Origin of the sequence: Compostibacter hankyongensis, from assembly GCF_039541075.1 — a bacterium.
Taxonomy (GTDB): Bacteria; Bacteroidota; Bacteroidia; order Chitinophagales; family Chitinophagaceae; genus Compostibacter; species Compostibacter hankyongensis.
The window spans coordinates 1-115,343 of the sequence record NZ_BAABFN010000021.1 but is presented as its reverse complement, the minus strand read 5'-3'; the positions used below and the strand labels follow the sequence as shown (position 1 = coordinate 115,343).

Below are 115,343 nucleotides of genomic sequence, written 5' to 3'. Positions count from 1 at the left end.
TGAATTTATTGCCCGAATTGCTTTTCATGCCTTTGATAAGGTTGGTCTTTCCTTTGGTCACAAGGCTTTCTATATCGGCAACGCTCAACGGCACTCCGCACACGGTACGGAATTGAAGCCAGTTGCAAGCCTCATCGGGGCATTTTACAACCTTGTTCCAAACCAATAGCTGACGGGTCTTGCATTTGGGGCAGGTCAGTTCGGGTTGCTTTTCATGGGCAATGCCCGTGTCCAAAAGTTCCCGTGTAATGGAAGTGGCATAGATTTCCATTTCACGCTGAAAAGCACCTGCATCCGCTTCGTTGTTTTCGATTTTCTGCAATGCCATTTCCCATTCGGCGGTCATGGCTACATCGGCAATCTTTTTGTCCTTTACTGCCCCGTAAACCTGCAATCCCTTATGGGTAGGAATTAGGGATTTCTTTTCACGCCTAATGTAATCCCTTTTAAAAAGTGTTTCGATTATGGAGGCTCTTGTAGCAGGTGTACCGATACCGATGTCTTTTAGAGCTTTCCGTTCGTCCTCGTTGTCAATCTCTTTTCCGGCATTTTCCATTACGGACAACAGACCTGCCTCGGTGTAAAGCACAGGCGGTTTGGTTTTCTTTTCCATTACGGATGCCTCTTTGATTTTCAGCTCATCGCCGACCTTTAATTCCGGCAGTTCCTGCACAGGCTCGCTGTCCTCATCGGTAAATTTTTCTTTGATGCCACGCCAGCCGGCTTCGAGGATTTTACACCCTTTCAATGTGAAGTCATAATGCAGAGCCTGCAATCCGATGTCGGTCATTTCTTTGGTACAGGCAGGCGAAAGGGCTTCCAATAGGCGGTGCGCAATCATATCATAGATAACATTTTCGTGTGCTGTTAATTCGGACGGGATTTTTTCGGTAATCAGCAGACCGTGGTGGTCTGTAACCTTTACGTCATTCACGATGCGTTTGTTGAAACGCCCCCATTTCACTTTTCCGACCGCTTTTTTGCAGGAAGCACGGGCTTCCAAATTCCTTACCAGTGCAGGGATTTCCGACCACATATCTTCGGGGATGTACTTGCTTCCTGTACGGGGATAGGTGATAAACTTCTTTTCATACAGGCTTTGGGCAATGTTCAATGTTTCCTCGGCAGTATAGGATGCTCTTTTATTGGCTTCTTTCTGCAACCCCGTAAGGTCGAACAGTAAAGGCGGTTGCTCCGTAACTGTTTTGGTGTCCACTGCCGTAACGGTCGCTGTTCCGTTACGCTGAATGGATTTCAGCGTATCGTCAGCAAGTTTCCTGTCATCCCATTTGGTCTTAGAAAGGCTCTTAAAGTCCACAAATTCTTTACGGTGTTCCAACTGGATTTGAAAGTATTTCTTGACGGCAAAGTCTTTGTTTTCCAAATACCGCTTACAGATAAGGGCAAGCGTTGGTGTTTGTATCCTGCCAAGCGAGTAAACGCCACGCCCTGCCGAAATGCTCAACGCCTGCGAGGCATTGATGCCCACAAGCCAATCGGCTTTGCTCCGTCCTTGTCCGGCTCTGTATAGCCCATCAAAATCGCTTCCGGCTTTTAGGTTGTCAAAACCCTGCTTAATCGCCTTTTCCGTGAGTGAACTTATCCATAGGCGTTCAAAGGGTTTCCGGCACTTTAGGTATTCATAGATGTACCTAAAGATGAGTTCGCCCTCACGTCCGGCATCGGTGGCCACGATAATACTATCGCATCTACCGATGACCTGTTCGATAATCTTCAACTGTTTTAACGCTCCGTTATCGGGAACATAACTTTTGTCCTTTTTTACCTTGCGTACCGTAAGTATAAAAGGGTCGGGCAATATGGGCAGGGCTTCCCTTTGGAAGCCCGATACCCCGTAATCTTCGGGCATTGCCAGTCCGACCAAATGACCCAATGCCCACGTAACTTCGTAGCCGTTCCCTGTGAGGTAGCCATCCCGTTTTTCGGTCGCTCCCAATAGGGTAGCTATTTCCCTCGCCACACTTGGCTTTTCTGCAATGATTGCTTTCATAATGCTATCTTTTTTAATGGATGTGGTGAACATTTCTCTTTGAGAAACCCCTTCGTATTCTGTGAAAGGGGATTTCCAAAGAAAAATGTTTTTTGATGGTGTTATCTTCTTACCCCTCTGGATTTAGCCGGACGGTTGGGGTCATTCTGCCGTTGCTGTTGCCTTATGTTTTTCGGCGTTTGTTGCTCCGGTTTCAGAGGCTCGTTGATGTGCTTGGTAGCCTCGTTGGTTTTCCCGTTGGAGTTTACGGCAACCTGTGTTTTGTGCGCCTCGGTAGGCTGTGCCTTATTTTTCAGCGCATTGGGGTTTTTAAAGCTGAAATCATAATTTCCCGTCTCTTTGTTAAGCGTGACATATCCTTTATACGGGTTTCCTTTTCCATCCTTGAAATCCGAAACGTAAATCGTCTTGCCCTCGGTGAGTTGCTTGTATTGTTCATCGGAGAACACTTTGTTGCGGAACATTTTCGGGTCGTTTTCCTGTGTCTGTTTGGGGGCTTTATCACCAAAAAGAAACTCTGTATATTTTTTGTCGGCGTTGAACTGCACATGGGCATTTTTGTTCGTACTGTTCTTAAAATCCAATCCCTCTAAATAAATGGCTTTCCCATCTTTCAAATCCCGTTTTTGGTCTTCGGTCAGCTTTACGCCCTTAATCTCATCGGGTACTTTTATCCTGTCCTGCCGGAATGCGATAACCTCGTTCGTTAGGTGGTCGATACTGATAATGGACGGTATCTTTTCACCCGTTTTCCGGTTGGTCAGTTCCACCACACGCCCCATGTTTCCGGTTTTGAGCAGGTTTTCCCTGTCCTCTTTGGTAAACTCGTGACCAAAGAAAGGGGCTTTAAAGTTGGGTTCGTGGCGTACACCGTACATCATAAGTACAGGTTTTCCGTCTTCACCGTCTTGGAAACCGAGCCTTGCATCCGAGCGCATAATAACCGCACCGAAATTGACACTTGTGGGATATACCTTATTGGTCTTATAGCCCTTTAACAGCAAATCCAATTGCCCGTCTTTTTCAAGCCTCTCTTTGTTTATCCCAAATTGCGCTAAATAATTCCAGTCCACATCTTCCGCCTTATAGCGGTATTCGTTTTTTTCCTGTGATTGCTGTGCTTCCGGTGTCGCCTGTGGTGCTTCCACATCCTTTTTGGTTTCCTGTTGTTGCTCCTTTGGCTCTTTGACCTCATGCTTTGCCATGACAGCCTCGCCCTCTGTGGTGGGGGCATCGACCTGTTTCTGCATTTCTTTGGCGGTTTCGACCGCTTCCTTTGCAGGTACTTTGAAGAACGAGAAATGGGTCGGGTCTTTAAGCTGCCGCCAAAAGTTGGAGAAGAAATTTGTAAACACATCTCCGGCTCTGTCCACCCGCATAAATTGGTTTTGGTTTTTCTTGGTGGCATCAACGGTTTTCAGATTGCCGTTTTCGTCAACCCCCGTAACAGCTTGGATTTTCTTTTTTTCCTTGTCCATCACCAACAGCACATCCGAAAGCTGTTCGGGATATTGCTGTGGATTTTCATTTGTCTGTTCGCTCATGATATTGATTTTTTAAAGTTTACATTGTCCGAAAGTAGGCGAAGCAGGTACGGCATAGCCGTACCCGTCTTTTCGTGGTAGGGTTTGTCATCGGTTTTCTTTTGTACGCCGTATAGGGGCTTTGAAACTTTCCCTGATGAACTGGTGTACATCCGATAGTTTGTAGTACAGCTTTCCGCTGATGGTGTAATACGGTAGCTTGCCCGTGGAGCGGTATCGTTGCAGGGAGCGGTGGCTGATTTTCAGCATGAGGAGCAGGTCTTGGTTGTCCAGTAATTCCTCGCCGTCTATGCTGTGCCGTTCTTTCTTGATGTTTAGGACGTACTCTTTCAAAATATCGAAACGCTCCATTATACGTTCCATCCATGCGATAAATTCCATTCTGTCGATGTTCATAACAATACTTTTAATGATTTCTAACACCACAAAATTGGAGCGATTGGCGCAGGCTGTCTTCCGATACGTGTCTATCAAAAAGGCACTTTTTTCTTTTTTTTTACAATTCATGTAAAGTGCTGTTTTTGTGGGATTTTCGCACTTTTGGTCAATCGGTCGGCATCCAAATCAATGGATTTGCCGATAGACACATATAGGCAAACGGGCAAAAAAAGGACAGCACCGATTGATGCTGTCCTTTTTGATGGAAAGAGAAGACAAAAATTATAGGTTGTCTTCCCTGTCCATATATTCCTCTAAGCTGTATTTGAGTTGGTCTAAAAACAACGTCCGTGAGCCTGCACGGGTCTTCATTCGGTGGAAGCTGTTATGTATATCGTTGAGCGAAATACGGAACAGGATTTGGAATACCATGCTGATTTTGCGGATGCCTATTTTTCCGTGCGAAATGGCATCGCACGCATAGAGTGCATAAATCAATTCGATAAGGGCATTTTTTGTCTGTGTCCAAAAGAAATCTTTTGTTTCCTCGTGTTGTAGCAGTACATCGGGATTTTGTTCGGGGCTTAGCTTTGTCGTCAGATAATTATAGATTAATTCGTTGGCGATGATTTTCGCCATCTTGTAATCAAAGTAGGTCGAAAACTTGGGGTCGATTTCAAATACAAAGCTGTTCAGCCCGTCATAGCAGTTGATTTTGCCAAGTGTAAAATACTGTTCGTCCCGGTCAGTTCTGCCGGAACGGTAATAACGGTAGAAGTCTGAATTACATACATGCTCCATATATTCTTTTTTGAGTTCTCGCAGGTGCATGGCGAAATAATTTTCATAGATATTCCCGTTGCTTGCAGGGCAGGCAGTTTCTATTCTGAATACTTTGTTGTAATAGATGAGTTTGCCAAGAACGGTCGGCTTTATCTGCTTAAAGAAAAGGATTTCGTCTTCTAATGTTTTGAAGCCCTCACTTATTATATCTTCTTTGATGTCTCCAAGAAGTGATTTCAGATAGATTGTCATCCCGTAAGCTTCGTCCATAAAACTCGAAGCCTCTGCCGACAATTTATGTTCCTGTTTCTGTATATCGGAGACTATTTTGTGTAATAGGTGTCTCATAATACCAATGGTTTAAAATGAAGCCAATATGCCTTGGCAAATTTTACGATTAGTACCGAGCCTTTTTCATGAGACAGGACGAAGTCAGGGAAGATTTATTGTCAAGAACACAAAAGATACCTACTACAACTCACTGTGTTACTTTGTAAATATTTATCACGCTTAAAATTCGTAAATTGTCACAAAGTATTTAACATACCTATTATGGATTGAAAATAGCGTAAGATATGAATTGGAAAGTTTTTAATTTAAAATATGATAACAGGGAAACATGGGCATTTGAGCAATTGTCCTACTTACTTTTCTGCGTTGAATTTGGCAATAGAATTGGATTGTTTCGCTATAAAAACCAAACAGGAATTGAAACAGAGCCAGTTGAAAAAGAGGGAGCATTTTATGGTTTTCAAGCTAAATATTATACAACTTCAATCTCCGAGAACAAAGAAGATATTATTGATTCAATAAAAAAAGCGAAATCAAAGAATAGTCAACTAAACGAACTACTACTTTATGTTAACCAAGAGCTGTCAGAAAGCTCAAAGAAAGATAAGAAAAAACCTCAATATCAGGAAGAAATCGAAAAATCCGCTAAATCGGTTGGTGTTAATATCCAATGGAGAGTTCAGAGTCACTTTGAGTTACAATTAGCTTTGCCTGAAAATAAATACTTGCACGACATCTTTTTCAGTCTTGAACCAAGTGGTGTAGACTTACTTGATGAAGTTAGCAAACACAACCTGAATATTTTAAAGGCAATACAGACCGAAATACCTTTTGGTGACAAGCAGATTAAAATTGACCGAAATTTGCTAATAGCAAGTATTACAGATGCTTGTCAAAATAAGAAGAACATAATCATTTCGGGAGAGGGAGGCTGTGGTAAGACTGCAATATTAAAGGAGTTTTATGCTTTGAATAGCAACAAAATTCCAATTTGCATTTTTAAAGCAAACGAATTGAATGTTGCACATATTAACGATATATTTCGATTTGACAATCAGTTCAAATTGAATGAGTTTCTTGAAGTTTACAAAGATGAACCCATCAAAATATTTGTAATCGATTCAGCAGAAAAGCTGGCAGAGATAACGAATAATGATATTCTTAGAAATTTAATTGAACAATTAAAAGCTAATGATTGGAGCATCATATTTACAACACGCTATGCATATCTCAATGATTTGACTTTCCATATCAGAGAGAATTACCAGTTGTCGTTTGAGGTCAATGATATTTCTCTGATTAGTAATGAAGAACTAACGGCTCTATCCGAAAAATTTGAATTTTCATTGCCCGAGAATCAGAAGTTTTCAGAAAGGCTAACAAATCTGTTCTACCTAAATGAATATATTCAGCAATATACCAATATTGATAAACAAGGTAGTTTTAATGGCTTTATTGATTTGCTGTGGAAAAAACGAATACAGAATAATATTGTTCAAAAAGATAATTTGCATCTCGAAAGAGAACGGTGTATTATTAGTATTGCGAAGCAAAGATGCGATACAGGCAGATTCTATATAAATTCTGAAAATTTACCACAGTCAGCGTTATTTCAGTTAAAGCAAGATGAGATATTGGGATATGAGGAAGTCCATAGTGGATACTTTATTACACATGACATATACGAAGAATGGGCTTTAGCTAAAATAGTATCCCGTTGTTTTTCTAATTACTCAAACACAAAGCAATTTTTTGAGGAATTAGGTGATTCGCTTCCTATACGGAGAGCTTTTAGGTTATGGGTATCAGAACACTTGGCTAACGGTAGTGGTGATATAGAGTCTTTTATTCAAGGAGCATTTAAAAATGATGAAATTTCTCAGTTTTGGAAAGATGAGATTTTAATATCGGTTTTACTGTCTGATTATTCAGGGACGTTTTTCAACCTCTTTGAGAATGAAATCATCGAAAATGATTTTGCAATATTGAAACGAATTCTATTCCTGTTGCGAATTGCTTGCACGGATATTTCTTCGTTTGAGAGTATCGATGTAATTGACCCCAAAGGAAAAGGATGGGAAGAAGTAATTTCTCTGGTCTATAAATACAAATCTGTTTTTTTTGACAGCAATCTAAACTTAGTTTTACCTGTTCTAACTGACTGGTGCAAATCTATTAAAACAGGTAAAACTACAAGATACTCTGGTTTATTAGCTTTGAGTATAATACAAAAAACCGAAACAGAAGATAGCTTCTACATGCACAAGGATGCAGAAGAAAAAATTCTGAAAGTGGTTTTCAATTCCGCCAGTGAAATACAAACCGAATTAAAAAACATCTTCAACAAGGTAATAGAAAACAAGTGGACTAATCACAGAAAGCCTTACCATGGTTTATGTACAAAAATATTAGAGAAACCTTATATAGCGATAGATTTAATAAAATCACTCCCATTGGAAGTCATTCAATTATGTGATTTATTTTGGCAGAAACCTGCAAGAAAAAGTAATGATTGGAGCTATGATAGGGATAGTATGGAGAGTAAATATGGTTTGGTTGATGAATTTAAATTTAATTATTTTCCTGCAAGTGCAAATCAAACACCCATAAAATGGCTTTTGCAAGTCGCTTTTTATCCAACACTCGATTTTATTATAAATTTTACGAATAGAGCTGTTCAGGCATATAGTCAGAGTGATTATGGCAAGGAGGACGTTGAAGAAATCACATTATATATAGATGAAATAGAAGTAACACAATATTTGAGTTGGTCTCTTTGGGGGATGTATCGTGGCAATGGTAGTCCAGTCGTTCCATATCTACTGCAATCAATCCATATGGCATTAGAAAAAACTCTTTTAGAGTACGCTCCTGCAACCAAACCTGAAATATTTGAACATGTGCTTTTAAAAATCCTAAGAGATTCGAAATCAGCTTCTCTTACTTCAATTGTTTGTAGTGTCATACTTGCAAATCGTGATAAGCTTTATAATGTAGCATTGGTATTATTTAAAACGATTGAATTGTTCCATATAGACACAGTTAGGAGTACGAGTGAGTTCCACGCCCAATCTACATATGGGATAGGATATGGAATGGACAAGTTAAAAGATGCCTTGTATACAGACGAAAGACTAAAAACATGTAAGGATGAGCATAGAGCTTCTAATTTAGAATCTTTGTTTTTGAATTACCAATTTTTTGGTGTCAATGGATTTACTGAAGAACAAAACACAGAATTTATTGAGAAATTACATGATATAATTGACCGCCATAAATCAAATGATTTGTCTAAGAAGTCATCTGAAATCCTGTTGTTAAGAATGGATAGAAGAAATCTAACTCCTAAAATATCTGAAGCGGAAGGTAACAAATTTCTTGTAGAGTTTAGTCCTAAAGTATTTCCCGATGAACTCAAAAACGTAAGTGAACAAGCTCGCTCGGAATTTGATGATTTTTTCAAATATTCCGCATTAAAAACATGGTCGGATTTTTTAATAGGTAGGGAATCGCAAGGCAAGATTGCGAAACATGATGAATACGATAGCAATCCTATAATTGCTTTATCTGAAACAAGGCAGTTGGTCGAAGAAATTAAGTCTGGGGATACTGCGAGAGGAAGAGACCATAGTATTCCTCCTTTCACTTGTTCAAAAATGCTTATCGAGTATAAAGACAAGTTACAAAAAGAAGATATAGATTTTTGCAAAGAAATAATTACATCAACTTTGTCACGCCTATTTAGTGACGAATATGAGTATCAAATAAGTGATGGAGTTGAAGCCTCTTTTCATGCAATTCCGATATTGATAAATGAATATCCTGAAGATGTTGAAAATATTGTTTCAATGATGGTCTTGTCTCTTTTCGATGAAACAGCTATTGGTGCGTATAAAAGAATATGTGATTATGTAATTGAGTCTATTCACAAATCAAAGCTGTGGGAGCAAAATCAAAAAGTTGCTCAATCTATATTATTTGGCTATATAAAACTCAAACCGATTTATAAAAAGATTATAGACGAAAAAAGGAAAGAGCGAAGATATTGGAGACGGATTCCAAAAACTTCAATATTAGAAGAACTCGATAAAATAACTCCTGAATTCACTTTTGGAGAAAACTCATTCGATTTAAAAGATATTGAGTCACTTGATATCCATGGGTTAGAAATAGTCTACCAGTTAATTCCTTCTGATACAAAAGATGATATTCATTTAGATATTTTCATGCAAACTTTACCAATAATGGCTTCACGGTTGTTGATAGACAGGAGAGTGTATGAAGAAGAATTTGGAGACGACCATGATATTTTTAAAGTGCGTTTAGAGATTTTCAAAAGATTTTCGAATTTTATTTTGCAAAGAGAAGTAAGCGAGATTGATAAATATCTTACTCCATTTTTGGACTATTTATCTCCGACAGAAGAAACTTCCTTATTTATTGGAGAAATAATAACTGCCGAAGATAGCCTAATGAATCGTGAGCAATTTTGGCATATTTGGAATAAACTATTCCCAAAGATAAAGGAACTGAGTGATTATCCAAGAAGTCCCTATTTAAAACAAATCATAATAAACTATTTATTAGCATGGCAGTTTTGGAAAGATAGAATTGAAGAATGGCATAGCTTAAGCAGAGAGAATTTATCTCTTTATGTCAATGCTTCCAAAGAAATGGGACATATTCCTGCGGTATTGTATTCTATTACAAGAGTATTGAACTCAGTTGGGTCTAACTTTAAAAACGAGGGGATTGATTGGGTGTATACAATCGTGTCAAATAACAAGTTATTACAACTTGGTGATCTTGAATCAAACACGTTGTACTATTTGGAGATGTATCTAAGGAAATTCGTCTTTAATAATAGGCAAGAAATCAAAAAAGAGATAAGATTGAAAAACAAAGTCATTCCAATTCTTGATTTCATGATAGAACGGGGTTCAGTACACGCATATTTATTACGTGAAAGTATTTTATAGCAACTTCACATTTAGAATTTCAATCTTTTGGCTTTGGGTTTTTCGGGAATGAAATCATTTTGATATGGACTGTCTTTTAATTGATTCAATCGCCTCAAATCTTCCAAAAAAGAGTTCGAGTTCTGTACCAGTGGGTTCACGAAATGGCGTTCTAACGAACGCCATTTTTATTTGAAATTCACGCCCAGCAAGACTTCCTGAAATTAAGCATTCTATTTTAGTCTGATTTTATTCAATAAAATCGGCGACCTATTCGGCGACCTATCGGTATCTGTAATTTTAGGTCGCCGATTTTGTCGTAATTATTTGATTATGATGATTTAAGAGCAATTTGTACACCTTATAAATTGCTGATGATGAACACGAATCAGAAATTAAGCCTGCTCATTTTCCTTAACCGGAAAAAATCCTCTGCTGACGGTAAAGCGCCTGTCTATTGCAGAATCACCATTGCCGGATTAAAAGAAGAACTTTCATTGGGTTACAAGATTGTGCCGGACCATTGGAATGTGAAGCATAAAAGGGTAAGCCCACAGCATAAAAATGCCGCAGCGATCAATCTAAAAATCAAGCAAACCAAAACCAGCCTTGAACACGAATTTTTAAAACTCCAGGCCCTTCATGACCGGGTTACACCCGCTATGCTGAAAGCAAAAATAACCCCTGAAAAGGTCAAAAGTCAACAGGCTACGGATGCCAACCTACCCTCTCCGGTACAGCAAAATATGGATATTTCCACAAAAGTTGACAACCTGATCCGAGAATGCCTGGAGCTGGATAAAGAGGAAAGAAAAATAAAAAAGCTTATTCATCCGGCAGTTATTGAAGAACGAAATTTCCTTTTGGCGGAACAGAAAAAGAAGCTTTTAGAGCGGGCTGAAAAAGCACATTTGGAAATAAATACAATCCTCGACAATAAGGAAAGAACCAAATCCCTACTTAATGCTCTGGATGAACAGCTCATTCTTTTTGTCAAAAATGTGCTTAAAGCTAACCGTGCAGCTACCACGCTGAGAAAATGGATATTTACCAAAAAGAAGATCTGCAGCTTTGTCTGGTTTCGTTACCAGAAGGCGGATCTATGGCTACCCGACATCCAGTTATCCCTGGCAACCCATTTTTACGATTATCTTACCACACATGATGATTGTGGCCATAATAACGCCGTAAAACATATCAAAAATACAAAACAGGCCCTGGAGCTCTCCGTCACTAATGGCTGGATCATAAAAAACCCAATAGAAAAATTCCGTTGTACGTATATAGATCCGGAAATAGAACCGGCCAGCGAATGGGAAATAATTACGCTGATCAATGCTGAATTATCCGGTGCTGAAGATATTGTGCGAGACGGCTTTCTAATGGAATGCTTTACCGGCTATGCTTATGAAGAATTGAATTCATTACGCCGATCTGATATTGTGATAGGTATAGACGGGGAAAAATGGCTGAGAACAGGACGTAAAAAGACCAATGGTACGATTGAAACGGTTCCCCTATTGCCTATTGCTCTACAGATATTAGACAAGTATAAGGATCATCCGGCATGCCTTTACCGTGATAAACTATTACCGGTATATTCCAATCAATACTATAACAAGCATATTAAAGCGGTGGGCAGGAAATTATCCCTGAATATCGAACTTCATCCTCATCGTGCCCGGCATATTTTTGCAACGACGATTGCTTTGGATAACGGGATGCCGCTACCAGTGGTCGGGAAAATATTAGGTCATAAATCTATCCGAACGACAGAACGCTATGCCAAGGTATCGAGATTGAATATCAGCAGAAATATGCGGCGAATCAAAAGGCTCCTCTTTGATGAGGAAGGAAAATTTGTTGGAACCGTCTGGAAAGATGATCTACAGGAAGCATTTAGAGGAGGCCTTTAAAAAGGTCTCCTTGTATCACATGAATTTTAGAGGCGCCCTTCTGGTTTGCTTCATCCTCGTTTTTATGGGTGGCCGGATGTATCCAGATTTCACTTTTTTCTTTTTCCTGGAATCGTATAAAATAGGGATAATGATATCCTCCTTTTAATAATGTCGTTATTTTATAGCCCTCATAAAATTCGTTAGATATGCTATTCATGTGGGCGATTTCTCCGCTGAGGGAGTTTAGCAGCAGGTTCAGGAGCGCCATTTTACAGCATACTTTGTCCAGGTCAGCCCCGTAGAATCTTAAATGCCGGTTGTAGCGCCCCATAGCCAGGAGCATCCTACCTGAACCGCAGGCCGGGTCTAATACCCGCTCGCCGTCATTAAGCGGCCGAGTTCCAACAGACAGCGCCATGAGGGAAGCTACATACTCAGGAGTATAGAACTGGCCAAGGTGTCCATGACTGATCTCCTGCATGTAAAATTCTCCTAATGGATCGCCGAACCCTTCCGGGTTCAGTTCCGCCAGTTCTGTCAGGAAGGTACTTAGTTGTTGCCGGTGCTTATAGGATTGCAGTTTTTCATGTGCTGCTCTGAGTTCTTCTGCAGTTTCAAAATACTCAAAAGGGAGCAATGCATAATCGAGCAGTTCAGAGAAAGCAGTCTGTTTAGAAGTGGAGACGGCTATTTGATTAATAATGGCCGAAAGCTTTTTTAGCTGATACATCGGATTTGATTTAAGAGGTTAATAATCAATTATGTAACCTCATTCCGGTATCGCGGCTAAATAAAGCAAGGTGGAGATGAAAATGTTTCTGTAAATAGTGCAACGGTTTAAGAAGAAAGATTTTCGTACGACCTTGCTGCAGGTCGGCTGGAGGCGGTGGCGGTTTTAGCCCCGATGCCGAACTTTGTGCAGGAATTGATGTATTCCCATACCCAGACTGTTTTATTTAATCGGTATGCAACAGGTAATCGTAAAAAAAACAGGGAGCAGAAGCTCCCTGTTTTTTTTACTTAAAAAGTAGTTGGTCAGCGTTGAATAACAAATTTGTCTCTTATCGCTGCATTACCATTTGATAATTCAATGATATAAACTCCAGGTGCCAAAGAGGAGACATTGAGCTGGATTTGTGAAGAATGGTTATCAGTTATCCGCTTTTGCAGAAGCATCTTACCTGACAGATCATAAATGTTTATCGTTTTTAAATCAAAGCTATCTGCAAAAACATTACCGGAAGGTAGCTTTAAATTTTTTGAATTAATTCCCTGCTCTCCCAATCCCGGTAGACTAATTGTGATATTATCATCTGCAGGATTAGGATAAATTATTAAGGGATGACACGGGCTATACACGGTGACGCTCGTAGATTGTGCATTTCCACATTCATCTGTATAATCAAGCCTCACTGTTCCTCCACCACTTACGTCAACATAGGTAGATGGACTATTTGAGCTGTTTATGAAGATTTGGCTGTTTGGCCCCAGATATTCAACGGACCAATGCCAGCCTGTGCCGGAGGTCGGGATGCTATTTTCCAAATAGTAACTTTGAAAAGTACCACTACACTGTCCGTTGGGAATGGTTGAAATGTATATTGGAGTGGCACCTGAGTATATAGTTCTTGTAAGGGGGATAGTGCATCCATTTACAGATACCGTAGCAGTCAAAGTAACTGTTGCGTCGAATATGCGATTAACAGTTACGTTATAGCCGTTGGGAGTAATGGAGACGTTACCTGTTGGTGTAGCACTCCAGGAAACGGGCATGCCTGAAAGCAAACCAGTGATAGAATAAGATCCCGAAGTGCAAAATGATTCAGGACCAGAAATAAACGGATGCAGCAGACATTTCTGCAAATAAGCATTTCCACTAATTATGCCATCCATCCTTATAAATTGGTCATCTGTCAGTTCAGTTCTACAATCGAAAGGGGCATAGGACATGATATTGTGTACATCAGGATTGTAACCGGTAGGCCCGGTATAAACGCAATTTGCATTTACATTTCCTCCATCCAAACCTGGATCAGGGGGTGTGTCACAAATGTAATCTCCACAACTTGTGCAATTGGTAGATGTCTCAGGACATCCCCCAGGTTCAATACCGTGATGGGTATGATAAAGACCAAGTACATGCCCCATTTCATGAGGAAAGGTGGCATCTGTAAATACAAAATTGGAATAACCCATAATCATAGCTGTACCCGGTATATTATCTGCTATGCCTCCAAACGCACCGTCAGCCACGTCATTCGGTAAAAGATAAACATTGACTACACTATCTTTTTTATTTACATTGAAAAGAGCGTTAGTCTGACTTGAAGTAAAGTTTGCATAGGTATCCAATAATATCTCATCATACCCTGTTTTCAAAAAATAGATATTATGACTGTTATAATAGGAATTTAGCGAGCACATCATCTGGTCTGTAAAGGATACACTGACATTTCCGGAACCGTTTGAATACCGAACGATATGGAAAAATACTTTAAAGTAATGCAGATCGTCACCCTGTAAGAGGCCGTTTATTTTGTTGTGCTGGATTATTTGATTTTGTTGTGCGAGCTGGGACGGACTCAATGAGCCGTTTTCGGTGCCACACCGGATAATCTGTCCGTATGTATTTTGAAAGAGAAAAATTTGAAGTATAAAGAGGATTAAAGTAGAAGTTTTTTTCATCTGTTATTATTTTCGTTAAGAAAGGTAAATTTTAATGCCTTGCCGCCTTCATCTCCGGCCATGTAATAAAAGTATACATAGCCATCAGAGAACTTAGCCATATTAATTTTGGTATCGGATATTACATCCATTGTATCCTCAGGATGTAATATTACCTTAAAGGAACTATCTGTATAATGATAGGTTCCTTTTGTGGGAGGATCTGTATCATAGGATATCACGATACTATCATTGGTAAAGACAACGCGATAAGCCTCGCTTGCGTTTACATTTGTCCAGATCCATTTTCCATCGGTCTGGTAAACATCTGTATGCCCTTTTTGTGACAAAATCCATGACCCTTCTGGTGTAGTCTTAACAGGATCCTGCGATGAAGCTTTCTTACAGGAAATTAAGGTGAAGTAGGTTAAGACTATTCCAGAAACATAAATTGCTTTAAGCGTGTTGCCTGATAATGCTTGCATGATTAAGTCGTTTTTGTTAGATAAATGACAAACTAATCTGCAATAACGCTGCATATACTTTTAAGAAAAGACAATGCGCTAATGTGGTGGAGAGGAGTCTTCAGCGCAATAAGAACAAATAAAACGTATCAGTCTTTTCATAAGGATTATAAAAGTATTGCAAGCCAATTTAGAATTTTTTCATTCTTAGTTAATAGAAATAACTAAAAAGACAACGAAATCAGCTGATATGCTGCATGACAAGCTAAAAGGGATTTATTACCGTATTATAACGGAGGAGAGACATCTTCAGCAAAAAAGAAGGAAATAAAATGTAATGGTCTTTTCATAAGGTTTACTATATGGTTGACAATACAATTTAGAATTTTAAATTGTCAATTCAAAATTTTTCTATAAATGATTAAATGATAATATTTTATTATCCTTCCAGTAGGCATTTGATGAAGGAAGCTATAGAAGGTTTATTGCTTTTTGAGCAGTTTTTTTGATTTCGTCATTTTAATAAAGTTGGCCCCAAATTCCCAGCTACCGGCGAAGATGCAGATGGCAAATCAATTGAATAATTAATAAGATCAGCCGGCGCAAAACGTGTTGTGAAAAAGACGTTTTCAGCAGCTTTCAATGCTTTTTCAAGTGCGGAGCATCGGATATATCGCATAAAAGCCTGCACGGTTTTATGTCCCGTAATAGCCATAATTTGCTCAATCGGCATTCTGTGCAGGAATGCATTCGTTGCAAATGTCCGCCTTGCCGTATGGCTGCTCACCAGCTCGTATTTTCTAAAGATTGTATCCTTTCGCCTTCCGCCCGTTGTACGGGTAAATGTTATTGTCCCATCAATTTTTGCCCTTTTGCAAACTTCTTTAATGGAGAGGTTAAAATAGGATAAGCTGAAATTATCATTAAAGCTCCAGTGTGCATGATTTAGGATCGCCATTGCTAAATTGCTCAATGGAATGTAAGACACCTCCCCGGTTTTCTGCGTCTTAATTTCAAAGAACAGCTTGCCATGTTCCCTGTGGAGGTACAGCTTTGGATCTTTTAAGACGATTTTTAAATCTGAAAAGCGTAAGCCCAGTTCACAGGCAAGGACGAAGATGTTTCTAATGCTCCGCAATCCTTCCGGAAGGTCAATTTGTAAGAGCGATAAAAGTTCTTCATCCGTGATGTAAACAGCCGTAGTAATTTCCAGTGGAGTTGAAATGCCACTACCATTGAATGTGCAGTGACCGAGTTTATAATGATAATTGCAAACTGCCTTTACTTTTGACAATATTTCGGAAATAGTATTTTTGGACAACCTTTTTTCGACAAGAAACAATTCAAATTTTTCTGCCCATCTTACCGATATTTCATTCAGATAAATTGTTCTGTTCACCTCCTTTTCATAAGCTATGACCCAACGTGCACAAAACTTAAAGCCATAGAGTGAGCCAGGTGAATACTTTAATTTTTTTGAAGTGAGCATCTGACCTGACTTAGCTGCCTGCTTCATTCTGTAAATGGCTTTCTTAAAAGGAATCCTGTTGCTGAAGAGATAAAGGAAATTCAGAAGTGACCTCATGATGAGATTCAATAATATTTTCATAGGTATAAAAAATTAGGTTTTTAATGTCAGGATTAGTGAATCCCCTACGGTCGGACAAAAAAATACTCGTAACCGCTTGTGAGTAGCGGGAATGGATGAAAGGAATGGACGCTATTTCACAAGGGGTTACACCATTGATCGCGCCAGACGGGATTTCCCCTAAAGGGAAAGGGCGTCTGGCGCCGCCGGGATGCAGGAGGTTAACCTTAGATCAGGCTGCTTTGACCGGAACTGGAACCGCACGAAATGCGGATAGATTTACAATTGACTACTAAATCACGCTGATATGGACTGTCTTTTAATTGATTTAATCGTCTTAAATCTTCCAAAAAAGAGTTCGAGTTTTGTACCTGTGGGATCACAGAAAGGACGGTCAGTAATGATCGCCCTTTTTAGTTTTCGGATACTGTATTTTTGGGAGCGCGGCTAAATCTTTGCCGGTTTTTATGAATTATCCGACATTTGTGGACATGAATCTTTAGCTCAGTTGGTTAGAGCGCTACCTTGACATGGTAGAGGTCACTGGTTCGAATCCGGTAAGGTTCACTTCCTGGGACAAGTCTAAAGATGATAGGCTTGTCCCATTTTTTGTCCAGTAATTTATCGGTATTTCATTGGATATTTAGGGGCTATTTGTCCTTTCACTATCTTTTTGAGTTTTCCCTCGATCAGCTTTTTAGTTAGGGGTTTAAGATAGTCAAGGTGTAATATTCCTTCTGTGTGGTCGTGTTCGTGCTGTATCATTCTTGCGGTCGTTCCACTGAATGAGCGAGTTTGTTTCTCAAAGTTTTGGTTATAATATTCAATCGTTATCGCCCAATTCCTTTGTACTTTGCATAATAAGTTTGGAATACTTAAACATCCTTCTTCGTCTTCCCAAAGTTCTTCAGACCGTTCAATGATTTTTGCATTGATAAACGTTTCCATTATCCCCTTGTCGTCTTGGGGATAATAGAACGTTCTGTCTTCTTCGTCAAGATTTTCAAAAGTGGATTGGCTGTCTACGATAAATAGCCTAATCGGCAGTCCGATTTGTGGCGATGCCAATCCGCAACCATTGGCATTCCTCATTGTTTCCCAAATGTCGGCAATCAATTTGTCCAATTCGGGGTAGCTCTTTTCGATGTCGTTGCATTTCTGTTTTAAAATGCTGTGTCCGTATGCTAAGATGGGTCGTTTCATTCTTTGGATTTTTCAACAAATTTCCAAAGAATAAACAGGGTAGGCAATGAACCTATGTTAAGTAATCTGTCTGCGTATTCTGCTCAACCCCTGGGGGGTTATTCCAATATAGGAAGCAACGTATTTTAGCGGAATGAATTTTAAAATATCGGGTTGTTCATTGAACAGGTTTAAATACCGTTCTTTGGCAGTATGCTTTAAAAGTGATAGTTCCCTTTTGCTTTTCTGTAAAAACAGCTTTTCAGATACAAAACGTCCTAAATAATTTCCTGCTTTGGTCTGTGCATACACCTTTTGCAAATCATCATAGGCTATTTGCCAAACAACAGTTTCTGTCAATGCTTGCAATTCGTATTCAGACGGGGTTTGTGTTAGGAATGAATTGTAAGCACAGGTAAATTCTTTATCAAAACAGAAGTTAAAAGTTAGTTCGTTTTCATCATCGGGGATATAAAATCGAATGATGCCAGTCTCTACAAAAGAAAGGTAGTTTTCCGTTTCGCCTTGCCGTGTAATGATTTCGTTCTTAGCAAAAACTCTCTTGTCAAAATGGGATGCTATAAATTTCCACTCTGTTTCTTGTAATTTTAATATTCGTTCGTAGTATTCTCTTATATGACCCATGCGACTAAATTCTATTTAAGTTGAAAACCATCGACATGCAAATTTAATCTTTTTAAAACAGCTGATCATCAAGCATTCAGTTATTTCTCGCACATATTATTTGTTTCTGATCACCCCTCTTGTATCAAGTACTGTAAATCGGGGTCATTTTCGATAAGTAATCGAAGACCTGTCAATCTGCGTAAATTTAAGTCACCGATTTTATTATAATGAATTGATTATGATTTAAGAGCAATTTGTACACTTTACAGATTGCTGTGGCTATAAAAAAATATTAGAACTGGGTCGGTGAAGTGTAGCTTTATAAGCTTAAATTATTTAACCACGCCATATGTCTTTATTATTTTTATTTGTGTTTCACCTATAATGGGATACATAAAGATATCAGCACGACATATAGGGTAATGTTTTTTATTATCTGGAATTAATGTGTAAGTCAATTTAAACTTAAATTTATTCCGGAGGTTTTCTGGGAAAAGATAAGCAGATCTTGAAAACAGATCAGGAGTGAAATGAAATAAGTCCGGTAGATTATAAGTAGTGACCGTATCAATAATGCGGTTGGGTGCATTTAGTTCCTCTAATTCTATCAGGTAGCCTGTTGCACCTCCATTATTAACAACTGTACAGGGATCAAATCCGATTACGGTTCCATAAACCTTGTTACTTATGAGGGATTTGTCTTTTTTGCAGGAAAGGAGCATTAACGAGATCCCCAGAGCAATAACAGGAAAAAGAAAACCGGCCGGTCTGATTATTGACGGCTTCAAAGCAGTTTTCATGTCAGTGAGTTTTTAGTTAGGAGGAATGATTGAAAGACAATCGAACACTTCGAAATGCTGCATGGCAAGTTAAAAGGAATGCACGTAGGGAAGAGTTTTCATCAAAAAATGAGCAAAGGGCTATTGGCAGCATAATGGCGTCGTTTTCATTTCTTAACCAAAGTCAACGGAAATAGCAGGTCGTATAGGGTAATTTTGTACCCGGTAGTGGGAACGATCCCATCTGTTTTGGACAAGGCAAAATGAATATGACGATATCTGTTGAAATTATGTCCCGGCGGAAGTCCGCCGTCATTGCCGGCTCGGCTATACTGGCTATGAGCGTGCTTGCAGGTTATGCCTATGGGTTTGTTTTCGACAGGCTGGTCATACCGGGTGAGGCCTCAGCTACCGTCCGTCATATAAAGGCCTCCGGGCTGCTTTTTCGCAGCGGTATACTCGCCTGGACGATGATCCTTGTGTGCGACGTGCTGGCGGCCTGGGCACTTTATTATTTCCTGAAACAGGTCAGCGAGGGTCTTTCCCTGCTGATGGCCTGGTTCAGACTGGTGTATGCCGTTATGCTGGGCGGTGCTATACTGAATCTGGATGCTATCCCGGTACTTCTTAACAATACCATGACCGTCACACAAGACACCGAAGCTCAGGTGATGCTATTTATTCAGCTGTTTCAGCGCTCATGGTCCGCTGCGCTGATCCTTTTCGGGCTGCACCTTTTAATCCTCGGCTTCCTGGCTTTCAGATCAGGTTATATTCCTGTCATATGGAGCGTTTTACTGACCATTGCCGGGCTGAGCTACCTGGGGGTACATACTGCCAAGTTGCTCTTCTCCCAATATGAAGTCCCGATAGAAAGCATTGAGACTGTGTTGAGTGTCCCGATGGCTGCCGGCGAAATGGGATTAGGGATCTGGTTGCTGATCAGGGGGCGTATCGCTTTGTAGCTATTCTTTTCCTGATCCGGCTCAGCGATTCGGGTGTAATTCCCAGATAGCTTGCAAGCTGATGCTGGGGTACGCGCTGAACCAGTTCCGGCTTGGTTTTCAGCAGGTGTATGTACCGTTCTTCCGGTGAGGAAGTAATAAACACGGCAAAGTTTTCCCGGGTCTTGCCATAATCCTGTTCTATGATTTTACGCGTGATGGCTTCGAGTGCCGGGAACTGCCGGTACATGAGCTGCTCCCGGCTGAATTCCCCAACCATGACGGTTGAATCTTCAACACAGGATAAAAAACGATCGGAGGGAACCTGATCGCTATAATTCGCGGCTTTAAATTTATTTCAGCTTTCCCTGCAGCAGCTGCTGTATCCCTTCTCCCAACAGGGCATACCCCTTGGCATTGGGGTGCAGGCCATCCGGGAGGAATAAAGCATCATTCAGCGCGTTGCCCTTCAGAAACCGCTTGGAAAGATCAAAATATTTACATCCGTTAGCAGTGGCTACTTTGCTGATCCGGGGATTCAGCGCCAGTACCCGGCCCAGCATAGCGCGGCGTGGCAGGATACCGCCCAGATAGAGGGTAGCGTCCGGCCGCCGCAACCGGATCTGCTTTACCAGGAAATCCAGTCCCTCCAGGATCTCATCATCCGTGTTCAAGCCCAGGTTGTTGGTGCCGATGTTCACAATGATGGCACTGCCGGTAAAATCGTCCAGCTCGCCATGGTATATCCGCCACAGCACATTCTCGATGCGGTCGTAGCCGAAACCAGCATTCTGCACGCTTGCAGGACCCATATACTTTTCCCATGAGTCCTGTCCGCGTGGAGCGGCCTTCTCCGGCTTCGGTTCTCCACCCCAATAGTTGATAATGGAGTTGCCGAATATGATGGCGGAAGGGTGTCTGTCCCTGACAGCCGCCATCACCTCTTCATGCCGCCGGCGCCAGTCGTAGCCGTCGCGATACTGCTCAACCGGCATCTGCGTAGAGATATCCCCTGCAGGTTCATTCAATATCTTCCTGATCTTTTTCTCATAGGCCAGCGCATATTTCATCATGCCTATGTCATTCGGGTGGGTACCCTCTACCGTGCTGTTGATATCCAGGCCGATCTCTTTCTCTGTCAGCAGATAGATATGCTTTACACCTTCTGCTTTCAGCTTATCATAGATACGGGATACGGTGACGCTGGCGCGGTGATATTTATTCACCAGCGTAGTATCCATTTCAAAATCCGGGTTACCGTCCGCATGCTCCGCCAGCAGGATAGGGATGTCGGGATGCGCCTCCTGCAATTTGGCAATGCCATAGCGCAGGCGTTTCTCTACTGTATCGGGGGAAAAGCCGGTGAGGTTAGGCATGCAGTCGAGGATATACAGCCTGGCGTTCACCCCGGACATCAGGTCGAAGATCGGACCTTCATAGCGACCGTTGCCGGAGAGCCCGATGTTCTTTACTTCACGACCCAGCCTGCGCGACAGCATATTGGTCCAGGCCATACCCGGGCGGGATGCCACCGCTCCCTGCATGATGGAGGTGCCATACGCCACAATGGGCTGATCTGCATCTTCTCCGAGGTATTCAAAGCGCTCTCCTTCGAAAGTGCCGACCGATATCCATTCCAGGATGCTGTATAGGGGCAGGTACAGGTAATAGTCGGCCATACCGTCCGTGCCGGTGTTCCCTCTTGCGATCACTTTTACAGGCCGGTAGTTATACACACAGGTATCCCCGAAGCGATACTCGAAAGGAGGCGACCAGTTCCAGGCGCCGTTGGCGTCTTTGGCATAGAGGTCTACCCCTGCCACCCCGGTTGCCGGCATATGCGGCATGGCGTAGCTCTTGCCCTGAATGACGAATTTGATCCTGAAATGGCGGGCCGTGGTCCTGAAGTGCAGGTATTCGCCGGCCGACCTCACCGACTGGTTCCAGGCGCCTTTGGTGATCAGTGGCTGCAGGTAAGCGGGTAGCCGGTGATATACATTTGCGGTGTCTGTCTCGCAGATGCCCAGGGCGCCTTTGGCGTCGTGCCATTCCAGGCTTCGTTGTTGCTGCGCGTTGGCAACGTTGTGCAGCATCGCTGCTGCCAGCAGCGGAAGGAGTACTTTTTTCATAGCTGTTCTGCCACTTTGTATTTTCAATACGGTAAGCGCTTTTCCGTACAAATGTACGGCCAATTCATACTAACTTTAGCTTCCCGGGAAAAGAAGGCAGGCCGATATTATCCAGGGTATTGCTGGCAGATATGTGCGAGGTTAAAAAGGCATTAACTGTTGGTATTTCCGGAAAGAGTTTTTATATTTTTATAAGGATTTTACTATTTTTATATGTTGATAAAAAGACACGGATGTCTGCTAAAAGACTGAAGCATACTTTTGAGGGTTATCTTAATGATATTTATTATAACCCAAACCTGGTGGATGAGTCCGAAGTCATGGAAAAGATGCAATATTTCAGGCAATTTGCCGGCATATATCATCACGGGTTCTTTCCGCTTTTCTTTATCATTGACTATACCAAGCAACAATATTTACTGCACGCCGGGGTGGACTGTTTGATACCGGGTTATTATCCGCAGGATTTTTTGGAGGGCGGTATGGATATGCTGAGGCATGTGGTGAACAAAGATGATTTCAGAATTTACAGCCTGGATATCTTTGTCCGCAATTGCCAGTTGCTGGAGTCCGCTCCCCGGGAGGAACATAGCACGTACGTCTTTTCGAGCACATTCCGGGTCGAAACGCCCAGCCACAAGCAAGAATTTATCCTGCAACGCGGCGCCTATATTACCTCACCGGTTACGGCCCTTCCCTTGTACTCGCTGGGTATCTGCCTCAATATCACCAATCTGAAAAGCGATACGCGTATACTGCATTCTATTGAGAAGAAATCCATCAGTCATCCGGGAGGGTTTCAAAATATTGTTACCAATTACTTTTATCCCCATGAGGAGGACACCCTTTTTACCAACAAGGAAAAAGAGGTGTTGCTGTATATGACAGATGGTCTTTCGGCAAAGCAAATTGCCGGTAAAATGCATATTGCGGAAGCTACCGTTATCATCCACAGGAAAAACATGATGCGAAAATCAAATGCAAAAAATGCTGTAGAGCTCGTGGCCTACGCTATCAAGAATGCAATTATCTAAAAAATGGAACAACTACTTTTTTATCACGGCGGTCCGGGCTTAAACAGCAATCCGGAGCGTAATATGCTTGCGCCGTTGTATAAGCGGCATGGTCTGGATCTCCGGGTTTGGAACGCCCCCTCGGCGTTGAGAAACACGCTTCCGGCAGGATTTAAAGGCGATCGCTTTGAACAATTGCTTCAGGATGCAGAAAGCTTTTTGTTGGAACATTATCAGGGGAAGCCGCTGTTCGTATTGGGCCATAGCATGGGCGGACAGGTTGTAGCCTGGTTGCTGCAAAAGCATGCGGAAAAGATAAAGATAGCTTTTATGTCTGCCCCTTGTTTTCGGGTTTTCAGCGCCGACAGGAATATTTTTTCCCTTATGGAAAGGGATTGTGTTCTTAATAATGACGATGTCGGAGCAGAAAAGATGAGATCCGTAATCCGGAACCTGTCCGGATCTTTTGATGACAATAACATCTCGGGTTGGCAGTTCTTGTTAAGTAATCCCGGTATATTCAATCACTACTGGCATCATCGGGATCGGCAGGTTTCCTATTTTTCCCATTTTGTATCGCCGGAATATATAATGGACGTTGACGGATTTTTTGAGACCCGAAAAGACTTTATAGATGTTGAAGTGGCTCCCAGCAGCGTTAAAACGATTGTTTTTTTCGGGTTGCAGGACGCTGTCGTCAACCTGGACGAAGCACGGGCCACCATCCATGATAATTTTTCCGATCTTAAGGTTTATAAGATGCCTTATTCCGCTCATTATCCTCATATTGAAGAGATGAATGAGGTGCTGAACATCATCAGGGAAACAATCGATGCATGGGGCGGCAATAACAGCTAAAATGACTATTTTCCCTTACCGGGCCTGTTGCATTATCCATTTTTTTGCTTTTAGTAGCAGAAAAAGGACCATCGGGAATGTTATGCCTGATGGTCCGTGAATGCGATATAGTCCTCGTTTCCTGAATCAAGCATCCGGTATTTCAGGATCTGTCAGCTTGGTCAGCTTGTCCAGCGAATCCTGCCAGCCTAAATAGCACATTTCAACCGGTATGAGGGCAGGAATTCCTTCCTGCGTAATTTTTATTTCTGTACCCGCAATGGTTTTCCGGAGCCAGACAGTGGTGATCATCTCTCCCGGCAGGTTAGGGTCGTCAAATTTATCCGTGTATTTCAAAAATTCGTTCGGTTTGAGCTCCAGGTAGGTCCCGCCGAATGAATGGCTGTTGCCGGTTGAAAAATTCTGGAACGACATTTTATAAGAACCGCCCGTTTCTGCATTCATTTGATGGACGGTACAAACAAATCCATAAGGAGGTAACCATGAAGCAATGGCCGAGGCTTCGGTGAATGCGCGGTATACCTTTTCCGGGGACGCTTTAAGAATTCTGTGCAGCGAAACAGTATTGTTTGACATAGCCTGTGTTTTTGTTCCTACTCGTCTGGCTTTTCGGTTCCGCCCGTTTTTTGAGTGGTCGCTGCTCCACTTATCTTTTGTACTGATGGTCTGTTGTTAAGCTTAACACTACAAAGATGCGGGGAAAATTGAAATCGGACAGCGGTCGGATACGACAAAATGAAGGTTGTTTGCGACCTGTCCGGCCCTGCGCCCTGCCTGACCGCAAACCGTCATCTGCTTTCGGCTTCTTTTTTCCTGATCTCGCTCAGATATTCCGGGGTAAAGCCGAGAAAGGAGGCCAGCATATACTGAGGAATGCGCTGCAGAAATTCCGGGAATTGCATGCTGAAATGGCGGTAGAGCTCCTCTCGGGAGAAGTCGTACAGATACCGGATGCGCATCTGTGCGGCTGCATACGCCTGCTGCATTACCACCCGGAAATAGTGTTCCATCCCGGGGAATGCTTTTAACAGGGCCTTTTCCGACGATTGGTCCAGCGCCATGAGCCGGCAGTTCTCAACTGCCTGTATGTAGAAGGAAGAAGGCGTCTGCCGGGACAGGCTCATGTAATCAGACAGCCACCAACCCTCTATGGCAAGCTGTGTGATCTGCTCGGCTCCTTTCCGGTTCACGAAGAACATGCGCAGACATCCCGATGCTATAAAATAGTTGGTCTTGCAGATTTTTCCTTCTTCCAGGATATTGGTTTTTCTTTTGATGATAAGCGGCTTAAAGTAGGAGAGGAGCGGGGCGATCTCCTCTTCCCGCAGATCGATATACCGCCTTATATGATCGGTCAGGGCTATCTGGTGTGGCATGGCAGTTTCTGGTATCTTTCAAAAGTAACAAAATTGTTTTGCAGTCATACCGGTAGTGGCTTGAGGTATTTCTTAAACTGGTTTAAGCAGCGGGGCAGGCGGCTTCGGTACCTTTGCAGTATAAAATCATTGTCATGAAACGTCTTCTTATCCTGAAAGCGGCGCCTGCCGCCTATGAGGCCATGATGGGCCTGGAAAGCTATCTGCAAAATGCCGGTATCAAGCCGGAACATTATGACCTGATCAAGATCAGGGCATCCCAGATCAACCATTGCGCCTATTGTATTGATAAGCACACCCGCGATGCCCGGGAGCGCGGTGAACGGGAACAGCGGATTTATCTGTTAGATGCCTGGCGCGAAACCGATCTTTTCACCGACGAGGAACAGGCCATACTGGCGCTTACAGAGGAGATTACGCTTATCCATAAAGGAGGCGTATCCGAAGCGACCTATACTAAGGCCGAGCAGCTTTTCGGAGAAAGCTATCTTGCCCAGCTATTGATGGCTGTTGTAACGATCAATGCGTGGAACCGTATCGGGGTGACTGCCGACATGGGCCGGCTTATAGAAAAGAAATAGGTCCTTGCCAGATATGAAATGGCCGAACGGATCAGAAATAACCGGGGTTTTGGGTCATTTTTGTGTTGATATCCACTTCCGGTTGCGGTATGGGAAACAGGAGATTGTGCTGGTCGATGACATACGCGTCTGAGGAGAGGAAGGGTTGCTCCTGCTTGATCACTTTACCAAAGTCGTTGATTACTTGGAGGGCTCTGCCGGTTCTGAGCAGGTCGGTCCACCGGTGGTTTTCAAAAGCAAGTTCCACCCTGCGTTCATGGAAAATAATGTCGCGCAGCTTATCGGAGTTGGTTTCGGTGATATCAGGCAGGCCGGCGCGGGTTCTTACCTTATTGAGGGGAACGAGGGCTTCGCCCGATTTTCCCTGCTCGTTCAGGGATTCGGCCAGGAGCAACAGGGCGTCGGAGAAACGGTAGACCGGGAAGTCGTCGCTTGATCCTGTTGTAGCCGGTAAGGGGGCGTGGAGATACTTCTTGATATAAGGAACGCCGGTTTTACCAGGCGAAGGGGTATAGCCCGTCACAGGCTGGATCGAAGAATAAGTGAAATAATTGCTGGCGTTGTAAGTGCCTTCGATGATCCCTATGGAAGCGTCCAGCCGCTTGTCCCCCGGTTCAAAAGCCCTGATCAGATCGGATGAAGGAGTATTCCATCCCCCGGTTCCGGTATTATTGATGGATATTCCTGTGAGCAGCCTGGTATCGGTGCTTCTGGGCAGGAAATGAAACGACAGGACGTTGGGCGTGGAGCCGGTTGCATCTCCTCCCAGATACTGTATTTCAAAGATAGATTCCCGGCTGTTCTTGTTGGCGGGGCTGAAGGCATCGGCATAGTCGCTGTTCAGATCGTATCCCATAGCCGGCAGGGTATTCAGCAAGGTTGCCGCCTCGCTCCATTTTTTCTGTACCATATATACTTCTGCAAGAAGGAGGGTCGCCGCTCCTTTGGTCGCCTCTCCCGTTTGCGGAAATTTGGCAGGGGGCTTCAGCTCCCGGATGGCATCTTTTGCATCGGAGATGATCTGCTGGTATACTTCCTCTTCCGTGGCCCGTTCCCTGAAAGCATCTTCTGCCTTGGCGATTTCATGGAGGAACAACGGTACGCCGCCGTATAAGCGGACCAGCTTGAAATAGTTCAGCGCCCTGAGGAACTTCACCTGCCCGTCCAGTCCGGCTTTTACCGAATCGGCAAAATTGGCGGCCGCCAGGCGGTCAATGACAATATTACAACGCGAAATGCCGGTATAGCTGTGTTGCCAGGTGGCATTTGCATAAGCATTGGTAGACGTATTGGTGAAGTCGGAAATGTTTTCCCGCTGCACGATAGCCGTGCCCCGGTTACCGGGTATGGGCTGGTAAAGGCTGTTGTCTGAATGCATTTCAGACGTAAAATAGTCGTTTACCAGCACGTCCCGGAGGGGAGCGTAAGCGGCGACAACGGCGGAGCGAAACTGGGCTTCGGTTTTATAGAAATTCTCTGCCGTATAGGAGTCCTCGGGAGTCAGCCGGATAAAATCTTTTGAGCAGGATACGGTCAGTAGCGCTATCAGTGCTATAACAGGAAGTGACTTTTTCATACCGGATAATCGGTTTATTTAAAAGTTGTGGTAAAACCTAATGAAAAGGTTCTGGGTATGGGGTAGGCATTTTCATCAATGCCGACTCCTGCGGTCTGGTCTGCTCCGCCTACATTTACTTCGGGGTTCATGCCCGAGTAGCCGGTAAGCACAAATGCCTGCTGGACGGAGAAATAAACCCGCAGCGTGGAAAGCAGGCTGTTCCTCACCGGAACGGTATAGCCCAGCGATATATTTTTGGCGGCAAGATAAGAGCCGTCTTCTATCCACTGGGTGTTGACCGATCTTCCGATTGCCGTGGTCCCGGTTTTGGTACGGGGATAGATGCCCGATCCGGGGTCTTCTGTCGAGCGCCAGTGATCGAGGGCGGCGGCCAGGGGTACCCTGGAGCCGTCCATGTTGGTCTGGTACGCCCATTTGGCCGCATTCAGGATCTTACCGCCTACAGAATAGGTCATGTCGATATTCAGGTCAAAACCCTTATAGGAAAAGGTGTTGACCAGTCCGCCGGTGAACGTGGGAGTGGGGTCCCCGATAAATGTCCGGTCGTTTACGTCGTCGATCACCCCGTCGTTATTGATATCTTTTACCTTGATCGTGCCTACATCCGAGCTTCCGTTGGGGTTGGCCGGCGTGCTCTGGTATTTGGCGGATTGGGCCAGGTCTTCCGCATCCTTATACAGCCCGAGGAATACGAAGCCATAGAATTCCCCCAGATGATGACCTACCTGCTGCCGGTAGTAATCCGAGGTGACCGTGTTGTTTCTCCTGATAAAGCCCGGATCCACCAGGTTGGTGATCAGGTTCCGGTCGAACGACAGGGACAGGCTGGTATTCCAGGTCAGCTTTCCTTCCAGGTTTTTGGTGTTGATGCCGATCTCATGTCCCCACATCTTGAGTTCGCCGACATTGTAGATGATCTGCGAGAAGCCGGAAGAAACGGGAATAGCACGCTGTTGTATCAGACCGTCTGTGAGCTTATGATAATAATCATAGGTGATGTTAATCCGGTTATGCAGCACGGACAGCTCCAGACCGATATCCAGCTGTTTGTTCCTTTCCCATCTCAGGTCGTTGTTGGCCAGGCGGTTAATGGTCTGTCCCTGGGTAATGACCTCATTAAAGTTATAGTAATAGGTGCCGATCGTGGCCTGGGGATCGTAGTTCCCGAAGAAGTTATTGCCCGTTATCCCGTAGCTGGCGCGTATCTTCAGGAAATCCAGACCGCGGATGTGCTGCATAAACTTTTCATCGCTGATCACCCATCCGGCAGAGATCGATGGGAAATTCCCCCACTGTCTGTCGATACCAAAGCGGGAAGAGCCATCCCGTCGGAGGGCGGCGGAGAGCAGGTATCTTTTACGGAAGTTGTAGTTGATGCGGCCGATATAGGAAAGCAGCGAGTAGGCGCTTGCCCCGCTGCCGCCGGTGATGTTTGTGGCGTTGTTCAGATAGGGAAGATCGTCGCTGGAAAATCCGAGACCGGTCAGGTTATTGCTGTAGGTGCTGAACTTCTGGGCCGAATAGCCGGCCAGCACTTCGATCTCGTGATCGTCAAAAAAGGTTTTATGATAGACGAGGTTGGCCTCTGCAGTCCAGGAGCCGTTGTCGACTGCCGAGCTGACTCCTTTTGTCTGTCCCTTTGTACCGGCCACCTCTCCGGACTGGAAATATTTTCTGGTTTCGGCTCCCTTGTCTATACCCAGGTTTGTTTTAAGGATTAACCCGGGCAGGAATTCATAGTTGAGATAACCATTGCCCAGTATACGGGTCGTATGGTAGTCGTCGTTAGTCAGCTCATAAGTGGCCAGGGGATTGATATACGATACCATGCCGGGGGAATAGACATCCCTTCTGAAGGAGCCGTCCTCATTATAAGGAGAGAGGAGCGGGCTGGCCTCGAAAAAACGCTCAAAGAGGCCGCCGACGCCGTCGGTGGACATCCTGTTGTTATGATCGATCCGGTAGCTGGGCGCAAGGTTAAAACCCAGCTTGAGCTTATTATCGCTTAAGCTGATATCCTGGTTGAACCGGGCCGAAAACAGCTTTGTACCGTTGTTGATGATCACGCCCTGTTGTTCCTGGTACCCGAGGATGACCGTTGAGGAAGAATGTTCCCTTGCGGATTGGACGGTAAGGTCGTAGCGCTGAATGGGCGCCGTACGGGTCATCAGCTTATACCAGTTGGTGCCTTTGCCGTACTGATCGGGGTTATCATAGGCTGCATGATAATCATCGGAAACCTTATATCCGGGTTCGTATTTGAGGCCGTCTTCACCCCTTTCTTTCATAAAAGTGGCAAACTGCCGGGCGTTCATAACCTTGGGTAGCTTCCCGGATGGGATCTTCTGGAGTCCGTAATACGCCGAGAATTCCACTTTGGGTGCGCCGGACCTGGCGTGTTTTGTGGTGATCAGGACGACTCCATTTGCCGCCCTTGATCCATACAGAGAGGTTGCCGAAGCATCTTTAAGAAAGCTGAAGCTCTCTATTTCTGCAGGGTTGATGTTATTGATACTGCCGGTTATCGGCGTGCCGTCAATGACAAAGAGCGGCTGGTTGCTGGAATAAAAAGAGGCCGCTCCGCGTACGATGAATCCGATGCCCCGGCCCGGTTGGCCGCTGTACTGAGACACCTGCACTCCGGCCACCTTTCCCTGCAGCTGCTGGCCAAACTGCATCACGGGCATGTCCTGTAATTGCCCTGCATCCACCGTGGCCACCGCTCCCGTAACTTCCCGGGCCTGCTGCTTGCCGTAGCTGACCGTGATCTCTTTCAGCTGGGCGCTTGCGACGTTGAGGCGAATGTCCAGCACGGTAGGAGCCTCCTGTTTTACTACAATATGCGGCAGGTCGGTCCTGGTATATCCCACAAATGTTGCCGCTACCGTATAGGTGCCCTCAGGTGCTGCGATATGATAGCTGCCGTCGGCGCCCGACTGGGTACCGTATCCGGTACCCGGAATGAAGACCGTTGCGCCGGCCAGGGCTCCGTTTTCACCCGTTACTTTTCCGGTAATTACGCCGGTTTGCTGACCCATCGCTATTTGGCATAGGCACAACATACATAACAATGGCCATAATCTCCTTGCAAGCTGCATAGGTAGGTAGTGCTTGTTCATCATCTAAAAATGGATTGGATATAAAAGCAGGATCGTAGGTTAGTATGCTCGACCTTGATCCGAGGTTGTTTTTTTATGGTAGGAGGAAAGCTCATTCCGGCCGCAAAGGTGGTGCGGCAGTGTTACGGGAACTTTATCCCATTATTAACATTTTATGAGCTTTTTCCGGCGTCGCGCTTACAGAGGCAACCCTGCCGGCAGGGGGTAATCCCGGTTTGGCGGAATTGGTTAACTTAGCGCTTTAACTGATCTGTATTATGTCTATCACAAACGAAAGGGATCTGGCAGGAATGAGGAAGGTAAGTGAAGCGGTAGCGGTTACCTTAAAAGAGATGTGTGAATTTGTCCGGCCGGGCATGAGTACAAAAATGCTGGATGATTTCGGCGGCCAGGTGCTCGGCAGGTTCGGGGCAAGGTCTGCTCCCCGCCTTACGTATAATTTTCCCGGTCATACCTGTATCAGCCTGAACGGTGAAATTGCTCACGGGATACCGTCCGCAAACAGGATTATCCGGGAAGGCGATTTATTGAATATCGACGTCTCTGCGGAGCTGGACGGCTATTGGTCGGACAACGGCGGATCGATGGTCGTTGGCGAGGATGCCCGGCAGCTCTGCCCTTTGGTGGATATTTCGAAAAGTATCCTTAAAAAGGCGATCGGGAAGATCAGCGCCGGTGTGAGGATGAACGAGATCGGCGGTCTTATGGAAAAAGAGGCGAAGAAGAATGGATACAGGGTGATCAGGAATTTAGGTGGGCACGGGGTAGGTAAAAGCCTGCACGAGGAGCCTCACGATATTCTCAATTACCGGGACAGGTATGACCGGAGGCGGTTTAGAAAAAATACCGTCATTGCCGTTGAAACGTTCATTACCACAGCCTCCACCCTGGCCGTTGAGCTGCCGGACGGCTTTACGCTGATCGGGAACAGGGGAGGATATGGGGTGCAGCACGAGCATACGATCATCGTAACGGATGGTCAGCCGGTTATCCTGACGGCGCGCAACGGTATCTGATCTTCCCGTTGTTTGGATAAGCCGATTTTGCGTGGCGGCATTATTTTAACAGTGCCTCAGTAACAGCCACAATAGCTTCCCGGCCGGCGCCATAGGCTTCCCAGACTGCGGCACACCAGGCATGTATCATTTCGTCCCGTTGCGGTCCTGCGGGTACAGCTACGACTTCCGTAACAGTGATGCCGCCTCTTTTTGCCGGCAGCGAAATAAAAGGCCAGTGTTTTTTGTGCGCGGCCATCCGTTGATGGGCCTGCTGTATCTGTCTTCCGGTATAATTTTTCTCGATAAGCAAGTACAGTCCCGCCAGGGCAAACACAATGCTGATGGGCTTGGTGCCGGTTCCGGCCGTCTGGGCAATATAGGCGTCAACCGCATGCTGATGGATAAACGCCGGATCGGGATGGGAGAGGGTATAAAAGCACAGCTGGTTGTATGGTTCGTCCTGAGGCGGTAACATGAAGCAAAGATACAAATCTGATATATGACCGCCCGGCAGATCGGGCGGCCGTTATCTATAAGTCCTGCCCCGTTCCGTACTTTATCCCGGCCGTAGCCTTGTCCGTCGTGTCGCCCGGTTTATTTCTGCTGCGACAGGAAGGTGATCAGCGAGGCAAACTCCTCATAGGACAGGGAATTGGCCATTCCTGTCGGCATCATGGACGTTCTCAGCTCTTCCCGTTTCTGAATGCTCTTGGCCGGTATCGTATGGGCGGTGCCGGTAATATCGCGCAGCACGATATGATCCGCAGATTCATCCGTTACAAAGCCCATCAGGGTTTTCCCGTCCTTGGTGGTCACCTTCACCGTAGCAAAGCCCTGGGAAATGGAGGCATTGGGCTGCAGGATATTCTCGGCGATCTGCTTCCGGTTCATGATCGATCCGATCTGGCCCATAAACGGCCCTTTCATGACCTCGCTTTTCTTCAGGCTGTGACATACGATACAGCCCTGCTGCACAAAGATCTTTTTTCCCAGTGCAGGATCGCCTTTTATCTTGTCCATGGCCAGCATGATGTCTTCGATCGAGGATTTCCCGATCTGGCCCTTCCGCTTCCTGATCTTGTTCAGGTCCACCTTGGCAGCTTCCTCCTTGGGTGCGGCTTCCTCTTCTTCTCCGCCAAACTCGGTAATACCCAGCCTTAGCTTGCCGTTTAGATCAGCGAAGAACTGTTTCCCGGCAGCATTTGTCTTTTTCCATTCTTCCATCAGCAGCGCCTTGATCTTATCCGAAGATGCCCAGGTGGTGGACTTATAATACGGTCCGTGCGAATCGGGGCGGGTACTCCACCACCAGGTGCCGTCGTAAGGGGCCTCTTCCTTATACAGGCGGGCCAGCGTCGACAATATCTGGTTTTTCAGGGAACTGTTTCCGGCAGCAGGATAGGAGGCCAGCCGGTCATCCGGGGCTTCTTTCTGCCCGTTCTTATAAGCGGCTATCAGTCCGTCCACAGCTTTGGGATCATGCATATAGCGCAGGGCCCAGAGGGCCAGCGTGGAGTTTTTAGTGCCGATGGCCGCTACGCAGGCATCTGTTGCATGCAGCGCCACCAGAGCCCGCACGGCGAGGTGGGGCGGAATGATGTCCGGGTTCGGCGTGGCGTGGGGGCCTTCCTGACCTTTGGGAACCGGCGCAAAAGAGGCCGGCACGGGTACCTGCAGCAACGCCTGGGCGGCTTCCGGACGGCCCAGCCGTCCCAGGCCGATGATGGAAGCGATCTGTACGCGGCGGGAAGTATCTTTTAAACCGCTGAGAAAAGGCTCAATGGGGACTTCTTTTATAAAAGGCTTCCGGTCGGTCAGCGCACGAAGGGCATATTCCCGCATCTTTTCTTCCGAGCTCAGCTGCACCAGGTTTTGAACGGCGCTTTTTCCTGCTGCCTGCATGTAGGTATACATGCCGGCAATACGCGCATACACCGGCTGACTTTTGTCGGCGGCCAGCTTCCAGGCCGCTTCGGTAACATCTTTTTCCGGCCGGGTGAGCAGCTCCTGCTCGGTGTGCAGCCGTGTCACGGCGCTGGGGGATTTCAGCAGCTCTATAAGGTCATCTACAGAAGCTTTTTTAAGATCGGGGAAGGGTTTGTACTTCCAGTTCCTGGGGATGGCGCGAACCACAAATCCTTTGCTGGAATCTCCGGAAAAGCCGGCGCCGTCCCAGGCCGAAAGATAGAGCCGGCCGGAGCCATCCACGTCGAGATCGGTGATCTGCGGCAGCTTGATAAAGTCTTCCTGCTGCTGGGTGAAGCTTCCCTTATCCGGTGTCAGCCGGTGAATGTAAAGCTCGCTTCTTCCCCAGTCGGCCATCATCGGGACATGATTATATTTATCCGGCCAGTTGGGGTCGTCCATAAAGAGCGCGCCGGTGCCAGAGCCGCCGCCCAGGTCCACCAGGGCGGGTATGATCTCTTCGGTAAAGTGTTTGAACAGGACGGGATAGCCATATTCGCCCGACTGGATCTGATGGCTGAAGCGGATATTCCAGCCGCCGCCGTCGTTGGTATTATCCCGCGTATAGATGTTCATATACGGATCGATCGCCACATCATAGATATTGCGGGTGCCGTGTGTGTATTCCTCCATTTCCGTGCCGTCCGGCCGTACCCGCACGATGCCGCCGCCCAGCATGGTCAGCTTTTTTCCGTCGGTGCCTACCGCATCGTGAAATCCGAAATCGCCCACCGCAATATAGATCCAGCCGTCAATGCCCATACGGATGCCGTTGGTGGCATGGTCGGTGCCCCGGCTCTTTAGATAGGTCGGATTGCTCATATGCTGTACGAGTGGTTTGGGAGCGCCATCGGCCACGCCGTCATGGTCTTTGTCTTCGAATACGACCAGGTCCATACCGGTAGCCGTATCTCCTTCAAACTTTGTATGCAGCACAAAGAGCTTGTCGCCCATGGAAATGATTCCGCGGGGGTTATCTACCTGCGCATATTCGGTATGGCTGTCCAGGATGCCGTCGTTGTTGCAATCCACGAGCCGGATGATCATCCCTTTGCCGGGCGTTTTACCCAGCGAGCCGATCATGTCGACACCCACAAAAACTTCTCCCGTAGCCGCCATGGCAAGACAGGCCGGGCTGGGAGTGAGGTCCGGCCCCGTAAAGCCGGTGATCTCAAGGTCTTCCGGCCAGTGCAGCTTGGTCGCCAGCGAATCGATGGATGCCAGCGCTTTATTTCTTTCCTGAGGTTCGCATTTTTGTTGCTGGCTGTTGCAGCCCATAAGTAGCAGGATGGCGCAGGCGAGGCGTAGGGTGTTTTTGGTCATGTTGGTTCGTTGAACAGAAGCCTTAAAAATAATGATTTCCCGGGGATATCAAAAACTATTCCCCGGCCTCAATCGGACATTCAGAACGCAGGAAAGCGTTTTTCCTTCTTACCTTTGACGGGCAGGACGGCGTCCTGTGTATATTCAACACGCACATCAAGATCGTTGCACCATGCTGGGCATGCTTTCATTTTCGGGGATCCGGCTGAACAGAGTTGCAGCCGGCACGTTGTTTTTCCTGTCCGGTCTGTGCTCCTCCAGCTGGGCTTCGCGTATTCCCACGATACAGCAGTCGATGAAGCTGCAGGATATTGAAATGGGGAGCGTGCTGATGTGTATGCCTGTCGGTTTGCTGGCGTCGCTGCCGGTATCGGGCTGGCTGATCACCCGTATCGGCAGCAAAACGGTAGCCATCGTTTCCGCCGTGGTGTATGGCGCTGTCCTGGTGCTGTTGTCCCTGGCCCGCTCGCCGGTGCAGCTGGGCCTCGTCCTTGTTTTATTCGGTTTTTGCAGCAATATGCTGAACATTGCCATGAATACGCAGGCGGTAGAGGTGGAGCTGTTGTACAAGCGCTCCATCATGGCTTCCTTTCATGGCATGTGGAGCCTGGCCAGCTTTGCCGGCGCAGCCGTGGGTGCTTCCATGATAAAAGACGCTGTGCCGCCATGGATCCATTTCCTGTTTGTCGGTATTGCCATTGCCGCCGTCACCTGCCTGATCTATCGTTTCCTGCTGCCCTCGGATGTCAAACGCGACCTGCGTCAGCCGGTATTTGTAAAGCCGGATGCGGCGCTGCTGCAGCTGGGCATCATTGCTTTCTGCTCCATGATCTGCGAGGGGGCCATGGCGGACTGGAGCGGCATTTATGCCCGGAAGGTAGCGCAGGTGCGGGCGGAGGATGTGGGACTGGGTTATGCCGCCTTTACCGCTACCATGGCACTGGGTCGCTTCCTGGCCGACGGCCTGGTGCATCGTATGGGTACGGCCAGGGTGCTGAAGCTGAGCGGACTGCTGATTTTTGCGGGCCTGCTGATACCGGTGGCTTACCCGGCGCTGAATACAGTCATACTTGGTTTTCTGCTGGTGGGCGCGGGCACCTCTTCGGTAGTGCCGCTGGTTTACGGCATCGCCGGCAGGTCGGGAACGCTTTCCTCGGGTATGGCCCTGGCAGCCGTGTCCACCGTAGGTTATCTGGGATTTCTGTTCGGACCGCCGCTGATCGGGTTTGTCGCGGGATATACCAGCCTGCGTATATCCTTCCTCGTTGTAGCGGCCATGGGGGCCACGATCACCGTGATGACCACCCGCGTGCTTGCGGCCCAGCGTCCGTCCTGATGGCTGCTCAGGCCGTCATGGCCCGGCGGATCTTTACCAGCTCTTCGAGCAGTGGGGCCAGCAGGTCCAGCTGCAGCATATTGGCTCCGTCCGAAAGCGCTTTTGACGGATCGGGATGGGTTTCGATAAAGATGCCTTCGGCCCCCGTGGCAATAGCGGCTTTGGCGAGCGTGCCGATCAGCTGCGGGTTGCCGCCGGTAACGCCTCCGGGCTGGTTGGGCTGCTGCAGCGAGTGTGTGCAGTCCATCACCACAGGAGCCCCGTGGGCCTGCATCCAGGGAATATTGCGGTAGTCCACCACCAGGTCCTGATAGCCGAAAGTGGTGCCCCTTTCGGTAAGGATCACTTTGGAGTTGCCCTGTTGCTTTATTTTGTCCACCGCGAATTTCATCGCGGGCCCGCTTACGAACTGTCCTTTTTTTACATTGACCACGCGGCCGGTATCGGCGGCGGCAGTGAGCAGGTCGGTCTGGCGGCAGAGGAAGGCGGGAATCTGCAGGATGTCTGCATATTCTGCGGCGGTAGCGGCTTCGGCCGCGGTATGGATATCGGTGGTTACCGGCAGGCCATAGGTTTCTTTTATCTTTCCCAGCAGGCGCAGGCCGTTTTCATCCCCGATACCGGTAAAGGAGTCGAGACGGGTGCGGTTGGCTTTCCGGTAAGAAGCTTTGAAAACATAAGGAATATCCAGCCGGCGGCAGGTATCCTGTACGCTTCGGGCCACGGTATGCAGCAGCGCTTCGTTCTCCACTACGCAGGGGCCGGCGATCAGAAAAAAGCTACGGGAGCTGTAGCCTGCTCCCAGGAGGTCCTGTAAAAATTCCATGTCGCAAAATTAGGGTTTAGCCGTGGTAATGCGGGTAAAATTTACAGCCCCTGTGTTCCCCTGCCGTTTTTTGTGCGGTCTTGCTTTTCCCGTATGTTTGCCACAAAACTTTCAGACTATGGGTTATCTCAACAAGGAACGCATACTGGTCATCGGCGCCTGCGGACAGATAGGCGTAGAGCTGACGCTGGCCCTGCGCAAGATCTATGGGGAGGGGAACGTGGTTGCTTCCGATCTGCGGGACGAGCATGAGCTGCTGAAGGGAACGGGGCCCTATGTGTCTCTGGATGTGATGAACAAGGAGATGCTGCATGTGCTGGTGATCCGGCATAACATCACGCAGGTTTACCACCTGGCGGCCATCCTGTCCGCAACCGGCGAGAAAAACCCCGGGCTGGCCTGGCATATCAATATGCAAAGCCTGCTGCATGTGCTGGATGTGGCCAAGGAGGAATCCCTGCATAAGGTATACTGGCCCAGCTCTATTGCGGTATTTGGCCCGGGCTCTCCCAAGCAACACGCCCCGCAGCATACCATCATCGAGCCTACCACGGTATACGGCATCAGCAAGATGGCCGGGGAGCGGTGGCTGGAGTATTATCACAAACGTTATGGCGTGGACGTGAGAAGCGTGCGTTATCCCGGGCTGATCAGCTATAAGTCGGCCCCCGGGGGCGGCACTACCGATTATGCCGTGGAGATTTTCCACGAGGCGCTGGAAGAAAAACGGTACACCTGTTTCCTTTCTGAAGATACCCACCTGCCGATGATGTATATGCCGGACGCCATCCGTGCCACCATCGAGCTGATGGAAGCGCCGGCGGAGAAAATTACCGTGCGCTCCGCCTATAATATCTCCGCCATGAGCTTTTCGCCGGGAGAGATCAGCGAAGCCATCCGCAAGCATATCCCGGATCTTGAAGTGGATTATATACCTGATTACCGGCAGGAAATATCGGATACCTGGCCCCAGACGGTGGACGACAGCCAGGCCCGTGCAGACTGGGGCTGGAAGCCGCAATACGATCTTCAGCGGATGACGGCGGATATGCTGGTCAACCTCCGCCCGGGATTTCAGCTATCCGGCAGCGGTGCCGCCTAAAAGATCAAAAAGTATAAATATTGTGTCATTTTCTGCATGTCGGAAACGAAGGTTGAAATTAGATTTGCCGTAATTGATATTTTTAACTCCTAAATCCTCCATCATGTCTACGCGTCTACACTTCCCCCGGTCACATCTTCGGATGATCGTCAGCACGTCGGGATGACCGCTGCTTTTTTCCACTTAATGCACAACAGGCAACCATCCTTCCCGTAAGGGAATGTTCCAGGGTAAGGCCGGCTATTGCCCTTATGGGGTTATGGCTTACGCGCTGTCCTCTGGGGAGGACTCATGGGCTCCGGTATGCGTATCCGGCGGCGTTGAACGTCTGCCCCTGTAAAGTCTTGTCCTGTCGTGCAAAGGACCGCCTTATCGCTTAAACCCAAATCATGAAAAAATATGCTATCAACATTTACATGTGTGCTCGGCAGAGGGTTACTTCGTCTTTGTTCCCCCCGGAACCTGTTGTTCATCATATTACTTCCCGCATTGCCGGCCGCGGCTATCCTGCCGGCCGCCGGCGGCGCGCCATTGCCTGAGCCCGCCGGAAGATTCGCCGTGCCGGAAACCGGTTTCCCCCGCCTCATATCTGCTCCGCCCGAGGATACGGTGCATGGCACCGTGGCCGATGATCAGGGTGCGCCGCTGATCGGCGTAACGGTAAAGGTGAAAGACGGCAGCGCGGGAACCGTTACCGATCAGAACGGCCGCTACACGCTTGCCGTGCCCGAAAATGCGACTCTCGTCTTCACCATGATCGGTTTTGATACCCGCGAAGTGCCGGTGCAGGGCCGGCAGGTCATCGATATAAAGCTGGCGGCCGGCTCTAACCAGCTGGGCGAAACAGTAGTGGTGGCCTTCGGAACGCAGAAGAAGAGCGATATGGTCGGGTCCGTTACCACCATCAAACCGGGAGATCTCAAGATACCCTCCAGTAATCTTACCACGGCCCTTGCCGGCCGCGCAGCAGGGGTTATTGCCTATCAGCGCAGCGGCGAGCCGGGGAAAGACAATGCGGAATTCTTTATCCGGGGGGTAACCACCTTCGGGTATAAAAAGGATCCTCTGATCCTGATCGACGGCATAGAGCTGACCACTACCGACCTGGCCCGTCTGCAGGTTGATGATATTGCCAGCTTTTCGATCCTCAAGGATGCCACCGCTACCGCCCTGTACGGCTCGCGTGCCGCCAACGGCGTTATCCTGGTCACCACAAAAGAAGGCGCTGTAGGGAAAGCCCATCTTGCCTTCCGGGTGGAGAACTCGGTTTCCATGCCCACCCAGAACGTGGAGCTGGCCGACCCGGTGACCTATATGAAGCTGTCCAACGAAGCCACCCTTACCCGCGATCCGCTGGGTGTGCTGCTTTATTCCGACCGTAAGATCGAAAATACAGAAGCCGGCACCAACCCTTACGCCTATCCGGCCAACGACTGGCGAAAGATCATGTTCAGGGACTACACCATGAACCAGCGGTTCAACCTGAGCGTCAGCGGCGGCGGCGGCGTGGCGCGATACTATGTGGCCGGGTCCTATAACCGGGACAACGGTCTGATGAAGGTGGACAAGCGCAATGATTTTAATAACAACATCCGGCTGAACACCTATACGCTGCGCTCCAACGTAAACATCAACCTCACCAAGACCACCGAGATGGTAGTAAGGCTTAGCGGCACCTTTGACGACTATACCGGTCCGGTCGACGGGGGCGAGTTTATGTATAAAAAAGTAATGCGATCCAACCCCGCGCTGTTTCCGCCTTATTACCCCGTGGATGAGCTGCATAAGTATGTCAACCATATCATGTTCGGCAACTATAACGAGGGCACTTATCTCAACCCCTATGCCGATATGGTAAAGGGGTACAAGGATTATTCCCGTTCGCTGATGCTGGCCCAGCTCGAGCTGAAGCAGGACCTGAAGGCCATTACGCCGGGGCTCTCCATAAGCGGCATGGTGAACACCAACCGCAGCTCCTATTTTGATGTGAACCGGTTTTATAACCCTTTCTGGTACGAGCTGGCGGGTTATAATGAGCGGGAGGATGCTTATTTTACGATCAACATCAATCCTGACGACGGTACCAACTATCTGGGCTATAACGAAGGCCCGAAAACGATCAGCACCGCTTTTTACCTGGAATCCAGGGTAAATTACGACCAGGTCTTTGATAAGCACGGCGTCAGCGGCATGCTTGTTTTTATGGCGCAGACCCGGTTGGACGCCAATGCAGGCGATCTTCAGAAATCGCTTCCTTACCGAAATCTTGGCTTGTCCGGACGGTTCAGCTATGATTACGACAAGCGTTATTTTGCGGAATTTAACTTTGGCTATAACGGCTCCGAACGTTTTGATGAAAATCACCGGTTTGGCTTCTTTCCCTCGGTGGGGCTGGCCTGGACGATTTCCAATGAGGCGTTTATGGAAAGCCTGAAGCCGGTTGTCACCAACCTGCGGTTGAGAGCCACCTATGGTCTTATCGGGAACGACGCCATCGGAGATGCCGCCGATCGCTTTTTTTACCTGTCCAATGTAAACATGAACAACCCGGCAAAATCTGCGACCTTCGGCCGCGATCCGGGAAGCCTTTTTACACAGAACGGTATCTCCACCAGCCGGTATGCCAACAACGACATCACCTGGGAAACCTCCACACAAAAGAACATTGCCCTGGAGCTGGGATTGTTTGACAAGTTCACGTTGAATGCGGAATATTTTTCCCAGTACCGGGATCATATCCTGATGACCCGCGCCTCCATTCCGCTGGCCGCAGGATTTGCCGCGCCCATCAGGGCCAATGTGGGTGCCGCGACAGGCCAGGGTGTGGATATCTCCGCGGACTACAAGCAGTTTTTTCAGAACAGCCTTTGGATTTCGGGCATGGGCAACTTTACCTATGCATCCAGCAAGTACAAGGTATATGAAGATCCCGAATATATAGAACCTTACCGGTATCATGTCGGTAATGCTATTTATCAGACCTACGGATATATTGCCGAAAAGCTCTTTATAGACGATGAAGAAGCGGCAAACTCGCCCCGGCAGAATTTTGGTATGTACGGCGGCGGAGATATCAAGTTTCTGGATGTGAACCGCGACAACCAGATCACCGAAGCGGATATGGTACCCATCGGTAATCCCACCCTGCCGGAGATCGTCTATGGCTTCGGGTTTTCGATGGGCTACAAGAATTTTGACATATCCGCGTTCTTCCAGGGTCTGGCCAATGAATCTTTCTGGATAGATGCGAAAGCAACGTCTCCGTTTGCATCCTACCGCTACCAGAGCGAAATAGACAATAACCAGCTGGTCGGCGTGACGCTGCAGAACCAGCTGCTAAAAGCCTATGCGGACAGCCATTGGTCGGAGGATAACCGGAACGTGTACGCCCTTTGGCCCAGGCTAAGCCCGACCATCAATGAGAACGATGCCCAGACCAGCACCTGGTTTATGCGGGACGGCTCTTTTCTGCGGTTGAAGCAGGTTGAGATCGGGTATACCCTTCCGCGGAGCCTGCAGAAGAAGATACGCACCTCCACCTGCCGCATCTATGTGAATGCCAGCAACCCCCTTATCTTCAGCAAATTTAACCTCTGGGATGTGGAAATGGGGGGTAACGGTCTCGGCTATCCCATACAAAAGGTGTTCAACATCGGCCTGAACCTGACCTTTAATTAACCGGGATGCTGTGCAGTATCCATTCTGATAAACCTTCTGCCGGTTATTCAAAACACAAGATCATGAAGAAACCTCTCATTACCGGAATTTTTATACTCATTATAATATCAGCGCTCAGCTCCTGTAAACAATTTCTGGATGTGGTGCCGGATAATGTCGCCACGCTGGATAATGCTTTCGCCACGCGCAATGAAGCCCAGAAATTTTTGTTTACCTGCTATTCCTATATGCCCAATGACGGCGATCTGGCGGATGATCCCGCCCTGGTCGGCGGCGACGAGCTGTGGCGGTTTGCCACGGAGGGCGCCTATTTCAATATCGCCCAGGGGTACCAGAACGTGGTAAGTCCGTACGGGGACCGCTGGGGTACTTATTTTCAGGGCATCCGGGACTGCAATATCTTTTTGGATAATGTGGACAGGGTGCCGGACCTGATGGAAACGGAAAAGCGGCGCTGGGTGTCCGAGGTGAAATTTCTGAAAGCGTATTACAACTTTTACCTCGTAAAGATGTACGGGCCCATTCCCATCATGAAAGAAAATCTGCCGGTAAATGTGAAGGCAGACGAAGTGAGGGTCTCCCGCGCACCGGTAGACTCCTGCTTTGAATATATTATAACGCTGGTGAACGAAGCGATGGGGGACTTGCCGCAGACCATCGACGATCCTACCAACGAGCTGGGTCGCATCACCCGGACGATCGCCCTCGCCTTTAAGGCGGAGGTGCTGGTGTATGCCGCCAGCCCGCTGTTCAACGGCAACACCGACGAAGCCCGTCTCAAGAATCCGGACGGAACGCAGCTTTTTAACCAAACCTTTTCCAAGGAGAAATGGGACTCGGCCGCCGTTGCCTGCAGGGAAGCGATCGAAGCCTGCGAGCAGCTGGGCCTGAAGCTGTATAAATACCAGCCGGCCTTTCAGCAGTTTGATCTTTCCGATACCATTATGACCCAGCTGAGCATCCGGAACGCTATCTGCGAACGGTGGAACAGCGAGATCGTCTGGGCCAATACCCAGACCAGCACCGTTTCCCTGCAGGCGCTGATCACGCCCCGCATGAATCCGAAGAACCTGGATATGACGGCCGTGCACGGACAGCTGTCCCCACCCCTGAAGATCGCGGAGCAGTTTTATTCGGATCATGGCGTGCCGATCGCGGAAGACCGTACCTGGGGCTATGCAGAACGGTACGATCTGCAGACGGCCGGGGACAGCGACAAGCTGTATGTGCGGAAAGACTATACCACCGCCCATATGAACTTCAACAGGGAGCCCCGGTTCTATGCCGATATGGGTTTCGACGGCGGCATCTGGTACGGACAGGGCATGTATGACGACAAGAAAAACCTGGACCTGTATTATCTCGAAGCCAAGTACCGGCAACGGAACGGCTACGGAAAGCCCGGCTTCAGCACCATTACGGGCTATTTTCTCAAAAAGCAGGTGCATTACCAGAACGTGCTGGCCAATACCGGCAATACCTATTCGGTAACCGATTATCCCTGGCCCATTATGCGTCTTGCCGACCTGTACCTCCTGTATGCCGAAGCGCTGAATGAAGCGGAAGGTCCGGGTCCCGAGGTGCTCAAGTATGTGGACCTGGTGCGTGAACGGGCCGGTCTGCAGACGGTACAGGATTCCTGGACCCAATATTCCAATAACCCTACCAAGTTCGCTACACAAAATGGGATGCGGGAGATCATCCAGCAGGAACGCCTGATCGAGCTGGCCTTTGAAGGAAAGCGATTCTGGGATCTGCGGCGCTGGAAGAAGGCGGTGGACGAAATGAACAGGCCCATACAGGGCTGGGATCTCCTCCAGGAGCTCCCGTCTGCTTACTACCGGCCGACAATGATCTTTCAGCAAACCTTCAGCCTGAAGGATTATTTCTTCCCGATAAAGGAAAGCACGATAACCAATAACAGAAACCTGGTGCAGAACCTGGGCTGGTAATTCCGTCATTCATATGCGATACGTCTAAAAAGAATAACCATGAAAAGATTGTTATATATAGCTGCCGGTCTCCTGCTTTTCTGCTGCTGGACGGGCTGTAAAAAAGAGGGAAGGACCGATTATCTCGATAAAAATGCCGCGGCTCCCGCCCAGGTGCAGGATATAAAGATAAAATCCACTCCCGGGGGAGCGCAGCTTACCTACCGGCTTCCGAAGGATCCCAACTTCTCTTATGCCAAGGCTGTCTATGAGATCCGCCCCGGCGTGGTGCGTGAGGCCAAAGGCTCCGGCTATACCGATACGCTCCGGCTGGTCGGTTACGGGGATACCCTTACCCATGAAGTAAAGATCTACAGCGTCGGAAAGAACGAAAAGGAGTCAGCCCCGGTTTCGCTTCAGGTAACGCCGCTGACCCCTCCGGTGCAGTCCGTCTTTGACAGCCTGACCATGAATCCTACTTTCGGCGGGGTTCAGGTATCTTTTGAGAACAGCTCCCAGGCCGATCTGGCCATAGAGGTTATCCTGGATACTACCGGCACGGGGACCTGGTCCACCGTATCCACCTTTTACACGGCGGCGCCGGAAGGCAAATTTTCCGCCAGGGGTTTTGACTCTACCCAAAAGACGTTTGCGGTATTTGTAAGAGATCGCTGGAGCAACAAATCCGATACGCTGGTCAAATCCCTGTCGCCCATCTTCGAACAGCCGATCCCCAAGAATACCTGGAAGGCCGTACATCTTCCGGGCGATACCTGGACGCCGGCAGAAAGCTATGTACAGGAACATCTCTGGGATAATAATATTGAATTTGCGGGCATCTTTGCCTCCACGAATTCCTCATCCCTGCCGCAGTCGTTTACGATAGACCTCGGCCAGTCGGTGGTGATCAGCCGGGTCATGGAGCACCAGGCGCCCAGCAGCCATTTTTATGCCGGTTCGGCGGTCAAGAAATTTGAGCTTTATGGATCCAACGACCCCAACCCCGACGGCTCCTGGGAAAGCTGGGAGCTGCTGGGCACCTTTGAGTCCTTCAAACCTTCCGGACTGCCGACGGGCAGCACCACCGAAGAGGACAAAAATTACGGCTGGTTTCAGGGCGAGGACTTTTCCTTTGACCATCTTTTGCCTGCATACCGCTACATCCGCTGGAGATCGCTGGAAACCTACGGCAGCTCCGGCCAGGTGGTGATCGCAGAACTGGATATATGGGGACAAGTGAAGCCCTGAACCCTTTCATGAAAAAATTAAATCCGGAAAATGAAACCGAGCATGATAATATTTATCACACAGGGGAAATCCGCTGGCGGATTCATGAACGCCATTAAAAAACGGACAAGACTGTGAATAATGTTAATGTGCGAGGTTCCATCTGACCATTGAAAAGACAAATATTAACAGATGAAAACAAAGCTGTTTTGTTCGATAATGATAGTCGGCCTGATCGCCGGGATAGCGGGCTGTAAAAAGATGGACCGCACCTTTAAGGATTTTGTGGTGCCGGGCGGACTGGTCTATGCGGAGAAGGCAAGCTCTCCGCTGGTATATGCCGGTTATAACCGCGTTAAGATATCCTGGCTAAGAGGCGCGGATCCGAACGTGACAAGGGCGCGTATTTACTGGGACAATTATGAGGATTCCGTGGACGTGGACATTCCACCTGCTGCGGATACGATCAATACCCTTATTGATAACCTGCCCGAAAAACCTTATACCTTTATTGTGATCACCTATGACGATAAGGGAAACGCTTCCGTACCGGTTGAGCTGCACAGCGCCTCGTACGGGGAAAAGTATCAATCGCGTATCCTCAGCCGGCCGGTGAATGTAAGCCTGCTGCATGCAAATGGAACGCTGACACTGCAGTGGGGCGGTGCGGATATTTCAAACGGAGCCTATGCCACGGACGTGAATTATACGGACACGCTGGGAGGGGCAAGGTCGGTACGGATACCTGCTACCGAAGCGGTCAGCGACATTGCGGATATCAATACCTCGAAAGGGTTCGAGTATCGCACGGTATTTCTGCCGGACTCGCTGTGCATTGATACTTTTTATACCGATTTTCAGAAAAACGGGCTTTTGCAGCTGGATAAGAAGGACTGGAAGGTGATCGCCTTTTCCACCGAGCATCCCGGTGCGGAAAACATGGCTACAAATGTAATAGACGGGAAGCCCGAAACGCGCTGGCATACCTGGGTGGATCACTCCACTTATCCGCACTTTGTTACCGTGGATATGGGCGGTTCGCATGCCATATCTACCTTTGAGATCTTCCGGATGAAGGACGACGACCGGGCCTGCAATACTTTCCGGCTGGAGGTCAGCACCGATACTACCGCGGGCTGGACAGACCTTGGGGTATTTGACTTCAACCGTAACATCAACGACGGGCAACGTTATACTATTCCCACTCACCCGCAAGGGCGCTATTTCCGGTTTACGGGTCTGACGGGTCCCCTCGCTTATATGGTTACAGGAGAGATCACGGTATATCCCTACACCGGAGATTAGGAAGTATGGTTGGATCCGGTAAGGCGATGCTTACCGGATCCTTTTTTTGTACCCGGATGTCGTTTCACCCATAACTTCCCTGAAGAACTTGTTTTTCAAAAAAATAATACCTTTAGCCATTGCTCGAAAGTATGCGGCTAAAGTATGAGAAAACATAAACCGGAGGAGCCTTATGAAAACCGCCTGCCCGGAGGGAATCCGGAATGGGAGCCCTTTTCTCATTTCTTCAATCGGGAAGAGATACCCGCAAAGACGCTGCTGTTACGGGAAGGCGAGATAGCCAGAAAAGCTTTTTATATTGAAAAAGGCTGTCTGCGTGTATGGTTTAACAGGGAGGGCCGGGAAATCACTTTTCAGTTTTTCTTCGAAGGGCAGGGCGTATCTTCCGTCGAGAGTTTCCGTACAAATACGCCCAGCCTTTTTAACATAGAAACCATTGAACCTTCCGTTATACATGTTATTGCCAAAAATGACTTCGAGCACATCCTCAGCCATTCCGAAGCCATCCGGAGAACGATAGAACAGCATACGCTGGAGCGGCTTATTTATTATCAGCGGTTATTTCTTTCCCATATCAAAAACAGCCCGCAGGAACGTTATGAAGCGCTGTTAAAGGATCATCCTGCGATCTTGCATCGCGTTCCCCAGCATTATATTGCTTCTTATCTCGGTATCACACCCGTCCATCTGAGCCGGATCCGGAACAGCCTGCTTAAGCGTAAATGACCGGCTGATTTCTTAACAAATGTTATCAGGCACTTTGTTGCGGCTTCCGATCTTTGTTTAAAATTAAAAACAACCAAGATGAAAGCAGCCGTTATCCATGCCTTTGGCGAAATCCCGCAATACCGGGAATTTCCGGATCCTGTTCCCTTAGAAAATGAGGTGCTTGTCGAGGTAAAAGCAAGCGTACTGGAAAATTTCGATAAATTAACGGTGGCCGGAACGCATTATTCCAGCCGGCAGTTATTTCCGCAATTCCCTGCCATTCCGGGGACAGATGGTGTAGGCAGGAACCTGGAAGGAAAGCTGGTTGCCTTCGGGAATGTGAGGCCGCCGTACGGTGCGTTTGCCGAAAAGGTCGTTGCCGGCTATGCCCTGCCTGTACCCGAGGGTATTGACCCTGCCGATGCCGCTGCCATTTTACCCTCCGTGCTTACTTCGCTGCTGCCTTTGAAATATGCGGCAAAGCTTCTGCCCGGAGAAACGGTGCTGGTCAACGGAGCCACGGGCGTTTCGGGCAGGATAGCGGTACAGGTGGCCAAAATGCTGGGCGCCGGTAAAGTAGTGGGCACCGGAAGAAATAAAAGATCGCTGGCCCTGCTTTCCAAGCTGGGAGCAGATGAAACGATCAGCCTGGATCAACCGGAAGAACAGCTGGCGGAGGCATTTATCCGCGGGAACGAAGGCAGGGGATACGATGTGGTCGTGGATTTTTTATGGGGAAGGCCTGCTGAGATCTTAATAAGTACCTTCATTCCCCAAGAAGCCGGTTTTGCAAAAAGAAGGATCCGCTATATCCAGATCGGAGAGAAGGCCGGCGCTCATGTCTCGCTTCCGGGATCGGCGCTGCGTACTTCCGGACTCGAGCTGATGGGCGTGGGGCAGGTTCCGCAGCAGGCGCTGTCCGAAGAGATAGCAGCCGTTTGGGAAGGGATCGGGACCGGTAAATTTTATATGGAAATCGAAAAGGTTCCCCTTTCCGGCATTGCGGATGCCTGGCAGCAAGACGACCTGCAGGGCAAAAGGCTGGTCGTTGTACCGTAGGACGTTATCGATGACAGCTGCGGATTATCTTCTTTGCTTTTCTCTTTGCCCTACAGCAGGCCTGTCAGGGAAAGCTTCGATAAGTAATTAAGCAAAAGGGGGAATGGCTTAGTGGTTCGTTGGTATTCTTTATTGTGTGGGTCAATTCTTCGTTTGAGATTATTTGAAGCGCCAACATAAACATAATTCCTATGGGGACTGCTTATGGTATAAGCGTAGTATGTAAGTGCCCGGGGCGGGACTTGAACCCGCACGGCCATTGCTGGCCACGGGATTTTAAGTCCCGCGTGTCTACCAATTCCACCACCCGGGCGGGTAGCCGCAGCATCCGCTGCCGTAAACAAAAATTCCCTTCCGGGCAGACGGAAAGGAATCTTATAACAAAGAGCGGAAGACGAGACTCGAACCCGCGACCCTCACCTTGGCAAGGTGATGCTCTACCAACTGAGCTACTTCCGCATATTCGGCAAAGAACTGTTTCACTGGGGCTGCAAAGATAGCGATTGTTTTATAATCACCAAACCGTTTTTGATTTCACCGCTAAAAGGTATACCGGTAGATGATCCGCCCTTTTAGAACGTTCTTTTTCCCGTAACAGGTGCTGCCGGAGAGCAGCCCTTTTTCGTTATACTCATATGTCCAGCGGCTGTAGTCGCCGCTGTAGGCATCCACGGCCAGCATCTCCTTCAGCCGGCCTTCGGAGTCGTAGTCGAAGGTGAAGTCGGGGAGCATCCGCTTACGGGCGGTATTATAACGGTAAATATCTGTCAGGGCTCCGGCGCTGTTCCATTGATAATGAAAAACCGGGCTGCCGGCGCTTTTTTCCTGCTCTTCGATCACCCTTCCTTCCCCGTCGGTACGGAAATAAACGGTGGAGCGGATACGGCCGTCCTTACGGCGCACCATTTGTTGCAGCTGTCCCGTCGGGGAGTAGGTGTATTCCCGTTCTTCCGAAAAGCCGGGTACCTCCTTTGTGCTGTCCGAACGGGATACAAACGAAAGGCGGATGAGATGCCCGCTGCTGTCGTAAGTATAGCTGCTGATGTTGATGCTGGAAGCTGAGCTGTCTGTGGAACGGATCACCTTTCCCGCGGTATCGAACAGCGTCACCAGCACCGAGCTACCGGATTGGAGCGACCGGGTCGTGCTGCGTGTGGTCCGGTAGTCGGCAGAAAAGGTTTTTTCGATACGGAAGTCCTGGTCGATGCCGCCGGCGGCATCGAAGCTGCGCAGCTCCTGCCGCCGTACCTTGTCTTGGGCAAAGCGTTGCTGCTCCTCCCGGACCTGGCGGTTGCCATATATATCCTGATAATAATACTGGGCAGAGGCCAGGCCTGCGGTTACCAGCATCAGCAACAAGGTGAAGGCAGCTTTCATACAAGATATCTAAACTGTTGAAACGGCGATTTATTTTACAGCTTCCCGCTTTTTTATTCCATCAGCCCCGCTCGCTCGCGGCTTTTTACCCTTGCCCGGCGAGCTTTTCTCCCATCGCGTCAATCTTTTCTCCCGCCGGGCAGCCTTCCACGGGCGGCCGCTTACGATCCGAATTTCTTTTTCAGCGCCGAAAGGCTGGACTGAAAATCGTTTGTTCCGCCGCCGGCTTTGGCGGGCCGGGGCTTGTCTTTATGCCTGGGAGGCCGTGCCGCGGCAGCGGCCTTTTCGGTTTCTTTCATGGAAAGGGAGATGCGCTTGCGCGCAGCATCTACCTCCAGCACTTTTACAGTCACCCGCTGGTTGAGCTTTACCACCTCGTTGGGGTCGCTGACAAATTTGCCCGCCAGCTGGGAGATATGTACCAGGCCGTCCTGCTTTACCCCGATATCCACAAAAGCGCCGAAGTTGGTGATGTTGGTGACCACTCCCGGCAGCTCCATACCGGGCTTCAGGTCTTCCATAGTGTGGATGCCCTCGGCATATTCAAAGATGGCCACCTCGCCCCGCGGATCGCGGCCGGGCTTGGACAGCTCGCTGAGAATATCCTGCAGGGTGGGCAGTCCCACTTCCGGGGTAACATAGTCTTTTATCGGTATGTTCTTGCGCAGCTGTTCGTCGCGGATAAGGTCTTCTACAGAACACTGCCGCTCTGCCGCTATTTTTTCGACCAGGGCATACCGTTCCGGATGAACGGCGGAGTTGTCCAGCGGGTGCTGTCCGTCCGGTATACGCAGAAATCCTGCGCATTGCTCAAAAGCCTTTTCGCCCAGACGGGGTACCTGCATCAGCTCCCGCCGGCTGCGAAAGGGTCCGTTTTCCCGGCGGTAACGGATGATGTTGTCCGCCAGCAGGGTGCCCAGGCCGGAGACATAACCCAGCAGATGCCGGGAGGCCGTGTTGAGGTTTACCCCTACGTTATTGACGCAGCTTACCACCACGCGATCGAGACTCTGCTTCAGCTGAGACTGGTTTACGTCATGCTGGTACTGTCCTACGCCGATGGATTTCGGATCTATCTTAACCAGCTCCGCCAGCGGGTCCGTGAGCCGCCGGCCGATCGAGACGGCGCCGCGGACGGTTACATCCTGATCGGGAAATTCCTCGCGGGCAGCCTCTGAGGCGGAGTATACCGAGGCTCCGCTTTCGTTGACCATAAACACCAGCACCTTGTGGGGAAATGATATCTGCTTGACGACCGCCTCGGTTTCCCGGCCTGCGGTACCGTTGCCGATGGCGATGGCCGCCGTCTGGTATTGGGTTGCCCAGTGCAGCAGCAGGGCGATGGCTTCGTCCCGTTTATGATTTTTTTCCAGCGGAAAGATCACGGTATGATCCAGCAGGCTGCCCTGCTGATCCAGCGCCACCACCTTACAGCCCGTACGATAGCCCGGATCGATGGCGATAACCGGCTTGGGTCCCAGCGGGGCGGCCAGCAGCAGCTGCCGGAGGTTGGCCGCAAAAACGGTGATGGCCTCTTCGTCGGCGTTCTCCTTGAGCTGGCTCCGGAATTCATTTTCCAGCGAGGGCCGGAGCAGCCTTTTATAAGCATCTTGCGCAGCTTTGCCGACCTGCTGGCTACAGGGATTACCCGAAGTGCAGACGGCTTTGTTCAGCAGGGCCAGGGCATCTTCCTCCGCCGGGGCCAGGGTAGCATACAGGATGCCTTCTTTTTCCGCCCGGAAGATCGCCAGGATGCGGTGCGAGGGCAGGTCGGAAAGGGCTTCGGAGAACTGGAAATAATCTTTGTATTTAATACCGGCCTCTTCTTTTCCCTCCACAACGGAAGAGCTGAGCTTTGCCGTTTCCCGAAAAATCTTTCTGAGCTGTTCGCGTATGGCGGCATCCTCGTTGATCTTTTCGGCCAGGATATCGCGGGCACCTTTGAGCGCATCTTCTGCGGCCGGTACCTGTTCGTTGAGGAAGGCTGCGGCCATTTCCTGCGGATCGCCGGGTCCCTGTTCCCACAATTGCTCTGCCAGCGGCGCCAGTCCTTTTTCGATGGCGGCGGCGGCCCGGGTCTTGCGCTTGGGCTTATAGGGCAGGTACAGGTCTTCCAGCTCGGTAAGCGACCAGGTACTGTTGAGCTTTTCCTGCAGGGCTTCGGTCATCTTACCCTGCTCGCTGATGGTTTTGATGATGAATTCCCGGCGTTGGTCGGTTTCTTCGTATTTGTGCTTGAGGTCTTCGATCCGGCCGATCTGGACCTCGTCCAGGTTACCGGTAGCTTCTTTCCGGTAGCGGCTGATGAAGGGTACGCTACTTCCTTCGCTCAGCAGCTGCATGGTCTGTTCTGCCTGCTGGGGCCGTATCTGCAGCTCCTGTGCTATGCGGGTAATATGTCGGGCATTCATTTGTAATGAGGTTTTACGGGTCGCAAAGCTAAGAAAATAGCGCTTTATTGCGCGGTGCGGATTACTTATTTTTGAAGCTTAAAAGCGTGTATGAAAAATGAGAATCCCGTCCCGTTTGAGCGGTTGCTGAAAATCATGGATGAGCTGCGTGAGCAATGCCCGTGGGATCGTAAGCAAACGATTCATTCTTTGCGGCAGCAGAGTATCGAGGAGCTGTACGAGCTCACCGATGCCATTACGGAGGAGGATTGGCCCGGTATCCGTGAAGAGCTGGGGGATTTGCTGCTGCATATCGTTTTTTATGCCCGCATCGCTTCCGAACAGCAGCAGTTTACCATTACGGAGGTGATCAACGGCGTTTGCGACAAGCTGATCGCGCGGCATCCCCATATTTACGGCTCGGTAAAAGCAGAAGACGAGGAAACGGTAAAGCGCAACTGGGAAAAGCTGAAGCTAAAAGAAGGCAAGGAATCGGTATTGAGCGGTGTGCCGCAATCCCTGCCAGCCCTGGTAAAGGCCATGCGGCTGCAGGAAAAAGCCAAACAGGTCGGTTTTGAGTGGGATACGCGGGAGCAGGTATGGGACAAGGTGGAAGAAGAGCTGGGCGAGCTGAAGGAAGCCGTGGAAGAGGGCGTGCAGGACCGGATGGAGGAAGAGCTGGGCGATGTGCTGTTTTCCCTGGTCAATTATGCCCGTTTTATCCGTGTAGATGCTGAAAATGCGCTGGAGCGTACCAATAAAAAGTTCATCCGCCGCTTCCGGCAGATGGAAACGCTGGTGCAGCAGGAGGGGAAGCAGCTGTCTGATCTCAGCCTGCAGGAAATGGACGCGTTATGGCAAAAGGTGAAAGATGACCCACCGACCCCGAAAGGGGGGGATGAGGTGAAGGGTGAAAGGTAAAAGGCATTTTAGGATTTGATGATGTGCTGATTTGATAATTTGATGATTTCCTGATCGGCACGGGAAAGAGTACCCGCACCCCTAAACGAGATAAAAAGAAGGTCGTCCTGAAAAACGTGAAAGACGCCGATGAGAAATGGCATCCCGGCGGAAGCCGGGATCTCCTGAAAGGCAAAAGTGTCTTTAATTAAACTTGAAAGCGCTCAGCACAAATATAGCGATGAAAAAAAGCAGCTGAAGTAGCTGTGAAATATTGATATTATTCTTTATCCCGGCCAGTCCTGCCGCCGGGCTGCCTGCCGCCGAAAGCTTTTTCAGCTTTAAGCCCCATCTTCTGCGGAAGAGCAGCGCATTCAGGATAATGAGTACCAGGATACCCATTTTTATCCGGAACCAAAGCTGCTCCCCCCAAACGCCGTGCATATAGGCCATCATCAATATGCCGGAAAGAATAATGAGCAGCATGCCGATCCCGGTGAGGCGCTGGGTATTGTTCAGCAGGCCGCCTATGGCAGCGTTTTCCCTGTGATCCGTAATGTATGTTTTCCAGTATTGTCTGAAAACGATAAAATCCATGAATGTAGTGCCAGCAGCTACGACGATGCCGATAATATGCATGGCCAGGGCGGTATGATATAGGTTATACTGTTCCATGAGACAAGCCTTTTGATGACGGTGGTTGAGTGGTGAGAACGCCTTCGCGTTTTGATACATAGCGGATGCAAAGGATGATGATGATAAAGTCGGCACAGACAAACAGGATCCTCCAGGCCGGATCATGGCTGCAGATATGCGCGATAATGGCCGATACCATTTCAATTCCGAATCCTGCATAGATCCATTCCTTTACCCTTGACGGGGTTTGCGGGAAAAGCAGCAGTATACCTCCTAACAGCTTGGCCAGGGTAAGCTCTATCCTGAAGTAGTCGGGGAAACCCAGCAACCGCAGTGCTTCGGCATGCGAATAGGAGAAATAAGCGCTGAACAGCATAAAAAAGCTTATCCAGCCTTTTGCGATCCAATAGGTCAGGTTCTTTTTCCAAAAAGACATATTTACTACGTTTTAGTAATTTATTTGACAAATGTACATCGTTATGGAAATAAAAAATCATTTACGGAATATTTTAGCTTAATTTGCTTCGGAATTGAAGTAATATGACATGAACAAGACAATTGAACTGGTCAATGCCTGGGGGAGTTTTGAAGACAAGCATCCCCAGGGCAGCCTTGAGGATTTTTGCCGGTATTACCTGGCCCGGAAGCAGGAGCAGCCCGAAAAGGGAGTGCTGGTAGGCGGCGTTGTGCCGCATTTCATTGACGGATTGTTAATGAAGATCATAGGCCGGATCAGCAAGCTCAATATGCTCTATGCCAATAAGGCGTTGAAAGATACGGGGCTTCACCAGATCGAGGAATTTGGGATGCTGGTCACCATCCGGCAGGAAAAGCACCCGAAGAAGACGGAAGTGATCTACGCCAACCTCTTTGAGCTGTCCAGCGGTACGGACATGCTCAACAGGCTGAAGAAAAGAGCGCTGATCCGGGAATATGCGGACCAGGAGGACAGGCGTTCCAAAAGGCTGGAACTTACGCCGAAAGGCGAGAAGGTGCTGGACCGGTGTTATGAGCAGATAAGAAAAAATGCCAACATGCTGATGCATGACCTGGCTGATGACGATAAGCAACTGTGCATCCAGTTGCTGAAAGGGATCGAAATAAGATATTCCGCGCAATGGCAGCAGGACAGGAGCAAATCTTTTGACGACATCTATCAAGGTGTGTCAGGGAAGACAAGAGAAACTTTAAAAGGCGAAGGGTGAAAGGTAAAAGGCGAAGGGCGTCATGCCGGAATTTTAATACCGGTAGCCCTGAAAGTCGAATTTAAATACGGCAAGGACCTTCGAAGAATCATTGATTTCGTCAAAACGAAACGCGGCATACCATCCGCTGTCCAGGGGAAGATAGTGCGAAAATCCCCCGTAAAGTTTGACCTCGCCTTTGTTTTTGAATTCGCTCAGCTTCCGTTGAATGACTTTTTGACCCTGTAGGGTAAAAGCAGGATCTTTCGTCCAGATATAGCGGACCTTCCCGGTCTCCTTACCGATGCCGATCCAAAACAAAACATTGTGAATGGAAATGGTCTTTGCCGGATAATACGTGTCTCCAAAGCCCATTAATCCCATAGCCGTATCCCTTAGCTGCATATGCTCCGTATACTGATCTCCGAGTGCGGGTAACTGCTGCGCCAATCCAACGGAATTGCCTCCGGCAAACAACAAAAAGAGCAGCCATCTTTTCTTCATATACGTATAGAATTATCCCTTTCCGCACCGGTCGAAGGTCGGCGCAGCAACGAGACGGACTGTTATATAATCCCGCTTCCTACAGGAAAAACGCCAGCAGGGCAAACAACGCCAGGATGCCCAGGATGATCACCACTGTGCTCGTCATCACCACTTCCTTATCGATATGAATACGCATGACGATAGATTTTGGTGAAATTTTCGAGGAGAAGTTACGTTTTTTTGACCGGATGGCCAAAAAAATATGAGTCATCCCCTGGGGGGAAACCGCCTTCCGCGAAGCATCCGGTAACAAAGAAAGAAGGTATGGAGAAAAAGAGGGCTATGCCGGCACTTCAGCGGCGTTGTTGAAATCCGCCTCGCTGTAGGTCCGGATCACATGGTAAACCGTATCGCGTTCCACTGCCGTTCTTCCGGCGCTCTGGATCAGGCGGACCAGCTCTTCGGTGCTCATGGCCGGGTGCTGCTCCTCGGCACCCGCCATGGAATAGATCTTGGTGGTATCGTCGAGGGTGCCGTCCACATCATCTACGCCATAGGCCAGCGTCAGCTGCGTGGTCTGCCGGCCCAGCATGGCCCAATAGGCCTTGATATGGGCAAAATTGTCCAGATACAGACGGGCTACGGCGTACATCTTCAGATCTTCGATGATGGTGGCTTCCGGCACATCGGACATGTCGTTGTTCTGGTTGCGAAACTTCAGCGGGATAAACGTGTTGAAGCCCCGTGTTTCATCCTGCAGCTGCCGCAGCCGTTCCATATGATCGATACGGTGCCGGTAATCCTCAATATGACCGTAGAGCATGGTGGCGTTGGTAGGCATGCCCAGGCGGTGTGCCGTGGCATGGATGTACAGCCAGCCTTCGGCGTCCACCTTGTCCGCGCAGATCTTTTCGCGTATCTCCGGATGGAATATCTCCGCGCCTCCGCCGGGCATGGATTGAAGTCCTGCTTCATGGAGCAGACGCATGCCTTCCTCCACGCTTACCTTGGCTTTCCGGAACATATAATCCAGCTCCACGGCGGTAAATCCCTTGATGTGCAGACTTGGACGGTGCGCCCTGATCTGCCGCATCAGCTCGCAGAAAAAGGCCAGGTTCAGCTTGGGATGCACTCCCCCGACAATATGTACTTCGGTAATAGGCTGATCGTCGTAGCGGCGTACGATATCCATCATCTGCTCCAGGCTGAGCTCCCAGCCCTCTTCACGATGCTTGTAGACGCGGGAGTAGGAGCAAAACTGGCACGTATATACGCAAACGTTAGTAGGCTCGATGTGAAAGTTCCGGTTGAAATAGGTGTGGTGTCCGTGCCGCTGTTCCCGGATATAATTGGCGACAGTGCCGAGTAAAGGCAGCTCCCCCTTTTCAAAGAGGAGAGATCCTTCTCCGGGCGTCAGCCTTTCTCCGGCAATGGTTTTTTTTAAGATATCCTTGAGGCCGTTATCTGTGTGAGATTGGTCAATCAGCAGCTGCACCTGGTCGGCAGTCATAAAATCGCTCATCGCACTTTTATTATTTTTCGGGTCAGCACCCTGTCCTGATACAATACTTTTACAAAGTAAATACCATTTGGGGCATTTGCCAAATCAAATTGCATCCGGTTGTTGACGGCTCCTGAAGCCGGGCGGCGCATGAGCAGCCTACCCGCGGCATCGTAGATGGCCACCTCGCGCAGATCGGGGGGGAGGCTGATAAATTCCACCTGCAGGAGGCCCGTGGTGGGGTTGGGAACGATGAGCACTTTTTCCCTTTCCAGGTTGGGGTTCACGTCGCGGGTAACCAGCCGGATATCGTCCAGGTAGATGTTGTTTTCAAAATTGGTGATATTGCGGAAGATGAGCTGGAAATCGCCCTGCCGGATATAAGCGGTGAGATCGACGGAATCCTGCCGCCAATCGCTGCTTCCGGGAACAAATGCGCCGCTGACCGGTAAGGTATCGGTGATGAGGGAACGGCCCCATTTCCGGTAGAGGAGGGAGGTTGTCTGCCCGCAGTCGAAGCTGATCAGCACCTCCAGCGTATCCCAGTAAGTGTTGCCGCCGTCCGGATCGGACTGTACGGCTGCGGCCAGGTCAAAGAAAAGAAAGGCCGAGTCGGCCGGCGGAAGCCGGAACACGGGGCTGAGCAGATCGTCGGCAGGACCGTTGCTTGCGTAGTCGAAATTTGGCATCACCGCCGAAGTGTTGCCGCTGTGGGCGGCCGCTGTTGTAAGCTCCCAGGTATACCGGCCATCGGGGTTTTTCAGGTCCCAGCCGGGCGGGGGATAAATATCGCCCTCAAAACCTTCCGAAAAAGGGGTAGTGGCCGGAGGGTCCAGGTGAAAGGAGATACGGGCGGTATCGTTTTCCGGCTGCTGGTCTGCATGGCCGTCCGGCTGCCGGGTAAAGACCGTCAGCCGGTGAACGCCGGTGCTGATGGTAAGGGGGGGCAGCATGATGCGCAGCGAGTCGGCAGACGGGATGGCCCCGCTCCAGGGAAAGGTAAGGAGCGTATCCCGGTCCAGGCGGAAACAGAGGGTGACGTTTTTCAGGGTGTCTTTTCCCAGGTTGCTCAGCACCACTTCGGGGCGAGCGACAGCGTCGCAGATTTTTCCGGAAGGGGTGAGAATGCGGCGCAGCAAAGCATCGTGGTCTTTGAGCTGTACGGGCATGCAGCCTTCGGACTGCAGCAGCCCGGCACGGAGACCGGTCAGGATAGCATCCATACGGTCCGTCTGGTCGGTGGTGAACAGGTGCATAACGGTATCGTCCACGTATTCCATAAAGTTCATGAGCTGTACCCCCGGGAAGGTGGGCGAGCAGGGGTCCTGCAGGTAGGGGAAGGCGTGATGTCCGTATACCGCATCCGACTGGGGCGGTGTATCGTCAATATTATCGCCGGGGCTGCAGGAGCCGCCGGTAAGTCCCCAGGGGTGCAGCAGGCCCAGATAATGGCCGACCTCGTGGGTGGCGGTGCGGCCCCGGTCGTAGGGCGCCTGCAGCACGCCGGTGGTGCCGAAGGCGTTGTACTGGATCACGACGCCGTCTTCATCTGCGGAATAGAGGCCGGGCGGCGTGGTCACACCGAGATAGCCCGATTCCAGGTTGCATATCCAGATGTTTAGGTAGTGTTGCGTATCCCAGGCATCCGATCCGCCGGTGGCGGCATGCTTCACCTCGGGACAGGCATCATTGACGCCGAACTGGAAACGGTCGGTGCTGCTGCGGACGATGCCGTTTGTGGGAAGGCCGTCCGGCGTGCGCTGGGCCAGGCAGAACTGCAAGTGGAGGTTGCCGATAAGGGACCTCCATACGGCAGGTATCTCGGAGATATCCGTATTGGCCGCGGTATAATCGGTATTCAGGACGGCGATCTGGGAAAGTATCTGGGCATCGGATACCAGCGCAGGATCGGGCAGTACCACATGTACCACTACGGGAATGGTAACGGTCTGTTCCCGGGTAAAGGCCGGCCGGGGTTGCCCCCGCTCCGTTCGCCGCCGGGCCAGGTTGTCCATCAGCTGAAGCTGCCCGGAGAGGGCCGGCCGCTTCTGCAGGGCCTGGCGGATGGCCAGGTCGGTAGCGCAATAGTGCTGGGCCGGCGACCGCAGCGGACAGCAGCACCATACCATCATCCCCAGGGCCGTCAGCGCGGCCCGCCAGGGCAGGCAAAAGCGTTGCGGTAAGGAGGCAAGGAGGTAGCAATATCGCATGGGCGGCAGATAGAATTCAAAAATACATTATTCCCCCCTGTCGCCCCGGGTATTTTTCCGATTGTCGGTTCTCTTTGTTACATTGCGGTATTGTTCATCATTTACTGATTATGGGAAGATTCACCGGGCTTATCGGCATCCTGCTTATCCTCGGCGTCGCTTTTTTGTTTTCCAATAACCGGAAGAAGATTAACCTGCGCCTGGTGCTGAGCGGGCTGGCTTTGCAGGTATTCATTGCCGTTATGATCCTGCAGGTGAAGCCGGTGGAACGCTTTTTTACTTTCCTGGGGCGGGGCATGCAGAAGCTGGAGGGCTTTGCCAAACAGGGCGCCGATTTCGTATACGGCGGCATCGCCTCGGTAAGCGGCAGCGGAATCACACAGAATTACACGGCTCCCGGCGCATTTGTCTTCGCCTTCAATGTAACGGCTACCATTATACTGGTATGCGTGCTTGTAGCCATTTTTTATTACCTGGGGATCATGCAGCGCGTGGTGGCCGGCATTGCCCGGGCGATGAACTTTGTGATGCGGGTCAGCGGCGCCGAAGCGCTGAGCAACGTGGCCAGCGCGTTCGTCGGGCAGGTGGAGGCGCAGGTCATGATCCGGCCTTACCTGAAAAGCATGACCCGGAGCGAGCTGCTGGCCTCCATGAGCGGCAGCCTGGCCTGTATTTCCGGGGGCATCCTGATCGTATATGTCAATATGGGCGCGCAGCATGGCATCGACCTGGCTCCGAAACTGATCATGGCCAGCCTGATGGCAGCCCCGGGCGCGCTGGTGATCTCCAAAATCGTATATCCCGAAACGGAGATTTCTCCCACCCGCGGCCGGGTAAAGCTGCAGGTGAAGACGGAATACAGCAATCTTATCGACGCCATTTCCCGCGGCGCGGCCGATGGTTTCAATATAGCCATGAACGTGATCGCTATGCTGATCGGCTTTATTGCGTTGATCGCGCTGATCGATTGGTGCCTGTTAAAGGCCGGGCATGTGTTCAACCCCGATTTTAACCTTACGCTCGACTGGATCTTCGGCAAGCTCTTCTATCCTTTTGCCTGGGCGATGGGTGTGCCTGCGGAAGATATCGGCAATACGGCGACGCTTTTCGGACAGAAGCTGACCATCAATGAGTTTGTAGCCTTCAGCAACATGACGGGCGGGAAGGTGCCGATCGTCACCGAGAAGGGCATGCTGATCGCGAGCATCGCCATCTGTGGCTTTGCCAACTTCAGCAGCGTGGGCATGCAGATCGGCGGCATCGGCGCCCTGGCCCCGGAGCGCAGGAAAGACCTGGCGCAGCTGGGTATGCGGGCGCTGCTCTGCGGCACGCTGGCCTCCTATCTCTCCGCCGCCATCGCCGGCATACTGGCAACTACTCCATGAGCTCCCGACCCCCTGAAAGGGGGATAGAGGCGAAGGGTGAAAGGTGAAGGGCATTTAAAATTTTAAGCAACTTATCGGGTATATGAAAAAAACTTTTTATTTGGAAGTAGCCAGTGCAGGAAATGTATCCTTAACTGATCTTGCATTGCTTACGGTTGACGTAGTAAAAAAGGGGGCTTCGGTGGGATTTATTCATTCTTTTGAAATAAGGGATGTCATATTCTTTTGGGAGAAGGTCATGATTAGCGTTTCTGAAGGTAAAACAATACTGGTGATCGCGAAAGATTCCGAAACGCAAAACGTCATCGGGACCGTGCAGTTAAGAATGGATATGCCGGATAATCAGCCCCACAGGGGGGATATTGCAAAAATGCAGGTGCACAGTGACTGGAGAAGGCAGGGAATCGGAACAGCATTGCTAAAGCATATCGAGGAATTGGCGCTTGAAAAAGGAAAAACCTTACTGGTTTTGGATGCTGTAACGAACGGGCCCGCTTATGAACTGTATAAAAGGTGCGGATGGACGAAAGTAGGGGATATTCCGGATTATGCATTATATCCGGACGGAAAATCATATTGCAGCACCACCTATTTTTATAAAAAGCTAAAAGATATATCTTAACACCCTCCACTTCCGGAAACGCGAAGCCTCAAACCGGAATCCTCAAACCAGAAACTGAGAAACCGGAAATCAGAAAACCGGAAACATAAAAAAAACCGCCCTTGCAGGAGCGGTTTTTTGAGATATTATGCGGTTTCCGAAGGCGGACGGTGACGGCCGCGGGCCGCTTCCAGGCGGGCTCTTTCGGCGGCATGCCGTTGTCCTTCCAGCTCCAGCTTGCGCAGCTTCCTTTTTCCGTAAGCCAGCCGCGTAATCAGCACATACAGTACCGGCACGGTGAAGACGGCCAGCACGGTGGCCGCCAGCATCCCTCCCAGCACGGTAAAGCCTATATTCACCCGCGCCGCGGCACCGGCGCCCTTGGCCAGGGTCAGCGGCAGCACACCCAGTATAAAGGCAAAGGAGGTCATAAGGATCGGCCGGAAACGCAGCTTTACGGCTTCCAGGGTAGCCTGCATCAGGGGCATGCCCTTATCCACCCGTTCCTTACAGAATTCCACGATCAGAATAGCGTTTTTGGCAGACAATCCGATCAGCGTGATGAGACCGATCTGCGAGTATACGCTGTTGGCCTGCTTCGAGATCGCCAGCGCGATAATGGAGCCGAAAAGAGCGATGGGCACGGCCAGCAGCACCGAGAAGGGCACCGACCAGCTCTCATACAGCGCCGTGAGCAGCAGGAACACGAACAGGATGGAGATGATAAAGATCAGCACTGTTTTGTTTCCCGCCTGTATTTCCTGCAGCGACACATTGGACCATTCATAGCCGAAGTTGGCGGGCAGCACTTCCGCAGCCACCTCCTCCAGCGCCCGGATGGCGTCGCCGCTGCTGTAGCCCGGCGCATGGTCACCGTCGATCTCGATGGAGCGGTACAGGTTGAAGTGGTTGATCACCGGCGCCCCGCCGCCTTTGTGCGGGGTCACGAGCGCGCTCAGCGGCACCATCTGGCCGCTGTTGTTCCGGACGTAGTAGTTGGCCATATTGTTGATGCTCATCCGGTAAGCGGTGTCTGCCTGCAGCATCACGCGGAAGCTGCGGCTGAACCGGGTGAAGTCGTTCACATAATAACCGCCGAGGAAGGTCTGCATGGCATTGAACACATTGGGAAGCGGTACGCCCATCTGCAGACATTTGTCGCGGTCTATATCTACATTGTATTCCGGCGTATTGGCGCTGAAGAAAGCATAGGCCCGGGCGATCTCCGGCCGCTGGTTGGCTTTCATCAGGAACTGCTGCAGCACCTGGTTGAACTGCTGCAGATCGTTGTCACTCCGCTGTTCCATAATGAAGGAGAAGCCGCCGCTGGTACCCAGCCCGCGGAGGGTGGGAGCGGGCAGACAGATGATATTGGCGCCCTGGATAGCCGCCATCTTCATTTGCAGCCTCCCGATCACGGTGTTCATATCGTCGCCGTGCTTATAACGTTCATCCCAGGGCGTGAGGGATATGAAATAGGTACCGGAGTTGGATTTCAGGGCATTGGCCACGATATTGATACCGGCTACCTGCATGAAGTGCTTTACAGAGCTGTCGGCCAGCAGGATCTTATTGATCTGCCGGGTCACTTCCAGGGTACGCTGCGAGGAAGCGGCATCCGGCAATTCTACCGATACGATCATGGAACCCATGTCTTCCTGCGGTACAAAGGTGGTCGGTACCTTCTTGAAGAAAAATCCCGTCACGGCAAAGATGATGAGCAGCAGCACCAGCACGAAGCCGGACTTGTGGACAGCATATTTCACCCCTTTGCCGTAGCGGTCGGTGTTACGGCCGAACCAGCGGTTGAATTTGTAGAAAAATTTGTTCAGCCCTCTGGACTCTTCGCTGAGGTTGGAAGGCTTCAGCATCATGCTGCAGAGCGCGGGCGTCAGCGTCAGGGCCAGGAAGGCGGACAACAGCACCGAAAAGGCGATGGTGAGGGCGAACTGCTGGTAGAGTCGCCCGCTGACGCCGGGCACAAAGGCCACCGGCACGAACACGGCGGCGAGGATCAGCCCGATGGCGATCACCGGAGCCTGCACCTCGGACATGGCCTTAAAGGTGGCTTCCCGCGGTCGCATCTTGTCTACATCGATATGATGCTGGATGGCCTCCACCACCACAATGGCATCATCCACCACGATCCCGATCGCCAGCACAAACCCAAAAAGCGTGAGGGTATTGATCGAGAATCCCAGCAGCCTGAAAAAGATAAAGGTGCCGATGAGGGAGACCGGTATTACCAGTATCGGGATCAGCGTGGCCCGCCAGTTCTGCAGGAAGATAAAGATCACCAGCACCACCAGCAACAAAGTAAGCACGAAGGTATAGACGACCTCTTCGATGGATATCTTTACAAATGAGGTGGTTTCAAATGGTACCAGCCAGTTGACATCCGGCGGGAAGGTTTTGGAGAGCTCCTCCATCTTTTTGTTCACCGCATCGGCTACTTCCAGGGCGTTCGCACCCGGCAGCAGGTAAATGGCCATACCCGTGGCCGAATGACCGTCGGCCTTGATATCAATGGCGTAAGAAAAGGTACCCATGGTGATCCGGGCAATATCCCGTAGCCTTACGATCGAACGATCCTTCGGATTTACGGCCACCACGATGTTGCCGAACTCTTCCGGGGTCTCCAGCCGTCCCTTTACCTTTACGTTGTATTCAAAAGGTTGGGTCTTCGAAGATGGCTGGGCACCCACGATACCCGCCGGCACCTGTCGGTTCTGCGCCTGGATGGCGCCGATCACATCGTCGGCGGCGATGCCCATAGCGGCCATCTTATCCGGGTTCAGCCATACCCGCATACTGTAGTCCTGGGAAAAGGCATTTACGTCACCGACCCCCGGTATACGTAATATCTCGGGTTTCAGGTAGATGTTCAGGTAATTGTCCAGGAAGGCTTTGTCGTGCGTATCCTGCGGGGAGTTAAGCGCGATCACCATCAGCATATCGTTGGAGCGCTTCTGGGTGGTAACGCCGAGCCGGGACACGTCGGAGGGCACGATCGGCATGGCCTGGTTTACCCGGTTCTGCACGTCGAGCGTGGCAATGTCCGGGTCGGTGCCGATATCGAAGGTTACCTGGATGTTCATGGACCCGTCGTTGGCGCTTCCGGACTGGATATACATGGCGCCGGGAGTACCGTTGATCTGGTTTTCGATGGGCGTGGTCACGGTTTCCTCCACCGTCTGCGAGTTGGCTCCCGTATAGTTGGCGCGGACGCTTACGGTCGGCGGAGCGATATCGGGCAACTGGGCGATCGGCAGGGTGAACATACAAATAAGCCCTACGATCGTTACAATCACGGCGATGACAATCGTGGTATTCCTCCTTTCTATAAAAGTCTTTGAGATCAGCATGGCTTCTTGTTCTAAGTGATCATTTTTTCATTTGCACGTTCACCGTATCTCCGGGCTTTGTTTTCTGGAGGCCGCTGACCACCACTATGTCGCCGGCCTTGAGGCCTTCCTGTACGATCAGCAGGCTGTCTGTCTGCGCGCCGGGGGTGATATCGCGGGAACGGATCACGTGATGCTCATCCACAACGTATACGTTTGTTTCGTCCAGTATCTGTATGATAGCCTCCGGAGGGATGGCCAGGCTGTTCTCGGGCGTACGGTGCTTGTCCAGCACCACGCAGCTCATACCCGATTTCAGCTCTCCGTTTTTATTGGGAAATACCAGCCTCACCCGGATGGTGCCGGTGGTCTGGTCCACGGTATTGTTGATCAGCAATATCTTCCCATCCTGCTCGTACACCTTACCATCGGTAAAGCGGATATAGAATTTCCGGGAAGGAGAGGGGTGCTGCTCTTCGGAGACGAACTCATGAAAGCGCGATTGCGGGATATCGAAATCCACATACATCGGGTCTTCGTTCACCAGCGTATTGATCAGGGTCTGCCCCGCGTTGATAATGGCGCCCGTTTTTACCTGGGCGATGCCGATCCGGCCGCTGAAGGGTGCTTTGATGATGGCATGGTTGAGGTCGGTTCCCGATTTTGCCTGGGCGGCCTGGGCGGCGGCTACATTGGCCTGGGCGGTTTTTACCGCGGTCTCGGCCTGGTCCACCGTCTGCCGGGATATGGCATCATGCTGCAGGAGGTTCTGGTACCGCTCCAGATCGCGCTGGCGCTGTGCCAGATCGGCCTGGGCCTGCTGCAGGGCCGCCGCGGACTGGTTATAAGCGGCGGAATAACGGCTTTTGTCTATCTCATACAGGGGCTGTCCTTTTTGGACCCAGCTACCGTCGCTGGCACGGATGGCTTCCAGGTAGCCCGTCACATCCGGCCGGATCTCCACCATGTTGTTGGCCACCAGCGTGCCGGGAAAGCTTTCGGTTACCGTATAAGCGGTCGGCTCTACCGTAGTAGCGACCACGGTCGGCTTCGGCATCATTCCGCCGGGCGCGCCGCCCTTCTGGGCATTGCCGCAGGAGCCCAGTAACAATGTTACGGCTGAGCAGGACAGCAGGGCCGCCCCGGTGATTTTACGCTTCATCTTGGTATGTTGTTGTTCCATATTTAGTCAATAGTCAGTGGTCAATGGTCAGTAGTCGATGGTCAGTGGGTTCTGGTTTGATAATTTGATGGGTAATCAGCGCATCATCAAATTTCCAAATCATCAAATCACATTCGTCATTCCCGGATCTTCCCCATGGCTTTATCCAGCTCTACCTTGCTGATCAGCGTATTCAGCAGGGCATTGATATAATCGCTTTGCGCCTGTTTCAGCTCGCTTTCGGCGGAGATGACGTCAAGGCTCGACGATACGCCCTGTTCGAACTTATAGTTGATCCGGTCGTAAATGCCCTGGGTCAGGTCCATGTTCTTGCGCTGGGTCCGGAACTGGGCCAGGTTATTCTGGTACTGGGTATAGCTGTTCTTGACATCGAGCTGTATCTGCCCGGCCAGGTAGTCCAGGTCGTTCTGCGACTCCTGCAGGGTGATGCGGGCCTGGTTCACCTGGTGCAGCCGCTCCGTACCGGTAAACAGCGGAAAGGAGAGGGAAAGGCCAAAGGCAGAGTTTCCGAATCCGGATTTATACAGGTCTCCGAACTTGGGTGAAAAATAGTTGTAGCCATAATTGACATAAGCAGACAGCGAGGGCAGGAAACCCAGCCGGGTGTTTTTAAGGCTCAGCTGGTTCAGCTGCACCTGGGTCTGCTGGATGCCGTATTCTATACGATCCTGGTAACTGTAGTTCACCGTGTCCGGCAGTATCTGATCCGGCGGGAAGTCCTGTACCGTTTCCGATAGCCCCAGCGAATCGTCCAGGTTCATACCCATCTGGAACTTCAGCAGCTGCAGGCTGTAGTTCAGCAGCCGTTTCAGGTTTTCCTGCTGGGTAGCTGCGGTATTATAGGATACCTGGATGCGGTCTACGTCTACTGTTTCGTTGATGCCTGCTTCATAACGTGCACGGGTATCCTCCAGGGTCTTGTGGAGCTGGGCCAGGTTGGCGGCGGCCAGCCGGATATTTTCCTGGTTCACCAGCACATTGTAATAGGCTTTTGTAACGGCTACGCGGGTATCGATCTTGGTGCGGGAAAGGCTTTTTACCGACAGGTCTTCGTATACCCGCGCGGCTTTCAGACCTACAAAATAGCTGCTGTTGAAGATCGTCTGGGTAATCTCGCCTGTAACGTCGGAAGTGTACTTTGTGCCCAGCTGTACCGGTACTTTTTTGTTGGGATCCCCGCCGCTGAAATCGGGAAGCAGGGAAGTGGCCAGCTTCAGGTTGTCCTGGAAGTTGCCGCTGATGCTGGCATGGGGCAGCAGCTTACCGGTGCTGGCCAGCACCTGCTCCCGTGAATTACGGGTATCCAGCACCGCGTTGACCACATCATGATGATGCTCGAGGGCAAATCCGATACAGTCGTTGAGGTTAAACTGGTATATGCCGCTGTCCGCCGTATCTGCCTGGGCAAAAACGGAGGTACTGCTGAAAAACAGGAGGCAGCACAGGGTGACCCGGGAAATATACCCCATGCTTTGCTTACCTGTATTCGGGCTTGTTGAAGCAGTGCTGTAGTTGACGGGCATTGTTGGTTCTGGTTTTATTTTCTCCCGTAAAAGCCCCCGCATCGCCTGCCACGCGCTCAGGTGGCGTAAGGGTCCGTAAGGTGCTGGTCCGGGTGTGTATTACATAATATAAAGAGATGGGATGGCATTATAACCGGCATCCGTTTATCACAATCAGGCAAGAAAGGTAGGTGGGCGCAAAGGTATGGCATCTGGTCAGTAATAAGCACAAAAAAGTGATGAAAGGCAGAAGGACCTCCGCCCGTTTATTCCTTTCCTTTTTGCTGGGCGGCATACCCGAAAACCTTCTGGAGCAGCGGCGTGGTGCGCGCTCCCAGCTGTCCCCGGATTTCCTTTTCCTTTTCCGCTACCATCACAAAGAGCCCGTCTATGGCTTTCTGGGTCACGTAGTCGCTGAGATCGGGGTTGACCTTTTTTACCAGCGGCAGCTGGTTATAACGGTTCATCATATCGCCCCAGTAGCGGGTAGCCCCTGCCTTTTCGAGGTTGCTTTCGATCACCGGCCGGAATTTGGACTTCAGTTCCGCAGTGGTGGTTCGTTTGAAGTAGCTGGTTGCTGCGGTATCGGGGCCGAGCAGGAGCTGTGTGGCGTCGCGCAGCGTCATTTGCTTCAATGCCTGGGTAAAAATGGGAGCGGCTTCTTTGGCTGCGCTTTCGGCGGCGCGGTTAAAAGACAGGATCGCTTTATCGCAAAGGCTGCCGAGACCGATACCGCGGAGGGTCTGCTCTATGCGCTGGGCTTCGGGCGGGAAGACCACCTTGATCAGCGCATTTTTAAAAAAACCGTCTACGGCCGACACCTGCTTGATGCCGTCCTGCAGCCCTATTTCGAGGGCCTGCTTGACGCCGGTGCTGATCTCGGTGCTGCTGGGCGCGGCGGCGGACGGAAGGGCCGTACCGCTGACGGCCGGCTGGTTGCTGTCTTTTTTGTGCAGGACATGGTCTAAGATACCTTTCAGCTGTGCCTGGGCGGGGAGGGTGCCCATACAGAGGACAGCCGGTATCAGAAAAAGAAGATAATAACGGAAGGGCTGTTTCATAGAAGGATTGTTTTTATGTCCGGAAAACAGCCCGGCCGTCGAGGGGACAACTGTCCGCGATGCTTTACGGAAGCGGGTCCTTCGGCGGCCTGCTGCAGGGGGTAATAACCGGCGCCCCTTAAATATGGGCCTGGATCTTTTTCTCCAGTACCGAGCGGGGTACGGCACCGATCTGCTTGTCGACTACCTGTCCGCCTTTGATGAACAGGATAGCGGGGATGCTGGTGATGCCATATTGCACGGATATTTCAGGATTCTGATCTACGTTCAGCTTTCCGACATTGACCTTGCCGTCATAGTCTTTGGCCAGCTCTTCGATCACGGGGCCTATCGCACGGCAGGGGCCGCACCATTCCGCCCAGCAATCCACTACGGAAAGCTTGTCCGAACCCAGCACATCGGTCTGAAAGTTCGCATCTGTGAATTCTAATGCCATGATAATTTGTTTTTATGGTTTAACGCTGTGGTTATTGCTATATCAACTGGTTCCGGATACTTCAACAATCGAACCGGGATGCAAATTACTGCATTTCTGACAGCTTAGTTATTGATTAATTTGATATGGACATCGATATTGTCCTGTTTCTCCAGAAAATGGGCCAAATCGTCATTCATCTCCATGTTTTTGCTGAAGCTTTTCAGCTTTACTTTCAGCTGTTCTTCCCCGTCGCTGAACTGGAAGCACAGCTCACTTTTTCCGGGATGGCTGTTCAGGTTATCCGCCAGAAAGTGCACGATGTCCGGGGTCAGCGTTTCCGGGGCGGCGCTCAGGATCACCTGCCGGGTATGCTGCTTTTTTATTGCCTCCAGCAGCTGTATGTATTGCACCTTAAACTCCACTTCGTTGTCGCGGTACATCCGGTAGCGGAGGCTGCCCTGCAGGAAAAGACAGAAGCCGGGCTGCAGGTACTGGGCAAAGCGGGCATAGTCTTCGCCGAACAGGGTAAGGGGAAAGTTGCCCGTATAATCCTCCAGGGTAAGGCGGCCGTATTTGTTGCCGTTTCTCGAAATATTGTGCATGGCCTCGCTGACGAAGCCGGAAATGCGAAAGATCTTTTCCCGCATCTTGCCGTTGTTTTCCGGCAGCAGCATGGTAGACTGGTGACTGAGCAGGTCCCCGATCGGGGTAATGCCGTAATGCTTGAGCTCAAACCTGAAATTATCCAGGGGGTGGCCGGAAAGGTACATTCCCGTTACTTCCTTTTCCTTTTCCAGCTTGGTGGTCAGCGACCAGGGCTCACAGTCCGGTATCTTCGGCGGGGTTACCTCCGGGAGACCGGCATCGCCGAAGAGGCTGCCCAGGCTCTGGGTGGTGCCGGCCTGATACTGGCTGCCGAACCGGACGATCTTTTCCAGTCCGGTGCTGGTGTCGTTGTCGGGTTTATAGAAATACTGGGCGCGGTTCAGCTCCGGGAAACAATCGAAGGCGCCGGACATGGCCATGCATTCGAGGGATTTGCGGTTCACCGAACGCTGGCTGATGCGTTTTACCAGGTCAAAAATAGAAGTGAAAAGCCCGTTTTTCTGCCGTTCCGCCAGCAGGCTGTCAATGGCGGCCTCGCCGGCCCCCTTGAGGCTGGCCAGCCCGAAGCGGATCTCCCCTTTCCGGTTCACGGCAAAGCCCTTCTGGGATTCGTTGACGTCCGGCCCCAGCACGGGAATGCCCATACGCTTGCATTCCTCCATGAAGAAGGTGATCTTTTCAATGCTGTTGGCGTTGTTGAGCACCGCGGCCATATATTCGCCGGGATAATGGGCTTTCAGGTAAGCGGTCTGGAAGGCCACAAAGGCATAGCAGGTGGAATGGGATTTGTTAAAGGCGTAGGAGGCAAAGGCTTCCCAGTCCGTCCATATCTTTACCAGCTTATCTTTGGGATGGCCTTTGGCGGCAGCCCCTTCGATAAACTGGTTTTTCATCTTGTCCAGCACCGCCCGTTGCTTTTTACCCATGGCCTTCCGCAGGATGTCCGCATCGCCTTTGGAGAAGCCGCCCAGCTTCTGCGCCAGCAGCATCACCTGTTCCTGATACACGGTGATGCCATAGGTTTCCTGCAGGTATTCCTCCATTTCGGGGAGGTCGTAGCTGACCGGCTCCAGCCCGTGTTTCCGCCGGATGAAGTTGGGGATGTATTCGATAGGTCCGGGGCGGTACAGGGCGTTCATGGCGATGAGGTCGTCGAACTTGTCGGGCTTCAGATCGCGCAGGTACTTCTGCATGCCGCCGGATTCAAACTGGAAGGTGCCGTTGGTCTCTCCCCGCTGATACAGGGCATAGGTTTGCGGATCATCCAGCGGGATCTGGTCAATATCAATTTCAATACCGTGGTTCTGCTTGATGAGGTCCAGCGTGTTACGGATGATGCTGAGGGTCTTCAGTCCCAGGAAGTCCATCTTGATGACGCCGGCCGATTCGATGATGCTGCCTTCATACTGGGTAACCAGCAGGTCGGAGTCTTTGGCGGTGGATACGGGGATCAGCTCGGTGAGGTCCTGCGGGGCGATGATGATGCCCGCCGCATGGATGCCCGTATTGCGTACGGAACCTTCCAGCACGCAGGCCTCCCGCAGCACTTCTCCCTGCAGGTCGCTGCCCTTGATCAGCTCCCGCAGCTTTTTGACGTTGGCGAGCTCGTCCCCGCCCAGCCCTTCTTTCTGGCTCAGGCTTTTTTCGCCTTCGAGAGGCGCGTTGAAGATGCGGTTCAGGCTGATGCCGGGCCGTTCCGGCACCAGCTTGGCCAGGGCGTTGGCATCGGGCAGGGGCAGGTCCATGACCCGGGCCACATCCTTGATGCTCATCTTGGCCGCCATGGTGCCGTAGGTGATGATCTGGGCTACCTGGTTGCGCCCGTATTTTTCGACCACATATTCCAGCACTTTCTGTCGCCCTTCGTCGTCGAAATCGGTATCGATATCCGGCATGCTTTTGCGGTCCGGGTTCAGAAAGCGTTCGAACAGCAGGTTGTATTTGACCGGGTCGATGTTGGTGATGCCGATGCAGTAAGCGACCGCGGATCCTGCGGCAGAGCCGCGGCCCGGTCCTATAAAGACCCCCCGTTCCCGTCCGGCGCGGATAAAGTCGGACACGATCAGGAAGTAGCCGGCAAAGCCCATGTTCTCTACGGTCTGCAGCTCAAAGTTCAGCCGTTCCTCTATTTCAGGGGTCAGCTCATGATAGCGCTCCCGGGCCCCTTCGAAGGTGAGATGCCGCAGGTACTGGTCCTGCGTCAGGAATTCGGGGGGGATCGGGAAATTGGGCAGCAGGATATTGCGCTTCAGGTCCAGCAGCTCCACCTTGTCGATGATCTCGTTGGTATTGTCGATCGCTTCCTGCACGTCCCCGAAAAGCCGGTTCATCTCCTCGGTGGTCTTGAAGTAAAACTGGTCGTTATAAAAAGCAAAACGCTTGTTCTTGATGATGACGTCGTCGTCGGCAAATTCCTTGATGGTGGGGGTGCTCTTTTTCTCCCCGGTGTTGATGCAGAGCAGGATATCGTGGGCATTGGCATCGTCCTGCTCCACATAATGAGAGTCGTTGGAAGCGATGGTCTTGACGTTGTACTTACGGGCAAATTTCAGCAGCACCTCGTTGACCTTCTCCTGCTCGGGAATACCGTGACGCTGCATCTCCACATAGTAATCCTCCCCGAAGATATCCAGCCACCAGCGGAATACCTCTTCCGCCTCCGCTTCGCCTTTGCGCAGGATGGCGCGGGGCACTTCCGCGCCCAGGCAGCAGGTGGTGGCGATCAGGCCCTGGTGGTGCTGAAGCACCAGCTCCTTGTCGATCCGGGGGTATTTCCCGTAGAGTCCTTCCATAAAGCCCAGTGAGCAGAGCTTGGTGAGGTTGCGGTATCCCTCTTCGTTTTTGGCCAGCATCACCTGATGAAATCGGATGTCCTTTTCCTCCCGGGTAAACTGGCGGCGGTGACGGTTTTCCACCAGGTAGAACTCGCAGCCGACAATGGGCTTTACCTTGAGCCGTTTATCCTTCGGGTCGTCCGGGTTGAGCTTGTGATTGTAGGCTTCCGCCACAAATTCGAAAACGCCGTACATGTTGCCATGATCCGTGATGGCCAGGGCCGGCATATTGTCGTCTATGGCTTTGCGGTAAAGCTGCTTTATACCTGCGGCGCCGTCGAGCAGGGAATACTGGGTATGTACGTGTAAATGCGAAAAGCGGGGCATCGGGATTTCTGATTTGATAATTTGGTAATTTGATGATGATAAACCGATCAGCACATCATCAAATCATACATCTATTACAAATGAAAATCTTTCGGGTTGATAAAAAAAATTAAGGGATTAAAATTTATCCACAGTTTTTCCGTTAATGAACAAAAGGCTTCCGGTCTGCCGTGGCTGTTTACATAACGCTTTCAGGATTAGCCATTTTGACTTATATTTGCCACACTACTAACCCGCACACACGATGATCAAACACTGGCGTACTGCCGCAAATGGCCTTATTGCTGTTGCGCTGGCGCTTACGTCCTGCTCTTCCGTCCGGAAAATGGTGTCCTCCGGCAACCCTCATCCTGCCGGCAGGGAGGGAAACGAAGCCTCCGCCCAGACGGCTTCCGATAAGGATAACGAATCGCTTACTTTTCTCGATGATATAGACCTGCAGCGCGACGGGAAATCGAGCCGCCACCGCGGCGGCGCCTACCATTCCCCCGCTTTGCCGCCCGAGATGAACAGCGGACTGGCCACCTCTCTCGCCGTACGCACCAAATACTCCCAGCTCCTCGGGGTATCGGCTACCGATATCGACAATATATCGCTCTACAACTTTATCGACGACTGGTGGGGAACGCCCTATCGCTACGGCGGGGAAACACGCCGGGGCATCGACTGCTCGGCTTTTGTACAATCCCTCTACGCAGCCGTTTTCGGACTGGCATCCATTCCCCGCACCGCCAGCGAGCAGTATCAGGATTCCAAAAAGATCAAGAAAGCCAGCCACTTGCAGGAAGGCGACCTGGTGTTTTTCCGCATCCGCAGCCGTCGTATTTCACACGTGGGGGTGTATCTGAAGAACAACAAATTCGTACATGCCTCCCTCAGCGCCGGTGTTACCATCAGCGACCTGAGCGATCCCTACTGGCACCGCTATTATGTGGCGGGCGGAGAACCCGAATGAAGCAGCTTGTTTTTCCATTTCTGCCATAGCTGCGTCACGTCATCCGATGCATTCCAGCGAAGGATGCCAAAGGCAAAGACCGGTCCGAATACGAGCGACCGCACCAGGGTGTCCACATAGAGATTTCCCAGATAGGGGAACAGCCGGCTGGCTCCATAGGCCACCACTCCCCAGGCCAGCACCAGCAGGGTTTTGCCTGTAAAAGGCTGGAACCGGAACTTCCACCAGATAAAGCAGAAACGCATCAGGTTGAACAGGATCAGCGTAAAGCTGATCGTAAGCGATGCCCCGATGATGCCGAAACGGTGCACCAGGACAAAGTTCAGCGGAATGGAGAGCAGGATAAAGGTAATGTTGCTGAAGAAATCAAAACGCCAGTAGTTGGAGGTTTGGATCAGCTGGTTGTTGATCCCCGTGGCCAGGTCCACCAGCTTTCCGATACCCAGGATGAGGATGACCTGCCGGATGGCCGGGCGCGAGAAATCGCGGGGCAGGAACAGCAGGAGATTGCCTACATTGGTCCAGATGAGCCCCAAGATAAAGATGCCGAAGATCAGCAGGGTGACCGCCGATTTCTGATAAAGCGTACGGATCTCCCCATAGGCCTTGTTTTTCCAATGCGCCGCCAGCAGGGGCGTGGTAATGGCCGCCATGCTGCGCTGAGGCACCTCCATGACCCGGATGATATAATCCGCCAGGGTGTACCGGGCGGTGTCGCCCAGCCCGTTGATGCTGGCGATAAACAGCTGCTCCAGTGTTTTGGAAAGACTGTTAAAGATGCTGCCGCTGAAGATATAGGCGCTGAAGATCAGCATTTTCCCCCGCAGGCGGCGGGTAACATGACTGATGCTTGGATGTATCTTGAAACGGCCGGTCCCGGCCAGGTAAAACAGCAGGACAAGGCAGGGGATCACGTACAGCAGGCTGTACAGGAATGCAAACTGGCCAAACGATATCCACCCCAGCGCCACCAGCAGGATGATCATCATGGGGTATACCTTTACGGCAGTCTCCCGCAGAAAATTGCTCAGCACCGTTTTCCGGATACCCCAGGCAAAGCTTTCCAGCAGGGTGAACAGCAACAGGAAGAAAGTGGTGGGGTACACCAGGTAATAATATTGCACAAACAGGGCCGAGTTCTTTCCGAACTTGCGGATGATCAGCCCCTCAAACAGCACGCTCGCCAGGACAAAGAGCAAAAAGCCGATCCCGCAGATGACGGCAGTGAGAAAAGGCAGGTCGTTTTTTTTCGGGGAAAGATAGTCGTTGTAAAAAGGAAAGAACTTGTTGATGACCGGCACCGTTCCCAGCGTGGCAATGGAGGAGGCCAGCACCGCAAAGTTCAGCACCAGGTTCAGCATTCCGTACTGTTCCGGGGTAAGGTAGCGGGTAAAGAGCACCAGCAGGTTAAAGGCGCCGACGGCAAATCCGATATAGATAAAAATGGAAGAGCGTATACTTTGTTGCCTGACAATACCCATCTGGTGTATTCGCGGTTTTGGACCTGCCAAAAGTACTATTTTTGCATCTTTGTTCCCTAAACAATCCCGTACTATGCCCCGCAGATCCGCGCCCGCCGCCCTGGTCAACAAGCTGTTCAGACTTCCCCTGCTGGAGAAGCTCCTGGCGAGCACACCGCTGCGCCGCTCTCCCTTCCGGGACCTGATCGTACGCAAGATAGCGCCCAAGCACTGGGATTATAAAAAGGCTACCCGCCGTATGGCCGAGCGCGGGGGGATCGTTTATGAACTGGACCTGCGGCAGCATCTGGACCACGGTATCTATTTTGGCAGTACCGACCCGGCCAAGGAAACCCTGTACCGCGAAGTTCAGGAAGGAGATACGGTGCTGGATATCGGTAGTAACCTTGGCGAGGTGCTGCTGAATTTTGCCCGCAGGACAGGAAAAAATGGACGCGTATACGGCTTTGAGCCTCACCCGGTTACCTTTAATAAGCTAAAGCGAAATGTGGAGCTGAACCCCTTCTCATGCATCTCTCTTTTTAACCTGGGCCTTTCCGACCGGAAGGGCAGCTTCAGCATGGCGGTGCCGGATGAGCGGAACACCGGGATGAACCGGATTCTGCCGGAAGGGGAAGCGCCAGGGAGCCTGCGGGTGGACACCGAAAAGCTGGATGACTTTGTGCTGGCCCAGGAGCTGGACCGGGTAGACCTGATCAAGATAGATGTGGAAGGCTTTGAGCTGTTTGTGCTGCGCGGAGGGGAGGCCACCCTGCGCCGGTTTCGTCCCCGCCTGTTCATCGAGCTGGTGGACGATAACCTGAAGGCGCATGGCTTCCGGGCCCGTGATATCATCGCCTTTCTTACGCCTTATGGCTACCAGATCCGGTCCGCGCAGACCGGCGCGGCGATCACCGCGGATACCGACCTGGATCACTGTCAGTTTGATATCTGGTGCGTGCCCTCCTGAGCCGGTGGCGTCAGGGCTGAGGCATACAGCGCCCTGAAGGCCTGCTCCACTGCCTCCTCCGAAAAATGCGCCTGCACATACCGGCGCAATACCTGGGGATCGTAATCCGCATAGTGATCCAGCACATGACAGATCGCGCTGCAGATGGCTTCTGCGCTGCGCTCCCGCAGCAAGAACCCCCGTCCTTCCTGCAGCTGTTCGGGTATGGCGCCCGTAGCCGGCGCAACAACAGGGATGCCGCAAGCCAGCGCTTCGGTAATGACGACGCCGAAGGTCTCAAAGGCGCTGTTCAACACCAGCATATGACTCTCCCGCATCCGGGCGGCCACCGCTTCCGCAGGCTGCTGACCGTGAAAGAAAACGCGTTCTCCCAGGCCGAGGTCGCCGCTCAGCCCGCGCAGCTCCTTTTCATACTCTTCCGATTCCCCGAGGATATGCAGCTCCGTATCGCGACCCGCCGCTGTAAGCAGGGGCAGAGTCCGGAGGATCTGTTCCACGCCTTTCAGCGGCTTCAGGTTAGAGACGTGCAGCAGCCGCGCCCGTCCTCCGGGAGGTCTCGGTTCCCCCGGGAAGAAGCGGCGGGTGTCCACCACATTGGGGACCACCCGGCAGCGCTCTGCAAGGTTCAGCTCCCGCAGGCAGTTTTGCAGGTAGCGGCTGACCACTGATATCTCCCGTGCACGGCGCAGACAGATCCGGTGAAAAAGCCGTTTGAACCGGGACTGTCTGCGGAAGTCCTCCGGCACATAAACAGAAGAATGCTCGGTGACCACATAGGGCAGTCCCCGGGTAAGGCTCAGCCAGAGGGCGAACAGACCCGTCTGCTCCACCACATTGAGGTGTACCAGGTCGAAATGACCGCTTTTTTCCCGGAGCATCCGGTACCCGGCGCGGAGCCCCCGGAAGAAACGTGAGAACCGGATCAGGCTCCGGAGCAGGGGCAGGTTAAGGCAGCGGTGCCGGTAATACACCCGTACGGTGGGCAATCCTTCCTCCAGCGTATAGACCAGCTCGTAGGGTTTCATGTGCGCGCTGTCGTCCCGGTCGATGGTCAGCACGGAAACCTCCGCCACCCGGCCGGCCACCCTTGCATGATTTTTGATAAAAGGACCGGCAAACCGGACCCGGTTGGGAAAATAGCTGGCAAGGAATAATATCTTCATAACAGGATGTTCCCGGCTGCGGGCCGGCGCGCGTTCCGCCTGCCGGCGCGGGCTGATTAGGCCGGGATAGGCAAAATTGATACTTTTGTTGTCATTTTTAACCAAACATAAACGATGACGGAACCGACATTCTATGCACATCCCAGCGCCATTATCGACGAGGGCTGCGAGATCGGAAAAGGAGTAAAAATATGGCATTTCAGTCATATCATGGGCGGCTGCCGGATAGGGGATGGCTGCAATATCGGGCAGAACGTAGTGGTATCGCCCGAGGTAGTGCTTGGTAAAAATGTAAAGGTACAGAACAACGTTTCTATCTATACCGGCGTGATCTGCGAGGACGACGTATTCCTGGGGCCCTCCATGGTCTTTACCAACGTCATGAACCCGCGCAGCGCCGTAAACCGCCGGGGGCAGTATCTGCGCACCCGTGTCGGCAAGGGGGCCAGCATCGGGGCCAATGCCACCATCGTCTGCGGACATGATATCGGCGAATATGCCTTTATCGGCGCCGGCGCCGTGGTCACCAAAGCCGTACCGGCCTATGCCCTGGTCGTCGGCAACCCCGCCCGGCAAACCGGGTGGATGAGCGCTTTCGGGCACCGTCTGCATTTCGACGGCGACAACAAAGCCGTCTGCCCCGAGAGCAGTCAGGAATACCGGCTTACCGATCAGGGCGTCGTTTGCATTACCCCCGCGCTTTCAGAATAACGTACTATGCCCCGGATACTCAGAGCCACCACCATCAGTAAAAAATACCTGGATTATTTTTACCAGCGGCATCCCGGGCTGCTGCCGGCCGGCTATGAGGAGCAGGTAAAAGCCCTGGAATGGGATGCCTATGCGGAGGTGGGGCTGTGGAAGCTCAACCTGCACCGGCTGCCGGGATACGAAGTGGAAGAAGTATATGTAAACCATCCGGTGCTGCAGAAGAAATGGGCCGAAAAACACGGAGTGCCTTATCATACCGGCAGTCCGGATGTGGCGATCCTGCGGGCGCAGATCGACGCTTTCCGGCCGGAGATCATCTTTGAGGACGACGACCGCTATTTCAACCCGGCCTTCCGGGACCAGCTGAAAAAGCAGTTTCCCTTTATCCGGCATTTTATCGCGTGGGACGGCTATATCCGTTCGGATACGCGCCGCTTTCAGGGCTGCAGCCTGGTGCTGACCTGCGTGGAGGATATCCGGCAGCGGCATCTCCGGCATGGAACCTCCAGCGAGCTGCTTCCTTTCGGGTTTGAGACCAGCCTGACAGAACGGATCGGGAATGCCGGTCCTCCCTATGGGGTTACCTTCGTCGGCAACATCATCCCGGACATCCATACCCTGCGGCTGAGGACCCTTTATGCCCTCTATCGTAAAGCGGGGGCGGAGCTTTGGATATCCAATTTCAGCAACCGCCTCATGGCGCTGAAGCGCCGCGCACATTATTACCGCAAGGCGTCGGTGGGCGACTGGCCCGCCATCCGCGGCCTGGAGCGGGTGAGCCGGGGGGCTGCTTACGGACTGGACATGTACGGCATCTTTAACCGCTCCGCCGTTACGGTGAACGTCCACGGAGACCAGGTCCATGAGGCCGGCAATATGCGGCTGATCGAAGCTACCGGCTCCGGCGCCTGCCTGCTTACCGACGACAAGCCCAATATCCGGGAATACTTTACACCGGACCGCGAAATCGTTACCTTCAGCAACCGGGAAGAGGCAGTGGAAAAAGTGCGTTACCTGATGCAGCACGAGGCGGAACGCCGGAAGATCGCCGACGCGGCCAGAAAAAAAGTGGAGGAGAACTTTTCCTTTTACGGCCGGGTCCGGCATTTTGACGGGTATGTAAAAAAATTGCTTTACTGACAAAGACCGGAGATGCAGCTTATCGATAAAATATTTTCCCGACCCGAACTGCAGCAGCAGCCCCCTGTGCTGCTGGATATCGGCGCTTCGGGAGAGATACATTTCCGCTGGAAAAAGATAGCGCGGTACAGTATCTGTATCGCCTTTGATCCCGATGAAAGAGAATACCGGTACATCACCCGGGAGACCGGAAATTACAAAAAGCTGCATGTGTTCAATTGCATCGTGTCCGATCTCAATGACAACGCGCATCCTTTTTACCTGACCGCCTCCCCGTTCTGCTCCAGCTTTCTCAGCCCGCGGGCAGACCGGCTGGCGCCTTACGATTTTGCCCGGAAGTTTGAGGTGGAAAAGCAACTGCGGCTTCCCGTCAGAAAGCTGACGGATATCCTGGCCGAATTACAGATCACCTATGTGGACTGGTTCAAGACGGACTCCCAGGGGCTTGACCTGCGCATCTTCCGTTCGCTCGGCGATGCCCTGATCCGGGGCGTAAAAATTGCCGAGTTCGAACCCGGCATCATGGATGCTTACATGGAAGAAGACAAGCTGCACCAGGTGCTGGCGTTTATGGATACGCATCCTTTTTTCCTGAGCCGCTTTACGGTAAAGGGTCCCTCCCGGATATCCCCGGCAGCGCTTGCCATGCTCTCGGGGAATTCGCTGATGCAAAAGCTGATGGCGGCGACGCACAAAAAAACCGCCGGATGGGGAGAGCTGGTCTACCTGAACACCTTTGAACGGCGGGAAGGAATTACGCTGCGGGACTACCTGCTGGGGGGCGCTGTAGCCTTGCTGAACGAGGAGTACGGGCTGGCGCTGGAACTCATGCAGCAGGCGCGGCAGGATTTTTCCGATCCGCTGCTGGAAGAGATAAAAGACCATGCGGCCAAAGCGGTCCGCCGCTCCCTGCTGAACCTCCGCTTTCTGCCGCATGTCTGGAGGAAGGTGAAACGTAAAACCCCCTAAAGGGGGAAAGAGGTGAAGGGTGAAAGGTCAGAGGTCAGAGGTCAGAGGGGAATCTTGGCTCCCTAAAGGGGGAAAGAAGTGAAGGGCATTTTTTAAAAGGTGAAAGGTAAGAGGTCAAAGGTGAAGGGTAAAAGGCACAAAAATGAACGGATGAAAAGCTATTTCTGTACCTTATTTGATAGTTATTACCTGTCCCGCGGGCTGACCATGTACCGGTCCCTGGCAGCCACCGGAGCGGATTTTCATCTCTATATCTTTGCTTTTGACGACCGTTGCGAAAAGATATTAAAGCAGCTTTCGCTGCCGGCGGTAACGGTAGTGTCGCTGCGGGAGTTTGAAGACGAGGAGCTGCTGTCCGTAAAGCCCCTCCGGAGCCGGGCGGAATATTGCTGGACCTGCTCTTCCTCCACCATTTTATATTGCCTGCAGCGGTTCGGTCTTCCCCATTGCACCTATATCGACGCCGACCTGTATTTTTACCGCGATCCGGTGGTCCTGCTTGAAGAAATGGGCGATCATTCGGTGCTGATCACCGAACACCGCTATTCCCCGCAGTACGAAAAGGCGGTAAAGGCCGGCATCTACTGCGTGCAGTTCATCACCTTTAAAAATGATGCTTACGGACTGAAGACATTGCAATGGTGGAGGGACCGTTGTATCGAATGGTGCTATGCCCGGCAGGAGGAGGGTAAGTTCGGGGATCAGAAATACCTGGACGACTGGCCGGAACGGTTCAAGAACGTGTGGGTGCTGCAGCACCTCGGAGGAGGGCTGGCCGCCTGGAATATCCAGCAGTACGATGTCAGAGAAGGTCCTGAAGGGCTCGTCTGCACGGAGCGGAAAACGGGGCATACCTTTTTGCCCGTATTTTATCATTTCCATTACCTGCGGTTCTTAACCGACGGGCGTATAGAGCTGGGCCGCCGGCAGCTGAGCGAGGCGGTGAAGGCCTGTTTTTACCAGCCTTACCTCAAAGAGCTTGAAGAAAGCAAACGTCGCATCCAGACGCTCGATAATACCTTTGATCCACATGGGGCCGCTCCTCCGCCATCGGGGCTGAAGCCTGCGCTGGTGAGTCTGCTGCGAAAGCTGAAGGGCGTATACCATATTTATTATCTTGACGATTTCGTAAAACAGTACGCAGATCATGGCCCATATCATTGACCTGACCACGCACAGCGATAAGCGGGGAAGTCTTACCGTGATAGAGAAGGATATCCCTTTCCCGGTAAAGCGGATCTTTTATATTTATGGTGTGGATAAATCCGTGCGGGGCGGCCACCGGCATCATAGCACAATACAGGCGGCCATCTGCGTGCACGGCAGCTGTATCGTCTCCAACGACAATGGCAGCCAGCAGGAGGATTTTGTGTTAGACCATCCCGGTAAATGCCTGATCCTGCAGCCGGAAGACTGGCATACCATGCATGACTTTACGCCGGATGCCGTATTGCTGGTGATGGCTTCGACGGTTTTTGACCCGGCGGATTATATCTTTGAACCGTATCATCATTAGGCTATGATCCCCTACGAAAATCTGCGGCTGGTCAACCAGCGTTTCTTTGCCGATTACAAAGCCCGGTTTGATGCGGTGCTCGAAGGGGGTTGGTATATCCTGGGAAACGAAGTAAAACGTTTCGAAGAAGCCTATGCCGCCTATCATCATGCGAAACATTGCGTCGGCGTGGCCAATGGTCTGGAAGCCCTGCAGCTTTCGCTGGAGGCCTTCGGTTTCGAGCGCGGTACCTCCGAGGTGATCGTGCCTTCCAATACCTATATCGCCACCATACTGGCTATTGTACAGTGCGGGCTCCGGCCTGTGCTGGTAGAGCCGGATATCAGCACTTATAACATCGACCCCGACAGGATCGTGGAAGCCATCACTCCCCGCACCCGCGCCGTAATGGTAGTGCACCTCTACGGGAAATGCTGCGCCATGGATAAGATCGGCGCGCTCTGCGAGCAGTACGACCTGCGGCTGATAGAAGACTGTGCGCAGTCGCACGGGGCCCGCTTCAAAGGCCGGCTCTCGGGTACCTTCGGGGATTTCGGCGCCTTTAGCTTTTATCCTACCAAGAACCTCGGCGCGCTGGGGGATGCGGGGGCCGTGCTCTGCGAAGATGATGCGCTGGCCGCTACGCTGCGGCGTCTGCGGAATTACGGTTCGGATGTCAAATATTACAATGAGCTGCCGGGCTTTAACTCCCGGCTGGACGAAGTACAGGCGGCCTTCCTGTCGGTGAAGCTGCCTTACCTGGAAGCCATCAATAGGCATAAACGGACCCTGGCCGGCATTTACCTGGAGCAGCTGAAGGACGACTTCATCAAGCCGCAGGTGGATCCCGATTATTTTGATGTGTATCATATCTTCAATGTCCGGCATCCCCGTCGCGATGCGTTGAAAAAATACCTGCTGGAGCATGAGATCGGCGCCGACATCCATTATCCCATACCGCCGCACCGGCAAAAGGCCATGCAGGGTATTATAGCGGACCAATCTTATCCTGTTTCCGAAGAGATACACCGGACCACCTTAAGCCTGCCCTGTTCCTATGCACACAGCGAGGAAGATATATACCGTGTTGTGGAGGTCATGAATAAATTTTAAAACGGATGGATTTTCCCCTGATCAGCGTCATCACCGTTTGTTTTAATGCTGAAAAGCATATTGCGCGGACGATCGAAAGCGTCCGGCAGCAGGATTATCCCCGGATCGAATACATCGTGGTGGATGGAGGATCTACGGACGATACGGTAACGGTCATACGCAGCTATGGCAGCGTGATAAGCCGGCTGCTCTCCGAAAAGGACCGGGGGCTTTATGATGCGATGAACAAAGGGCTCCGGCTGGCCACGGGCGATTATGTTTTTTTCCTGAACGCCGACGATACCTTTTACGATGCCGGGGTGCTGCGCGGGATGATCGCTGCCTGTCCCGATGCGGATGCTTATTACGGGGAAGTGCTTTTTGTGGATGAGCAGGACAGGGAGCTGGGCCTGCGGTCGGAGCAAACGCCGCAGCGGGTGCCGGAGCGGTTGAGCTGGAAAAGCCTTCGTACCGGTATGGTGGTTTCCCACCAGGGCTTTCTGATCAGGCGGTCGCTTGCGGCGGCCTATGATCTCCGGTATAAGGTGTGTGCGGATGTGGACTGGATGATCCGCTGTCTGAAGCAGTGTCGCAGCGCCTGCAATACCCATTTGACCGTTACCCGGTTCCGTACCGGCGGCACTTCCAAGCAACGGCAGCGGCTGGCCTGGAAGGAGCGGTATCGTATCTTACAGAAACATTACGGCGTCCTGCCCAATTTCTTTACCCACCTGTTCATCGTCGCGCGATATATCTTTTCAAAGAAGTATTGAAATTGTTTAAGGTTTAACGTCCAGGGTCTAAGGTTAATTTGCCTGGGGTAAAACTTTAAACTTTTAGACGTTAAACCTTAGACTTTGGCCCGTTGCCTCCGCACCCCCTCGGCTACAAGCCCGCCGATTACCAGCAGGATCAGCAGCACGGAGGAGAAGCCGGCGATCTTCTGCCCGGTGAAGAAGGTATCGGGGTGGAACCTGAATTCGATCTGGTGTTTTCCCGCCGGGATCTTTAGCCCCCGCAGGGCATAGTTTACCCGGAGAATAGGCGTTTCCTTTCCGTCGATAAAAGCCTTCCAGCCGGCCGGGTAGTAGATGTCGGAAAATACCGCCAACCCTTCCGCCGTATTTTCGGATGCATATTTCAGGGCATTGAGGCCGTATTGGGTGAGTTGAATATGGGCAGCGCTGTCGGCGGCGGCAACCGTGCCTACCTGTGACCGTAAACGCTGGTCGATGACGGCGCTATCCTGTACGTCGAGGTTGGAGAGCGCCCGCATTTCGCTGTTGGCATCCGGGGCCCAGCGCACGCCCTTTACAAACCAGGCATTTCCCAGCGCTGCATTGTTGCGTACCGGCGGGGCGCCGGGGTTAACGATAAAGTAACGCGTGTTGAGCATGTTCAGCACCGGCGAGCTCTGGAAGGCGGCCATTGCCGCACTGTCGAGGCTTTGCTTGCCTTGCAGGCTGGAGATGATCCGTTGTATTTCGGGAGTCAGCTGGTAGTCGATCAGATCCTGGTAACGCCAGAGCTTGGCCGGGCTGTAGCCGCCGACGGATTTGTGATAATAGGAGGTAAGCGCATCCCCGTTGAAGATATTGGATGGGGAAGTAGCCAGATTCAGCGTCCGGTAATAGGGCGTTTTATCCTGCAGGATCTGCTGGTCGGCGGCAGAAGGCGCGGGCATGGCAGGTTCCTCGGCAGGAACGAAGCTGTCGTTATTGAGAAAGCGCTTGTCCACCTGGAAAAGATCGAAGAGCAGGACAACGCCGAGTATCACAAAGAACGGCGTGGTTTTAATCTTTTGTTTGACAAAGGCCCAGAGCAGGGCGGCGAAGATCAGCACCAGGATCAGCGAACGGAAGGCATCGTGCTGCAGCAGCGAAGCCCTGTCGCTCCGGAGGGCGCCCAAGAGCTGAGCCTGCGGACCTTGGAGCATACTGTCGTTTGGGCCGCTGTAGTCCATTAGGCTGCCGGGGATGATCATCAGCAGGATGATGATCCCGCCGGTGATATACAGCGATTTTTTTATAGCCTCCCAGGCCTTTTTCTGATCGGTATTTCCGGTAACCAGCTCCTGCAATGCCCACCCGGCCAGCCATACAAAGGTGAGCTGGGGCAGGATCAGGCTCATGGAGGGAGCGCGGAACTTGTTATAGAAGGGAAGATGGTAAAATAAAAAGTCGTTTATCCCGGCAAAATTTCTTCCCCAGGACATCACGATACCGATCACCGTGACGGCCAGCAGCCACCATTTGTGCCGGCTGCGGATCAGGAACAACGACAAAATGAAAAGGAAGCAGACGACGACCCCGAAATAGACCTGCGAGGTCCCCGGCTGCGGCCCCCAGTAAAGCCACCCTGCAAACTGTCCCGCTACAGCGTCGGCCTGCTGAGGCGGCACACCTAAGGAAAGCAGCTTCGCTTTGGTCTCGGAATTGCTGACAAATTCCGGAGATACGGAAGCGGTGCCATATACATTGGGCACGAGGATGGAAAAGGTCTCCAGCTTGCCCATGCTCCACTGGTAGGCATAGTCGATGTCCAGTCCCCCTTTTTCAAAGCTTTGGTTGGTGGTGTTCTGCAGGGTCAGCTCGGACTGGCTGCCACGGATCGAGTATTTCGCATACTCCTGGGTGATCAGCAGGTTGTCCGATGCCGGCAGCACGGCAAGGATACCGGCGATCAGCAGCACTACCGAAGCGATCAAGAAGCGGGGCAGGGTCTTCTCTTTTATACTGTACACCAGCTCACCGACCACCAGGCAGCCGATCATGATGAGCGTATAGTAGATCACCTGCAGGTGGTTGTTATAGATCAGCAGCCCCGCGGACAGGGCTGTGATCGCTCCCCCGAGCAGGTGCCTGCCCCGGTACACCAATATGATGCCGGCAAAAACCGGGGCCATCCAGGCCATGCACATCATCTTGGTGATATGACCGGTGACCATCAGGATCAGGTTGTAAGAGGAGAAACCGTAGGCTACGGCGCCGAATATACGTACCCAGTAGTTGAACCCCAGCACACACAGCAGGAAATAGATGCCGAGCATGGCGATAAAGAGCATGTTGACCGGCTGGGGGAGGAACAGAGTAGTGAGCCGGTTCACCCAACCCAGCTGGTTGGCGGTAGGCCCGGTATAGATCACAAAGGAGGGCATACCGCTGAACATGCTGTTGGTCCAGAGCGGACGTTCCCCGGTCCGGTCATAGAAATCCCTGGCTTCCTTCATCATTCCCTGTACCTGTGTCATATCGCTCTGGTGGAGGGTATTGCCTTGCAGAACCGGGCTGCAATAGATAAAACCGAGTACGATAAAGATAAGTACGGCCAGAATATGGGGTAAGACTGATTTTTTCCAGTTTACGGACATATTATCGGGGTTAGGATTGGTTTAATGCGTATTATTTCCGGCCTAAATGTATTACTTTCGGGGCATTTTCGGTATGGGAGCCATCCGTTTTTTAGAAAAAGTAGCGCTTTGTTGCAATATCTGCTTCGTAGCGGCGTGGATGTTACAGAGAATGCCCCTGGGATCTTATGCAGATCACTGGACGGTGAAGACGGTGGCGGTGATGGGTTTTCTCATGGCGCTCCCGCTGAATGTGCTGGTTAACCTGGCGCTTGGCGTTATGGCCCTCAGATCGGGAAAAAGCGTTTTTAGGCAGGCCGGCAAAACCTTATGGGCCGTTAACCTGTTTTTTTTAGTGCTCACTCTTGTTTACTTTTTGATACGATGATCGGCAATATACTCAAGGACAAGCCCACGAAGCTGTTTATTTTCTTTGCCTGCTTTTTTGTAGCCAATGCCCTGATCGCGGAGTGTATCGGGGGGAAGATATTTTCACTGGAGGAGCTGTTCGGGCTGGCTCCCGCGCGTCTTACCCTGTTCGGGCAGACGGACCTGTCGTTTAACCTGACCTGCGGGGTATTGCTGTGGCCCCTCGAGTTTGTGATGACGGATATTGTCAACGAATACTATGGTCCCAAGGCGGTAAGACGTATATCTTATATTGCCGTGGCGCTGATCACCTATGCCTTTGTGATGTTCTTTCTGGCCATCCGGGTGCCGGGCGCCGATTTCTGGCTGAGCAGCAACCAGCAGCGGGGCGTGCCGGATTCGCAGGCTGCCTTTGTGAGCATCTTCGGGCAGGGGATGTGGATCATCGTGGGCAGTCTTACAGCCTTCCTGGTGGGGCAGCTGGTGGATGTGCTCGTTTTTCACCGGATCAAGCGGGTGACGGGTCACCGCTTTGTCTGGCTGCGGGCGACGGGTTCAACGGTGATATCCCAGCTGTTCGACAGCTTCCTGGTGTTGTTCATCGCCTTTAAGCTGGGCAGCGGCTGGAGCTGGAAGGAGGTGCTGGCCATTTGTGTAGTGAACTATATCTATAAGTTTACCATGGCCGTGGTGCTGACACCGGTGATCTACCTCGTGGAGCACCGTATCGAGCGGTATGTGGGACCCGAGACGGCGCTGAAGATGAAGGAGGCGGCGATGCAAAAAGGTTAAGGACGAAGGGTGAAAGGAAAAAGGCGGAATTTTAAAAGGCTGAATGCCCCGGACAATCCTTTGAATGAACATTTTCGTATTTTGGTAAATATTTTCCAAATTCGGAAATAATTTCTAAATTTGCAATGGTTATCATTACAAAAGGAGCTATTCACGAGTTTGTAAAGAAATATCCGGGGGCAGCCGGCCCCTTGAATGATTGGTTTAAAAAAGCTTCTCAGGCAGACTGGAAAAGTTTTGCTTCCGTTAAATCTACTTTCAATACAGTGGATGCGATCGGGGAGGACAGATATGTGTTCGATATCGGAGGGAATAACTTTCGGTTGATTGCAATGATACACTTTACAATAAGGACGCTGTATATAAGAGCAATCTTAACCCATAAAGAATATGACGCCTTGTCCAGGTTAAAGAAGCTGACCGCTTTATAAGACTATAAGAGATCATAATATGAAAATCTCATCCAACAGGCAATATCATACGGCCCTTGCAAAGATCGAAGCGTTTATAGAAAAAGGCTTTGGTAATCTTACAGCCACTGAAACCGAGCAATTAAGGGTGATCTCTCTGGCTGTTGAGGCCTACGAGAAAGAAAAGTACCCCATGCCGGTGACGACTACCATTGCTTCCATTCTGGAAGAATACATGTATGAAAACAAACTGAATAAGGGACAGCTTTCCCAGATACTCGAAGTACCTAATTCTACCCTGAGTGAGATCATTAACGGGAAAAGGAAGCTTAATCTCAGAATAGTAAAAAAACTCCATCAGAAGCTGAACATAGACGGCAATTTTTTATTGGAAACCGCTTAGGCAGCGCATTTCAAATTTCAAATTCCATGTCCTTTATGATCTCCGCCACCACTTTGTCGATCGGCAGGGTTACGGAGTGGGCTGAAAAATCTTCCCGGTTGATCCAGCGGAAAACTTCCGCCTGGTCCCTGAGCTCATCAAAATCAAAGGGCTTTTCCTTAAAGGGCAGTACGAAAGGAGAGACCGGCTTCACCCGGTAATAGACGGAGATGATCTGCCGCCCGTCCCCGAAGGCGGATTCCTGGAAGAAGTCCGTGGTATAGAGGTGTTCTCCGATCTCCGCCTCCTGGAATAATTCCTCGGCCCATTCCCGCTTCAGGCAGTCGCGGGTGCCTTCCCCGTATTCGAGACCTCCGCCGGGGAACTTGGTATAAAATCCTCCCTTGATATATTCGTCGCTGACCAGGACCTGCTGCTGCGCATTGATGCAGATGCCGTATACGCGTACGTTAAAGGGATAATAGCCGGGTGAAGGTGATGTGGATTCCATTTTTTACGTTGATTGTTTCATTTCCGGAGGCAGCAATAGCTTTTTCCGATGGTCCGGTACCTGCCGGCCTTCCTGGTCCCGGAAGGCTCATCAAAAGTATAGAGCGTATGATAATTCCGGCCGATCATTTCTTCAAACTTTTGCTGCCGGATGCTGGTATGCGGATACCGGATCACCCGCTCCCGGTACCCCGCTGTAGAGGGCGGACCATATCCATGCCAGCTCAGCAGGGAGGCCTGTATGGAAATAACATCAAAATTTTCCAGGGAAAGGCTTTGCCGGTTAAACAGGATGAGGCTACTTTTCATATCCAGCAGGGCTTCCAGCATTTGGCAGGGATCGGGAGTATACTGAAGCGTGCAGGAGGTGAAGATGATGTCGGTATTCCCAGCACTCTTCTCCGCCGCTTCCTGCAGAGAAGCCGAGAAGGATAATTCCGCCGTCTCAAACTCCCGCATGGCGGCGACCATTTTTTCCGTTTCCACCACCTGCCATTGCAGGGAAATATTTTCCGGGATCAGCTTCCGGGCGTACAGATAATATCCCCCGTCCCCGCCGCCAAAATCGATTATCCTGAGCCTTTTGCCGGGATGCCGTCCGGCCATCCGGCAGATGGCATCGGTAAGCGACAGCACGCCGATATTGATGTTCACGGGGGTGCCGTTGTTGAGGTCTGTTCTGAACTGCCGGGCCTTTGTTTTTACGATCTCCAGGATATCCGTATTCTCATAAAGACCCCGGCTGCAGCGCGCTGCAGCGTCCGTATAGGATGGGTAGATCTTCCCGCCTGAGAACCGCTGGAAAAAGGCTTTCTCCAGCCGGGCCCGCCGCTGCTGCATATCCATGACACAGGGTTGAGGGTATAAAAAAAGCTGAATTTATTAAAAAATACCGGATTGAAATGCCCTTCACCTTTCTTCTTTGACCTTTTGCCTCCCTTTAATGCATCCTGTCTCCCCGCAGCGCGAGAGTCTGCAGGATACCGGCTTCGGTTTGCAGCCATTCCTGCCAGCGGGCCTTTACCCTTTCGCCCGGGATATAGGTATGGGCCAGGTCGATGAACAGCCGGTAATGTCCGGCTTCCGATACCATAAAGCGACGATAGAATTCCCGCAGATATTCGTCTTCCAACCCTTCGCTGAGCAGGCGGAACCGCTCGCAGCTCCGGGCTTCGATGAGGGCGCAGATCAGCAGCTTGTCGAGCAGCCGGTCCTCTGCGCTGCCGCCCTTTGTCTGTGCGGAAAGGAGGGCGTTTACGTACTGGTCCTTCCGTTGCTTGCCCAGGTGCAGGCCGCGCTTCTGCAGCTCCGCCAGCACCTGCCGGAAATGCCCCCATTCTTCGGTGACCACCGGGGCAAGCGCGGTCACGAGCTTCTCCTTTTCGGGGTAGCCCTGGATCAGCGAAATACAGGAAGTTGCCGCTTTCTGCTCGCAATAGGCATGATCGGTGAGGATATCTTCCAGCGAGATGGCGGCGAGGTTAACCCAACGCGGATCGGTGGGCAGCTTCAGACCGAGTATGGCGTTTTTTTGCGACATGGGGCAAAGGTAAGGGTTGACGGGAGAAAGGCCTGTAAACGTTAATTTAGTATCTTTGGGTAGGTCTCGACATAGCTTTCGCGGCTACCTGACCGTTAAAAAAAGAATATCAACAGATGAAAAGCAACAGTTGGCAGGAACGAATTACCATTGACCCGCAGCAATGCGGAGGGAGGCCCTGCATCCGCGGCATGCGGATACGAGTGATAGACATCCTCAACCTGCTTGCAGCTGGCCTGACACAGGATGAAGTAATAGAGGAATTGCCAGACCTGGAAAAGGCGGATATCGAAGCCGCCCTTAAATATGCCAGTCATAAGTTTGACCACCCCGTAATTGCTGCATGAATATCTGGATAGATGCCCAGCTTTCTCCCGCTATTGCTGCATGGATCAATCAGACCTTTAAATCTGTAAAAGCGCAATCTGTACGGGCTTTGGGATTGAGAGTGAGATATTTGACAAGGCTCGTGCGGAAGGGGCCATTATCATGAATAAAGATGATGATTTTATAAGATTACTTGAATTGCAGGGTCGTCCGCCCCAGATCATTTGGATAACCTGTGGAAATAGTTCCAATAACCGCATGCGTGAAATACTTTCAAGACATCTGGAAGTGGTGGTCGAACTGCTTCGTAAGGGAGAACCTTATGTTGAAATAACCGGAGAATAACTGCTCCATGCCTGATGAGGATTTCTTAGGACATTATCTGCAGCAACGGCAATCCGAGGATGCGTTGCGCACCCTGCGCCGCCCGGCTGCGGAGCAGGTGGATTTCTGCTCCAACGATTATCTCGGGCTGGCCCGGGATATGACCTTTCAGGAAACCATAGCAGATGCCGTTAGCCGGCACGGGCTTTCCCATGGCAGCGGCGGCTCCCGCCTGCTGGCGGGGAACTATGCCTTAGCCGAGGAGACCGAAGCGCAGATCGCGCAGTTTCATCAGGCCGAAGCGGCGCTGGTCTTCAACTCGGGCTATGATGCCAACGTGGGATTGTTCTCTTCGCTGCCGCATCGTGGCGACATCGTATTATACGACCGCCTTATCCATGCCTCTATACGCGACGGTATCCGGTTATCGCCCGCCCGGGCCTTTGCCTTTGCCCACAATGATGCCGCTCACCTGGAGCAGCGGCTGAAAAAACTGAGCGGACGTGTATTCGTGGCCGTGGAAAGCATCTATTCCATGGACGGCGACCGGGCTCCCCTGGAAGCGATCGCGGAGGTGTGCGGGCGTTATGGCGCCCACCTTATTGTCGATGAAGCGCATGCCACCGGCGTCGTGGGTGACAAGGGAGAAGGGCTGGTGCAGCAACTTGGCCTGCAGGAGCGCTGTCTGGCCCGGGTGCATACCTTTGGGAAGGCCCTGGGTGTGCATGGCGCCGCCGTTACCGGCAGCCGAAGCTTGAGATACTACCTACTGAACTTTGCCCGTTCCTTTATCTATACTACCGCCTTGCCGCCGGCGGCCATGGCTGGCGTACAGCTCGCTTACAATCGCTTCCCGGAGATGCGGACGGAGCGGGAGCAACTGTCCCGTCTGATGGCTCAGTTTGACCGGGCGGCGCTTCCCTGCGCGCATCGCGGTGCACTCACCCCCATACAGGGGATCATTGTCCCGGGCAATGCAGCGGTAAAACGCCTGGCGACCGCCCTGCAGTCCACCGGGATGGATGTACGGCCGGTGCTCTCCCCGACAGTGCCGGCGGGAAGCGAGCGGCTGCGGGTGGTGCTACACAGTTTTAATACCCTCGCCGAAGTGGAGCGGCTGACGGCCACACTCCAGCAATACCTGAAAACGGGCGGCTGAGGGTAGCGGCGGCTAACCGGAAGCGGCCGCGCTCAACTGTTGGCCAGCGACTGGATGATGTCGTACTTGGTAACGATATGATAGGTGCCCGTTTCGTCCCGCGTCAGGACCGCGCCGTTGTCCTTGTTGATATAAGCGGAAAGCCGCTCTATGGGGGTTTCGGTGGATACTACCGGAAAAGGAGGCTGCATGACCTCTTTGACCGTCATATCCTTTACGGTCGGGTCATCGATGATCTTATTGAAAAGACCATTTTCGGAAATCGCGCCGATGGGCTCGTTGCCGTCCATGACGGGAATATGCTCTATGTCGAACCGCTTCATGCGTTCAATGGCGTCGGTCACCTTTTCCTCGGGCGACAGGATGACCAGCGGCTGATCCCTGCGGGTGCTGATCACGTCCCGCACCGTATGTACATGTAAAAAACCCCGCTCCACCATCCACTGGTCGTTGTATATCTTGCCGACATAGCGGCTGCCATGGTCGTGAAAGACCACCACCACGATATCTTCGGGTTTCAGCCGGTCTTTCAGCTGCATCAGCCCCTGCAGGGCAGAGCCGGCGGAGTAGCCGACAAAGATGCCTTCTTCCTTGGCAATACGACGCGCCATAAGCGCCCCGTCCTTGTCCGTCACTTTTTCAAAGTGGTCGATCACACTCATATCGTAGTTGGCCGGGACAAAATCCTCCCCGATGCCTTCTGTGATATAAGGATAAACCTCGCTCATATCGACCTTTCCTGTGTCAAAGTACTTTTTTAACAAAGAACCATAACTATCTACTGCCCAGTTTTGTATGTCTGGATTTTTCTCTTTCAAAAATTTCCCGGTACCCGAGATGGTACCCCCTGTGCCGCTGGCCACCACGAGATGGGTAATGGCGCCCCCGGTTTGTTCCCAGATCTCGGGGCCGGTCTGTTCGTAATGGGCCAGCCGGTTGGCCAGGTTGTCGTACTGGTTTACATACACGGAGTTGGGGATCTCCCGTGCCAGGCGGTTGGCCACCGAATAGTAGGAACGGGGGTCTTCCGGTTCTACGTTGGTCGGGCAGACGATCACTTCCGCACCCATGGCCCGCAGGATGTCGATCTTTTCCTGTGACTGCTTATCCGTAGTGGTGAAAATACATTTGTATCCCTTTACAATGGCGGCCATGGCCAGGCCCATGCCGGTATTGCCCGAAGTGCCTTCGATGATGGTGCCGCCGGGCTTCAGCGCCCCCGATTTTTCGGCTTCCTCTACCATTTTTACCGCCATGCGGTCTTTGATGGAGTTGCCGGGATTAAAGAACTCCACCTTCGCATAGACGGGGCAGGGAAGGCCGGCCGTTATTTTATTAAGCTTTACCAGGGGCGTATTCCCGATCGCATTCAGGATATTTGCGCGATAATCCATTCGTTCCTATTTATTTCGTGATGGCTGCAGGTCCACGGCACAGCGGCTGCGGGGCCCGGCTTTTTCAGGAAGCTGTCGTCTGGTGTAAGACGACTTCCCGCGCTCAAAAGTAAATCAAAATGAGCAGGTTTGCGCCGGGAGACCCTGCTTTGGGGCGTCATTTTTCCGCTTTCCGGTAAAATTAGGTAGGTTTGCCGAAACTTAATCATACTTTGGAAGGGAAAGCAATATTTGTAACGGGTATCGGTACGGGCATCGGGAAAACGGTGAGTGCTGCCATACTTACGGAGGCGCTGGGTGCGGATTACTGGAAGCCGATACAGGCCGGCACGGAAGAGGGTACGGATACGGAAAGGGTACGCAGCCTGGTCTCCAACGGCAACAGCCGGTTTCATGAAGAATGCTATACCCTGACCATCCCGGCATCTCCCCACCTGGCAGCGCGTATCGATAATGTGAAGGTTACCCTGCAGGCCATACGGTCGGCTTTTGACAATATCCGTACGCCGGAGCGGCATCTTGTCGTGGAAGGTGCGGGGGGGCTGATGGTGCCCCTCAATGAAAGCGATTTTTTCCCCGACCTCATCAAGATGCTGGGCATTCCGGTGGTGGTGGTGGCCAGCCAGTATCTGGGTAATATCAACCATTCCCTGATGACCGCCGAATGTCTGAAAAACCGGCAGATCCCCGTGCTGGGGTGGATATTCAACGGTACCTATCATGTCAACGAGGAGGATATCATCCGCTGGAGCGGCTTTGAAAAGATCGGCCGGATCGAAGAGGAAGAAGAGATCAGTCCCCGTGTGATCAAGCACTATGCGGAAAAGATCCGCCCCCGCCTGCTGGAGCTGCTGGGTTAGAGCGTTTTCTGGTTTTTAGCCGTTGGTTTCTGATTTCTGGTTTGAAATCTAAGGAATTAGCTTTGATCTCCTAAAATAAGACTTTATATTTAGGTACCCTATTGATCTTATATGGGTATGCCGTGGCCCATCACCGGGCAGAGCCGATGGAACGGACCCTGTACCTGCCGTAGCCGGCATCTTCTATGCCCTGTCAGGCTGTAAATCAGAAACTTTAAAAAATCATCCCTGTCAGATTTGGTTTATCAAACAAAAAGCCATTATATTGTAATAATATTTAAGTAAATGCCAAAAACGTTAGACGATTAATAAAAATTTATTACCTTGCACCATATTCCATTTTAAGAACCCTTAACAAAACTGATATGTGTGGTATTATCGGCGCGTTCGACCTGAAAGTAGGCTCAGCAGATTTGCGCCCCCAGGTATTAAAGATGTCCAAGAAAATCCGGCACCGCGGTCCGGACTGGTCCGGCGTATTCAGCTCTGACAGGGCCATCCTGGTGCATGAGCGGCTGGCCATCGTGGATCCGCAGTCCGGGCGTCAGCCCCTGCGCAGCCAGGACGGCAGCCTGGTGCTGGCGGCGAACGGCGAAATATACAACCACCGGCAGCTGCGGAAGGAGCTGCCCGAATACGATTTTCAGACCCAGTCCGATTGCGAGGTGATCCTCGCTCTTTACCGGGAAAAGGGAGCCGGCTTCCTCGAAGACCTGAACGGCATATTTGCCTTTGCCCTCTATGATGAGGAGCAGGATGCCTACCTGATCGCCCGGGACCATATGGGCATCATCCCCCTGTATATGGGCTGGGATACCTTTGGCAACTTTTACGTGGCCTCGGAGCTGAAGTCCCTCGAAGGCGTCTGCAACCGCTTTGAGGAATTCAAGCCCGGTCATTATATCTACAGCAAGGAAGGCACCGAGCTGCAGCGCTGGTACCGGCGGGACTGGGAGTCCTACGAGAACGTAAAGGACAACACCTCCGATATTGCCGCCCTGCGCAAAGGCCTGGAAGACGCGGTGCACCGTCAGCTGATGTCCGACGTGCCCTATGGGGTGCTGCTGTCCGGCGGTCTGGACTCCTCGATCATTGCCGCCGTTACGAAGAAATTTGCCTCCAGGCGGGTGGAGTCCAACGACGAAGAGCAGGCCTGGTATCCCCAGCTGCATTCCTTTGCCGTAGGTCTGAAAGGTTCCCCGGATCTGGCCGCCGCAAAAAAAGCGGCCGACTTTATCGGCACCATACATCATGAGATCCACTTTACCATCCAGGAGGGGCTGGATGCCATCCGGGATGTTATCTATCACCTCGAGACCTATGACGTGACTACCATCCGGGCTTCCACGCCCATGTACCTGATGGCAAGGGTGATCAAGTCTATGGGCATAAAGATGGTGCTGTCCGGAGAGGGTTCCGACGAGCTGTTCGGAGGATACCTGTATTTTCACAAAGCGCCTACCGCCCGTGCCTTCCATGAGGAAACGGTGCGCAAGCTGGGCAAGCTGCACCTCTATGACTGCCTGCGGGCCAACAAATCACTGGCCGCGTGGGGTGTGGAGGGACGGGTGCCCTTCCTCGACAAGGAGTTTATGGATATTGCCATGCGGCTGAACCCTGCGGATAAGATGGCGGGACCGCAGCGGATGGAAAAATGGATACTCCGGAAAGCTTTTGAGGATTACCTGCCGGAAAGCATCGCCTGGCGTCAGAAGGAGCAGTTCTCCGACGGGGTGGGTTACAGCTGGATCGATACTTTAAAAGAGCTGGCTGCCCGGAAGGTGAGCGATCACGAGCTGGCCAATGCCAACTACCGCTTCCCGATCAACCCGCCCATGACCAAAGAAGAATATCATTACAGGGCCATCTATCATGAGCATTTTCCCTCTGATTCGGCGGCCCAGTGTGTGCCTTCGGTACCTTCTGTAGCCTGCAGCACGCCCGAAGCGCTGGCCTGGGATGCTTCTTTCCAGAACATGAACGATCCTTCCGGAAGGGCGGTAGCACAGGTGCACCTCGATAGTTATGATAAAAATCTCGAAATTGCATAAATGTCACTGGTCAATAGTCATTGGCCATTGGTTTTGACTATTGACTATTGACTGATGATTATGGACTAATGCCCGACAACCGCCTCATTGAATGCGTCCCCAACTTCAGCGAAGGGAGCGATCCTGCAGTGATCAGGGCCATTACGGATGCTGTCGGCGGGATCCCGGGGGTACAGCTCCTGCATACTGATATAGGGAAAACCGCCAACCGTATGGTGGTCACCTTTGCCGGTCCTCCCGATGCCGTGGCGGAGGCCGCCTTCCGCGCTATCCGTAAAGCCTGCGAGCTGATCGACATGAGCCGGCATCAGGGAGTGCATCCGCGTATCGGCGCGGTAGATGTTTGCCCCCTTATCCCCATATCGGGTATCAGCATGGAGGAAACGGCCGGTTATGCGCGGGCGCTGGCCCGGCGTGTGGGAGAGGAGCTGCAGGTGCCCGTTTATCTCTATGGAAAGGCGGCGCTGATGGCGCTGCGTACCGAGCTGTCCGATATCCGCCGGGGGCAGTACGAAGGGCTGGCCGAGAAGCTGAAAGCGCCCGAATGGCTGCCCGATTTCGGTCCTGCCGTTTTTCATGCCAAAGCCGGGGCCGTGGTGATCGGCGCCCGGGATTTCCTGGTAGCCTATAATGTGAACCTGGATACCGCTGATCTAAAGATCGCCCGGGCCATCGCTGCCGATATACGGGAAAAAGCGCCGGCTGTCCTCTCCGGCAGGGCGGCAGAAGAGAAGAACGCCCGGCGGCTCCCTGCTGTAAAAGCCATCGGCTGGTATATGGAAGAATATGGGATTGCGCAGGTATCCATGAACCTGACCGATGCGCGCCAAACGCCGGTACATACGGCTTTTGAGGCTTGCGTGCGCCGGGCGGCGGACTATGGCGTCCGGGTAAGCGGCAGCGAGCTGGTGGGCATGATACCGCTCCGGTACCTCACCGAAGCGGGACGGTTTTTCCTGGAAAAGAAAGGAGCTGCCGGCACAGCGGATGAAGAAGTGCTGGTGCGTACCGCCGTAAAGGCGTTGGGGCTGGACGACCTGCGCGCTTTTGATCCCCGTCAGAAGGTCATCGAATACGTTATGCAGCGGTAGCCGCGCTTACATCCAGTCCTGCAATATCTTTCCGATACGTTCGAATTCGATAAGGAATCCGTCGTGCCCGTAAGGCGAATCAATCTCATAATACGCGGAGGCGGGCATGTTTTTGGCCAGAAAGCGCTGCTCTTCCACCGGGCAGAGGATATCGCTGGTAACGCCCAGGATCAGGGATTTTTGCCGGATGGTACGGAGCACGGCAGCGGTAGAGGCTGCCCTTCCCCGCGCAATATTATGGCTGTCCATGGTTTTGGTCAGCAGCCAGTAGGATTGGGCATTAAAACGCTTTACCAGCTTTTCGCCCTGGTATTCGATATAGGAGGAAGCCCGGAAATGATCTGTTTTGTCGAGGTCGGGATCGGTCTGCCGCGCCACAAAGGTCTGATAGTTGCGGTAGGTAAGCATGCCGATGGCCCGGGCGGCCTTTAAGCCTTTCTGCCCGGCGGAGGGACTATCGTCCTGCCAGCTGTTGTCTGCTTCTATGGCCAGGCGCTGTGCCGTGTGGATGGCGATGCCCCAGGCGCTTTCCGAAGCGCCGGTGGCCAGCAAAAACAGCCGTTCTATGCGCCCCGGTTCATGCAGGGCCCATTCCAGCGCCTGGTATCCCCCCATGGAGCCGCCGGCGAGCAGCCGAATGCTGCGGATGCCCAGGTGTTCCCGCAGCAGCATATGCGCCCGTACGATATCCCGGATGCTTACCTGGGGAAAAGCGCTGTAATAGGCCTTGCCCGTCTGCGGGTTTTTGCTCAGCGGTCCGGAGCTGCCATAGCAGGAGCCGGGGATATTTGCGCATACCACAAAATACTTGTTGAAATCCAACACCCGGCCTGCGCCGACCAGCCCGCTCCACCAGTCGGCCACATCCGAGTTGGCCGTAAGGGCATGGCATATCCAGATCACATTATCGCCCGCTGCATTCAGCGTACCGTAGGTATGATAACCGATGTCCAGTGCGGGGAGCATGCTGCCGGATTCCAGCGGAAAAGGCTGCGCATGCGTGAATAGCTGTAATGACAAGTCCTTGCGTTTTCAATTTTCAAAAATAATAAATGCAAAAGTAGTGTATTGATTAACTTTACACCAGTTTTTAAGGGTAAAAGGATGATTTGATAATGTGCTGATTTGATAATTTGATGATGATCTCATTATAAGACACTTTTATGGCCTAAAATTGGACTTCAAACGGGAAACCGGAAACGCGCAGCGTTCACCGAGACTGCTGAAAATCGTTTTGCACGAGATAAATTGGAAACATGGAAATAACCTTACAACGGATCGACGACGGGTTTAATATGGAAGCCCGCGACGAGGACGGGCACAGCGTACAGATGGATGCGGGACCGGCGCACGGAGGGAAAGGCAACGGCGTCCGGCCTATGCAGATGCTGATCATGGGGCTGGGCGGCTGTACCGCCATCGATGTGGTCATGATCCTGAAAAAGCAAAAGCAGGATATCCGGGATTTCCGGATCCGTATACAGGCCGAACGCGAAACCGGTAAGGAGCCTGCCCTCTGGCAGTCTGCGCACCTGATTTTTGAGCTGAGCGGATCCATCGATCCCGACAAGGCACGGCGCGCGGCAGAACTTTCCATGCAGAAATACTGTTCCGTAGCCGCTACCCTGAAAGCAGCCGGCGCAGACCTTACCTGGGAGGTGAAGGTAGAAAACCCATAGTTTTGCGCAGGCAATCAATCTGCACGTAATAATTGTACCGATGAACAGTGACCGACAGCAAGAACCGGATTATCGTCCGGAGACCAATGCTATACGCATACGTACGCCCCGTACGGCCGAGAAAGAACATAGCTCACCCCTGTACCTGACCTCAAGCTTTTGTTACGACGATGCGGAGGAGATGCGGGCCGCCTTTGCCGATGAGATCGACGCGAACATATACAGCCGTTTCAGCAATCCGACGGCGGATGAGTTTGTGAAGCGCATGTGCAGCCTGGAAGGCGCGGAGGCGGGATATGCCACCGCTTCGGGCATGAGCGCGGTCTTTTCCGCTTTCATGGCCCTGCTGAAGACGGGAGATCATCTGTTGTCGGGAAACGCCATCTTCGGATCCACCCATACGGTGATCAGCAAATACCTGCCCAAGTGGGGGATCGAATCCACTTATTTTGACCTTAATCATCCCGAATTGCTGGAGTCCCTGATCCGCCCCAATACGCGGATGATCTTTCTGGAGACACCCTCCAATCCCGGGCTGGACATCATTGACCTGGAAAAGGTAAGCGCCGTTGCCCAAAAGCACGGCATTATCCTGTGCGTGGACAATTGCTTTGCTTCTCCGGCGCTGCAGCAGCCCATCCGTCAGGGTGCAGACCTCGTGCTGCATTCGGCTACCAAGTGGATCGACGGGCAGGGACGGGTCCTGGGCGGTATTGTGCTCGGACGGGAAGCGCTCGTTCACGAGATCTACCTGTTTTGCCGCAGCACCGGTCCGGCCATCAGTCCCTTTAACGCCTGGCTGCTGAGCCGCAGCCTGGAAACGCTGCATGTCCGCATGGAGCGGCATTCGCAAAACGCGCTCCGGCTGGCGCAGGCACTGCAGGGGAATCCCCAGCTGACCTCGGTAAGATATCCTTTCCTGGAAAGTCATCCCCAGTATGAGATCGCCCGCAGGCAGATGAGCGCGGGGGGCGGGATCGTTTGTTTTGACCTGAAGGGTGGAGTGGAGCAGGGGCGCCGTTTCCTCGACGCCCTGAAGCTGTTGTCGCTGACGGCCAATCTCGGCGATACGCGCAGCATCGCCTCGCATCCTTCCTCGACCACGCATGCCAAGCTCAGCGAAGAGGAGCGGCAGGCGGTAGGCATCACCCCCGGGCTGATCCGCATCTCCGTGGGACTGGAAGCTTTTGAGGACATCCTGCAGGATATCGTGCAGGCGCTGGAGGCGTCCGCAGGGTAAGGTGTTCCGTTACTTTTGCAGCATAAACACGGGACCTGTCCAGGTGCAGGGCGCCGCATTTTTTATCATACTCATTAAACCGGATTATGTCGACCAACCCGTTCCAGTTTCCCGGACAAACGGCCTTTTACAAGGGCAAGGTCCGCGATGTGTATACCATTGAGGACCGCCTTCTGGTGATGGTGGTCAGTAACCGGATCTCCGCTTTTGACGTGGTGCTGCCCCGGCCTATTCCTTACAAGGGCCAGGTGCTGAACCAGATCGCGGCCAAGATGCTGGAGGCTACCCGGGATATCGTACCCAACTGGGTAAAGGCGGTCCCGGCTCCCGATGTTACGATTGGTATCCGCTGCGAAACCTTTCCGGTGGAGATGGTGGTGCGTGGCAATCTCACCGGCCATGCCTGGCGTACCTATAAAAGCGGGAAACGGGAGCTTTGCGGCGTGCCGTTGCCCGAAGGCCTGAAGGAAAACGATTTTTTCCCGGAGCCGATCATTACACCATCGACCAAAGCCCATGAGGGACACGATGAAGACATCTCCCGCGAGGAGATCATCGCCCGGGGACTGGTGAGCGAAGCCGATTATAAGCAGCTGGAACAATATACCCTGGCCCTCTTTAAGCGGGGCCGGGAGCTGGCGGGCAAACGGGGGCTGATCCTCGTGGATACCAAATATGAATTCGGAAAGCAGGGAGATACCGTCTTTCTTATTGATGAAGTACATACGCCGGACTCTTCCCGTTATTTCTATGCAGAGGGATATGAGGAAAGGCAGCAGGCCGGGCAGGCCCAAAAGCAGCTGAGCAAGGAGTTTGTCCGCGAATGGCTGATGGAGCACGGCTTCCGGGGGCAGGCCGGGCAGCAGGTGCCCGGGATGGACGATGCTTTTGTCAATAGCGTCAGTGAACGGTATATCGAGCTGTATGAAAACATTACCGGCGAGAAGTTTGCCAGGGAGGAGCTCAGCCGGGAGGAAACGGAGCAGCGGATAAAGGAGGCATTGAAACAGCTTTCCTGAGACGCGTCCGCGGACCGTTACCGATCTCTAAAAAACGAGCCATCCCGCCTGAGACGGGATGGCTTTGTGTTTTTGTCCTTTCCGGAATGTTCCGGGAAACTGAGGTATCGGCGAATGCTTACTTCGATTCGGTCATCTGGACCTCTGCCAGGATGCGTACATCCTCGCTGATCAGCACACCGCCGGTTTCCAGGGCGGCATTATAGCTGAGACCCCAATCGGTTCGGTTGATCTTGCCTTCCACGCTGAAGGCGGTTTTTACATTCCCCCAGGGATCGGTCACGGCGCCACCGACGGCGCGCAGCTTTACGGGCTTGGTAACGTCTTTGATGGTAAGGTTGCCGTCCAGTTCATAATCGCCTTCGTCGTTTATTTTGCGGAAAGCGGTGGAAACAAAGCTCAGCTGCGGAAATTTCTCGGCGTCGAAGAAGTCGGCGGCAAGCAGGTGTCCGTTGCGTTGCTCGTTGCCGGTATCCACAGAAGCGATATCAGCGCTGAAGCTGATCTTGGCATCCTGGAAGTCGTCGCGACTGCTTTCGGCCGAGGCGCTGAACTGCTTAAAGCTGCCGGTGATGTTGGTCACCATCAGATGCTTTACCTTAAACTGGATTTCGCTGTGAGCGGGGTCGGAGACCCATTGCTTGGTTGCCATGTGTGTGGGTTTTGGATGTGATGAACGTTATCGTTGAAACTTTATTTGTTAAAACAAGATTTTGGATAAAAAAATCAATCCCTCATTTTATCCAGCAGCCGGCTAAGCTGTGCGGCCTCCTTATCGGTCAGTCTTTTTTTCAGGGTCTGGGTAAAGGCGCCCAGCGGCTTTTCCAGCTCCTCGATCAGCTTCAGTCCCTTCGGTGTGATGGTGACATCCATCTTCCGGCGGTTGGTTTCGCAAAGCCGGCGCTGCACCATTTCTTTTTGTACCAGCTTATCCAGCAACCGGGTAAGGTCATTGGCTTTATCGAGCATCACCGCTTTTATTTCCCCGGGCGATACAGGATCCGGATACCTGCCTTTCAGGATGCGGAGGGCGTTATAATGCTGCGGCAGTATGCCGTATGCCTTGAATATCTTTACCTGTTCATCCCGCAGCCAGTTGCCTGTGTATACGAAGTTGACCACCATTTTCTGGTAATTGTCCGTAAACCGTGTCTGCCGGATGGCTGCTTCGATCTTCATGAGGCAAAGGTAAGTAAAAACAATTATTGTTGCAACAAATATTTGAAAAAATTTTTAGGACCGGAAAAATGAAGGTCCATATATTTTTTTGTATCTTAGACTGCGGTTTGCAAAGCAACGCGGCAAAAAAGCCGGGTTGGCAAGCCGCCGATCATACACACGCAAAAACACAACCCATGACAAACGTACTTCGTTTCTCCAGGCTGGCCGGCGGTCTTACCGTGGCTGCACTGGCGCTTTGCTCCCTCAATGCCTCCGCCCAGTCCAAGACAACGGTGAAAGGCGAGGTTCTCGATATGAACTGTTATATGGCCAAAGGCGCCCATGGTGCCGATCATAAAAGCTGCGCGGCGATGTGTCTGGAAGGCGGCGCCCCGGCAGGACTTATGGACAGCAAGGGTGATGTATACCTGCTGGTGCAGAGCCATGGCAATACCAAGCCTTATGACGAAGCCAGAAAGCACGGTGGCGAGCAGGTAGAGGTGACCGGCGAGGTGGCCGAGCGTAACGGCGTGAAAGCCCTGGTAGTGGAAGGGGTGAAAGCCGGCGCCTAAAAGGGAGCCAACCAATCGTCACGCTTCACTCGTTATTGGTCGCTACCGGTCAATTGTGGGTAAATAACCGTCGTTGGTCTGCGGTCAGTAAGTAGTCCAGCGGTCAGTAGCCGGTGGTAAAGCCAACGACCCTGGATAAATAGATCATGACGAACCGTTCATAAAAGCCTGGTCCGGCCTCAGGCCGGACCAGGCTTTTTTATAAGGCTTACCGTAGCCGGTTGGGTAACGCGGTACCTTTCTGAGGTCGGGCGGACATCGTCAGGCTGTAAGGTCAGCTCGACTTCCGGACGACCAGTTTGGCGGGCAGCTGTACCTGGGTGTTCCGGGCCGAAAGACCTTTTTCGCCGAGCTGCTGCATCAGCAGCTGTACGGCCCTGGTGGCGATGGCTTCTACCGGCTGCTTGATGACGGTGATGCCCGGCGGATAGAGCCGGAAAAGATCGTGATCGTCAAAACAAACCATGGCCAGGTCATCCGGCAGACGCAGGCCCAGCCCGGCAATGCTTTCCAGACCGAGCACCCCCAGATAGTTAGTGGCAAAGAAAAGCGCCTCCAGCTGCGGCTTGCTGCGGATAAAGCGGGTGATCTCGGGAATGGCGGTTTCTCCGCAGACGGGATAGGGTAGTCTGAGGACATGCTGCGGGTTGTAGCGGATGCCGTGATCTTTCAGGGTCTGCCGGTAGGCGGATTCCCGCTGGCTGATCTGGATAAGATCGAGGTCTACCGTGATATAGCCGATGTGCCGGCGTCCCTTTTTCAGCAGGTGTGTGATGCCTTTTTTTACTCCTGTATAATTATCTACCAGCACATGCGGCATGCTGTAGTCGGGGAAATAGCTGTCCAGCAGCACCACAGGCTTCTGCTGGTTGACCAGGGAGCGGACATCTTTTTCCATCCCGGCCGCCGGGGTAATGATGTATCCGTCTATCTGGCGGTGCGCAAACATCCGCAGCATTTCCCGTCCTTTTTGGGAATCGTTTTCCGTGCTGCAGTAGATGACCTTATAGCCGAATCGCCCGGCCTCGGCTTCTACGGTCTGGGCCAGGGAAGCAAAGAAATGTCCGGAAATGCTTTCCACGATCAGCCCGATCATCCGGGACTTTCCGGTACGCAGGCTTACCGCGATCTGGTTGGGCACATAGCCGGTAGCTTCGGCCAGCGCGCTGATCTTCCCGGCCAGCGCTTTGCTGATCCGCATCTGTTCTGCCTTTCCGTTTAACACAAAGGACACGGTTGTGGGAGATACGCCGGCCATCTTTGCGAAATCCTTCAAAGAAATCTTCTGCATGAATAATTCAAATATCTGACCGGCAGGCCGTTCTCCGGCTGCCGGTTATGAATAAACGTCCGTTCCGTCCCTTCCGCCTGAGGCGGCGGAATGAGGCAGGATAGGTTTTCTTCCCTAACTTTGTTTTCAGTTGATGTAACGGCACGAATCCTGCCCACGGAGGGAGAAGAATAATATGCAACACCTAAAGGTACTCAATAAATATTTTTTCAAATACAGAGGAAGGCTGATCCTGGGTATTCTGTTTGTAGTCATCTCCAATCTGCTGGCCGTGCTTCCGCCGCAGGTGATCCGCTATCTGCTGGATTTTGTGGGCGGCAATATCGGCCGGCCGGGCGGTGAGCGGCGCATTATTCCCCCGCAAAATGATTTCCTCCGCTTCACCTTTGCCTGGATGAACGATGCATCCCTGGTCCGCCTAATGGCATATGGCGGTGCGGTGTTGCTGGCGATGGCCCTGCTGCGCGGCCTGTTCATGTTCTTTATGCGGCAGACGATCATCGTGATGTCGCGTTTTATCGAATACGACCTGAAGAACAGCATTTACCGGCATTACCAGCAGCTGGACCTGAATTTTTTCAAGCTGCACAATACAGGCGACCTCATGAGCCGCATCTCGGAAGATGTATCCCGGGTGAGGATGTATGTGGGCCCTGCCCTCATGTATACGGTGAACCTGGTGGTGCTGATCGTGATGTCGGTGAGCGCCATGCTGCGGGTAAATGTAACGCTGACGATTTATACCCTGGCCCCGCTGCCGCTGCTGGCCGTTTCCATTTACTATGTGAACCGTCTCATCCACCGGAAAAGCGAGCGAATACAGGCGCAGCTGTCGGCCATCACCACCCAGGCCCAGGAATCATATTCCGGCATCCGCGTCATCAAATCCTATGTGCAGGAAGCCTCAGCCGGTGTTCATTTCGGAGCGGCCAGCGAAGATTACCGCAAAAGCTCCCTGAACCTGGCCAAGACGGAAGCCATCTATTTCCCGACCATGCAGCTGATGATCGGCCTGAGCACGCTGCTCACGGTAATGATCGGCGGCATACAGGCCATCCGGGGCAATATCACAGTCGGCAGCATCGCCGAGTTTGTGGTGTACGTCAATCTCCTGATGTGGCCCGTTGCCTCTATAGGATCGGTGGCTGCCATGATCCAGCGGGCGGCGGCCTCCCAGAAAAGAATCAACGAGTTCCTGCATACCGAACCGGCCATCCGTTCGCCCCGTAATGGCCGGTCGGCGCCGGTCCGCGGCCATGTCCGCTTCCGGGACGTTTCCTTTACCTATCCGCATACGGGTATACAGGCGCTGAAACATTTTGACCTGGAAGTGCTGCCGGGTCAGAAAATAGCCGTCATCGGGAAAACCGGCTCGGGCAAGTCCACCGTGGCCCAGCTGCTTATGCGCATGTACGATCCCGACGAGGGGGAGCTGCGCATAGACGATATTCCCCTGAAAACATTTTCGCTCGAAAGCCTGCGCAGCCAGATCAGCTATGTGCCACAGGATGTATTTCTGTTTTCGGATACCATTGCCAACAATATCCGCTTTGGTTCGGAGAATGCGGGTCTCCAGGCGGTGCGGCAGGCCGCGCGCCAGGCCGCTGTGGAAAAGGATATCGATGGCTTTCCAGAAGGCTTCGATACCCTGGTGGGGGAGCGGGGGGTAACCCTTTCCGGAGGACAAAAGCAACGCGTGTCCATCGCCCGGGCGCTGATCAGAAATCCCAATCTGCTGGTTTTTGACGATTGCCTGTCTGCCGTGGATGCAAAAACCGAGAAAACGATCATTACCCAGCTGTATACTTATCTGAAAGACAGGACAGCCGTTATCATCACACACCGGATATTTGCCCTTTTTGAATTTGACCAGATCATCGTACTGGATAACGGTACCATCATAGAACGGGGTACCCATGAGGAATTGCTGGCAAAAAACGGATATTATGCAGGCCTCTATGCCCAGCAGCAGCGGGTTTCGGGAGATAATGACGGGGCTCCCGCATAAGCCATTAAAAAATTTTGATATTTGGAAAACAATAGTATATTTGTTTCTTGATCATCTAACAGGGCTATTTTAAACCATTAAAACTTATTACTGTGGCGTACGAAAACAACAATCAACAGGAGCGTAACAATGACAGTGTGTTTTCCAAACGTTTGAAAGCGGGAAAGAGAAGGACCTACTTCTTTGATGTGAAGACCACACGCGGAAACGATTACTTCCTGACCATCACGGAGAGCAAGAAACGGTTTGACAACAATGGTTATGACAGGCACAAAGTATTTCTCTACAAAGAAGATTTTAACAAGTTCCTGAATGCCCTTACCGAAGCCATTGATTATGTAAAGACCGAGCTGATGCCGGATTTTGATTTTGACGCGTTTAATCATGACAACGACGAGCATTTCGAGAACGGGGACGGCTACACCAGCCACCGTCATGAAGACGGCGCCGTTCATTACGAGGCGCCGGCGGTGCAGGAAGATGCGGCACCTGCTGCTCCCGAGGAGGATGCCACAGCAATGTCCGATGCCGGAGAAGAAGGCAGCGTAAAGGAGGAAGAGGCGCCTGTTTCCGCTTCGCATGATGAAGAAGTGGATAAATGGTAAGACCACAGCCGGTGCAGTCACGCCCGGCCGTACAGATAATAACCGATCAGCGCGCCCGTCCTGCCTTAGGCAGGACGGGCGCTTTTTTTACAGGCTTGCCGCCGGCAAAGCTTTGTGATCCGGTAATTTTAATTAGTTTTGCGCCGCTATGACACAAGATCAGTTAAAGGTTATGAGGGACCGTATCGCTGTCCTGGGGAGGTTTCTTTAACGTCCCTGAACGTAACGCCAAGATAGAAAACGACAAACAGCTCACGCTTTCCCCCGGCTTCTGGGACGACCAGGCACGGGCCACTACCGTATTGAAAGAAATAAAGGTCAACCGTTTTTGGGTAGACCTGTATAACAAAGTCAATACTGCGGTAGAGGATTGTGGCGTGATGCTTGACTTTTACAAGGAAGGCGAGGCTTCGGAGACCGAGGTGGAAGAAGCTTACCAAAAGGCCCAGGCCGAGCTGGAGGAGCTGGAGTTCAAATCCACCCTCAACCAGCCCGAAGATGAGCTGCCGGCCCTGCTGACCATCAATTCCGGCGCGGGCGGCACCGAAAGCCAGGATTGGGCGGAGATGCTACTGCGTATGTACCGCATGTACGGCGAAAAGCAGGGCTGGAAGGTGTCCGAGATCGACGTACAGTACGGCGACGGCGCCGGTATCAAATCCGCCACCCTCGAATTTGACGGAGAGTTTTCCTACGGCCTGCTCAAGGCGGAAAACGGCGTGCACCGTCTCGTACGCATCTCACCCTTTGATGCCAATGCCCGGCGTCATACTTCTTTCGCTTCCGTGTTTGTATATCCGCTCGTGGACGACTCCATAGCGGTGGAGATCAGCCCGGCGGATCTCGAATGGGAATTTTACCGTTCCGGCGGTAAAGGAGGGCAGAACGTCAACAAGGTCGAAACGGCGGTCCGCCTGAAGCATATTCCCTCCGGCATCATCGTGGAATGCCAGCAGGCCCGTACCCAGGGAGAAAACCGGGAAAAGGCGCTGACCATGCTCAAATCCCGCCTGTATGAAGAAGAGCTGAGAAGGCGCGAGGAGCTGAAGAACGCCACCAACGCCAGCAAACGAAAGATCGAATGGGGCTCCCAGATCCGCTCCTATGTATTCCACCCTTACAAGATGATCAAAGACCACCGTACGGACTACGAGGTAGGCAATGTGCAGCCGGTGATGGACGGGGAGCTGGACGGCTTTATAAAAGCCTATCTGATGCTGCAGAAGGAGACGGAATAAGCATCTCATCGGCGTCCTTCCATCATCAAATCGCCAAATCATCAAATCATCAAATCATCCTTGCATACCGGTAGGTATAACGGAACCATTTCAGAATATTGCCGGGCTTCTCCATATCGATAATCAGCGTTTTACGCGGCAGGGTGGCCAGCTCCGGCAGATGCCCGTTCCTGTCCTGCAGCGTTTTCAGCTGGTCCAGCGCAATCAGCCCGAAAGCATAAATACCGGCCATGGCAAGGCTGAACTCCTGCTTCCTTTGCCGGGGAAAGGACAGCCGCCCGATATCGTCTTTCATTTCCTGCAGCTGATGAAGAAAAAAAGCTTCAAAGCGGTATGCGTCCTGCATCCGGTCCGGAAGGGTTTTGATATGCTGCTGCAGGTCCTTATGAATATCGTAAAGATCGTTGGTCAGTTGTATAATAGCGCCGATCCGGTACCAGCAGGCGTCTTCCGCTGCAGTGGCCGGCGTATCCAGGTAATAGCGGCAGAGCAGCACCGAATATCCCCCCTTCCGGAAGGTGATCTCCTGCAGCCTTTCATCCGTCAGTTCATTTTCACCTTCCTGCTCACGCGAGCTGAGCTGGGCGATGGTCATCTCGCGGAGAAGACGGGTGTAACCCTCCCTGTCCTTTACACTCTCGCATAAAAGCAGGTGCGAATCCAGGAAGACGCGTTCGTCGAAGGAACCGGCCTTCCAGTTCTGCGGCTCCAGCATAATGGCTTTGAGCGATTCCGGGGAGAACATCTGCTCGTCGGTGAAATCGTCATACAACGAGCTGGCAATGAAATAATGAAAAAGCCGGTCTTTTTCTGCCGTATGGGTCAGCCGTCCGTGCAGCCTGGCAAACGCGTCGCAGATCATCGGAGTGTAAATACCGTGATAAACGGCGATCTTTTTCCGGGTGGCCTTGCCGAACCGGCCCTGCTGCCGCTCCTCGATCCGGGAGAGCAGGCCCCAAGCGCGTTTTGTTTCCCGCTTTCTGGTCCGCAGCACATGCGCAGCCAGCCGGAAAACGTGCACACAGTACCAGAGAAAATAAGCCATAAGCTGTCTGCGGAGTGAACTTCAAAAAAAGCACATATTTCCGGAACAAGCAAATCGGGAATGGCTTTCCCGCAGCTTTTCCCGCCGGGCGGCCAATCTCCGCAGTAATCCTATATTTGCAAAAAGCGTCTGTCATGAACAATGCTTATTTCTATTTTCCCAAGCCGGAAAATGAGCCGGTCCGCAGCTATGCCCCGGGCACGGCCGAACGGGCCGGTCTGAAAGCGCAGCTGGATCGCATGAAGAAGGAGGTTGCGGATATTCCCATGTATATCGGCGGGGAGGAGGTGCGGACAGCGCGGCAGATAGCGCTGCATCCTCCCCATGAGCGGAAGCATACGCTGGGCAGCTTTCACCAGGGCGGCCGTGAGCACGTGGAGCAAGCCATAGCGGCTGCGCTCGCTGCCCGCGCGCAGTGGGCGGATACGAGCTGGGAACACCGGGCGGCCGTGTTTTTAAAAGCAGCGGAGCTGCTGGCTACCCGCTACCGGTATGCCATAAATGCCGCCACGATGCTGGGGCAAAGCAAAAATGCCTTTCAGGCGGAGATCGACAGCGCCTGCGAGCTGATCGACTTCCTGCGCTTTAACGTGCATTACCTGAGCGAAATATATGCCCAGCAGCCCTATTCGCCGCCCGGCGTCAACAACCGGATGGAATACCGTCCCCTGGAGGGATTTGTGCTGGCCGTAACACCATTCAACTTTAGCGCCATAGCCGGCAACCTGCCCTGCTCAGCGGCGATGTGCGGAAATGTGGTGGTGTGGAAGCCCGCCGATACCCAGGTATTTGCCGCGCAGCTGTTTATGCAGGTGCTTATCGAAGCCGGTCTTCCGCCCGGTGTGATCAATCTGATCTATGTGGACGGACCGGTGCTGGGAGAGGTTTGTTTTTCGCATCCCGATTTTGCAGGTATTCATTTCACCGGTTCCACCGCCGTATTCCGGACCATGTGGAAAACCATCGGCGAAAATATCCAGGTTTATAAATCATATCCCCGCATCGTCGGCGAAACCGGCGGTAAGGATTTTGTGCTGGTGCACGCCTCGGCCGATGTGGACGCCGTAGTGGCCAACCTGGCCCGCGGCGCTTTTGAATACCAGGGTCAGAAATGCTCCGCAGCATCGCGGGCTTATCTGCCTTCAAGTCTGGCTGCATCGGTAAAAGAGCGGCTGGTGGCGGCGGTGAAATCCATGAAGATGGGACCGGTGGAGGATTTCGGCAACTTTATCAATGCGGTAATCGACGAACGTGCTTTTGATAAGATCAGCGGTTATATTGACCGCGCCAAACAGGATCCGGGCGTAAGCATACTGGTGGGAGGGGAGTACGATAAAACGGATGGTTATTTTATTTCGCCCACCGTCATCGAGGCCAGCGATCCGCGGTATGTCACCCTCTGCGAGGAGATCTTCGGTCCGGTGCTGACGCTGTATGTGTATGACGACAATAAGTTTGAAGAAATACTGGAGCTGACAGACAGCACTTCAGGATATGCCCTTACCGGCGCTTTCTTTGCACGGGACCGGCAGGTGATAGAACGGGTCACCCGCCGTCTGGTAAACAGCGCGGGCAACTTCTATATCAATGACAAACCCACCGGTGCGGTAGTGGGACAGCAGCCTTTCGGCGGGGCCCGCGCTTCCGGCACGAACGACAAGGCCGGGTCCCTCCTGAACCTGTACCGCTGGCTCAGCGCGCGCACCATCAAGGAGACCTTTGTGCCCGTCACCGATTACCGGTATCCTTTTCTCGGATAGGGAAGTTTCTGGTTTGAGATTCAATAGTCTAAGGTTTAAAGTTTAAAGTTAATTTGCCTGGAAGGAAGCCTTAGACCTTGAACTTTAAACTTTAAAATGCCCTTCACCTTTCACCTTTTGCCTTTTGCCTCTCCCGCCTGCGGAGGGAGCTCCAGCCCGATCTTCCGCATCAGCAGCGATGCGTTCATGCTGGTGCAGATGCCTGTTTTCAGTTTATAGTCGAAAAAAAGCACCTCATCCCTCACCTGCACGTCAAAATGATAATTGTGCAGCTTCCCCGGATAATCCTGCTCCATACTGGTAAGGGCCAGGTCGTGCGTGGCGATGATGCCCGCTGTGTTTTCCCGCAGCAGCTGGCTGATCAGCGCGCGGGAGCCGGTATGCCGGTCTTGCGAGTTGGTGCCGCGGAATATCTCGTCCAGCAATAAAAATACTTTTTCGTGTATCCGTACCTGTTGCAGGATCACCTCCAGCTTGCGCAGCTCGGCATAGAAAGTGGAAATGTTTTCCTCGAGGTTGTCTGCGATGCGCATGCTGCTGTATACTTTCACCGGCGATACCCGGAAGCGGTCGGCGCATACCGGCGCGCCGGCCAGCGCCAGCACGATGTTGGTGCCTACCGTCCGTAGGAAGGTGCTTTTTCCCGCCATATTGGAGCCCGTGACCAGCAAAACCTGTCCGGCTCCCTGCACCGCTACGTCATTCCGGACGCATTTGCCGTCGGGAAGCAGGGGATGGCCCAACGCCGTAGCCTCGAGGGTGAAATGCCGTTCTGACAGCTCCGGGAACACCACGCCGGGCCGGTTGAAGGCAAAGTTGGCAAAGCTGCAGAGCGCTTCGGTCTCGGCCAGCACCCGGGTCCACTGCAGCAGCACAGCCCCGTACTGCCGCTTCCAGGTCAGCAGCTCCCGGTATTGGCGGGCATCCCAGAAAGTTACCAGGTTAAGCGGCAGGTGTACCAGGGGGTTTTGCCGGTAGTCCAGACGGTCCAGGATGTTTTTTAACCGGCGCAGGATGAAGGCAGCGTTTTCCTCCCCGTGGCGGCACCGCCCTTTCAGTGTCTGCAGGCAGGCGGAACGGAAGGTCTGCGCTTCCATCCACATCATGCCGGCTTCGGTGCTGCTGATGATATCCACCGAGCGGGAGAGCTGCCGGTATGCGGGCGATACCGTTTTGTTGACCTGCCTGGCCAGCCAGGCATGCAGCAGCAGGGGCAGCCAGAGCCATTGCCAGGACGAATGGGTGAAGGCAATAAGGAACACCGCCCCCAGCGATATCCAGGGAAGCACGCGCGTGAGCCTGCTCCACGCGGGGAGGGCGTCGTCCGCTTCCGCCGCTATCCAGCTCCGGATGCGCTGCCAGTCGTCCGGCTGCAGACGCGTCGACCGCCCGCGGGCGCGCAGCTCCAGCCTGCCGCCCGCCAGGGGCTGCAGCTCAGCCACCGCCTCCTGCCGCTGCCGGATATCTTCCGGTGTAGCCGGCCCCGAAAGCCAGTCTGCCAGGCATGCGGCTGAAAAGGGGCTGGTGCCCCGGTAGAGATATTGGAAAAGGGAAGAAGGGCCAAAGATGTCCAGGTCGGCCGTATAAGGATGATCCCTTTCCCGGAAGCCGGCGCCGTCGTCAAAAGCGCTTTGGTCGCCCGAGAGCGATTGCAGCTCTTCTTCGCAGCATTTTTTCAGCACCTGGATATGGGAAAGCTGCTGCCGGCTGTCGCTATCTTTTATGGCCAGCCAGGCAAAGATTGCCCAGCAGAGCAGCAGCAGGATGACGGCCGGCAGCAGCTGAACGGGCAGCAGGACGAAGAAGAGCAGGATGCCGCCCGCAAAGCTGAGGAGGCGTCCTGCGGCGAGTCTGCCGTTACGCCGCCGGAGCCGGAGTGCCCGGTCCTCCAGCTTCTCCAGCTGCTGCCGGTACCAGATTTCGGGATTCATCGGCAATAGGTTTACGTTTTAAGTCAGAGATCCAAAGTCTAAGATTATCCGTCAGGAAGGTAATCCTAAATTCCGGACTTGGGATGCTAAACAGATCCGGCAGCGCCGGCAGGTGAGCGGCCGGCAGCCTGAGGACTGTTGGTGCCGCTAAGATAGGGTTCAAACGGTTGAAATATATAAACGGGTAAATATGGCGGCTGCAAGCGCTAACTTTGCTAAATTTGAAGCCGCTAAAAGCCGCTGTTTTGAAGACTATACTCAACCGCCAGCAACTGGCCATCACGATTGACCGGCTGTGCCATCAGGTGATCGAGAATCATCCGGATCTTGCCGATACGGTGCTGATCGGACTGCAGCCCCGCGGTATCTGGCTGTCCGACCATATCTTTCAGCGGCTGCTGCAGCTGCGTCCCGGTACGCCGGTGCCCTATGGCCGGCTGGATATCACCTTTTACCGTGACGATTACAACAAGGGCGCGGAGCTGCATATTCCCACGCGTACGGATATCGGGTTCTCTATCGAAGGGAAACAGGTCATCCTGGTGGACGATGTGCTCTATACCGGCCGCACCATACGGTCTGCCCTGGATGCCATGCTCGATTTCGGGAGGCCGGAGCGGGTGGAGCTGCTGGTGCTGATCGACCGGCGCTTCAGCCGGCAGCTGCCCATTCAGCCGGATTATGTGGGAAAGACCATCGACTCCATCATCTCGCAGCGGGTACGTGTTTTCTGGCAGGAGCCGGATCAGCGGGAAGAGGTGGTGCTGATCGGATAAAAAGGAATTTGCATTCTGCGACAGGAATTTTAACTTTGCTTTTTAATGACACTATCCGTCAAACATCTGCTCGGTATCAAAGACCTTACTGCACAGGATATCGAACTTATTTTCCAGACTGCCGATAATTTTAAGGAAATACTCAAACGCCCGATCAAGAAGGTGCCCACCCTGCGTGACACCACTATCGTAAACCTGTTCTTCGAGAATTCTACCCGTACACGGATATCCTTTGAGCTGGCGGAAAAGCGGCTCTCTGCCGATGTAGTCAACTTCACGGCCTCGGCTTCCTCGGTAAAAAAAGGGGAGACCCTCATCGACACGGTCAACAATATCCTGGCCATGCGGGTGGATATGGTGGTCATGCGTCATTCTGCTTCCGGCGCCCCTCATTTTCTTTCCAGACATATCCAGGCGGCCATTGTCAATGCAGGCGACGGTATCAACGAGCACCCCACCCAGGCCCTGCTCGACGCTTTCTCCATCCGGGAAAGGCTGGGCGAAATAGCGGGTAAAAAGGTGGCGATCGTAGGCGATATCATGCATAGCCGCGTAGCCCTTTCCAATATCTATTGTCTGAAAAAGCTGGGCGCGGAGGTTACCGTCACCGGTCCGCCAACCCTGATCCCGCCTTATATCGCGGAGGCCCTCGGCGTAAATGTTACCTACAACCTGCGGGAAGCCCTGCAGTGGTGCGATGTGGCTAACGTGCTGCGTATACAGCTGGAGCGGCAGAACAGTCCGCTGTTTTCTTCCCTGCGGGAATACAACCTGGTGTATGGGGTGAGCCGTGAGGTGCTGGATAGCCTGCAGAAGGAGATCGTGATCATGCATCCCGGCCCGATCAACAGGGGCGTGGAACTGAACTCTGATGTGGCCGATTCCGGCCAGTCCATTATCCTGCACCAGGTGGAGAACGGCGTAGCCATCCGTATGGCCGTGCTTTACCTGCTCGCCGGAAAACGTGGAGAGATCGTATCCGGAAATTGAAACGCCTTCATGATCAGTCTTTCCCGTTACTACGGGCTGTAATGATTTTTGGCGTACCGCATGAACATGGTCGAGAACTTGTCCGGCTGTCCATGCAGATGAATAAACGAGAAATTCCGGAGGATATGAAAACCCTTGACGGGAAGCTCCTTTAATTCCCCGTATTTTACTTCTTTCTGGACCGCCCGTTTTGACAGAAACGCTACCGAGTGAGAATTTTCCAGAAATGATTTTATGCTTTCCGTGCCGCCGAGATGCATGATGACAAGCAGATCGGAAAAACGGATGCCATGTTCCTGTAATGCGCTTTCGATCACTTCAAGCGTACCCGATCCCCGTTCCCTCAGGACAATGGGTATTTTCTTAAGATCTTCCAGATTGATGCGGTTATTTTTGGAAAAGCGGCTTTTCGTATGGGTCACCAGCACCAGCTCGTCGGTGGTTAATTCGGAATATTTCAGATCGGAGTGATGTCGCTTGCCCTCCACGATACCCAGGCTGATCTCTTTGGACAATACCGCATTTTCGATCGTCTCCGAATTCCCGCTCAGCAGGTTGAGGGTGATATTCGGGAACTTGCTCTGAAAAGAGCCCAATACGGGGGCGATGAGGTACTGGGCGATCGTAGTGCTGGCGCCCAGGGAAAAGGAGCCGGCAGGCCGGTTCTTCATGGTGCTCAACTCAAGCGTGCATTCATGATACAGATGCATGATCTCATTGGTATACCGGAATAAAACCTCTGCTTCCGGCGTCATCACGATGGAATTGCCGATGCGCTCAAAAAGCCGTGCGCCGAGCGATTGCTCTAAATTCCTGATTTGCTGGGTAACGGCCGGTTGGGTAATAAACAACTCTGAAGCAGCTTTGGTGAAGCTTCTGTTCTTAGCTACAGAATGAAATACCTTTAATTTAAAATCCTCCATGATAGCCCGTCAAAGGTAATCCTTTTTTAATTCCGCACTATCCGGGATAAATTGGAAGACTGCTCCCGGTACCTTCGCAGAAAGGTAGGTGGCCCAGCATAATTTTTGGCAATAACCCATAAGAATAAATAATTTTAGATTTAAATGCTGATTGAAGAGATTTGTAGGTACAGCAAAACCATATATCATGCTACAGGCAGCCATAAAAGGAATTCCGGCGCGTACCGAGAAGCGGGTATGCGAGGTATCCTGGTTTGACGATCTGTGCGGCGGGGATACGGCGTTTCTGGGGACGGTGGACCCCTCGCGTCGCAGCAACTACCCCCACTGTGCGGACATCATAAAGACGGCGGACCGGATGGGCTTTAGGAACATACTGCTGCCGACCTCCTATATCGTCGGCCAGGAGGTGATCCCGTTTGC

The 115,343-nt window shown here is 51.7% G+C and carries 96 protein-coding genes and 3 tRNA genes (1 of these 99 running past the window's edge); 49 read left to right on the top strand and 50 right to left on the bottom strand.

Translation table 11 applies throughout. From position 1 onward, the window contains the following. From ABD851_RS15805 to ABD851_RS15790, 4 genes are all read right to left on the bottom strand, one after another. Positions 1-2,011, bottom strand: partial view of a type IA DNA topoisomerase gene (locus ABD851_RS15805; protein WP_344981076.1) — the 5' portion only. The gene continues 74 nt to the left of window position 1, outside the view; 2,011 of the gene's 2,085 nt are visible here — the first part of the coding sequence; the start codon lies at positions 2,009-2,011; its stop codon lies beyond the left edge, outside the window. Between the two features lie 101 nt (positions 2,012-2,112). Next, on the bottom strand, positions 2,113-3,555 hold the full coding sequence (locus ABD851_RS15800; protein ID WP_344981074.1) for a DUF3945 domain-containing protein: 1,443 nt from the start codon (positions 3,553-3,555) through the stop codon (positions 2,113-2,115). Between the two features lie 87 nt (positions 3,556-3,642). Further along, positions 3,643-3,951 carry a helix-turn-helix domain-containing protein gene (locus tag ABD851_RS15795; protein WP_013632691.1) on the bottom strand — a complete coding sequence of 103 codons (309 nt, stop codon included), beginning with the start codon at positions 3,949-3,951 and terminating at the stop codon, positions 3,643-3,645. Between the two features lie 264 nt (positions 3,952-4,215). Next, complete coding sequence (locus ABD851_RS15790; RefSeq protein ID WP_344981066.1) at positions 4,216-5,064, bottom strand: RteC domain-containing protein; 849 nt, start codon at positions 5,062-5,064, stop codon at positions 4,216-4,218. A 227-nt stretch (positions 5,065-5,291) separates the two neighbouring features. Here ABD851_RS15790 and avs4 point away from each other — a divergent pair, with 227 nt between their 5' ends. Both avs4 and ABD851_RS15780 read left to right on the top strand, forming a co-directional pair. Next, complete coding sequence (gene avs4, locus ABD851_RS15785) at positions 5,292-9,986, top strand: AVAST type 4 anti-phage nuclease Avs4 (RefSeq protein WP_344981064.1); 4,695 nt, start codon at positions 5,292-5,294, stop codon at positions 9,984-9,986. Between the two features lie 356 nt (positions 9,987-10,342). Continuing rightward, complete coding sequence (locus tag ABD851_RS15780) at positions 10,343-11,881, top strand: site-specific integrase (protein WP_344981061.1); 1,539 nt, start codon at positions 10,343-10,345, stop codon at positions 11,879-11,881. Here the strand turns inward: ABD851_RS15780 and ABD851_RS15775 are convergent. The 4 genes from ABD851_RS15775 to ABD851_RS15760 form a co-directional block, all read right to left on the bottom strand. Beyond that, a complete protein-coding gene (locus ABD851_RS15775; RefSeq protein ID WP_344981057.1) occupies positions 11,865-12,593 on the bottom strand; it encodes an N-6 DNA methylase in 729 nt (242 codons plus the stop codon). The genes ABD851_RS15780 and ABD851_RS15775 overlap by 17 nt on opposite strands. Before the next feature lie 305 nt (positions 12,594-12,898). After that, the gene (locus tag ABD851_RS15770) at positions 12,899-14,548 is read right to left on the bottom strand and encodes a zinc-dependent metalloprotease (RefSeq protein ID WP_344981055.1); all 1,650 of its coding nucleotides are present in this window, start codon (positions 14,546-14,548) and stop codon (positions 12,899-12,901) included. Next, positions 14,545-15,012, bottom strand: a complete 468-nt coding sequence (locus ABD851_RS15765) for a hypothetical protein (RefSeq protein WP_344981053.1) — start codon at positions 15,010-15,012, stop codon at positions 14,545-14,547. Before ABD851_RS15765 ends, ABD851_RS15770 begins: the two co-directional genes overlap by 4 nt. 493 nt (positions 15,013-15,505) lie before the next feature. Then, positions 15,506-16,600, bottom strand: a complete 1,095-nt coding sequence (locus ABD851_RS15760; protein WP_344981051.1) for a tyrosine-type recombinase/integrase — start codon at positions 16,598-16,600, stop codon at positions 15,506-15,508. Positions 16,601-17,072: 472 nt separating this feature from the next. On the opposite strand from ABD851_RS15760, the gene ABD851_RS15755 reads away from it, so the two are divergent. Beyond that, positions 17,073-17,146, top strand: a tRNA-Val gene (locus ABD851_RS15755). Positions 17,147-17,200: 54 nt separating this feature from the next. Here ABD851_RS15755 and def read toward each other — a convergent pair. The 3 genes from def to ABD851_RS15740 all read right to left on the bottom strand — a co-directional run bounded on the left by def (position 17,201) and on the right by ABD851_RS15740 (position 19,188). Beyond that, positions 17,201-17,782, bottom strand: a complete 582-nt coding sequence (def, locus tag ABD851_RS15750) for a peptide deformylase (RefSeq protein WP_344981049.1) — start codon at positions 17,780-17,782, stop codon at positions 17,201-17,203. 57 nt (positions 17,783-17,839) lie between these two features. Then, positions 17,840-18,406 carry a Crp/Fnr family transcriptional regulator gene (locus ABD851_RS15745; RefSeq protein WP_344981047.1) on the bottom strand — a complete coding sequence of 189 codons (567 nt, stop codon included), beginning with the start codon at positions 18,404-18,406 and terminating at the stop codon, positions 17,840-17,842. Positions 18,407-18,720: 314 nt separating this feature from the next. Further along, the gene (locus tag ABD851_RS15740; RefSeq protein ID WP_344981046.1) at positions 18,721-19,188 is read right to left on the bottom strand and encodes a hypothetical protein; all 468 of its coding nucleotides are present in this window, start codon (positions 19,186-19,188) and stop codon (positions 18,721-18,723) included. Positions 19,189-19,436: 248 nt separating this feature from the next. Between ABD851_RS15740 and ABD851_RS15735 the strand changes: the two genes are divergently transcribed. Beyond that, complete coding sequence (locus ABD851_RS15735; RefSeq protein WP_344981044.1) at positions 19,437-20,132, top strand: DUF4386 domain-containing protein; 696 nt, start codon at positions 19,437-19,439, stop codon at positions 20,130-20,132. On the opposite strand, the gene ABD851_RS15730 is transcribed toward ABD851_RS15735, so the two are convergent. Beyond that, complete coding sequence (locus ABD851_RS15730; protein ID WP_344981042.1) at positions 20,110-20,391, bottom strand: Crp/Fnr family transcriptional regulator; 282 nt, start codon at positions 20,389-20,391, stop codon at positions 20,110-20,112. The genes ABD851_RS15735 and ABD851_RS15730 overlap by 23 nt on opposite strands. A 73-nt stretch (positions 20,392-20,464) precedes the next feature. Further along, the gene (locus ABD851_RS15725) at positions 20,465-22,240 is read right to left on the bottom strand and encodes an SGNH/GDSL hydrolase family protein (RefSeq protein ID WP_344981041.1); all 1,776 of its coding nucleotides are present in this window, start codon (positions 22,238-22,240) and stop codon (positions 20,465-20,467) included. 233 nt (positions 22,241-22,473) lie between these two features. Between ABD851_RS15725 and ABD851_RS15720 the strand changes: the two genes are divergently transcribed. Together ABD851_RS15720 and ABD851_RS15715 are read left to right on the top strand one after the other, a co-directional pair. Beyond that, on the top strand, positions 22,474-23,274 hold the full coding sequence (locus tag ABD851_RS15720; RefSeq protein ID WP_344981039.1) for a response regulator transcription factor: 801 nt from the start codon (positions 22,474-22,476) through the stop codon (positions 23,272-23,274). Positions 23,275-23,277: 3 nt separating this feature from the next. Then, on the top strand, positions 23,278-24,111 hold the full coding sequence (locus tag ABD851_RS15715) for an alpha/beta fold hydrolase (RefSeq protein WP_344981038.1): 834 nt from the start codon (positions 23,278-23,280) through the stop codon (positions 24,109-24,111). 126 nt (positions 24,112-24,237) lie between these two features. On the opposite strand, the gene ABD851_RS15710 is transcribed toward ABD851_RS15715, so the two are convergent. Together ABD851_RS15710 and ABD851_RS15705 are read right to left on the bottom strand one after the other, a co-directional pair. After that, positions 24,238-24,687, bottom strand: coding sequence for an SRPBCC family protein (locus ABD851_RS15710; RefSeq protein ID WP_344981037.1), 450 nt, complete (start codon positions 24,685-24,687; stop codon positions 24,238-24,240). A gap of 212 nt (positions 24,688-24,899) precedes the next feature. Beyond that, positions 24,900-25,487 carry a Crp/Fnr family transcriptional regulator gene (locus tag ABD851_RS15705; RefSeq protein ID WP_344981036.1) on the bottom strand — a complete coding sequence of 196 codons (588 nt, stop codon included), beginning with the start codon at positions 25,485-25,487 and terminating at the stop codon, positions 24,900-24,902. Positions 25,488-25,621: 134 nt separating this feature from the next. On the opposite strand from ABD851_RS15705, the gene ABD851_RS15700 reads away from it, so the two are divergent. After that, on the top strand, positions 25,622-26,068 hold the full coding sequence (locus ABD851_RS15700) for a carboxymuconolactone decarboxylase family protein (RefSeq protein ID WP_344981035.1): 447 nt from the start codon (positions 25,622-25,624) through the stop codon (positions 26,066-26,068). Positions 26,069-26,099: 31 nt separating this feature from the next. Here ABD851_RS15700 and ABD851_RS15695 read toward each other — a convergent pair whose 3' ends face one another. Both ABD851_RS15695 and ABD851_RS15690 read right to left on the bottom strand, forming a co-directional pair. Next, positions 26,100-27,644, bottom strand: a complete 1,545-nt coding sequence (locus tag ABD851_RS15695; protein WP_344981032.1) for a RagB/SusD family nutrient uptake outer membrane protein — start codon at positions 27,642-27,644, stop codon at positions 26,100-26,102. A 14-nt stretch (positions 27,645-27,658) separates the two neighbouring features. After that, entirely contained in the window at positions 27,659-30,685 is a 3,027-nt protein-coding gene (locus tag ABD851_RS15690; protein WP_344981030.1) for a SusC/RagA family TonB-linked outer membrane protein, read from the bottom strand. Between the two features lie 338 nt (positions 30,686-31,023). Between ABD851_RS15690 and map the strand changes: the two genes are divergently transcribed. After that, entirely contained in the window at positions 31,024-31,782 is a 759-nt protein-coding gene (gene map, locus ABD851_RS15685; protein WP_344981027.1) for a type I methionyl aminopeptidase, read from the top strand. 40 nt (positions 31,783-31,822) lie between these two features. Here map and ABD851_RS15680 read toward each other — a convergent pair whose 3' ends face one another. Next, positions 31,823-32,239: a DUF5946 family protein gene (locus tag ABD851_RS15680; protein WP_344981025.1), complete on the bottom strand. Its 417-nt coding sequence runs from the start codon at positions 32,237-32,239 to the stop codon at positions 31,823-31,825. A 119-nt stretch (positions 32,240-32,358) separates the two neighbouring features. Next, complete coding sequence (locus ABD851_RS15675) at positions 32,359-35,052, bottom strand: DUF7133 domain-containing protein (protein ID WP_344981022.1); 2,694 nt, start codon at positions 35,050-35,052, stop codon at positions 32,359-32,361. Positions 35,053-35,224: 172 nt separating this feature from the next. On the opposite strand from ABD851_RS15675, the gene ABD851_RS15670 reads away from it, so the two are divergent. Further along, positions 35,225-36,388 (top strand): MFS transporter, encoded by a 1,164-nt coding sequence (locus ABD851_RS15670; RefSeq protein ID WP_344981020.1) that lies wholly within the window; start codon positions 35,225-35,227, stop codon positions 36,386-36,388. 7 nt (positions 36,389-36,395) lie between these two features. Here the strand turns inward: ABD851_RS15670 and kdsA are convergent, their stop codons facing one another. Then, the gene (gene kdsA / locus ABD851_RS15665; protein WP_344981017.1) at positions 36,396-37,214 is read right to left on the bottom strand and encodes a 3-deoxy-8-phosphooctulonate synthase; all 819 of its coding nucleotides are present in this window, start codon (positions 37,212-37,214) and stop codon (positions 36,396-36,398) included. A 118-nt stretch (positions 37,215-37,332) separates the two neighbouring features. Here kdsA and ABD851_RS15660 point away from each other — a divergent pair, with 118 nt between their 5' ends. The 7 genes from ABD851_RS15660 to ABD851_RS15630 all read left to right on the top strand — a co-directional run bounded on the left by ABD851_RS15660 (position 37,333) and on the right by ABD851_RS15630 (position 48,224). After that, positions 37,333-38,316: an NAD-dependent epimerase/dehydratase family protein gene (locus tag ABD851_RS15660; protein ID WP_344981015.1), complete on the top strand. Its 984-nt coding sequence runs from the start codon at positions 37,333-37,335 to the stop codon at positions 38,314-38,316. A gap of 465 nt (positions 38,317-38,781) precedes the next feature. Beyond that, a complete protein-coding gene (locus ABD851_RS15655) occupies positions 38,782-41,994 on the top strand; it encodes a SusC/RagA family TonB-linked outer membrane protein (RefSeq protein WP_344981012.1) in 3,213 nt (1,070 codons plus the stop codon). A 62-nt stretch (positions 41,995-42,056) separates the two neighbouring features. Continuing rightward, complete coding sequence (locus ABD851_RS15650; protein WP_344981009.1) at positions 42,057-43,946, top strand: RagB/SusD family nutrient uptake outer membrane protein; 1,890 nt, start codon at positions 42,057-42,059, stop codon at positions 43,944-43,946. Positions 43,947-43,985: 39 nt separating this feature from the next. Then, positions 43,986-45,173 carry a DUF5000 domain-containing lipoprotein gene (locus tag ABD851_RS15645; protein ID WP_344981007.1) on the top strand — a complete coding sequence of 396 codons (1,188 nt, stop codon included), beginning with the start codon at positions 43,986-43,988 and terminating at the stop codon, positions 45,171-45,173. Between the two features lie 171 nt (positions 45,174-45,344). Then, positions 45,345-46,457, top strand: a complete 1,113-nt coding sequence (locus ABD851_RS15640) for a DUF4998 domain-containing protein (RefSeq protein ID WP_344981004.1) — start codon at positions 45,345-45,347, stop codon at positions 46,455-46,457. 144 nt (positions 46,458-46,601) lie between these two features. After that, positions 46,602-47,183: a Crp/Fnr family transcriptional regulator gene (locus tag ABD851_RS15635; RefSeq protein ID WP_344981002.1), complete on the top strand. Its 582-nt coding sequence runs from the start codon at positions 46,602-46,604 to the stop codon at positions 47,181-47,183. Positions 47,184-47,261: 78 nt separating this feature from the next. Then, on the top strand, positions 47,262-48,224 hold the full coding sequence (locus ABD851_RS15630) for a quinone oxidoreductase family protein (RefSeq protein ID WP_344980999.1): 963 nt from the start codon (positions 47,262-47,264) through the stop codon (positions 48,222-48,224). A 50-nt stretch (positions 48,225-48,274) separates the two neighbouring features. On the opposite strand, the gene ABD851_RS18075 is transcribed toward ABD851_RS15630, so the two are convergent. From ABD851_RS18075 to ABD851_RS15610, 5 genes are all read right to left on the bottom strand, one after another. Next, complete coding sequence (locus ABD851_RS18075) at positions 48,275-48,484, bottom strand: GIY-YIG nuclease family protein (protein WP_425549960.1); 210 nt, start codon at positions 48,482-48,484, stop codon at positions 48,275-48,277. Continuing rightward, positions 48,452-48,537: transfer RNA gene (locus ABD851_RS15625), tRNA-Leu, on the bottom strand. Before ABD851_RS15625 ends, ABD851_RS18075 begins: the two co-directional genes overlap by 33 nt. A gap of 73 nt (positions 48,538-48,610) precedes the next feature. After that, a tRNA-Gly gene (locus ABD851_RS15620) sits at positions 48,611-48,683 on the bottom strand. 81 nt (positions 48,684-48,764) lie between these two features. After that, positions 48,765-49,601 carry a hypothetical protein gene (locus ABD851_RS15615; RefSeq protein WP_344980997.1) on the bottom strand — a complete coding sequence of 279 codons (837 nt, stop codon included), beginning with the start codon at positions 49,599-49,601 and terminating at the stop codon, positions 48,765-48,767. Between the two features lie 161 nt (positions 49,602-49,762). After that, entirely contained in the window at positions 49,763-52,012 is a 2,250-nt protein-coding gene (locus tag ABD851_RS15610; protein ID WP_344980995.1) for a Tex family protein, read from the bottom strand. Positions 52,013-52,102: 90 nt separating this feature from the next. On the opposite strand from ABD851_RS15610, the gene mazG reads away from it, so the two are divergent. Further along, positions 52,103-52,912 (top strand): nucleoside triphosphate pyrophosphohydrolase, encoded by an 810-nt coding sequence (mazG, locus tag ABD851_RS15605; RefSeq protein ID WP_344980993.1) that lies wholly within the window; start codon positions 52,103-52,105, stop codon positions 52,910-52,912. A gap of 183 nt (positions 52,913-53,095) precedes the next feature. On the opposite strand, the gene ABD851_RS15600 is transcribed toward mazG, so the two are convergent. Then, a complete protein-coding gene (locus ABD851_RS15600) occupies positions 53,096-53,566 on the bottom strand; it encodes a hypothetical protein (protein ID WP_344980991.1) in 471 nt (156 codons plus the stop codon). Next, positions 53,553-53,963: a DoxX family protein gene (locus ABD851_RS15595; RefSeq protein ID WP_344980989.1), complete on the bottom strand. Its 411-nt coding sequence runs from the start codon at positions 53,961-53,963 to the stop codon at positions 53,553-53,555. The genes ABD851_RS15600 and ABD851_RS15595 overlap by 14 nt, the downstream gene beginning before the upstream one ends. A gap of 109 nt (positions 53,964-54,072) precedes the next feature. On the opposite strand from ABD851_RS15595, the gene ABD851_RS15590 reads away from it, so the two are divergent. Next, positions 54,073-54,732, top strand: coding sequence for a MarR family winged helix-turn-helix transcriptional regulator (locus ABD851_RS15590; protein ID WP_344980987.1), 660 nt, complete (start codon positions 54,073-54,075; stop codon positions 54,730-54,732). Between the two features lie 33 nt (positions 54,733-54,765). Here the strand turns inward: ABD851_RS15590 and ABD851_RS15585 are convergent, their stop codons facing one another. The 3 genes from ABD851_RS15585 to ABD851_RS15575 form a co-directional block, all read right to left on the bottom strand. Continuing rightward, positions 54,766-55,215, bottom strand: a complete 450-nt coding sequence (locus ABD851_RS15585) for a hypothetical protein (protein WP_344980985.1) — start codon at positions 55,213-55,215, stop codon at positions 54,766-54,768. Between the two features lie 322 nt (positions 55,216-55,537). After that, positions 55,538-56,719, bottom strand: a complete 1,182-nt coding sequence (mqnE, locus tag ABD851_RS15580; protein ID WP_344980983.1) for an aminofutalosine synthase MqnE — start codon at positions 56,717-56,719, stop codon at positions 55,538-55,540. Beyond that, complete coding sequence (locus tag ABD851_RS15575) at positions 56,716-58,908, bottom strand: M43 family zinc metalloprotease (RefSeq protein ID WP_344980980.1); 2,193 nt, start codon at positions 58,906-58,908, stop codon at positions 56,716-56,718. The genes mqnE and ABD851_RS15575 overlap by 4 nt, the downstream gene beginning before the upstream one ends. Before the next feature lie 110 nt (positions 58,909-59,018). On the opposite strand from ABD851_RS15575, the gene ABD851_RS15570 reads away from it, so the two are divergent. Then, positions 59,019-60,293: a NupC/NupG family nucleoside CNT transporter gene (locus tag ABD851_RS15570; RefSeq protein WP_344980978.1), complete on the top strand. Its 1,275-nt coding sequence runs from the start codon at positions 59,019-59,021 to the stop codon at positions 60,291-60,293. 82 nt (positions 60,294-60,375) lie between these two features. Next, positions 60,376-60,915, top strand: coding sequence for a GNAT family N-acetyltransferase (locus ABD851_RS15565; protein WP_344980976.1), 540 nt, complete (start codon positions 60,376-60,378; stop codon positions 60,913-60,915). A 125-nt stretch (positions 60,916-61,040) separates the two neighbouring features. Here ABD851_RS15565 and ABD851_RS15560 read toward each other — a convergent pair whose 3' ends face one another. The 6 genes from ABD851_RS15560 to dnaE form a co-directional block, all read right to left on the bottom strand. Further along, positions 61,041-64,259: an efflux RND transporter permease subunit gene (locus tag ABD851_RS15560; protein WP_344980974.1), complete on the bottom strand. Its 3,219-nt coding sequence runs from the start codon at positions 64,257-64,259 to the stop codon at positions 61,041-61,043. 19 nt (positions 64,260-64,278) lie between these two features. Beyond that, the gene (locus ABD851_RS15555; protein WP_344980972.1) at positions 64,279-65,400 is read right to left on the bottom strand and encodes an efflux RND transporter periplasmic adaptor subunit; all 1,122 of its coding nucleotides are present in this window, start codon (positions 65,398-65,400) and stop codon (positions 64,279-64,281) included. A gap of 137 nt (positions 65,401-65,537) precedes the next feature. Further along, positions 65,538-66,944 carry a TolC family protein gene (locus tag ABD851_RS15550; RefSeq protein WP_344980970.1) on the bottom strand — a complete coding sequence of 469 codons (1,407 nt, stop codon included), beginning with the start codon at positions 66,942-66,944 and terminating at the stop codon, positions 65,538-65,540. Positions 66,945-67,189: 245 nt separating this feature from the next. Continuing rightward, complete coding sequence (locus ABD851_RS15545; RefSeq protein ID WP_344980969.1) at positions 67,190-67,984, bottom strand: DUF4197 domain-containing protein; 795 nt, start codon at positions 67,982-67,984, stop codon at positions 67,190-67,192. Between the two features lie 118 nt (positions 67,985-68,102). Then, positions 68,103-68,420 carry a thioredoxin gene (gene trxA, locus ABD851_RS15540; RefSeq protein ID WP_344980968.1) on the bottom strand — a complete coding sequence of 106 codons (318 nt, stop codon included), beginning with the start codon at positions 68,418-68,420 and terminating at the stop codon, positions 68,103-68,105. Positions 68,421-68,524: 104 nt separating this feature from the next. Beyond that, positions 68,525-72,169, bottom strand: coding sequence for a DNA polymerase III subunit alpha (dnaE, locus tag ABD851_RS15535; protein WP_344980967.1), 3,645 nt, complete (start codon positions 72,167-72,169; stop codon positions 68,525-68,527). 244 nt (positions 72,170-72,413) lie between these two features. Between dnaE and ABD851_RS15530 the strand changes: the two genes are divergently transcribed. Beyond that, positions 72,414-73,124: a C40 family peptidase gene (locus ABD851_RS15530; RefSeq protein WP_344980964.1), complete on the top strand. Its 711-nt coding sequence runs from the start codon at positions 72,414-72,416 to the stop codon at positions 73,122-73,124. Here the strand turns inward: ABD851_RS15530 and ABD851_RS15525 are convergent. Beyond that, a complete protein-coding gene (locus ABD851_RS15525) occupies positions 73,097-74,605 on the bottom strand; it encodes a lipopolysaccharide biosynthesis protein (RefSeq protein ID WP_344980962.1) in 1,509 nt (502 codons plus the stop codon). The genes ABD851_RS15530 and ABD851_RS15525 overlap by 28 nt on opposite strands. 73 nt (positions 74,606-74,678) lie before the next feature. Here ABD851_RS15525 and ABD851_RS15520 point away from each other — a divergent pair, with 73 nt between their 5' ends. Beyond that, on the top strand, positions 74,679-75,554 hold the full coding sequence (locus tag ABD851_RS15520; RefSeq protein WP_344980960.1) for an FkbM family methyltransferase: 876 nt from the start codon (positions 74,679-74,681) through the stop codon (positions 75,552-75,554). Here ABD851_RS15520 and ABD851_RS15515 read toward each other — a convergent pair. After that, complete coding sequence (locus ABD851_RS15515; RefSeq protein WP_344980958.1) at positions 75,524-76,717, bottom strand: glycosyltransferase; 1,194 nt, start codon at positions 76,715-76,717, stop codon at positions 75,524-75,526. The two genes, ABD851_RS15520 and ABD851_RS15515, sit on opposite strands and share 31 nt — an antisense overlap. A 114-nt stretch (positions 76,718-76,831) precedes the next feature. Here ABD851_RS15515 and ABD851_RS15510 point away from each other — a divergent pair, with 114 nt between their 5' ends. From ABD851_RS15510 to ABD851_RS15480, 7 genes are all read left to right on the top strand, one after another. Further along, on the top strand, positions 76,832-77,428 hold the full coding sequence (locus ABD851_RS15510; protein ID WP_344980956.1) for an acyltransferase: 597 nt from the start codon (positions 76,832-76,834) through the stop codon (positions 77,426-77,428). A gap of 6 nt (positions 77,429-77,434) precedes the next feature. Further along, positions 77,435-78,568: a glycosyltransferase family protein gene (locus ABD851_RS15505; protein WP_344980954.1), complete on the top strand. Its 1,134-nt coding sequence runs from the start codon at positions 77,435-77,437 to the stop codon at positions 78,566-78,568. 12 nt (positions 78,569-78,580) lie between these two features. Then, on the top strand, positions 78,581-79,537 hold the full coding sequence (locus tag ABD851_RS15500) for a class I SAM-dependent methyltransferase (RefSeq protein ID WP_344980952.1): 957 nt from the start codon (positions 78,581-78,583) through the stop codon (positions 79,535-79,537). Positions 79,538-79,687: 150 nt separating this feature from the next. Next, a complete protein-coding gene (locus ABD851_RS15495; protein ID WP_344980950.1) occupies positions 79,688-80,701 on the top strand; it encodes a hypothetical protein in 1,014 nt (337 codons plus the stop codon). Continuing rightward, on the top strand, positions 80,685-81,053 hold the full coding sequence (locus tag ABD851_RS15490) for a sugar 3,4-ketoisomerase (protein ID WP_344980947.1): 369 nt from the start codon (positions 80,685-80,687) through the stop codon (positions 81,051-81,053). The genes ABD851_RS15495 and ABD851_RS15490 overlap by 17 nt, the downstream gene beginning before the upstream one ends. A 3-nt stretch (positions 81,054-81,056) precedes the next feature. Beyond that, entirely contained in the window at positions 81,057-82,145 is a 1,089-nt protein-coding gene (locus ABD851_RS15485; protein WP_344980945.1) for a DegT/DnrJ/EryC1/StrS family aminotransferase, read from the top strand. 5 nt (positions 82,146-82,150) lie between these two features. Beyond that, positions 82,151-82,897, top strand: coding sequence for a glycosyltransferase family 2 protein (locus tag ABD851_RS15480; RefSeq protein ID WP_344980943.1), 747 nt, complete (start codon positions 82,151-82,153; stop codon positions 82,895-82,897). A gap of 77 nt (positions 82,898-82,974) precedes the next feature. On the opposite strand, the gene ABD851_RS15475 is transcribed toward ABD851_RS15480, so the two are convergent. Continuing rightward, entirely contained in the window at positions 82,975-85,494 is a 2,520-nt protein-coding gene (locus tag ABD851_RS15475) for a YfhO family protein (RefSeq protein ID WP_344980941.1), read from the bottom strand. A 363-nt stretch (positions 85,495-85,857) separates the two neighbouring features. On the opposite strand from ABD851_RS15475, the gene ABD851_RS15470 reads away from it, so the two are divergent. The 3 genes from ABD851_RS15470 (at position 85,858) to ABD851_RS15460 (ending at position 87,447) form a co-directional block, all read left to right on the top strand. After that, positions 85,858-86,634: a queuosine precursor transporter gene (locus ABD851_RS15470; protein WP_344980938.1), complete on the top strand. Its 777-nt coding sequence runs from the start codon at positions 85,858-85,860 to the stop codon at positions 86,632-86,634. A 125-nt stretch (positions 86,635-86,759) separates the two neighbouring features. After that, positions 86,760-87,065 carry a type II toxin-antitoxin system HigB family toxin gene (locus tag ABD851_RS15465; RefSeq protein WP_344980936.1) on the top strand — a complete coding sequence of 102 codons (306 nt, stop codon included), beginning with the start codon at positions 86,760-86,762 and terminating at the stop codon, positions 87,063-87,065. Between the two features lie 19 nt (positions 87,066-87,084). Beyond that, positions 87,085-87,447 carry a helix-turn-helix domain-containing protein gene (locus ABD851_RS15460; protein ID WP_344980934.1) on the top strand — a complete coding sequence of 121 codons (363 nt, stop codon included), beginning with the start codon at positions 87,085-87,087 and terminating at the stop codon, positions 87,445-87,447. A gap of 10 nt (positions 87,448-87,457) precedes the next feature. On the opposite strand, the gene ABD851_RS15455 is transcribed toward ABD851_RS15460, so the two are convergent. The 3 genes from ABD851_RS15455 to ABD851_RS15445 all read right to left on the bottom strand — a co-directional run bounded on the left by ABD851_RS15455 (position 87,458) and on the right by ABD851_RS15445 (position 89,476). Continuing rightward, a complete protein-coding gene (locus ABD851_RS15455) occupies positions 87,458-87,937 on the bottom strand; it encodes an NUDIX domain-containing protein (protein ID WP_344980932.1) in 480 nt (159 codons plus the stop codon). A 17-nt stretch (positions 87,938-87,954) separates the two neighbouring features. After that, a complete protein-coding gene (locus ABD851_RS15450) occupies positions 87,955-88,782 on the bottom strand; it encodes a methyltransferase, TIGR04325 family (RefSeq protein WP_344980930.1) in 828 nt (275 codons plus the stop codon). Between the two features lie 94 nt (positions 88,783-88,876). Next, positions 88,877-89,476: a MiaE family protein gene (locus ABD851_RS15445; protein ID WP_344980928.1), complete on the bottom strand. Its 600-nt coding sequence runs from the start codon at positions 89,474-89,476 to the stop codon at positions 88,877-88,879. A 116-nt stretch (positions 89,477-89,592) separates the two neighbouring features. On the opposite strand from ABD851_RS15445, the gene ABD851_RS15440 reads away from it, so the two are divergent. The 3 genes from ABD851_RS15440 (at position 89,593) to ABD851_RS15435 (ending at position 91,286) form a co-directional block, all read left to right on the top strand. After that, positions 89,593-89,823, top strand: a complete 231-nt coding sequence (locus ABD851_RS15440; RefSeq protein WP_344980926.1) for a DUF433 domain-containing protein — start codon at positions 89,593-89,595, stop codon at positions 89,821-89,823. A 61-nt stretch (positions 89,824-89,884) separates the two neighbouring features. Further along, entirely contained in the window at positions 89,885-90,148 is a 264-nt protein-coding gene (locus ABD851_RS18070; RefSeq protein ID WP_425549963.1) for a DUF5615 family PIN-like protein, read from the top strand. A gap of 7 nt (positions 90,149-90,155) precedes the next feature. Continuing rightward, a complete protein-coding gene (locus ABD851_RS15435) occupies positions 90,156-91,286 on the top strand; it encodes an aminotransferase class I/II-fold pyridoxal phosphate-dependent enzyme (RefSeq protein WP_344980924.1) in 1,131 nt (376 codons plus the stop codon). A gap of 32 nt (positions 91,287-91,318) precedes the next feature. Here the strand turns inward: ABD851_RS15435 and ABD851_RS15430 are convergent, their stop codons facing one another. Beyond that, complete coding sequence (locus tag ABD851_RS15430; RefSeq protein ID WP_344980922.1) at positions 91,319-92,680, bottom strand: pyridoxal-phosphate dependent enzyme; 1,362 nt, start codon at positions 92,678-92,680, stop codon at positions 91,319-91,321. Between the two features lie 191 nt (positions 92,681-92,871). Here ABD851_RS15430 and bioD point away from each other — a divergent pair, with 191 nt between their 5' ends. From bioD to ftcD, 3 genes are all read left to right on the top strand, one after another. Continuing rightward, positions 92,872-93,540 (top strand): dethiobiotin synthase, encoded by a 669-nt coding sequence (gene bioD, locus ABD851_RS15425; RefSeq protein ID WP_344980920.1) that lies wholly within the window; start codon positions 92,872-92,874, stop codon positions 93,538-93,540. 365 nt (positions 93,541-93,905) lie between these two features. Next, a complete protein-coding gene (gene asnB, locus ABD851_RS15420) occupies positions 93,906-95,591 on the top strand; it encodes an asparagine synthase B (RefSeq protein ID WP_344980917.1) in 1,686 nt (561 codons plus the stop codon). 68 nt (positions 95,592-95,659) lie between these two features. Then, positions 95,660-96,682, top strand: coding sequence for a glutamate formimidoyltransferase (ftcD, locus tag ABD851_RS15415; protein WP_344980915.1), 1,023 nt, complete (start codon positions 95,660-95,662; stop codon positions 96,680-96,682). 6 nt (positions 96,683-96,688) lie between these two features. Here ftcD and metX read toward each other — a convergent pair whose 3' ends face one another. After that, complete coding sequence (gene metX / locus ABD851_RS15410; protein WP_344980913.1) at positions 96,689-97,702, bottom strand: homoserine O-acetyltransferase MetX; 1,014 nt, start codon at positions 97,700-97,702, stop codon at positions 96,689-96,691. A gap of 236 nt (positions 97,703-97,938) precedes the next feature. On the opposite strand from metX, the gene ABD851_RS15405 reads away from it, so the two are divergent. The 3 genes from ABD851_RS15405 to ABD851_RS15395 all read left to right on the top strand — a co-directional run bounded on the left by ABD851_RS15405 (position 97,939) and on the right by ABD851_RS15395 (position 100,620). Next, positions 97,939-98,361 carry an OsmC family protein gene (locus ABD851_RS15405; protein WP_344980911.1) on the top strand — a complete coding sequence of 141 codons (423 nt, stop codon included), beginning with the start codon at positions 97,939-97,941 and terminating at the stop codon, positions 98,359-98,361. A gap of 40 nt (positions 98,362-98,401) precedes the next feature. After that, on the top strand, positions 98,402-99,601 hold the full coding sequence (locus ABD851_RS15400) for a trans-sulfuration enzyme family protein (protein WP_344980909.1): 1,200 nt from the start codon (positions 98,402-98,404) through the stop codon (positions 99,599-99,601). 86 nt (positions 99,602-99,687) lie between these two features. After that, positions 99,688-100,620, top strand: a complete 933-nt coding sequence (locus tag ABD851_RS15395) for a phosphoribosylaminoimidazolesuccinocarboxamide synthase (RefSeq protein WP_344980906.1) — start codon at positions 99,688-99,690, stop codon at positions 100,618-100,620. A gap of 118 nt (positions 100,621-100,738) precedes the next feature. On the opposite strand, the gene ABD851_RS15390 is transcribed toward ABD851_RS15395, so the two are convergent. Further along, positions 100,739-101,272, bottom strand: coding sequence for a YceI family protein (locus ABD851_RS15390; protein WP_344980904.1), 534 nt, complete (start codon positions 101,270-101,272; stop codon positions 100,739-100,741). Between the two features lie 74 nt (positions 101,273-101,346). Then, on the bottom strand, positions 101,347-101,799 hold the full coding sequence (locus tag ABD851_RS15385; protein WP_344980902.1) for a MarR family winged helix-turn-helix transcriptional regulator: 453 nt from the start codon (positions 101,797-101,799) through the stop codon (positions 101,347-101,349). A 176-nt stretch (positions 101,800-101,975) separates the two neighbouring features. Here ABD851_RS15385 and ABD851_RS15380 point away from each other — a divergent pair, with 176 nt between their 5' ends. After that, positions 101,976-102,353 (top strand): hypothetical protein, encoded by a 378-nt coding sequence (locus ABD851_RS15380; protein ID WP_344980900.1) that lies wholly within the window; start codon positions 101,976-101,978, stop codon positions 102,351-102,353. 274 nt (positions 102,354-102,627) lie between these two features. Here the strand turns inward: ABD851_RS15380 and ABD851_RS15375 are convergent, their stop codons facing one another. Beyond that, positions 102,628-103,644 carry a LacI family DNA-binding transcriptional regulator gene (locus ABD851_RS15375; protein WP_344980897.1) on the bottom strand — a complete coding sequence of 339 codons (1,017 nt, stop codon included), beginning with the start codon at positions 103,642-103,644 and terminating at the stop codon, positions 102,628-102,630. A 175-nt stretch (positions 103,645-103,819) separates the two neighbouring features. On the opposite strand from ABD851_RS15375, the gene ABD851_RS15370 reads away from it, so the two are divergent. The 3 genes from ABD851_RS15370 (at position 103,820) to prfB (ending at position 107,495) form a co-directional block, all read left to right on the top strand. Further along, positions 103,820-105,652, top strand: a complete 1,833-nt coding sequence (locus tag ABD851_RS15370; RefSeq protein ID WP_344980895.1) for an ABC transporter ATP-binding protein — start codon at positions 103,820-103,822, stop codon at positions 105,650-105,652. 92 nt (positions 105,653-105,744) lie between these two features. Continuing rightward, on the top strand, positions 105,745-106,257 hold the full coding sequence (locus ABD851_RS15365) for a DUF3276 family protein (RefSeq protein WP_344980893.1): 513 nt from the start codon (positions 105,745-105,747) through the stop codon (positions 106,255-106,257). Between the two features lie 148 nt (positions 106,258-106,405). Then, positions 106,406-107,495 (top strand): peptide chain release factor 2 gene (gene prfB / locus ABD851_RS15360; RefSeq protein ID WP_344980890.1). Its coding sequence is split into 2 segments (ribosomal slippage): positions 106,406-106,453 and positions 106,455-107,495, totalling 1,089 coding nucleotides; the frame shifts between segments, so codons are not numbered across the junction. A gap of 49 nt (positions 107,496-107,544) precedes the next feature. Here the strand turns inward: prfB and ABD851_RS15355 are convergent. Beyond that, on the bottom strand, positions 107,545-108,540 hold the full coding sequence (locus tag ABD851_RS15355; protein WP_344980888.1) for a hypothetical protein: 996 nt from the start codon (positions 108,538-108,540) through the stop codon (positions 107,545-107,547). A 134-nt stretch (positions 108,541-108,674) separates the two neighbouring features. Here ABD851_RS15355 and pruA point away from each other — a divergent pair, with 134 nt between their 5' ends. Beyond that, on the top strand, positions 108,675-110,300 hold the full coding sequence (pruA, locus tag ABD851_RS15350; RefSeq protein WP_344980886.1) for an L-glutamate gamma-semialdehyde dehydrogenase: 1,626 nt from the start codon (positions 108,675-108,677) through the stop codon (positions 110,298-110,300). A 110-nt stretch (positions 110,301-110,410) separates the two neighbouring features. Here pruA and ABD851_RS15345 read toward each other — a convergent pair whose 3' ends face one another. After that, positions 110,411-112,231 carry a MutS-related protein gene (locus tag ABD851_RS15345; RefSeq protein ID WP_344980884.1) on the bottom strand — a complete coding sequence of 607 codons (1,821 nt, stop codon included), beginning with the start codon at positions 112,229-112,231 and terminating at the stop codon, positions 110,411-110,413. Positions 112,232-112,476: 245 nt separating this feature from the next. Between ABD851_RS15345 and pyrR the strand changes: the two genes are divergently transcribed. Further along, the gene (pyrR, locus tag ABD851_RS15340) at positions 112,477-113,007 is read left to right on the top strand and encodes a bifunctional pyr operon transcriptional regulator/uracil phosphoribosyltransferase PyrR (RefSeq protein WP_344980883.1); all 531 of its coding nucleotides are present in this window, start codon (positions 112,477-112,479) and stop codon (positions 113,005-113,007) included. Positions 113,008-113,052: 45 nt separating this feature from the next. After that, positions 113,053-113,997, top strand: a complete 945-nt coding sequence (locus ABD851_RS15335; protein WP_344980882.1) for an aspartate carbamoyltransferase catalytic subunit — start codon at positions 113,053-113,055, stop codon at positions 113,995-113,997. 29 nt (positions 113,998-114,026) lie between these two features. Here ABD851_RS15335 and ABD851_RS15330 read toward each other — a convergent pair whose 3' ends face one another. Next, positions 114,027-114,920, bottom strand: coding sequence for a LysR substrate-binding domain-containing protein (locus ABD851_RS15330; protein WP_344980879.1), 894 nt, complete (start codon positions 114,918-114,920; stop codon positions 114,027-114,029). Positions 114,921-115,107: 187 nt separating this feature from the next. Here ABD851_RS15330 and ABD851_RS15325 point away from each other — a divergent pair. Then, positions 115,108-115,343 (top strand): LLM class oxidoreductase (locus ABD851_RS15325; protein WP_344980876.1); only part of this gene is annotated, 236 nt, incomplete at its 3' end.

Excerpts from the sequence above, each read along its gene's own strand:
- ABD851_RS15390 (WP_344980904.1), bottom strand. The coding sequence starts at position 101,272 with ATGGCAACCAAGCAATGGGTCTCCGACCCCGCTCACAGCGAAATCCAG.
- ABD851_RS15545 (WP_344980969.1), bottom strand. The coding sequence starts at position 67,984 with ATGAAACAGCCCTTCCGTTATTATCTTCTTTTTCTGATACCGGCTGTC.
- ABD851_RS15775 (WP_344981057.1), bottom strand. The coding sequence starts at position 12,593 with ATGTATCAGCTAAAAAAGCTTTCGGCCATTATTAATCAAATAGCCGTC.
- ABD851_RS15595 (WP_344980989.1), bottom strand. The coding sequence starts at position 53,963 with ATGTCTTTTTGGAAAAAGAACCTGACCTATTGGATCGCAAAAGGCTGG.
- ABD851_RS15790 (WP_344981066.1), bottom strand. The coding sequence starts at position 5,064 with ATGAGACACCTATTACACAAAATAGTCTCCGATATACAGAAACAGGAA.
- ABD851_RS15455 (WP_344980932.1), bottom strand. The coding sequence starts at position 87,937 with ATGGAATCCACATCACCTTCACCCGGCTATTATCCCTTTAACGTACGC.
- ABD851_RS18075 (WP_425549960.1), bottom strand. The coding sequence starts at position 48,484 with ATGGCCGTGCGGGTTCAAGTCCCGCCCCGGGCACTTACATACTACGCT.
- ABD851_RS15760 (WP_344981051.1), bottom strand. The coding sequence starts at position 16,600 with ATGAAAATATTATTGAATCTCATCATGAGGTCACTTCTGAATTTCCTT.
- ABD851_RS15495 (WP_344980950.1), top strand. The coding sequence starts at position 79,688 with ATGAAAAGCTATTTCTGTACCTTATTTGATAGTTATTACCTGTCCCGC.
- def (WP_344981049.1), bottom strand. The coding sequence starts at position 17,782 with ATGAAACGACCCATCTTAGCATACGGACACAGCATTTTAAAACAGAAA.
- ABD851_RS15465 (WP_344980936.1), top strand. The coding sequence starts at position 86,760 with ATGGTTATCATTACAAAAGGAGCTATTCACGAGTTTGTAAAGAAATAT.
- ABD851_RS15470 (WP_344980938.1), top strand. The coding sequence starts at position 85,858 with ATGATCGGCAATATACTCAAGGACAAGCCCACGAAGCTGTTTATTTTC.
- ABD851_RS15510 (WP_344980956.1), top strand. The coding sequence starts at position 76,832 with ATGACGGAACCGACATTCTATGCACATCCCAGCGCCATTATCGACGAG.
- ABD851_RS15445 (WP_344980928.1), bottom strand. The coding sequence starts at position 89,476 with ATGTCGCAAAAAAACGCCATACTCGGTCTGAAGCTGCCCACCGATCCG.
- ABD851_RS15565 (WP_344980976.1), top strand. The coding sequence starts at position 60,376 with ATGAAAAAAACTTTTTATTTGGAAGTAGCCAGTGCAGGAAATGTATCC.
- ABD851_RS15700 (WP_344981035.1), top strand. The coding sequence starts at position 25,622 with ATGAAACGTCTTCTTATCCTGAAAGCGGCGCCTGCCGCCTATGAGGCC.
- pruA (WP_344980886.1), top strand. The coding sequence starts at position 108,675 with ATGAACAATGCTTATTTCTATTTTCCCAAGCCGGAAAATGAGCCGGTC.
- ABD851_RS15710 (WP_344981037.1), bottom strand. The coding sequence starts at position 24,687 with ATGTCAAACAATACTGTTTCGCTGCACAGAATTCTTAAAGCGTCCCCG.
- ABD851_RS15555 (WP_344980972.1), bottom strand. The coding sequence starts at position 65,400 with ATGAAGCGTAAAATCACCGGGGCGGCCCTGCTGTCCTGCTCAGCCGTA.
- ABD851_RS15520 (WP_344980960.1), top strand. The coding sequence starts at position 74,679 with ATGCCCCGCAGATCCGCGCCCGCCGCCCTGGTCAACAAGCTGTTCAGA.
- ABD851_RS15725 (WP_344981041.1), bottom strand. The coding sequence starts at position 22,240 with ATGAAAAAAGTACTCCTTCCGCTGCTGGCAGCAGCGATGCTGCACAAC.
- mazG (WP_344980993.1), top strand. The coding sequence starts at position 52,103 with ATGAAAAATGAGAATCCCGTCCCGTTTGAGCGGTTGCTGAAAATCATG.
- ABD851_RS15570 (WP_344980978.1), top strand. The coding sequence starts at position 59,019 with ATGGGAAGATTCACCGGGCTTATCGGCATCCTGCTTATCCTCGGCGTC.
- ABD851_RS15500 (WP_344980952.1), top strand. The coding sequence starts at position 78,581 with ATGCAGCTTATCGATAAAATATTTTCCCGACCCGAACTGCAGCAGCAG.
- ABD851_RS15705 (WP_344981036.1), bottom strand. The coding sequence starts at position 25,487 with ATGCCACACCAGATAGCCCTGACCGATCATATAAGGCGGTATATCGAT.
- ABD851_RS15735 (WP_344981044.1), top strand. The coding sequence starts at position 19,437 with ATGACGATATCTGTTGAAATTATGTCCCGGCGGAAGTCCGCCGTCATT.
- ABD851_RS15395 (WP_344980906.1), top strand. The coding sequence starts at position 99,688 with ATGTCGACCAACCCGTTCCAGTTTCCCGGACAAACGGCCTTTTACAAG.
- ABD851_RS15650 (WP_344981009.1), top strand. The coding sequence starts at position 42,057 with ATGAAGAAACCTCTCATTACCGGAATTTTTATACTCATTATAATATCA.
- ABD851_RS15450 (WP_344980930.1), bottom strand. The coding sequence starts at position 88,782 with ATGGATATGCAGCAGCGGCGGGCCCGGCTGGAGAAAGCCTTTTTCCAG.
- ABD851_RS15745 (WP_344981047.1), bottom strand. The coding sequence starts at position 18,406 with ATGGGTCATATAAGAGAATACTACGAACGAATATTAAAATTACAAGAA.
- ftcD (WP_344980915.1), top strand. The coding sequence starts at position 95,660 with ATGCCCGACAACCGCCTCATTGAATGCGTCCCCAACTTCAGCGAAGGG.
- ABD851_RS15675 (WP_344981022.1), bottom strand. The coding sequence starts at position 35,052 with ATGACCAAAAACACCCTACGCCTCGCCTGCGCCATCCTGCTACTTATG.
- ABD851_RS15560 (WP_344980974.1), bottom strand. The coding sequence starts at position 64,259 with ATGCTGATCTCAAAGACTTTTATAGAAAGGAGGAATACCACGATTGTC.
- ABD851_RS15370 (WP_344980895.1), top strand. The coding sequence starts at position 103,820 with ATGCAACACCTAAAGGTACTCAATAAATATTTTTTCAAATACAGAGGA.
- ABD851_RS15765 (WP_344981053.1), bottom strand. The coding sequence starts at position 15,012 with ATGCAAGCATTATCAGGCAACACGCTTAAAGCAATTTATGTTTCTGGA.
- ABD851_RS15795 (WP_013632691.1), bottom strand. The coding sequence starts at position 3,951 with ATGAACATCGACAGAATGGAATTTATCGCATGGATGGAACGTATAATG.
- ABD851_RS15400 (WP_344980909.1), top strand. The coding sequence starts at position 98,402 with ATGAACAGTGACCGACAGCAAGAACCGGATTATCGTCCGGAGACCAAT.
- ABD851_RS15525 (WP_344980962.1), bottom strand. The coding sequence starts at position 74,605 with ATGGGTATTGTCAGGCAACAAAGTATACGCTCTTCCATTTTTATCTAT.
- ABD851_RS15585 (WP_344980985.1), bottom strand. The coding sequence starts at position 55,215 with ATGAAGAAAAGATGGCTGCTCTTTTTGTTGTTTGCCGGAGGCAATTCC.
- ABD851_RS15610 (WP_344980995.1), bottom strand. The coding sequence starts at position 52,012 with ATGAATGCCCGACATATTACCCGCATAGCACAGGAGCTGCAGATACGG.
- ABD851_RS15375 (WP_344980897.1), bottom strand. The coding sequence starts at position 103,644 with ATGCAGAAGATTTCTTTGAAGGATTTCGCAAAGATGGCCGGCGTATCT.
- ABD851_RS15800 (WP_344981074.1), bottom strand. The coding sequence starts at position 3,555 with ATGAGCGAACAGACAAATGAAAATCCACAGCAATATCCCGAACAGCTT.
- ABD851_RS15335 (WP_344980882.1), top strand. The coding sequence starts at position 113,053 with ATGACACTATCCGTCAAACATCTGCTCGGTATCAAAGACCTTACTGCA.
- avs4 (WP_344981064.1), top strand. The coding sequence starts at position 5,292 with ATGAATTGGAAAGTTTTTAATTTAAAATATGATAACAGGGAAACATGG.
- ABD851_RS15345 (WP_344980884.1), bottom strand. The coding sequence starts at position 112,231 with ATGAATCCCGAAATCTGGTACCGGCAGCAGCTGGAGAAGCTGGAGGAC.
- ABD851_RS15480 (WP_344980943.1), top strand. The coding sequence starts at position 82,151 with ATGGATTTTCCCCTGATCAGCGTCATCACCGTTTGTTTTAATGCTGAA.
- ABD851_RS15770 (WP_344981055.1), bottom strand. The coding sequence starts at position 14,548 with ATGAAAAAAACTTCTACTTTAATCCTCTTTATACTTCAAATTTTTCTC.
- ABD851_RS15475 (WP_344980941.1), bottom strand. The coding sequence starts at position 85,494 with ATGTCCGTAAACTGGAAAAAATCAGTCTTACCCCATATTCTGGCCGTA.
- ABD851_RS15680 (WP_344981025.1), bottom strand. The coding sequence starts at position 32,239 with ATGTTACCGCCTCAGGACGAACCATACAACCAGCTGTGCTTTTATACC.
- dnaE (WP_344980967.1), bottom strand. The coding sequence starts at position 72,169 with ATGCCCCGCTTTTCGCATTTACACGTACATACCCAGTATTCCCTGCTC.
- ABD851_RS15590 (WP_344980987.1), top strand. The coding sequence starts at position 54,073 with ATGAACAAGACAATTGAACTGGTCAATGCCTGGGGGAGTTTTGAAGAC.
- ABD851_RS15715 (WP_344981038.1), top strand. The coding sequence starts at position 23,278 with ATGGAACAACTACTTTTTTATCACGGCGGTCCGGGCTTAAACAGCAAT.
- ABD851_RS15780 (WP_344981061.1), top strand. The coding sequence starts at position 10,343 with ATGAACACGAATCAGAAATTAAGCCTGCTCATTTTCCTTAACCGGAAA.
- ABD851_RS15460 (WP_344980934.1), top strand. The coding sequence starts at position 87,085 with ATGAAAATCTCATCCAACAGGCAATATCATACGGCCCTTGCAAAGATC.
- ABD851_RS15615 (WP_344980997.1), bottom strand. The coding sequence starts at position 49,601 with ATGAAAGCTGCCTTCACCTTGTTGCTGATGCTGGTAACCGCAGGCCTG.
- ABD851_RS15435 (WP_344980924.1), top strand. The coding sequence starts at position 90,156 with ATGCCTGATGAGGATTTCTTAGGACATTATCTGCAGCAACGGCAATCC.
- ABD851_RS15670 (WP_344981020.1), top strand. The coding sequence starts at position 35,225 with ATGCTGGGCATGCTTTCATTTTCGGGGATCCGGCTGAACAGAGTTGCA.
- ABD851_RS15515 (WP_344980958.1), bottom strand. The coding sequence starts at position 76,717 with ATGAAGATATTATTCCTTGCCAGCTATTTTCCCAACCGGGTCCGGTTT.
- ABD851_RS15730 (WP_344981042.1), bottom strand. The coding sequence starts at position 20,391 with ATGGTTGGGGAATTCAGCCGGGAGCAGCTCATGTACCGGCAGTTCCCG.
- ABD851_RS15355 (WP_344980888.1), bottom strand. The coding sequence starts at position 108,540 with ATGGCTTATTTTCTCTGGTACTGTGTGCACGTTTTCCGGCTGGCTGCG.
- ABD851_RS15690 (WP_344981030.1), bottom strand. The coding sequence starts at position 30,685 with ATGGGTCAGCAAACCGGCGTAATTACCGGAAAAGTAACGGGTGAAAAC.
- ABD851_RS15385 (WP_344980902.1), bottom strand. The coding sequence starts at position 101,799 with ATGAAGATCGAAGCAGCCATCCGGCAGACACGGTTTACGGACAATTAC.
- trxA (WP_344980968.1), bottom strand. The coding sequence starts at position 68,420 with ATGGCATTAGAATTCACAGATGCGAACTTTCAGACCGATGTGCTGGGT.
- mqnE (WP_344980983.1), bottom strand. The coding sequence starts at position 56,719 with ATGAGCGATTTTATGACTGCCGACCAGGTGCAGCTGCTGATTGACCAA.
- ABD851_RS15635 (WP_344981002.1), top strand. The coding sequence starts at position 46,602 with ATGAGAAAACATAAACCGGAGGAGCCTTATGAAAACCGCCTGCCCGGA.
- kdsA (WP_344981017.1), bottom strand. The coding sequence starts at position 37,214 with ATGGAATTTTTACAGGACCTCCTGGGAGCAGGCTACAGCTCCCGTAGC.
- map (WP_344981027.1), top strand. The coding sequence starts at position 31,024 with ATGTCTATCACAAACGAAAGGGATCTGGCAGGAATGAGGAAGGTAAGT.
- asnB (WP_344980917.1), top strand. The coding sequence starts at position 93,906 with ATGTGTGGTATTATCGGCGCGTTCGACCTGAAAGTAGGCTCAGCAGAT.
- ABD851_RS15740 (WP_344981046.1), bottom strand. The coding sequence starts at position 19,188 with ATGAAAACTGCTTTGAAGCCGTCAATAATCAGACCGGCCGGTTTTCTT.
- ABD851_RS15330 (WP_344980879.1), bottom strand. The coding sequence starts at position 114,920 with ATGGAGGATTTTAAATTAAAGGTATTTCATTCTGTAGCTAAGAACAGA.
- ABD851_RS15600 (WP_344980991.1), bottom strand. The coding sequence starts at position 53,566 with ATGGAACAGTATAACCTATATCATACCGCCCTGGCCATGCATATTATC.
- ABD851_RS15405 (WP_344980911.1), top strand. The coding sequence starts at position 97,939 with ATGGAAATAACCTTACAACGGATCGACGACGGGTTTAATATGGAAGCC.
- ABD851_RS15630 (WP_344980999.1), top strand. The coding sequence starts at position 47,262 with ATGAAAGCAGCCGTTATCCATGCCTTTGGCGAAATCCCGCAATACCGG.
- ABD851_RS15640 (WP_344981004.1), top strand. The coding sequence starts at position 45,345 with ATGAAAACAAAGCTGTTTTGTTCGATAATGATAGTCGGCCTGATCGCC.
- ABD851_RS15695 (WP_344981032.1), bottom strand. The coding sequence starts at position 27,644 with ATGAAAAAGTCACTTCCTGTTATAGCACTGATAGCGCTACTGACCGTA.
- ABD851_RS15430 (WP_344980922.1), bottom strand. The coding sequence starts at position 92,680 with ATGGATTATCGCGCAAATATCCTGAATGCGATCGGGAATACGCCCCTG.
- ABD851_RS15505 (WP_344980954.1), top strand. The coding sequence starts at position 77,435 with ATGCCCCGGATACTCAGAGCCACCACCATCAGTAAAAAATACCTGGAT.
- ABD851_RS15550 (WP_344980970.1), bottom strand. The coding sequence starts at position 66,944 with ATGCCCGTCAACTACAGCACTGCTTCAACAAGCCCGAATACAGGTAAG.
- ABD851_RS15720 (WP_344981039.1), top strand. The coding sequence starts at position 22,474 with ATGTCTGCTAAAAGACTGAAGCATACTTTTGAGGGTTATCTTAATGAT.
- ABD851_RS15380 (WP_344980900.1), top strand. The coding sequence starts at position 101,976 with ATGACAAACGTACTTCGTTTCTCCAGGCTGGCCGGCGGTCTTACCGTG.
- ABD851_RS15660 (WP_344981015.1), top strand. The coding sequence starts at position 37,333 with ATGGGTTATCTCAACAAGGAACGCATACTGGTCATCGGCGCCTGCGGA.
- ABD851_RS15440 (WP_344980926.1), top strand. The coding sequence starts at position 89,593 with ATGAAAAGCAACAGTTGGCAGGAACGAATTACCATTGACCCGCAGCAA.
- ABD851_RS15575 (WP_344980980.1), bottom strand. The coding sequence starts at position 58,908 with ATGCGATATTGCTACCTCCTTGCCTCCTTACCGCAACGCTTTTGCCTG.
- ABD851_RS15645 (WP_344981007.1), top strand. The coding sequence starts at position 43,986 with ATGAAAAGATTGTTATATATAGCTGCCGGTCTCCTGCTTTTCTGCTGC.
- ABD851_RS15485 (WP_344980945.1), top strand. The coding sequence starts at position 81,057 with ATGATCCCCTACGAAAATCTGCGGCTGGTCAACCAGCGTTTCTTTGCC.
- ABD851_RS15530 (WP_344980964.1), top strand. The coding sequence starts at position 72,414 with ATGATCAAACACTGGCGTACTGCCGCAAATGGCCTTATTGCTGTTGCG.
- ABD851_RS15490 (WP_344980947.1), top strand. The coding sequence starts at position 80,685 with ATGGCCCATATCATTGACCTGACCACGCACAGCGATAAGCGGGGAAGT.